General features: G+C 72.8%; 114 protein-coding genes and 1 pseudogene (2 of these 115 only partly in view). 58 read left to right on the plus strand and 57 right to left on the minus strand.

Features of this window, described 5'->3' with window-relative positions:
- Positions 1-371: the start of a serine hydroxymethyltransferase gene (gene glyA, locus BJ983_RS11190; RefSeq protein ID WP_179793862.1), read on the minus strand. Its footprint begins 925 nt before the window's first position; only the first 371 of its 1,296 coding nucleotides appear in the window; the start codon lies at positions 369-371; its stop codon lies off the left edge, out of view.
- Positions 372-508: 137 nt separating this feature from the next.
- Here glyA and BJ983_RS11195 point away from each other — a divergent pair, with 137 nt between their 5' ends.
- Both BJ983_RS11195 and BJ983_RS11200 read left to right on the plus strand, forming a co-directional pair.
- Entirely contained in the window at positions 509-754 is a 246-nt protein-coding gene (locus BJ983_RS11195; RefSeq protein ID WP_179793863.1) for a hypothetical protein, read from the plus strand.
- 47 nt (positions 755-801) lie between these two features.
- Positions 802-2,163 carry a PQQ-dependent sugar dehydrogenase gene (locus BJ983_RS11200; protein WP_179793864.1) on the plus strand — a complete coding sequence of 454 codons (1,362 nt, stop codon included), beginning with the start codon at positions 802-804 and terminating at the stop codon, positions 2,161-2,163.
- Here BJ983_RS11200 and BJ983_RS11205 read toward each other — a convergent pair.
- Together BJ983_RS11205 and BJ983_RS11210 are read right to left on the minus strand one after the other, a co-directional pair.
- Entirely contained in the window at positions 2,139-3,230 is a 1,092-nt protein-coding gene (locus BJ983_RS11205) for a glycerate kinase (protein ID WP_179793865.1), read from the minus strand. The two genes, BJ983_RS11200 and BJ983_RS11205, sit on opposite strands and share 25 nt — an antisense overlap.
- Positions 3,231-3,569: 339 nt before the next feature.
- A complete protein-coding gene (locus tag BJ983_RS11210) occupies positions 3,570-3,752 on the minus strand; it encodes a hypothetical protein (RefSeq protein ID WP_179793866.1) in 183 nt (60 codons plus the stop codon).
- Between the two features lie 107 nt (positions 3,753-3,859).
- Here BJ983_RS11210 and BJ983_RS11215 point away from each other — a divergent pair, with 107 nt between their 5' ends.
- Entirely contained in the window at positions 3,860-4,786 is a 927-nt protein-coding gene (locus BJ983_RS11215; RefSeq protein ID WP_179793867.1) for a hypothetical protein, read from the plus strand.
- Positions 4,787-5,290: 504 nt separating this feature from the next.
- Here BJ983_RS11215 and BJ983_RS11220 read toward each other — a convergent pair.
- Together BJ983_RS11220 and BJ983_RS11225 are read right to left on the minus strand one after the other, a co-directional pair.
- Entirely contained in the window at positions 5,291-5,632 is a 342-nt protein-coding gene (locus BJ983_RS11220) for a PLAT/LH2 domain-containing protein (RefSeq protein WP_179793868.1), read from the minus strand.
- Between the two features lie 120 nt (positions 5,633-5,752).
- On the minus strand, positions 5,753-6,151 hold the full coding sequence (locus BJ983_RS11225) for a hypothetical protein (protein WP_179793869.1): 399 nt from the start codon (positions 6,149-6,151) through the stop codon (positions 5,753-5,755).
- A 1,158-nt stretch (positions 6,152-7,309) separates the two neighbouring features.
- Between BJ983_RS11225 and BJ983_RS11230 the strand changes: the two genes are divergently transcribed.
- The 7 genes from BJ983_RS11230 (at position 7,310) to BJ983_RS11260 (ending at position 17,873) form a co-directional block, all read left to right on the plus strand.
- Positions 7,310-7,636, plus strand: coding sequence for a hypothetical protein (locus tag BJ983_RS11230; RefSeq protein ID WP_179793870.1), 327 nt, complete (start codon positions 7,310-7,312; stop codon positions 7,634-7,636).
- An 89-nt stretch (positions 7,637-7,725) separates the two neighbouring features.
- A complete protein-coding gene (locus BJ983_RS11235) occupies positions 7,726-8,844 on the plus strand; it encodes a hypothetical protein (RefSeq protein ID WP_179793871.1) in 1,119 nt (372 codons plus the stop codon).
- Between the two features lie 1,256 nt (positions 8,845-10,100).
- Positions 10,101-11,918 (plus strand): hypothetical protein, encoded by a 1,818-nt coding sequence (locus tag BJ983_RS11240; RefSeq protein ID WP_179793872.1) that lies wholly within the window; start codon positions 10,101-10,103, stop codon positions 11,916-11,918.
- A gap of 442 nt (positions 11,919-12,360) precedes the next feature.
- The gene (locus BJ983_RS11245) at positions 12,361-13,077 is read left to right on the plus strand and encodes a hypothetical protein (RefSeq protein ID WP_179793873.1); all 717 of its coding nucleotides are present in this window, start codon (positions 12,361-12,363) and stop codon (positions 13,075-13,077) included.
- Positions 13,078-13,279: 202 nt separating this feature from the next.
- On the plus strand, positions 13,280-14,008 hold the full coding sequence (locus BJ983_RS11250; protein WP_179793874.1) for a hypothetical protein: 729 nt from the start codon (positions 13,280-13,282) through the stop codon (positions 14,006-14,008).
- 1,043 nt (positions 14,009-15,051) lie between these two features.
- Positions 15,052-16,434 (plus strand): zinc-ribbon domain-containing protein, encoded by a 1,383-nt coding sequence (locus BJ983_RS11255; RefSeq protein ID WP_179793875.1) that lies wholly within the window; start codon positions 15,052-15,054, stop codon positions 16,432-16,434.
- A 416-nt stretch (positions 16,435-16,850) separates the two neighbouring features.
- Positions 16,851-17,873 carry a DUF6414 family protein gene (locus BJ983_RS11260; RefSeq protein ID WP_179793876.1) on the plus strand — a complete coding sequence of 341 codons (1,023 nt, stop codon included), beginning with the start codon at positions 16,851-16,853 and terminating at the stop codon, positions 17,871-17,873.
- 167 nt (positions 17,874-18,040) lie between these two features.
- Here BJ983_RS11260 and BJ983_RS11265 read toward each other — a convergent pair whose 3' ends face one another.
- The 6 genes from BJ983_RS11265 to BJ983_RS11290 form a co-directional block, all read right to left on the minus strand.
- Positions 18,041-19,048: a site-specific integrase gene (locus BJ983_RS11265; RefSeq protein ID WP_179793877.1), complete on the minus strand. Its 1,008-nt coding sequence runs from the start codon at positions 19,046-19,048 to the stop codon at positions 18,041-18,043.
- Positions 19,049-19,348: 300 nt separating this feature from the next.
- Complete coding sequence (locus BJ983_RS11270) at positions 19,349-19,876, minus strand: potassium channel family protein (RefSeq protein ID WP_179793878.1); 528 nt, start codon at positions 19,874-19,876, stop codon at positions 19,349-19,351.
- A gap of 29 nt (positions 19,877-19,905) precedes the next feature.
- On the minus strand, positions 19,906-20,541 hold the full coding sequence (locus tag BJ983_RS11275; protein ID WP_179793879.1) for an HdeD family acid-resistance protein: 636 nt from the start codon (positions 20,539-20,541) through the stop codon (positions 19,906-19,908).
- An 86-nt stretch (positions 20,542-20,627) separates the two neighbouring features.
- A complete protein-coding gene (locus BJ983_RS11280) occupies positions 20,628-20,819 on the minus strand; it encodes a hypothetical protein (RefSeq protein ID WP_179793880.1) in 192 nt (63 codons plus the stop codon).
- A gap of 14 nt (positions 20,820-20,833) precedes the next feature.
- Positions 20,834-21,151, minus strand: a complete 318-nt coding sequence (locus tag BJ983_RS30170) for a hypothetical protein (RefSeq protein WP_218890226.1) — start codon at positions 21,149-21,151, stop codon at positions 20,834-20,836.
- A complete protein-coding gene (locus BJ983_RS11290; RefSeq protein WP_179793881.1) occupies positions 21,148-22,314 on the minus strand; it encodes an AI-2E family transporter in 1,167 nt (388 codons plus the stop codon). The genes BJ983_RS30170 and BJ983_RS11290 overlap by 4 nt, the downstream gene beginning before the upstream one ends.
- A 229-nt stretch (positions 22,315-22,543) precedes the next feature.
- Here BJ983_RS11290 and BJ983_RS11295 point away from each other — a divergent pair, with 229 nt between their 5' ends.
- From BJ983_RS11295 to BJ983_RS11320, 6 genes are all read left to right on the plus strand, one after another.
- A complete protein-coding gene (locus BJ983_RS11295; RefSeq protein ID WP_179793882.1) occupies positions 22,544-25,186 on the plus strand; it encodes a winged helix-turn-helix domain-containing protein in 2,643 nt (880 codons plus the stop codon).
- Between the two features lie 132 nt (positions 25,187-25,318).
- Positions 25,319-25,984, plus strand: coding sequence for a GAP family protein (locus BJ983_RS11300; protein WP_179793883.1), 666 nt, complete (start codon positions 25,319-25,321; stop codon positions 25,982-25,984).
- A gap of 115 nt (positions 25,985-26,099) precedes the next feature.
- A complete protein-coding gene (locus BJ983_RS11305; protein ID WP_179793884.1) occupies positions 26,100-27,902 on the plus strand; it encodes an alkyl sulfatase dimerization domain-containing protein in 1,803 nt (600 codons plus the stop codon).
- Positions 27,903-28,146: 244 nt separating this feature from the next.
- On the plus strand, positions 28,147-28,446 hold the full coding sequence (locus tag BJ983_RS32700; protein ID WP_218890227.1) for a lipopolysaccharide assembly protein LapA domain-containing protein: 300 nt from the start codon (positions 28,147-28,149) through the stop codon (positions 28,444-28,446).
- Positions 28,447-28,667: 221 nt separating this feature from the next.
- Positions 28,668-29,630 (plus strand): S1C family serine protease, encoded by a 963-nt coding sequence (locus BJ983_RS11315; RefSeq protein ID WP_343054029.1) that lies wholly within the window; start codon positions 28,668-28,670, stop codon positions 29,628-29,630.
- Positions 29,631-29,814: 184 nt separating this feature from the next.
- Positions 29,815-30,792 carry a TerC family protein gene (locus BJ983_RS11320; RefSeq protein ID WP_179793886.1) on the plus strand — a complete coding sequence of 326 codons (978 nt, stop codon included), beginning with the start codon at positions 29,815-29,817 and terminating at the stop codon, positions 30,790-30,792.
- Between the two features lie 25 nt (positions 30,793-30,817).
- Here the strand turns inward: BJ983_RS11320 and BJ983_RS32250 are convergent, their stop codons facing one another.
- Entirely contained in the window at positions 30,818-31,927 is a 1,110-nt protein-coding gene (locus tag BJ983_RS32250; RefSeq protein WP_179793887.1) for a tyrosine-type recombinase/integrase, read from the minus strand.
- 332 nt (positions 31,928-32,259) lie between these two features.
- A complete protein-coding gene (locus BJ983_RS11330; protein ID WP_179793888.1) occupies positions 32,260-34,623 on the minus strand; it encodes a CDP-alcohol phosphatidyltransferase family protein in 2,364 nt (787 codons plus the stop codon).
- Between the two features lie 48 nt (positions 34,624-34,671).
- On the opposite strand from BJ983_RS11330, the gene BJ983_RS11335 reads away from it, so the two are divergent.
- From BJ983_RS11335 to BJ983_RS11360, 6 genes are read left to right on the plus strand one after another with little or no spacing between them, the layout of a single operon-like run.
- Positions 34,672-35,646, plus strand: coding sequence for a zinc-dependent alcohol dehydrogenase (locus BJ983_RS11335; protein ID WP_179797671.1), 975 nt, complete (start codon positions 34,672-34,674; stop codon positions 35,644-35,646).
- A complete protein-coding gene (locus BJ983_RS11340) occupies positions 35,646-36,044 on the plus strand; it encodes a 6-pyruvoyl trahydropterin synthase family protein (RefSeq protein WP_179793889.1) in 399 nt (132 codons plus the stop codon). Before BJ983_RS11335 ends, BJ983_RS11340 begins: the two co-directional genes overlap by 1 nt.
- Positions 36,041-37,057: a glycosyltransferase gene (locus tag BJ983_RS32255; protein WP_179793890.1), complete on the plus strand. Its 1,017-nt coding sequence runs from the start codon at positions 36,041-36,043 to the stop codon at positions 37,055-37,057. The genes BJ983_RS11340 and BJ983_RS32255 overlap by 4 nt, the downstream gene beginning before the upstream one ends.
- Positions 36,997-37,845 (plus strand): methyltransferase domain-containing protein, encoded by an 849-nt coding sequence (locus BJ983_RS11350; protein WP_343054031.1) that lies wholly within the window; start codon positions 36,997-36,999, stop codon positions 37,843-37,845. Before BJ983_RS32255 ends, BJ983_RS11350 begins: the two co-directional genes overlap by 61 nt.
- Positions 37,842-38,981, plus strand: coding sequence for a lysylphosphatidylglycerol synthase domain-containing protein (locus BJ983_RS11355; protein ID WP_343054032.1), 1,140 nt, complete (start codon positions 37,842-37,844; stop codon positions 38,979-38,981). Before BJ983_RS11350 ends, BJ983_RS11355 begins: the two co-directional genes overlap by 4 nt.
- Positions 38,982-38,986: 5 nt before the next feature.
- Positions 38,987-39,577, plus strand: coding sequence for a histidine phosphatase family protein (locus BJ983_RS11360; protein ID WP_179793891.1), 591 nt, complete (start codon positions 38,987-38,989; stop codon positions 39,575-39,577).
- Between the two features lie 18 nt (positions 39,578-39,595).
- Here the strand turns inward: BJ983_RS11360 and BJ983_RS11365 are convergent, their stop codons facing one another.
- Positions 39,596-40,177, minus strand: coding sequence for a dihydrofolate reductase family protein (locus tag BJ983_RS11365; RefSeq protein ID WP_246325566.1), 582 nt, complete (start codon positions 40,175-40,177; stop codon positions 39,596-39,598).
- Between the two features lie 69 nt (positions 40,178-40,246).
- On the opposite strand from BJ983_RS11365, the gene BJ983_RS11370 reads away from it, so the two are divergent.
- Both BJ983_RS11370 and nhaA read left to right on the plus strand, forming a co-directional pair.
- Complete coding sequence (locus tag BJ983_RS11370) at positions 40,247-40,759, plus strand: putative immunity protein (RefSeq protein WP_179793892.1); 513 nt, start codon at positions 40,247-40,249, stop codon at positions 40,757-40,759.
- Between the two features lie 192 nt (positions 40,760-40,951).
- Positions 40,952-42,805: a Na+/H+ antiporter NhaA gene (gene nhaA, locus BJ983_RS11375; protein WP_179793893.1), complete on the plus strand. Its 1,854-nt coding sequence runs from the start codon at positions 40,952-40,954 to the stop codon at positions 42,803-42,805.
- An 18-nt stretch (positions 42,806-42,823) separates the two neighbouring features.
- Here nhaA and serA read toward each other — a convergent pair whose 3' ends face one another.
- The gene (serA, locus tag BJ983_RS11380) at positions 42,824-44,029 is read right to left on the minus strand and encodes a phosphoglycerate dehydrogenase (RefSeq protein WP_179793894.1); all 1,206 of its coding nucleotides are present in this window, start codon (positions 44,027-44,029) and stop codon (positions 42,824-42,826) included.
- A 202-nt stretch (positions 44,030-44,231) separates the two neighbouring features.
- Here serA and BJ983_RS11385 point away from each other — a divergent pair, with 202 nt between their 5' ends.
- Positions 44,232-44,999, plus strand: a complete 768-nt coding sequence (locus BJ983_RS11385; protein ID WP_179793895.1) for a PfkB family carbohydrate kinase — start codon at positions 44,232-44,234, stop codon at positions 44,997-44,999.
- Positions 45,000-45,017: 18 nt separating this feature from the next.
- Here BJ983_RS11385 and ligD read toward each other — a convergent pair whose 3' ends face one another.
- The gene (ligD, locus tag BJ983_RS11390; protein WP_179793896.1) at positions 45,018-46,049 is read right to left on the minus strand and encodes a non-homologous end-joining DNA ligase; all 1,032 of its coding nucleotides are present in this window, start codon (positions 46,047-46,049) and stop codon (positions 45,018-45,020) included.
- 24 nt (positions 46,050-46,073) lie between these two features.
- On the opposite strand from ligD, the gene BJ983_RS11395 reads away from it, so the two are divergent.
- The gene (locus BJ983_RS11395) at positions 46,074-46,373 is read left to right on the plus strand and encodes a hypothetical protein (protein WP_179793897.1); all 300 of its coding nucleotides are present in this window, start codon (positions 46,074-46,076) and stop codon (positions 46,371-46,373) included.
- Between the two features lie 19 nt (positions 46,374-46,392).
- A complete protein-coding gene (gene msrB / locus BJ983_RS11400) occupies positions 46,393-46,812 on the plus strand; it encodes a peptide-methionine (R)-S-oxide reductase MsrB (RefSeq protein WP_179793898.1) in 420 nt (139 codons plus the stop codon).
- 34 nt (positions 46,813-46,846) lie between these two features.
- On the opposite strand, the gene BJ983_RS11405 is transcribed toward msrB, so the two are convergent.
- The 5 genes from BJ983_RS11405 to hemE are packed head-to-tail and all read right to left on the minus strand — an operon-like array spanning position 46,847 to position 52,283.
- Positions 46,847-48,229: a DUF2252 domain-containing protein gene (locus BJ983_RS11405; protein ID WP_425484752.1), complete on the minus strand. Its 1,383-nt coding sequence runs from the start codon at positions 48,227-48,229 to the stop codon at positions 46,847-46,849.
- 41 nt (positions 48,230-48,270) lie between these two features.
- A complete protein-coding gene (locus BJ983_RS11410) occupies positions 48,271-49,011 on the minus strand; it encodes an SDR family oxidoreductase (protein WP_179793900.1) in 741 nt (246 codons plus the stop codon).
- On the minus strand, positions 49,008-49,697 hold the full coding sequence (gene hemQ, locus BJ983_RS11415; RefSeq protein ID WP_179793901.1) for a hydrogen peroxide-dependent heme synthase: 690 nt from the start codon (positions 49,695-49,697) through the stop codon (positions 49,008-49,010). Before hemQ ends, BJ983_RS11410 begins: the two co-directional genes overlap by 4 nt.
- Before the next feature lie 46 nt (positions 49,698-49,743).
- Positions 49,744-51,183, minus strand: coding sequence for a protoporphyrinogen oxidase (gene hemG / locus BJ983_RS11420; protein ID WP_179793902.1), 1,440 nt, complete (start codon positions 51,181-51,183; stop codon positions 49,744-49,746).
- Positions 51,180-52,283 carry a uroporphyrinogen decarboxylase gene (gene hemE / locus BJ983_RS11425; protein WP_246325568.1) on the minus strand — a complete coding sequence of 368 codons (1,104 nt, stop codon included), beginning with the start codon at positions 52,281-52,283 and terminating at the stop codon, positions 51,180-51,182. The genes hemG and hemE overlap by 4 nt, the downstream gene beginning before the upstream one ends.
- Positions 52,284-52,397: 114 nt before the next feature.
- On the opposite strand from hemE, the gene BJ983_RS11430 reads away from it, so the two are divergent.
- From BJ983_RS11430 to BJ983_RS11440, 3 genes and pseudogenes are all read left to right on the plus strand, one after another.
- Positions 52,398-53,024 carry a DUF3000 family protein gene (locus BJ983_RS11430; protein WP_179793903.1) on the plus strand — a complete coding sequence of 209 codons (627 nt, stop codon included), beginning with the start codon at positions 52,398-52,400 and terminating at the stop codon, positions 53,022-53,024.
- A 582-nt stretch (positions 53,025-53,606) separates the two neighbouring features.
- On the plus strand, positions 53,607-54,302 hold the full coding sequence (locus tag BJ983_RS11435; RefSeq protein ID WP_179793904.1) for a response regulator: 696 nt from the start codon (positions 53,607-53,609) through the stop codon (positions 54,300-54,302).
- Positions 54,303-54,355: 53 nt separating this feature from the next.
- Positions 54,356-55,549: pseudogene (locus BJ983_RS11440) on the plus strand (HRDC domain-containing protein); the annotation flags it as partial.
- A 164-nt stretch (positions 55,550-55,713) separates the two neighbouring features.
- On the opposite strand, the gene BJ983_RS11445 reads toward BJ983_RS11440, so the two are convergent.
- Together BJ983_RS11445 and BJ983_RS11450 are read right to left on the minus strand one after the other, a co-directional pair.
- Entirely contained in the window at positions 55,714-56,937 is a 1,224-nt protein-coding gene (locus BJ983_RS11445) for a HAMP domain-containing sensor histidine kinase (protein ID WP_246326097.1), read from the minus strand.
- Between the two features lie 133 nt (positions 56,938-57,070).
- Positions 57,071-57,370, minus strand: a complete 300-nt coding sequence (locus tag BJ983_RS11450) for a hypothetical protein (RefSeq protein ID WP_218890230.1) — start codon at positions 57,368-57,370, stop codon at positions 57,071-57,073.
- Positions 57,371-57,565: 195 nt separating this feature from the next.
- Here BJ983_RS11450 and BJ983_RS11455 point away from each other — a divergent pair, with 195 nt between their 5' ends.
- Positions 57,566-58,453, plus strand: a complete 888-nt coding sequence (locus tag BJ983_RS11455; protein WP_218890232.1) for a beta-keto acid cleavage family enzyme — start codon at positions 57,566-57,568, stop codon at positions 58,451-58,453.
- Here the strand turns inward: BJ983_RS11455 and BJ983_RS11460 are convergent.
- The 7 genes from BJ983_RS11460 to BJ983_RS11490 all read right to left on the minus strand — a co-directional run bounded on the left by BJ983_RS11460 (position 58,450) and on the right by BJ983_RS11490 (position 67,649).
- Positions 58,450-59,121, minus strand: coding sequence for a response regulator (locus BJ983_RS11460; RefSeq protein WP_179793906.1), 672 nt, complete (start codon positions 59,119-59,121; stop codon positions 58,450-58,452). The two genes, BJ983_RS11455 and BJ983_RS11460, sit on opposite strands and share 4 nt — an antisense overlap.
- Positions 59,122-59,211: 90 nt before the next feature.
- A complete protein-coding gene (gene dxs / locus BJ983_RS11465; protein WP_179793907.1) occupies positions 59,212-61,215 on the minus strand; it encodes a 1-deoxy-D-xylulose-5-phosphate synthase in 2,004 nt (667 codons plus the stop codon).
- 41 nt (positions 61,216-61,256) lie between these two features.
- Complete coding sequence (locus BJ983_RS11470; protein WP_179793908.1) at positions 61,257-61,841, minus strand: methyltransferase domain-containing protein; 585 nt, start codon at positions 61,839-61,841, stop codon at positions 61,257-61,259.
- The gene (locus BJ983_RS11475) at positions 61,838-63,145 is read right to left on the minus strand and encodes a M20 metallopeptidase family protein (RefSeq protein ID WP_343054034.1); all 1,308 of its coding nucleotides are present in this window, start codon (positions 63,143-63,145) and stop codon (positions 61,838-61,840) included. Before BJ983_RS11475 ends, BJ983_RS11470 begins: the two co-directional genes overlap by 4 nt.
- On the minus strand, positions 63,142-64,332 hold the full coding sequence (locus BJ983_RS11480) for an amidohydrolase family protein (protein WP_179793909.1): 1,191 nt from the start codon (positions 64,330-64,332) through the stop codon (positions 63,142-63,144). Before BJ983_RS11480 ends, BJ983_RS11475 begins: the two co-directional genes overlap by 4 nt.
- A 3-nt stretch (positions 64,333-64,335) precedes the next feature.
- Positions 64,336-65,592: a class I SAM-dependent RNA methyltransferase gene (locus BJ983_RS11485; RefSeq protein ID WP_179793910.1), complete on the minus strand. Its 1,257-nt coding sequence runs from the start codon at positions 65,590-65,592 to the stop codon at positions 64,336-64,338.
- Positions 65,589-67,649 carry an amino acid permease gene (locus BJ983_RS11490; protein ID WP_179793911.1) on the minus strand — a complete coding sequence of 687 codons (2,061 nt, stop codon included), beginning with the start codon at positions 67,647-67,649 and terminating at the stop codon, positions 65,589-65,591. Before BJ983_RS11490 ends, BJ983_RS11485 begins: the two co-directional genes overlap by 4 nt.
- Before the next feature lie 96 nt (positions 67,650-67,745).
- Here BJ983_RS11490 and BJ983_RS11495 point away from each other — a divergent pair, with 96 nt between their 5' ends.
- The 5 genes from BJ983_RS11495 (at position 67,746) to BJ983_RS11515 (ending at position 71,685) form a co-directional block, all read left to right on the plus strand.
- Complete coding sequence (locus BJ983_RS11495) at positions 67,746-68,411, plus strand: NAD-binding protein (protein ID WP_179793912.1); 666 nt, start codon at positions 67,746-67,748, stop codon at positions 68,409-68,411.
- Positions 68,412-68,416: 5 nt separating this feature from the next.
- Positions 68,417-69,100 carry a potassium channel family protein gene (locus tag BJ983_RS11500; RefSeq protein WP_179793913.1) on the plus strand — a complete coding sequence of 228 codons (684 nt, stop codon included), beginning with the start codon at positions 68,417-68,419 and terminating at the stop codon, positions 69,098-69,100.
- A 65-nt stretch (positions 69,101-69,165) separates the two neighbouring features.
- Entirely contained in the window at positions 69,166-69,606 is a 441-nt protein-coding gene (locus BJ983_RS11505; RefSeq protein ID WP_179793914.1) for a protein-tyrosine phosphatase family protein, read from the plus strand.
- A 17-nt stretch (positions 69,607-69,623) separates the two neighbouring features.
- Positions 69,624-69,971: an ester cyclase gene (locus BJ983_RS11510; RefSeq protein WP_179793915.1), complete on the plus strand. Its 348-nt coding sequence runs from the start codon at positions 69,624-69,626 to the stop codon at positions 69,969-69,971.
- Between the two features lie 67 nt (positions 69,972-70,038).
- A complete protein-coding gene (locus BJ983_RS11515) occupies positions 70,039-71,685 on the plus strand; it encodes an alpha/beta-hydrolase family protein (protein WP_179793916.1) in 1,647 nt (548 codons plus the stop codon).
- 87 nt (positions 71,686-71,772) lie between these two features.
- On the opposite strand, the gene BJ983_RS11520 is transcribed toward BJ983_RS11515, so the two are convergent.
- Complete coding sequence (locus BJ983_RS11520; protein ID WP_179793917.1) at positions 71,773-72,459, minus strand: maleylpyruvate isomerase family mycothiol-dependent enzyme; 687 nt, start codon at positions 72,457-72,459, stop codon at positions 71,773-71,775.
- Positions 72,460-72,587: 128 nt separating this feature from the next.
- On the opposite strand from BJ983_RS11520, the gene BJ983_RS11525 reads away from it, so the two are divergent.
- The 5 genes from BJ983_RS11525 to BJ983_RS32260 all read left to right on the plus strand — a co-directional run bounded on the left by BJ983_RS11525 (position 72,588) and on the right by BJ983_RS32260 (position 78,799).
- Positions 72,588-74,177: an HNH endonuclease signature motif containing protein gene (locus BJ983_RS11525; RefSeq protein ID WP_179793918.1), complete on the plus strand. Its 1,590-nt coding sequence runs from the start codon at positions 72,588-72,590 to the stop codon at positions 74,175-74,177.
- 77 nt (positions 74,178-74,254) lie between these two features.
- A complete protein-coding gene (locus BJ983_RS11530) occupies positions 74,255-75,244 on the plus strand; it encodes an ABC transporter substrate-binding protein (protein ID WP_179793919.1) in 990 nt (329 codons plus the stop codon).
- Positions 75,245-75,294: 50 nt separating this feature from the next.
- Positions 75,295-76,332, plus strand: coding sequence for a FecCD family ABC transporter permease (locus BJ983_RS11535; protein ID WP_343054035.1), 1,038 nt, complete (start codon positions 75,295-75,297; stop codon positions 76,330-76,332).
- Entirely contained in the window at positions 76,329-77,402 is a 1,074-nt protein-coding gene (locus BJ983_RS11540) for an iron chelate uptake ABC transporter family permease subunit (protein WP_179793920.1), read from the plus strand. Before BJ983_RS11535 ends, BJ983_RS11540 begins: the two co-directional genes overlap by 4 nt.
- Positions 77,399-78,799: an MSMEG_1061 family FMN-dependent PPOX-type flavoprotein gene (locus BJ983_RS32260; RefSeq protein ID WP_179793921.1), complete on the plus strand. Its 1,401-nt coding sequence runs from the start codon at positions 77,399-77,401 to the stop codon at positions 78,797-78,799. The genes BJ983_RS11540 and BJ983_RS32260 overlap by 4 nt, the downstream gene beginning before the upstream one ends.
- Before the next feature lie 7 nt (positions 78,800-78,806).
- On the opposite strand, the gene BJ983_RS11550 is transcribed toward BJ983_RS32260, so the two are convergent.
- From BJ983_RS11550 to dut, 4 genes are all read right to left on the minus strand, one after another.
- A complete protein-coding gene (locus tag BJ983_RS11550; RefSeq protein WP_179793922.1) occupies positions 78,807-79,487 on the minus strand; it encodes a DUF3159 domain-containing protein in 681 nt (226 codons plus the stop codon).
- Between the two features lie 152 nt (positions 79,488-79,639).
- A complete protein-coding gene (locus tag BJ983_RS11555) occupies positions 79,640-80,017 on the minus strand; it encodes an OB-fold nucleic acid binding domain-containing protein (protein WP_179793923.1) in 378 nt (125 codons plus the stop codon).
- A 75-nt stretch (positions 80,018-80,092) separates the two neighbouring features.
- A complete protein-coding gene (locus BJ983_RS11560) occupies positions 80,093-80,824 on the minus strand; it encodes a DUF3710 domain-containing protein (RefSeq protein WP_179793924.1) in 732 nt (243 codons plus the stop codon).
- Between the two features lie 133 nt (positions 80,825-80,957).
- Positions 80,958-81,407 carry a dUTP diphosphatase gene (gene dut / locus BJ983_RS11565; RefSeq protein WP_179793925.1) on the minus strand — a complete coding sequence of 150 codons (450 nt, stop codon included), beginning with the start codon at positions 81,405-81,407 and terminating at the stop codon, positions 80,958-80,960.
- Positions 81,408-81,479: 72 nt separating this feature from the next.
- Between dut and BJ983_RS11570 the strand changes: the two genes are divergently transcribed.
- A complete protein-coding gene (locus BJ983_RS11570; protein WP_179793926.1) occupies positions 81,480-81,962 on the plus strand; it encodes a DUF3093 family protein in 483 nt (160 codons plus the stop codon).
- A gap of 74 nt (positions 81,963-82,036) precedes the next feature.
- Here BJ983_RS11570 and BJ983_RS11575 read toward each other — a convergent pair whose 3' ends face one another.
- Positions 82,037-82,339: a DUF4193 domain-containing protein gene (locus BJ983_RS11575; RefSeq protein ID WP_179793927.1), complete on the minus strand. Its 303-nt coding sequence runs from the start codon at positions 82,337-82,339 to the stop codon at positions 82,037-82,039.
- Positions 82,340-82,618: 279 nt separating this feature from the next.
- Between BJ983_RS11575 and cei the strand changes: the two genes are divergently transcribed.
- On the plus strand, positions 82,619-83,254 hold the full coding sequence (gene cei / locus BJ983_RS11580) for an envelope integrity protein Cei (protein ID WP_179793928.1): 636 nt from the start codon (positions 82,619-82,621) through the stop codon (positions 83,252-83,254).
- Positions 83,255-83,282: 28 nt separating this feature from the next.
- On the opposite strand, the gene BJ983_RS11585 is transcribed toward cei, so the two are convergent.
- A complete protein-coding gene (locus BJ983_RS11585) occupies positions 83,283-84,134 on the minus strand; it encodes an inositol monophosphatase family protein (RefSeq protein WP_343054036.1) in 852 nt (283 codons plus the stop codon).
- A gap of 66 nt (positions 84,135-84,200) precedes the next feature.
- Between BJ983_RS11585 and ppgK the strand changes: the two genes are divergently transcribed.
- The 8 genes from ppgK (at position 84,201) to BJ983_RS11625 (ending at position 89,935) form a co-directional block, all read left to right on the plus strand.
- On the plus strand, positions 84,201-84,947 hold the full coding sequence (ppgK, locus tag BJ983_RS11590) for a polyphosphate--glucose phosphotransferase (RefSeq protein ID WP_179797691.1): 747 nt from the start codon (positions 84,201-84,203) through the stop codon (positions 84,945-84,947).
- A 235-nt stretch (positions 84,948-85,182) separates the two neighbouring features.
- Entirely contained in the window at positions 85,183-86,553 is a 1,371-nt protein-coding gene (locus BJ983_RS30785; RefSeq protein WP_179793930.1) for an RNA polymerase sigma factor, read from the plus strand.
- An 89-nt stretch (positions 86,554-86,642) separates the two neighbouring features.
- Positions 86,643-87,560: an EamA family transporter gene (locus BJ983_RS11600; protein ID WP_179793931.1), complete on the plus strand. Its 918-nt coding sequence runs from the start codon at positions 86,643-86,645 to the stop codon at positions 87,558-87,560.
- A 10-nt stretch (positions 87,561-87,570) separates the two neighbouring features.
- Positions 87,571-87,777: a hypothetical protein gene (locus tag BJ983_RS11605; RefSeq protein ID WP_179793932.1), complete on the plus strand. Its 207-nt coding sequence runs from the start codon at positions 87,571-87,573 to the stop codon at positions 87,775-87,777.
- Positions 87,774-88,187, plus strand: coding sequence for a hotdog domain-containing protein (locus tag BJ983_RS32265; protein WP_179793933.1), 414 nt, complete (start codon positions 87,774-87,776; stop codon positions 88,185-88,187). The genes BJ983_RS11605 and BJ983_RS32265 overlap by 4 nt, the downstream gene beginning before the upstream one ends.
- A 34-nt stretch (positions 88,188-88,221) precedes the next feature.
- Complete coding sequence (locus BJ983_RS11615; RefSeq protein WP_179793934.1) at positions 88,222-88,512, plus strand: hypothetical protein; 291 nt, start codon at positions 88,222-88,224, stop codon at positions 88,510-88,512.
- A 52-nt stretch (positions 88,513-88,564) separates the two neighbouring features.
- The gene (locus BJ983_RS11620; RefSeq protein ID WP_179793935.1) at positions 88,565-89,110 is read left to right on the plus strand and encodes a Uma2 family endonuclease; all 546 of its coding nucleotides are present in this window, start codon (positions 88,565-88,567) and stop codon (positions 89,108-89,110) included.
- A gap of 51 nt (positions 89,111-89,161) precedes the next feature.
- Positions 89,162-89,935: an inositol monophosphatase family protein gene (locus tag BJ983_RS11625; protein ID WP_218890233.1), complete on the plus strand. Its 774-nt coding sequence runs from the start codon at positions 89,162-89,164 to the stop codon at positions 89,933-89,935.
- On the opposite strand, the gene BJ983_RS11630 is transcribed toward BJ983_RS11625, so the two are convergent.
- Positions 89,880-90,482 (minus strand): hypothetical protein, encoded by a 603-nt coding sequence (locus BJ983_RS11630; protein WP_179793936.1) that lies wholly within the window; start codon positions 90,480-90,482, stop codon positions 89,880-89,882. The two genes, BJ983_RS11625 and BJ983_RS11630, sit on opposite strands and share 56 nt — an antisense overlap.
- Positions 90,483-90,536: 54 nt before the next feature.
- Here BJ983_RS11630 and BJ983_RS11635 point away from each other — a divergent pair, with 54 nt between their 5' ends.
- Complete coding sequence (locus BJ983_RS11635; protein ID WP_179793937.1) at positions 90,537-91,475, plus strand: aldo/keto reductase; 939 nt, start codon at positions 90,537-90,539, stop codon at positions 91,473-91,475.
- On the opposite strand, the gene BJ983_RS11640 is transcribed toward BJ983_RS11635, so the two are convergent.
- The 3 genes from BJ983_RS11640 to BJ983_RS11650 form a co-directional block, all read right to left on the minus strand.
- A complete protein-coding gene (locus BJ983_RS11640; RefSeq protein WP_179793938.1) occupies positions 91,438-92,457 on the minus strand; it encodes an endonuclease/exonuclease/phosphatase family protein in 1,020 nt (339 codons plus the stop codon). The genes BJ983_RS11635 and BJ983_RS11640 overlap by 38 nt on opposite strands.
- A 64-nt stretch (positions 92,458-92,521) precedes the next feature.
- Positions 92,522-93,913, minus strand: a complete 1,392-nt coding sequence (locus tag BJ983_RS11645) for a type I glutamate--ammonia ligase (RefSeq protein ID WP_343054037.1) — start codon at positions 93,911-93,913, stop codon at positions 92,522-92,524.
- A gap of 36 nt (positions 93,914-93,949) precedes the next feature.
- On the minus strand, positions 93,950-94,834 hold the full coding sequence (locus BJ983_RS11650; RefSeq protein ID WP_179793939.1) for an EamA family transporter: 885 nt from the start codon (positions 94,832-94,834) through the stop codon (positions 93,950-93,952).
- 185 nt (positions 94,835-95,019) lie between these two features.
- Between BJ983_RS11650 and BJ983_RS11655 the strand changes: the two genes are divergently transcribed.
- Complete coding sequence (locus tag BJ983_RS11655; RefSeq protein WP_179793940.1) at positions 95,020-95,214, plus strand: DUF7455 domain-containing protein; 195 nt, start codon at positions 95,020-95,022, stop codon at positions 95,212-95,214.
- Between the two features lie 384 nt (positions 95,215-95,598).
- Here the strand turns inward: BJ983_RS11655 and BJ983_RS11660 are convergent, their stop codons facing one another.
- The 12 genes from BJ983_RS11660 to BJ983_RS11715 all read right to left on the minus strand — a co-directional run bounded on the left by BJ983_RS11660 (position 95,599) and on the right by BJ983_RS11715 (position 108,624).
- Positions 95,599-97,368, minus strand: coding sequence for a DEAD/DEAH box helicase (locus tag BJ983_RS11660; RefSeq protein WP_179793941.1), 1,770 nt, complete (start codon positions 97,366-97,368; stop codon positions 95,599-95,601).
- A gap of 63 nt (positions 97,369-97,431) precedes the next feature.
- Complete coding sequence (locus BJ983_RS11665) at positions 97,432-97,683, minus strand: DUF3039 domain-containing protein (RefSeq protein ID WP_018334527.1); 252 nt, start codon at positions 97,681-97,683, stop codon at positions 97,432-97,434.
- 31 nt (positions 97,684-97,714) lie between these two features.
- Complete coding sequence (locus tag BJ983_RS11670; protein ID WP_179793942.1) at positions 97,715-98,149, minus strand: DUF3099 domain-containing protein; 435 nt, start codon at positions 98,147-98,149, stop codon at positions 97,715-97,717.
- A gap of 60 nt (positions 98,150-98,209) precedes the next feature.
- A complete protein-coding gene (locus BJ983_RS11675; RefSeq protein WP_179793943.1) occupies positions 98,210-98,872 on the minus strand; it encodes an ABC transporter ATP-binding protein in 663 nt (220 codons plus the stop codon).
- Positions 98,869-99,891, minus strand: a complete 1,023-nt coding sequence (locus tag BJ983_RS11680; RefSeq protein ID WP_343054039.1) for an ABC transporter ATP-binding protein — start codon at positions 99,889-99,891, stop codon at positions 98,869-98,871. Before BJ983_RS11680 ends, BJ983_RS11675 begins: the two co-directional genes overlap by 4 nt.
- Entirely contained in the window at positions 99,888-100,826 is a 939-nt protein-coding gene (locus BJ983_RS11685; RefSeq protein ID WP_179793944.1) for an ABC transporter permease, read from the minus strand. The genes BJ983_RS11680 and BJ983_RS11685 overlap by 4 nt, the downstream gene beginning before the upstream one ends.
- Complete coding sequence (locus BJ983_RS32270) at positions 100,819-101,829, minus strand: ABC transporter permease (RefSeq protein WP_343054040.1); 1,011 nt, start codon at positions 101,827-101,829, stop codon at positions 100,819-100,821. The genes BJ983_RS11685 and BJ983_RS32270 overlap by 8 nt, the downstream gene beginning before the upstream one ends.
- Entirely contained in the window at positions 101,826-103,418 is a 1,593-nt protein-coding gene (locus tag BJ983_RS11695; protein WP_343054041.1) for an ABC transporter substrate-binding protein, read from the minus strand. Before BJ983_RS11695 ends, BJ983_RS32270 begins: the two co-directional genes overlap by 4 nt.
- Positions 103,419-103,578: 160 nt before the next feature.
- Positions 103,579-104,193 (minus strand): superoxide dismutase, encoded by a 615-nt coding sequence (locus BJ983_RS11700; RefSeq protein WP_179793945.1) that lies wholly within the window; start codon positions 104,191-104,193, stop codon positions 103,579-103,581.
- A 244-nt stretch (positions 104,194-104,437) separates the two neighbouring features.
- Entirely contained in the window at positions 104,438-105,157 is a 720-nt protein-coding gene (locus tag BJ983_RS11705) for a cyclic nucleotide-binding domain-containing protein (protein WP_179793946.1), read from the minus strand.
- A gap of 74 nt (positions 105,158-105,231) precedes the next feature.
- A complete protein-coding gene (locus BJ983_RS11710) occupies positions 105,232-106,491 on the minus strand; it encodes an MFS transporter (protein WP_246325570.1) in 1,260 nt (419 codons plus the stop codon).
- A 177-nt stretch (positions 106,492-106,668) separates the two neighbouring features.
- Positions 106,669-108,624: a heavy metal translocating P-type ATPase gene (locus BJ983_RS11715; RefSeq protein WP_179793948.1), complete on the minus strand. Its 1,956-nt coding sequence runs from the start codon at positions 108,622-108,624 to the stop codon at positions 106,669-106,671.
- Between the two features lie 80 nt (positions 108,625-108,704).
- Here BJ983_RS11715 and BJ983_RS11720 point away from each other — a divergent pair, with 80 nt between their 5' ends.
- Entirely contained in the window at positions 108,705-109,043 is a 339-nt protein-coding gene (locus tag BJ983_RS11720; RefSeq protein WP_179793949.1) for an ArsR/SmtB family transcription factor, read from the plus strand.
- On the opposite strand, the gene BJ983_RS11725 is transcribed toward BJ983_RS11720, so the two are convergent.
- A complete protein-coding gene (locus BJ983_RS11725) occupies positions 109,040-109,570 on the minus strand; it encodes a hypothetical protein (RefSeq protein ID WP_179793950.1) in 531 nt (176 codons plus the stop codon). The genes BJ983_RS11720 and BJ983_RS11725 overlap by 4 nt on opposite strands.
- 167 nt (positions 109,571-109,737) lie before the next feature.
- On the minus strand, positions 109,738-110,040 hold the full coding sequence (locus BJ983_RS11730; protein ID WP_179793951.1) for a zf-HC2 domain-containing protein: 303 nt from the start codon (positions 110,038-110,040) through the stop codon (positions 109,738-109,740).
- A gap of 72 nt (positions 110,041-110,112) precedes the next feature.
- Here BJ983_RS11730 and BJ983_RS11735 point away from each other — a divergent pair, with 72 nt between their 5' ends.
- The 3 genes from BJ983_RS11735 (at position 110,113) to BJ983_RS11745 (ending at position 112,143) form a co-directional block, all read left to right on the plus strand.
- Entirely contained in the window at positions 110,113-110,817 is a 705-nt protein-coding gene (locus BJ983_RS11735) for a DUF5134 domain-containing protein (RefSeq protein ID WP_179793952.1), read from the plus strand.
- Positions 110,818-110,905: 88 nt separating this feature from the next.
- Positions 110,906-111,466 carry a sigma-70 family RNA polymerase sigma factor gene (locus BJ983_RS11740; RefSeq protein WP_179793953.1) on the plus strand — a complete coding sequence of 187 codons (561 nt, stop codon included), beginning with the start codon at positions 110,906-110,908 and terminating at the stop codon, positions 111,464-111,466.
- On the plus strand, positions 111,463-112,143 hold the full coding sequence (locus BJ983_RS11745; RefSeq protein WP_179793954.1) for a zf-HC2 domain-containing protein: 681 nt from the start codon (positions 111,463-111,465) through the stop codon (positions 112,141-112,143). Before BJ983_RS11740 ends, BJ983_RS11745 begins: the two co-directional genes overlap by 4 nt.
- Here the strand turns inward: BJ983_RS11745 and BJ983_RS11750 are convergent.
- Complete coding sequence (locus BJ983_RS11750; RefSeq protein WP_343054042.1) at positions 112,140-113,486, minus strand: PepSY-associated TM helix domain-containing protein; 1,347 nt, start codon at positions 113,484-113,486, stop codon at positions 112,140-112,142. The genes BJ983_RS11745 and BJ983_RS11750 overlap by 4 nt on opposite strands.
- Positions 113,487-113,731: 245 nt before the next feature.
- On the opposite strand from BJ983_RS11750, the gene nicT reads away from it, so the two are divergent.
- Entirely contained in the window at positions 113,732-114,820 is a 1,089-nt protein-coding gene (nicT, locus tag BJ983_RS11755) for a Nickel transporter NicT (RefSeq protein ID WP_179797703.1), read from the plus strand.
- Here the strand turns inward: nicT and cobF are convergent.
- A protein-coding gene (cobF, locus tag BJ983_RS11760; protein WP_179793956.1) for a precorrin-6A synthase (deacetylating) crosses the window boundary here: on the minus strand, positions 114,803-115,343 show its 3' portion. The gene runs 224 nt beyond the window's last position; only the last 541 of its 765 coding nucleotides appear in the window; its start codon lies beyond the right edge, outside the window — the gene reads right to left on this strand; its stop codon occupies positions 114,803-114,805. The two genes, nicT and cobF, sit on opposite strands and share 18 nt — an antisense overlap.

The following is a 115,343-nucleotide window of genomic DNA, read 5'->3' on the forward strand; positions in this document are numbered from 1 at the left end:
TCGCCCGGCGTCAGCAGCGCGGCCATGACCGCGGCGTTGGCCTGCGCACCGGAGTGCGGCTGGACGTTCGCGTACTCGGCGCCGAAGAGGTCCTTGAGCCGCTCGATGGCGAGGGTCTCGACGACGTCGACGTGCTCGCACCCGCCGTAGTACCGGCGGCCCGGGTAGCCCTCGGCGTACTTGTTGGTGAGCACCGAGCCCTGCGCCGCCATCACCGCGAGCGGCGCGAAGTTCTCGCTGGCGATCATCTCGAGCGTGCCGTGCTGCCGGTCGAGCTCCCGGGCGACCGCGGCGTGCACCTCGGGATCGACCTCCGCCAGGGACCCGTCGAGGGCCGCGCGGGGCCCCGTCCCCACCGTCGTCGTGCTCATCGTCGCTCCCGCTCGCCGACTGATATATCAACTGCCGAGGACTGTAGACACGGCTGCCGACGAGGGTCAACACTCGTCACGCCGCGACCTCACGGCGACCGGGTGACACCTCGGAAGACGACGCAGGAGGAGCCACGATGACGACCGGGACGACGACCGGGATCCAGACCGGCAGGACCCCCGGCCGGGGCCTCGACGAGGTCGCCCGGCTGGACCGCTGGCTGCGCGCGCGGGCCACTCCCGACCGCGCACTGGGCTGCACCATCCGCGCGGCCGACCGGGACGCGGCGGCGGAGGTGGCCGCGCGCCACGGCTACGCGCTGCGGGCCAGTGCGGTGGAGGAGCCCGGGGCGCTGTGGGCGGAGTTCCGACCGGTGGACTGAGCCCCGAGTGGTGGTCGCGGGGCGCAGCGGTCAGGCTGGCGGGTGCCATGACCGCACCCCGTCACGCGCGCGCCCGCCGTCTCGGCCTGGCCGGTGCCGCCGCCCTGCTGCTCCTCGTGTCCGCCTGTTCCTCCGACGGTGGGTCCTCCCCCGGGAGCCCGCCCTCGCCGGTGGCGGTGACGGCCCCCGTCGCCGCCACGCCGGACGGGCTGGTGCAGTCCCCCGTCACCGTGCCCGCCGGGATGGGCGACGCCCCGTTCGACAGCCCGCGCTCGGTGCTCACCCCGCCCGGGTGGACGGTGTCGGTGTGGGCCCGGGTGCCGAAGGCGCGCCTGGAGACGTGGGCGCCGGACGGGTCGCTGCTCGTGTCGTTGCCGGGCAGCGGTGAGGTGGCCCGCCTCGTCCCGGGCGCGAACGGCGCCGCGCCGCAGCAGTCGACGCTGCTCTCGGGCCTCACCCAGCCGCACGGCATGGCCTTCGACGGCGGGACGCTCTACGTCGCCGAGAGCGACCAGATCTCCGCCTACGACTACGCGAACGGCGCCGCCACCAACAAGCGCGTCGTGGTGCCGAACCTGCCCGACGCCAAGAGCCCGGACCTGCGCGGCGCCTACGCGCACGCGCTGAAGACCGTGGTGGTGGGCCCGGACAGGTCGCTGTACGTCTCGGTCGGCTCGACCGCGAACATCTCCCCGCAGGACCGCGACGCGACCCCGCAGCGGGCCGCGATCCTGCGCGTCCCACCCGGCTCGAACACCCCGGAGGTCTTCGCGCGCGGCGTGCGCAACGGCACCGGCCTGGCGTTCGCGCCCGACGGCCGGCTGTGGACCGCCGTGAACAACCGCGACAACATCGCCTACCCGTGGCCGGGCCCGCAGTTCGGGCAGGTGCTGCCCGAGTACGTCAACGACCACCCGCCGGAGGAGCTGGCCGCGCTCACGCCCGGTCGCGACCTGGGCTGGCCCTACTGCAACCCGGAGCCCGACGTCCGACCCGGCCAGGCCGACTCGCCGATGCGGAACGCGGACCTGCCGTTCACCCGCGACGTCGAGACCAACGCCGACGGCTCGAAGCTCGACTGCTCCACGCTCCCGCCGCTCGAGCAGACCTTCGGCGCCCACTCGGCGCCGCTCGGACTCGCGTTCGCGGACCTGCCGGGGCTCGGCGAGGGCGCGGTCGCCGGCGTGCACGGGTCCTGGAACCGGACCGCTCCGCGCGCGCCGGAGGTCTCGTTCTTCCCGTGGTCGGGCGGCCGCATGGGCGACCAGCGGACGCTCGTCGGCGGCTTCCAGGCCCCCGACGGCTCGCGCTGGGGGCGCCCGGTCGCGGCGGTGCCCGGTCCCGACGGTGCGCTCTACGTCTCCGACGACGGGGCCGGGGCGATCTACCGGGTCGCGCGCAGCAACTGATCGACGGCGCGGGTGACGAGCTCGGCCGCGTGCGCCTGCGCGCGGTCGAGGTCGGGCTCGAGGTCGAGCAGGGCCGCGGTCCCGACGATGCCCGCCGCGGCCAGCTCGGCCGCGTCGAGGTCGACCCGGCCCGCGACCGCGAGGACCTCCACCCCGGCGGCCCGGGCCCGGGCGGCGACCCCGGCCGGGCCCTTCCCGCGCAGCGTCTGGGCGTCCAGCCGACCCTCACCGGTGACGACGAGGTCGGCGCGCGCGAGGCGCTCGTCGAAGCCGAGCAGGTCGGCGACCAGGTCGAAGCCCGGCCGCAACCGGGCGTCGAGCAGGCTCATGAGCCCGAACCCCGCTCCCCCGGCCGCACCGGCGCCGGGGACCTCCGCGAGGTCCGGCCCGACCACCTCCGCCCAGTGCGCGAGGGCGGCGTCGAGCGCCTCGACGTCGTCGGGACCGGCGCCCTTCTGCGGGCCGTAGACCGCGGCCGCCCCGTGCTCGCCGAGGAGCGGGTTGTCGACGTCGCAGGCGACCTCGATCGTCGCCCCGAGGCGCGGCGGACGCTCCGCGGTCACGACGGCGGGCAGGCCCCCGCCCCCGGTCCCGGGCGGCAGCTCCCGGCCGTCGGCGTCGCGCAGGACCGCGCCGAGCGCCTGGGCCAGTCCCGCGCCGCCGTCGGTCGAGGCGCTCCCGCCGAGCCCGAGGACGATCCGCCCGGCCCCTGCGTCGAGCGCCGCGCGGACCACCTCGCCGAGCCCGCGTGTGGAGGACGTGTACGGCTCGAGGACCCCACCGGGGAGCCGGACCAGCCCGCAGACGTCGGCGAGCTCGACGACCGCGGTGTCCCCGGAGCGGGCGAACGACGTGGCGACCGGCTCCCCGGTCGGCCCCGCGGCCGTGAGCGCACGGCGCTCGAACCCGGCGGCGACGGCGGCGTCCACCGTCCCGTCCCCGCCGTCGGCGATGGGACAGAGCTCGACGGTGTGCCCGTGGTCGGTGAGCGCCCGGGCGATCGCCTCGGCGACCCCGACGGCGGGCAGCGAACCCTTGAACTTGTCCGGCGCGACGAGGACGTGCACCCGGGAAGCCTCCCCCGCGGTGGGCGGTCCCGTCGAGGGCGGGGTCAGAGCTGGGACGAGGAGCGGGCGTGGAAGGTCAGCGAACCATAAGGTCAGCAATTCTTTGAAGTCAGAGGTTTTCGCCTGTTCCTGTCATAATCTAAGTTATCGGATCGACATCGTCGCAGCTCAGCGTACAGTCCTGACATAATATGCGATCGATGCAGGCCGTTGTACGACCATCCGGAGTCAAGGTCGGCGCGCGCGTACAGATCGTCGTAATTCCGCCGTGTGGAGTGTCGGCGACGGGTCGCCGAGCTGGTCGATCAACAGGGGCGTTGCGAACACCCGCGCCTTCGCCTACCACCGCGTGGGGCCACCGGCATCGAGCAGGCGGACCTCGGGCGCGTCGGCGGTGAGCTGGTGCCAGACCGCGATGTTGAAGCCGACGATCTGAGCATCGGCGTTCCACTGTTCGAACTCGTCGGCCATCAATCGTTGGGCTTTGTCACCGTGGCCTCCCCGCGCCGCCTCGTCGGACACGCCGACACGAACGAGTGAACTCCGGTCTCGCCACATGACTACGCGCTAACAGCGCTGCCGACGTCTGCGAACCCCCCGCCAGCACCACGACGTCGGGGGACGAACAGATGACCAGCACGATGACCAGCAGGCCGCGCCACACGAGCTCCGCAGCCACCAGCTCCTGGCGCCACCCGTGGCTCGACGAGGACGCCGAGGTCACCGCGCCGCTACTGCTCCCCTCTGCCCATCGGGCCGCACCGCCCGCACCGGGTCCCCAGCCTCGTCCGCGGACCGCCCTACGAACCGCCCTCGTCGCGCTCGCGCTGGTACTGCTTGCCGGCACCGCCGGCGGGGCCTACCTCCTCGGCGCCACCAGCACCTCCGCCGCCACGCCCGCCGACCAGGCAGCCGGCGCGCCAGTCGACGGTGGGCCGGAGTTGCTTGAGGCCAACGGCAATCCCCTGGACGCCGCAGTCGCCGACCAGGTCCGCTTGGTCTACACCGCGCTGCAGCGCGGCGACCTCGGCTCTATCCGCGTCGCCTACGGCGCAGCCGGATCCGACGACGGTCTCGACACCGAACCCCACCTGCGCGATGCGGAGGTCCGGGCCCAGCTGCTCGCTGCGCTGCGCACCCACCCCATCCACGACGACCACGGCTACGACTACCGCGCCGGCGCATACGGGCTCGAGTTCAACCAGGCCATCGGCCCGCTCGGCGCCGGCCTCGGCCGGATCATCGGCCCCTGGAGCACCACAGTCGCCAGCATCCCGGCGAGCTCAACCCCCAGCACCACCCCGCGCGCGAGCTCCTCGAAGACGAAGACGGCACCGAAGACCACAGCGAAGGCCGCGTCCAAGACCTCCTCCGCGTCGTCCTACCCATACCAGCCCCTTGGTCAGGTCACCCGCCTGCCCGGCGAGAGCACCGCCAGCTGCGTCAACCGTGGCGGCACCAACGCCGAGTGCGGCGTCGAGAAGTGCGGCACACCGGGCGAGACCCCCGCGCAACGAGCCGAGGAAGCCGCCTGCCGTCGGCGCCTGGGAATCTGAGATGAACTCCGCCTCGACCGGACCACAAGAAAACAGGACTCCAGCCGGTTCAACGCTGCTGCTCGACGCGGCACGGGTACGTATCCGCCTCGGGATGTCAGCAACTACCCGCGAGCTGAGCGGGTCGCAGGCCTCGCCAAGCCGACAACGCGCGAAGTACGAAAACGCGATATCTCCCAATATCCCGATGTCTCTCGATATCTCCCGATATCGCGGCATCGCGGCATCGCGGCATCGCGGTGAGCCTCCTACTGCATCAGCGGTGGACCCCAGTCGCGGGCTTGACTCCCTACAACGGTTCGTCACTACAGCTCGCGTTGCCGTCAGGTCCAACCTGAGGCGGTGGACCGGTGATCACCAAACGGCCGGCCCTTGCCGTATCGCACTGGCAGCAGCAAGCCCGCCCGAACCCACACCTCATTCGAGAGCACCGGCCCACGACGCACGCCAGCATCGTGGACCGGCCCAGCTCATGGACTCGGGCGACACGCTCTAGCTCTGAACCTAGGGCTGTTCGATAGTGCCCAGCCGGTCGAGCTTGAACCATCCTTCCGTAGTAACCCAGTCTTCGTGCGTTAAGCTCAGGGTCCCCACGTTCGCCCAGCTGAGGAACCAATCAGATTTGGCACCCGAGGGCCGGAAGTACACAAACGCCGCCGTCAGAGCGCCGAGGTCCGACAGCTGCAATTCGAAGACATCTGTCTGGTTTCGTTCGAAATTGTCGCGGTCGTTGTCCAGTGACTGCCATCCCGACCGACCGCGGTTCCCGTCGATCCACAACCAGACGTCTCCGTCTGTACCGGCACCTTCGACGTCCCCGGTGTGTACCTCCACCCTGTAGATCACGTGATATCTCCGCTCCGTCGACGCTCCTCTGGAGCGCGACCCGCTGCCCGATGTGGTCGGCTTCCGAAATTCCTGCCACTCGTGCGCGCCCCCTATCCCCACGGATATCTGCACCCGACCTTATGACAGCGATATCGGCGTTCTCGCGTCAGAGCCAACTGAGTGAATCTCGCACCGAGATAGCCGCGCAGCTACGTCCGTCACCGAGTATCTCCCTTCAGTCGCCACTGCCAACCTCTTCGATTCTCGATCTCCCGAGGAGCGGGTGCACCACGTCGAGAGCTGGTTGGCGGTGATCCGGGTCGTGGCCGCTTCAGCAGCTCGGCGCCCCAGCGCGTAGGTGCCGTAGCGGGCCCGTTGGTCCTCATTGTCGGGGGCGAAGCCATGGGGGAACTCGAGCAGCTTGGACTTGAAGTGGCAGGCCATGAGCTGCAGCGGCCCGCCGTCCACGGTGATCGTCGCCTGCAGTGCGGGGCGAGAGAGCTTGTCCAGCGTGCCTTCCTGGTCGTCGATGACCACGGGGGCGATCTTCGGGGCGTAGTCGCGGACCTGGACGAGGTCGTCGAACTCGTAGCGGGCGAGGAACCCGACCCGGATACCTCGCTGGTCCGGGTTGGCCGTCGCGGCGAACCACGACCCGTCGAGTCGTTGGTCAGCTCGTCGAGTGCCTCCGGCGCGCCGACCTCCTCCACCGCGAGCACATCCACGTCCAACGCGGTGATCGTCTCGGCGATGGCGTGCAGCTTCGCCTCGTAGGCCTCCTCATCCGGCGGCCCGCCCGCTACCCCCGGCAAGACCAGGTTCTCGAGGATCCACGTACCCACCCGCATGACTCCCCCTCGCGTCGGCGCGCCCCCGGCCTCCCAGCGCGCTGTGTCCTCAAAGCGGCGCGAACCTCGACAGGAGGTCCTGCGCCGAATCGGCTCGCGCGGTGGGTCATCGAGGCGAGACAGCAACAAAGATCTGGCGTGATCCCGAGTCCTGTCTGCAGTAGTCCACTACGGCATCACTTTCAGTGGAAGAACCGCCACTGGCGGCGATCGATTGAAAGGAACTCATTGCCAGGCGATCGCGACGCCGGAGCGCGCATCGACCCTGAGAGGACACACGATCGGAGCAGCCGTCACTAGTTCGGAGTCATTGACGTTGTCAGCTGACCCAATTCATTCTTCACACAGAGCGCAGCAACCAAGGATTCCTCGATCGGCGAGTAGGAGCCAGATCAGGCCGGCGGGTCGGCGGGGGAAGCGGCCCAGCCGTGCGGCCTGAACTGGTTTGCGCCGCGCATCGCAGATCCTCTCGTGCGACGCCAGACGTTTGCCGTCACCCTCAACCGTCCCATCTTCGAAAACCGGACACGTTCGGGAGGGCCTCATGCGCGGGAGGACTGCGAAACCATGTTGCTGCGGCGGACACCGCGTCGAACGCTCGCGGGCACGACTCGCGCGCCAGTCTGGTATGTGGCTCGGGCTTCCGTGTGTTGCGGCGCTGATCGCGGCCAGCTGCACGTTCGCCCCCACCCCAGCGCCAACACCGGCACCGGCACCAGCCGGCTCTTCCAGCTCCACTCTGGTGCCCTCCTCTACGACCGCGGCAGTGACAACCGCACCGACAGCCGCGCCTTCGACGACTGTCTCGGCGGCGGCTGTTCCTGCTGCGTTGGTCGGGAGCTGGAGCATGACTGAGGACCAGGCGGAGTTCGCCTACCGCTTCCTCCCCGACGGACGCTTCCGGTCCGTCGAGATCCTCAGCCAAGCCCGTCCAGCAGGGGTCTTCGAGTACCGGCGCCAGCAGGAGGGACGCGCCCAGGTCATCGGAAACCGCTTGGTACTTCAGGTGTCGTCGCTGACCACCACCCGCAGCGACCCGGGAGATCCAGCGGGTGACTACACCGACCGACCGCAGCAGCCGACCGACCTGACCTACACCTGGCGCACCTCCGGCACAACGCTGAGCCTGCGCAGCGGAGACGGGGTCATCCTCACCCTGGACCGCCAGCAGTGAGACCAGGGAGGGGTCTTCGAGCGCGCCGAGGGCGCGGACGGCTACGGCGCGTTCTGGCCGACCGGCGGCACGTCGTCCAGCTGGTCGCAGTGGTCCTCGGAGCGGTGCTCGCCGGATTTGCCGCGGTCGAGTACAGCGACGCCAGCGGAGACTGGCAGGAGGCGATCCGGCAAGAAACGTCGCGCGCGTCGGCGGTGCAGGAGGAGGCCCGTGCCGTGTATGTCGACGAAGCCCCCGAGGCATTCCGCATCGCGAGCGCCCGAGTCCGCGCCAACGAGCTGCGGGCCATCGCCCCGTCCAGCCGTCTAGCAGCTTCCGAGCTGGTCATCGCAAACCAGATCGTTTTCGCCCGGTCCCGCGTCGCCCCGCCCGACACCCTCTCAGCAGGCAACCGGTACCTCCTCTCCAGCGGCGAATACGACGTTGCGCGCCGGATCAGCGACGCGACGAAGCAAATAGCCCTTATGCCTGACCCGGATAGCACCTTCGCAGCGGGCGACCGCCACGCTGCCACTGCGAGATGGATCAGCGGGGTCACTGTGCTGCTGACCGGCCTGGCCATGGCAGCTGCGTCGGTCCGGCGGCGGCCTCGGCCCCGACCGGCCGGCGGGGACGAGCCTGAGATCATTCCCCAGCCCGGTGTCGCGGACCACCGACGCCGCAACACCATGGTCGTCCTGCTCGTCCTCTGGGCCGCCGGGGTCCTGCTCCCCTTCGCGCAGCTCGCCCTCGGTGGAGAGGAGCAGCGTTACCAGGCCATCGCGGCGAAGACGGCAGCCGAGATCGCCGGCGAGATCGCCACGAGCCAAGCCAGGACTGGCTTCGACACCGATGCGCAGAAGGATGCCGTCGTGGCCCAGCTCGTCGCGGTCGCGCGGGAGATCGCCGCCCTCGAGGCAACAACCCCTGAGTCCGAGGCGGAACGGTTGACGGCCGGCGCCGAGGAACGAGCTGCAGTCGCCATCGGGCGCATCGCGGTTCAGATGGGTCGACCCCTCACAGAGCAGGAGGGAGTCGATCCCCTCATCAGCAAAGCGCTCACATCCACCGCAGAGGACTGGGGCGCCGATGCCGCTGTGCAGAGCTCCGCAGCGGATAGAGCAGAGACCTTCGGCGCCTGGTCAAACCGCGCCGTGGCGATGATCGCCGCTCTCGCCGCTGTGAGCGCCATCCTCGAGATCGCAGAAGTTCGGCCGCGGCGACCATGATTCGCGATTCCGGCGGGTTCACCAGCAGCTTTAAAGCCGTATACGTTGCGGTGCTGGTCACTTGCCGCGGATTCAGGTCGGGAGGGCGGCGCCGATTGTACCGGTGACCGCATCGTCGGCGTCGCAACCCGCAGCGCCGCCGGACACTCGCCCCGCTCCCAGCGGCCGTGCTTCCGGTCTGGCCTGGCCGGTCCGCCGGTCCATTCCTAGCCGCCGGCATCCACGACCAGTCGTCATGTCAGCAGGATGTTTGTAAACAAAAGGATCGGCACTCGTCGGACTCTCGTATGCAGGACACTCCAAAAAGCGGGATCCGCAGTCACAATCTAAGCTCGGATCGACATCCTGCCAGTTCAGCAGCGTGCGCTGAAGAAAAGTTGCGGTCCGCCATCAAACGCCGGGTGCCGCAGGGCGTTATCCCGCCACGGGTCGGCGACGTCAGGGTCGCCGAAAGCCCGCTCGCCGGGGTTGGCCGCCCCGATCGCTGCTAGAATGCACGCACTTGCTGGGAGCGCCGTGCTGCTCGTCGGCAGCTCCTCGACCAGGATGCGGGTGTTCATCTGGACCGACACGCGCAGCCCGGACCCACATCCGAACGGGCTTTTCCGCAACCCGTCGACTAGGCGATCGTCAGAAACATCTAAATTCGGCTGGGCAGGCTGTAATTCGTGATCGACGTATACCCCCGATCGACCTGCCAACCTGCGGCGTCCAACCGGTCCGAGGCCTCGCTGGCACTGCCCGTCGGCGTCCACTCAGTGTGTCTATCCCGCTCCGTTCCGCTCGAACACGCTGTCCTTGCTAGGCCGAACGGGTCGCAGCTCTGGACGGGCAACTACAAAACGCAGCATGCTCGCAGATAGCTGGTAACCCAGGCACCACCAACAACACCTCCGGGGGAAGTAGTTACCGTGGATGAAGAGAAGAGCCCGCCTCCTATTGTGCAGCTCGATCCGGACGCCGCCGGACACGCGCCCATCTTGAGCTATAACGTTCCAGACAACACCTCGTACGCGGGGCGGAACTTGATCCGCTTGGTGTTCGTGGGAGACGATCCCTTTTTGGTCGGCGAACCCATCCTCGTCTCCGACCTCCTCGGAGGCACGTAAATGTTGCCTGTCAAGCCACGCCTAGGAGAAGGACCTCGCACGACTTTTGGGGACCCTCCGGTTCGGGCCATTCTGTCTGTAGGTCCTCCATCTGGAACCCTGATCTCCGCGACAGGCGATAGCGCGAACGTCACGGTGCGCGTGAGCGTGAGGAGCACCCGCGGGACAGCGCTCAGTGTTGACGCGGTCGAGGTGTTGTTCAACGGTAATGCGGTCAACGCGAAGATGCTGTCCCTGGGTTCGTACGAGGCCGCATGGTCCGCTCCAGCTGGCACCCTGACAGTTCAGGCACGCACATTAGTCGACGGCTTGGAATTCAACTCGCCCCCCGTCGAATATGTAGTACTGCTCTCTCCGGCGCCGGCCAGCACCGCACCAGTGGACGTCCTCCCTCCGGTGTTTGTCGAGCTTTCGCCGATCGACGGAACTACGATCAAGCTGGACTCGAATACAAGTACAGCCTCCGTCACTTTCTCGGGCAAGGTCGCTGATCCAGACTCTTCGGCGACGGCGCCCGTAACAGTCTCGGTGCAGGCTCCTGGCGTGATTGAAGCGTCGGCCACAAGCACAGACCAGACTTTTAGCGTTGCAATTGAACTGCCAGGCCCTGGTCTCTATCCTGTTAGGGTTACAGCAACGGACCATGTCGGCAACGCTGCGACGACGGTCGTGCAAGTCGTGGTACTAGAAAAAACTGTTGTCGCGGTGCATGAATTAGTTGTAGTGGAGTACATGCGCCTGTCGAACTATCTCGGCTCTTATGGAGCCGGACGTACAATCCAGACATTTAGCCTCCTTCCCGGTGAGAAAACGACAATTACCATCAAGTCTTTCCGGTCGACGACGCAGGAGCGCAGCGCCACGAGCAGTCTCCTCGAGGGAGACACCGGCACGACAAGAAAAGACTTAGAGGACGCTGTCGCTAGGGAGCAGACTACGAAGTCGACCGAGGACGAGTCGTTCAAGGCTGCTGCTTCGGTGGAGGCGGCTGGCAATTGGGGCGTGGCCTCGGCAAAGGTGAGTGGTTCGGTGGCGTACGGTACGAACGCTGCTCGAGAGAGTATGGGGAAGAGTGTCGTCAGCGCTATTGCGAAGAACACTAGCGAGGTGTCGTCGAAACGCGATTCCAGGGTAGAAAACGTATCGAAGGAGGCGACGACCGGTACGGATGAACAAACTACTCTTCGTGTTCTAGAGAACACGAACATGAGCCGGACCCTCAACTTTGTCTTCCGTCAAATGAATCAGGAGTTCATCTCTCTGCTTCATCTGGTAGACGTGAAGATCGGACTCCTAACAACATTCCTTACAGAGGACCAGCGTCCTTTGACGAAGCAGAATGGGGAGGTCGTCAGCCGGTATCGGGAATACACGCTGCCCGAGCTCGATAGTCTGCTCTCTGAGGTGGTCAAGCCTGACCGACAGGCAGATGTTCGAGCAAGGGTGCTTGCGCAACTTGACACAGTCGTCGACTGGCGAGGCCAACGCCGTGACGTCGTCGCTTGGAAGTCACTGACACGTCCGAAACGCGACTCAAGCGGCAAGCCAGTCGCCAACGAAACTGTGGTCGATGGCCCCTACCCGGTCTTCGAAGCCGCCGCGCGTCCTTCAGATGGTGATGAGAATCCAGCCCTACCGGCTGGTAAAGACACGTACGCCGATGAGACCGGCAACTCGATTGAAGTGTCCGGCGTCATTCTACAGGCGCAGAAGATCAGCCTCCGCAGCGACGGGATCATGCTTGATGCAGTTCTCGGTGGCGGAAATGCATTGGATCCCTACTCCAGCGGCCTCCAGCAGACTGCCATAGCCGCCAAGCGTCTAGCGAACAATCTCGCGGACGAGGAGGTAAAGCGGCTGGCCCTTGGTCGGTCTATCGTGGAGGGATTGAGTGGGCAAGCTGCGGCCGACGCTTTCCGCGCTCTGTTCGTTCCCGACCCTCCCCCAGCGCGATCCGACGCTTGACGTGTTCTTCGTGCGGCCACTGCCAGATGTTTTCGTTAGAAGGCACGCGCGAGCTTCCGGTTGCCATTCTCCCCAGTCGCACCGCACGAGTTTGCGCTGCAATGGTCCCTAGCGCCCGAGCGCAGGTCGCGCTTACCGACAGTCCTCTGAGGAGCTTCCGAAGCGAGCCGGCCGGAAAGAAAATTGATGCGGCGACTTCATCCAGCCGAAGGAGTTCAGCGAAGGTAATGGTTGGTGGCTGCGGCAGGCCTAAACTCAAGACAAAGCGAGGATGATGAGCGACCTATTGGTCCTTAAGCCACCGGCGTCCACCTTGATCACGCCCTCTGCGTTGACTCCGGACCCACGGGTACTCGTGCCTTCATCTCAATCTGGAGCTGCGGTCGCTGATTCGGGGGCCGTCAAGCAAGGCTCCGTCGACGATACAATCGCAGCTCGTTGCGTGGCAACCGCGCCAACGCTGAACTGGTCCGACCGCATCCTAAAAGCTTTCGACACGTTCACGGCAACCTGGAGCACAGAGGATATAGGTGCGCTCGGAGAGGTACCGTGGAAAGCAATTCGCGATGCCCCCGACTTGTTCGCGCTATCGATTTTGGATGCGGTCACTGAACACCTCTGGGCAGAAATCAAGGGCGTTGTCTCCTTCCTCGCTTCGGCTGGGGACGCGCTAGCCTCGACGGGCGCGTTAGTCAGTTGTACGCTCGATTACAGCCTAACTGCGCTCGCGGACTACGTTTTCGAGCCCGATGGAGGAGCGCCGAGCAGTCTCCGGGAGTATTGCCCAGAAGTCGAACCGCTGGTTCGGACCTGGGATTCGATTAAAGAAGGCGTATCCTACCTGGCGAATTTGCGCGCCGACGAGGCATTCGAGAAGATCGCAAACTTCCTCGAGGGCCTGATCGTTGCCGGCGCTGAGTTGGCTGCCTCGCCAGAAATCAAGACCGCACTTCTGCTTTTAGCTGCGGATGTCACTAGACTCGGTCGACTAGTAGGAACAGTCATAGGTTTCGTTCTTTGGCAGGTACTGTCTTCAGTGCTGACAGCCGGATTGGGGCGGATCAAGGATCTCGGGCCAATCGGCAAAGCGGTGGCTGCATCGGGAGAAGCGGTCCTGAACCTGGCCGGGCCGTCCGATGGGGGTGAGTCCCTTGAGTGAACTGTCACCAGCGCAACGAAAGCGCGTTCAGAAGTTGCTGGAGTCAGGCGATCTACGAGAGGGTCTTATACTTCTCGTTGCGGAAGCATTCACCGCGGCTCGGAGCATCGCGGTGGAAGGCGAACGTCGTATCGCGCATACGCCACGGAATCTCAATGCAAGGCAATTTCAACTGGTTAGCGACGCATTTGAGAATATGGGTATGACGGACAATGTAGTCTTACAGGGTGCCCGAAGTTTGTCAAGATGGGCAGTCCGCGAGTACGCCGACATCGCGCTCCGTCTCGACTCGTACAAGTCGCTTGTGGCGCGCACTAAGCCTTTAAACGATTCTGTTGTTGCATTAATGTCTTTTGATCCCTCCGCGCTGAGGCGGGCAGACGAAGCAGTGGCGGCGGCAGGCGGCGTAGCTAGACGGGTCACGCTTGGAGATGTTGCGGAGAGCACCCGGGCCGCCGCCTCAGGCGCTCCTGCGAAGGCTGCCCTGGCTGAGATCGAATTTGTCCTTGATGCGCACCATGTTATTGAGAGCCGATGGCATAGATTCTTCGAATCCGAGTTTGAATCTCTCGGCTGGAAGACGCCCGACGATATGTTAGCAATTGCAATACCTACTGATATCCATCAGCGCGAATTGTCATCGCTGGCCAAACGTCTAGGCGTCGCAGGTGGCCCTAGTCCTTCACAGACCGCTCAGTTCAAGCAAGTGACGGAGGCCCTGCAGCGCAGGATCTTAGACTCTAAAGGGTACAACAGCCTAAGTGCTGCTGAGCGGGACACTAAGCGATACTGGGAAATCGTTCCTGGACAGACGACTGCTCGGAAGCTGGTAGAGGCACACAGAGACGTGTACGCGAAAGAAGAAGGCCTCAAATGGCTCTCCGACATCGTGGAGCCGAAGTTGGTCGAGATTCTTAATAAGCTTCCTTGAGTAGACTTGCCTCTCAGCGGTTGTTCGTCGCTCGGAGGCAACAAGACGGGCCAGTACTGCTCCTATTACATCGACGCACAGGCAGTCCAAGCAGGGGCGTTTCCCGCACCACCGCTCCGTAGGGCACGTCGCCGCAACCTGGAAGGACACCAGCGCTCGCCCTCGGACTCCGAAATGTCGTCAGTTAGCGCATCAGGTTTCTATTCCACTGCGGAGCACTCGCGTTGTCGTTGCGGAAGGACAACTCAGGCAGCAGATCGACGGACTCAGCCGACTTCGCGCGTTATGTCAGCGGTCCGAGGCCTAGTCGTGTGGTACGCAGCGCTCAGCACGCCTTGCCGTGTCCAAGCACACCACCGCCTGCAGCCGTGGCCGCAATCCACCAACCGGGTCGGGCACCTTCCAACAGCAAGTCGCCGATGCGCCCGAGACCCGGCTTTCACCGCTCGACGACCGGGGCTGAGCACTCGGAGCCAGCCAACTCCGGACACGTCGAGTCTCGGCCTCGTCGATGGAGCGGTCTGAATCGGCTGGGCGGGCGCAGAGGGAGGCGGGTACCCGACGGATCTGATCAGCGTCGGTAACGCACCTCCAACCTTGAGCGACCTCAGCCTCGGGCGATGCCGACGGGGAGGCAGGTAGCAGTGGTGGTCTTGAGCGCTCAGGTGTGCGCCGAACGATCTTGCGAGAGGCCGGCAGCCTTCAAGACTCGCTCGAAGCCTGCGTGGTGCGACGACCACATCACAGCGATCCTTCGGAAAGGTCGGCTCGAGCCGCTCTCGCCCTTTACAGGTCCTGCGAAGTGGCGCCTGACCCGCTGCCTTGACTGCGGATGCGAGGCCCACTATCGCCTTGAATACACACTTGACAAAAATAAGACCGCTGAGGCCACTTGCCGCGCCTGCTTCTGGCGATCGTGGGCGGAAGGTGTTCGCCAGAGTCAAGCTGGCTACGTACAGCCTAAAGCGGTCTCAGTAAATGAGGCACGAGAGAAGGCAAACTCCAACGGTTACGACTACCTCGGCCCTTTGACGACGCCGTCCTTGACTGACGACCCGCATCACGTCCGCTGCCAGCACTGCGGCCGCGTCAGCGCCCAGCGCCTCGGCGACATCGGGTGGGGCTGCCAGTGCCAGGTCAACCCGCGCCGGGAGCCAGCCGCAAAGAAGGAGACCGACCGACCAAAGAACCGTAATCTGTTCAAGGACTCGGGACTAGACAGCGTGCAGTGGTGGGACCACTCAAGAAACAGCGTCGAGGCATGGAAAACTCTGACGGCCAGGGCCCGCAGCAAGACCTACTGGAAATGCCCGACGTGCAGCGCTGGGTTCGCCGCCGCCATCGAAGACATGGCGCCGACACCACGGTGCCCGCACTGCGCGAGCCGCGAGCTTCGTAAACGCGAAGAGCTCTTCAACCGACTCGGCGATACGCCTGTCTCCGCCATCCCGGAGCTGCTAGAGGCGTGGGCCGACGAGGCCGACCCGTCGACAGTGCCGGTAGCGGGCAGCTGGAAGTCGAGACGATTCGCGTGCCCCAAGGGCCATCATCCTCGTGTCTCACCCTCGAGTTTCCTCCTCTCGGGCTGCCCAAGCTGCCATGGAGCCGCTACCCTCGAGGAACGGCTGTCCGAGGTCGAGGTGAACCCCAAAGCCTTCGCAATGAATGCGGAGCTGTTTGAACAGTGGCACCCCACCGCCAACCCCAAGCTCGACCCTCGCCGCCTATCCCCGAACTCACGGCGCCAGGTGTGGTGGCGCGAGGCGAGCTGCGGGCACGAATGGCGAGCCAGCCCAGCCGACCGGGAAAAGCGCCAACGACTACGATGCCCTGAGTGCCGAACCATCCTCGACTCACTCGCCTACCACTTCCCCCAACTGGTGGCTCAGTGGTCAAAGAGCAACCCCCTCAGCGCTTGGCAAGTTCGCCCCGCAGCGTCCTTGCCCTTTGTGCCAGAGTGGGTTTGCGCTGACCATCCCACGCACGTGTGGACCGCTTCATTGGCGGCTCGAACTAGCGGTACGGGTTGCCCCTCGTGTCGAGGCTTCGGCAAGTCCGCCATCGAGCTTCTTCACCTCAAGGCCGCCCAGGAACTGTTCGGCGATGCTGCCTCCGGGTTGCCATGGCGGAATACGGCTTTCACGGCCCGTAGTGTCTGGTACCCCGACATCACCGTCACGCTCACCGGCGGTAGATCGCTCGTGATCGAGTACGACGGAGCCTACTGGCATGGCGAGAAGTACGAAATCGACACGGCGAAGACTAAAGACTTACTGGCTACTGGCGCCCTCGTCGTTCGTCTCCGCGAGCACCCCTTACCTGCCCTCGCCATCAGCAGCGAACGCTATCTTGAGCTCGTCACTTACTCCAGCGCACCAGAACCCGATAGCAATTTGTCACGGATAGCCCAATGGCTGAGAACCTGAAGCGGCGAGACTCGCGAGAGGCAGCGACTGTTCGCCCCACAGCACGCGCTGAGCCGCCCCGCGTCCTACAGAAGTTCGTCAGACCGGCTGTTAATCTTCCGCACGAAAGTTGAAGTGTCCGCCCCGTTTGCCTGAGAGGCCGGGGGCAGCCAGCGATAAGATGGAGTTCGAGAACGCCGCGAGGCGACTTCGGCCGCACCCGAGCAGGAACGTCGCCGCAGGCGCAGCACGCCAAGGGCGGATGGCAGGAAGGGGACGCTGCGGCGAAGCACTGCGCCCGCCTACGGGCGGCTGGCGGCAGGTTCTGCGTGCAGCGAAGGGCGCTTGGTCTCTGTGCGCCACGGGCGATGTAACAAGACGTGTCGGCCGCCCGATAGCTCAGCGTGTCCGTCGAGTCGTCAAGTAACGAGAGCGACGTGTACGTCGATGTCGACGATGTACAAGGTGCCCGCCTCCGTGAGTATCTATATGCCGATGTCGATCGCACCCAGTCGCTTCTCGCGCAGTTGCTCGGTTCCGTTCCGAGTTCCGAGTCTGGCACAACGACTCGGAGCAGGAAGCTGGGCGCCGGTCTGCGGGGTTATGCAGCCTATGACAGCGAGCGCAAGACTGAACAAAAAGAGGAGCGAACTCGACTCGACGCTCTCTTCCCGGAACTTGAGGACCTCCTCGAAGCCTCAGGCTGGTTGACTGACATCTCCGATATACTTGCCGACACCAAATCGACCGACTACGGCGCCGTTCTTAAAGCCGTCCAGCCCGGTTCAATCGTGCGTCTCAGGGCACCTGGTTTGCTTTTCGATGCATCTTATGTAGCAAAGGTGATGGCGGGCAGTTCGGTTGCCATTAAGGGCGCACACGAGGTTTCTCCTCAGGGACCCGACGCATCCGACAATCTCTCCTTCAACTCTGCCGGAGGAAAAGGCAAAGCTGGAAGCGGTAGCAAGGGCAAGAGTCAGCCCGCCGAAGGCTCCCTAGAGGCGCAGATCGAGCATTTCGACGCATCCCTCTTGGGGGGCTTCTCCCCAGAGATGATGCGCGGCTTAGTTCGAACGTCTCGCGGCTTGTTCCCGGACGGCCTGTACATGCTGGTCGAGGCGACAGGGGCCGCTAAGTGGACAGCAACTGTCCGTCTGCAACGAGACAGACGCTATCTCGATGCTGAGCCGGAAGTCTTGTTCTCGCGCTACGGGACGACTCCTCAAAACTGGGTAATTGTTGGCACCCTTGGCCACTTCTCCAACATGACCGGCTTGGCAGGCTTCAGCCCAGTCAGCAACCTCACCACGACTACTGGAATCAATCGTCCAGCGTTTGTCAAATTCTTGAACGACTTTCTCGCAGCTCTAGGCGGGAGCGGGATGGCCGACACGCCGCCCTTTCCTGGCTTCTCTCTTGTCCCCTTCGGGATCTACCGCGAAATTCCGAAGCCATCATAAGTATGGGCCATATCGGACAGTTAGTCGATCCTCGCTAGAATGGATCACTGTAGGCGCCGCGGTAACCGGGCTTATCACGACAGCCGGGACCACTTTCGGTCCCGCTTACGTCACAGGATGGGGCTCGACGAGCGCCCACAGCACAAGGCCACTGGCCCGCGATCATCCTACTGAGCAGCACGGATGCCGATGTTGGACCACCACGGCCGGCGTGACCCTCGTCCACTGGGTTCAGGAGTCAGGGTGAGCCAGTGGGTGGGGTTGGTGGGGTCGAAGGTGCGGGCGGCGTCGATGTAGGGGTCCATGGAGGCGCGGGAGTGCCAGCGGCCGTGGCGTTGGACGTCGCGTTCGGGGACGCCGGCGGCGATGGCTTCGGTGGCGAACCCGCGCCGCAGGCTGTGTCCGCCCCACAGGTCGGCGTCCTCGAGCCCGGCCGCGGCGGCGCGGCGCTTGATGATCTCTGCGATCGAGTTGCGGTGCAGTCCACCGGCGCGGGGGCGGCGGCCGTAGCGGTCGATGCCGCGCCACGCGGGTCCGTCGAGGATGCCGTGGGAGCCGAGCAGGTCGCGCCAGCGGGTCCAGGCGGCACTGGCGTCGAGCAGCGTCGATTCGTCGCTCCCCTCCCCCACCACTAATTCCGGGGAGGGCGCGGCGATGCCGATCGTCGTGCCCGCGCCGTGCTGGTCGGTCTTGGAGCGGGACAGGTGCACGGAGAGGCCCTGGTCGGAGGGGTGCAGGTCGGCCATCTGCAGGCGGGCGAGGTCGTCGGTGCGCAGCGCCGCCTTCCACCCGACCAGCAGCAGCGCGTGGTCGCGGGCGTCCGCGAGCACCTCCTCGGGCTTCAGCAGCCGCAGCAGTTCGACCAGCGGCTCTCGGCGGGCGGCGGCGCGGCGGCGGGTGGGGGCGACACCGGGGTGGCGGCGGATGCCGGTGATGGTGCGCCGGACCGCTTCGGCCTGGACGGGGTTGTCGAGCTGCGCGGTCTGGTGGACCACCGAGATCGCCGCGAGGTAGCCGGACAACGTGCCTGGTCGCAGGCCTTTCCGCTCGCACACCTGCCCGGCGATCACCGAACTCGACGGGTCGGCCGGGGTGGCCGGGCGCCAGACCGAGGCGAGGTCGGCGAGGAACCGGGCCACGGTCAGCGGACCCGCCGGCAGCGCCCGCTCCCCCACCGCCGCGCACCAGGTCTCGAAGCGGCGCCACTGCCGCTCGTAGGCCGACCAGGTGTTCGCCGCCCGGGCGCCGCGCGCGTAGGACTCGGCGCGGACGGTGATTCAGTTCCCGCAGTCGGCTGCACTGATCCTCGAAGTCGGCTGCACCCGCGGTGAGACTCGTGGCTCGATCCTGGCAGCAGCGGCGGGGCTGCCGCTGTCTCGGGCGTAGCGGTCATTTTCTTGACTGTTGCATCTCTGGCCTACCGCTCCGTCTCGCGTTCGACCGGTGAGCGGCCGCTCTGATGACCTCCATCGCGTTCATGGTCGCGGTAGTTCCGCACCAGAGCGTTCTACGTTGATCGAGACCTGACGGGTGCCTGCGCGGCGGCGGGCCTGGCGGGCGATGACGCCGGCGGCGGTGGCGATCACGATGACGTCGAAGAGCAGTTGGGCGATGACGACGGCCCGGGCCATCTGGCCGACCGGGTGGATGTCGCCGAACCCGACTGTGGTCAGGGTGGACAGCGCGAAGTAGAGGGCGTCGGTGCGGGTGGCGAGCCCGTCGAACTGGCCCTGCTGGGTGGTCGCGACGAGGTAGTCGGCGGCCGCGGCGAACAGGACACCGGCGACCACGGCGACGAGGAGTCCCTCGACGCCGCGGCCGCTCGTGGTGTCGTCGCTGTGCCGCGCGACGCGCCGGGCGATGGCCCGGCCCAGTACGACGAACCCGACCAGGACGACGGCGAGCCGGACCCACAGCATGGGGTCAGCGCGGTCCCCGCCGAGCGGGACGACGTAGTAGAGCACCACGAGAACGGTGATGTCGCGGAGCGCGCGCCACGTCATCCCGATCGCTCCCGGACCGGCGGGCGAGGTCAGGCTGTGTGTGCCGCGGTGGGCCGCGCGGTCGGCGCGGGCGCGGCGCTCGCGGGAGCGGTGGCCTTCTCGCGGGTGAACCCGCTGATGATCGCGACGATGCCGTGGGCGACGAGAAGGATGCCCAGGACCCAGGCCAGGCTGACAGCGCTCGTCACGGGCGCGGACAGCACGATGATGCCGCCGATCACGCCGATGAGGCCGGCGACGATCGCCCACCCCCGGCCCTTCTCGCCACGCCCGGAGATGCCGGTGACGATCTCCACGATCCCGTTCGCCAGCCAGAAGGCGCCGAGGACCAGGGTCAGGACGACGATCGTCTGCAGGGGCGAGCGCAGGCAGATCACGCCGACGATCACCGACAGGATGCCGACGACGATGGCGAGGACCTTCGTGCCGGTCGATGCGTCGGGGACGGCGAAGGCCGCGACGATGCGGAAGACTCCGAGCACGAACAGCTGCACGGAGAACACCACGGCCAGGGTCAGCAGGGTCGCCCCGGGCCAGGACAGGGCGGCGAGGCCGGCGATCAGGCTCAGCACGCCGTAGGCGATCGTCCACCACTTCGATGCACCGATCGAAGCGACGCGGTCAGTGATGTCGACGCTCTTGGCGGTCGCTCCGGACTCGCTCATGGCTGCACTCCTTGGATTCGGGTTCTCGATATCGTCGAGTCGAGCGGGTCGTCATGCCTCATCCGCAACGGATGACCTCCCCGAGTTCAGTCGGGCAGCCGGTGCATGTCGGTCATGTCGAGTCCGAGCAGGCGGAACCGGGTGAGCAGGCCGTGGAGCTGGGCTGCGTCCTCGACCCGGCCGAACAGCGTCGTCGAGGAAGAGGTCCGGGTGAGGTGCGGGAATTCGGCGACGACGTCGTCGGGCACCTGGTCGGTGAACGTGAACTCGTAGCGCACGGGCCCTCCTGGGATCAGTCCGGGAGGCGGTGGACGTCGACCAGCTCGAGGCCGAGATCGCCGAAGCGAGCGACGATGGCCCTGAGGTGGGCGGGATCGCGGACGTTTCCGAACAGACGCGTCCGGGCCGCTGGGCTCTCGACGCGGTCGAGCTCGGGGAACGCGGCGACGGCGGTGTCCGACAACCGCGACGCGACCGAGAACTCGTAGCGCATGCTCGCTCCATTCTCTCCACCAGAGACACCGACCGTGACAGGCCTGGGACGGATGCGCGTCGTCCGCTTCGGATGACCGTTGCGCCGACTTGCGCGACGCGGGTCGAGCAGCCTCACGCGCTGGAATGGTGAGCAGGTGCCGGGCCGGGGTCGTTCCCCACCGGCGCAGCGCTCTCGGCAGCTCCCGGCCGGTCGGGCCGACGCGGCTTGCTCGCGAGCAGCCCGGAGATCCAGCGGGTGTTCGGGTCGACGTCGAGCAGCAGGGCCTTGACCAGCAGGGTCAGCGGGATGGCGAGGACGGCCCCGAGGGGGCCGATGACGAAGGACCAGAAGGTCAGCGAGAGGAACGTCAGCGTCAGGGAGAGGTCGACGGCTTCGCCGACGTACTTGGGCTGGATCACCGATTGGATCACGAAGTTGATCACGATGTAGACGACGATCACGATGAGCATGAGTTGTGGGCCGCCCTCGAGAAGGGCGAGCAGGGCCGGCGGAGCGAGCCCGATGACGAAGCCGACGTTGGGGATGTAGTTGGTGACGAACGCCAGCAGACCCCAGAGCAACGCCAGGGGGACACCGACGGCCCAGAGGAACACCCCGTCGATCGCAGCGACGATCAACCCGAAGACGGTGGAGACCAGCAGGTAGCTGCGGGTACCGGCGACGAACCCGCCCAGCGCAGTGACCACCGCGGTCCGCTGGCCACCCGCCTCGGCGAGCCGACGGGAGAAGTGCGCCGCGTCGAGGCCCATGAACACCACGACGAAGAGGAGGAACACCAGGTTGGAGAAGGTTCCGGCGACACCGATCACCAGGCTGCTGACCAGCCCCGCGATCTGCCCGAAGGAGACGTGTCCGAGCAGCTCCTGCAGCTGCTCGGGTCCGACCCCGAGGCCGGCCAGCCAGGCCTGCGCGTTGGTGATCAAGGTGGCGAACCGGCCCTGGTAGGTGGGCAGCAGCGTGCCGAGCCGTGCGATCGAGACGGCGAACATCGCGGCCAGTCCGATGATGATGACGGCGAGTGTCAGCAGCGTGACCGCGACGGCGAGCCATTGGGGTGCGCCGCGGCGCCGGAGAATCCCGGTGAGCGGGTGCACGCCGATGACCATGACCAGCGCGAGCAGCACCGGCGCCAGGATCGAGGCGAACTGCTGCAACGCCAGGGTCGTGATGAGCAGCCCGGTGATCCCGAGGACGAGGATCAGGCCCCGGGGCAGTGCGGCCGCGGGCGTCACCGCCGGCGAGTCGGGCGCGGATGTGGACGAGCCGTCGACGGTCATGGTGGGGGTCCTCGTGTCCGGTGGGGCGGCCCAGGGTCGGTCCCCGTCATCGTCTCGGGCGGGCGCCCTCACCCACCTCGTCCCTCACGAATGATCCCCGGCGTGCACACGATGTGACGCAATGTCACATCGCGACTTGGCGTTAGGCCAAACGGTGTGCAGCATGGCTCCTTGCGCAGACGTGGACCACGAGCCGGGGGGCTTGAGGTGATCGTTCTTGGGGAGCGTGATGTCGACCGTCAGCAGGCCACCGGATGGTCTCTCCTCGGCGACCGCGCTCAAGATTCGCGTTCCCCGGCAACCGCGGGGCACCATCGCGCGCCCCGAGCTGGAGGCGAAGCTCCACTCACCCGTCGTCAACCCCCCGGATGGACCCTCACCGGTCGTGCTGGTCACGGGGGCGGCGGGCGCCGGTAAGACCACCCTGGTCTCCGGGTGGGCGGCGCGTCGGCCCCCCGGCGAGGGGATCGCCTGGGTGACGCTCGATGCCGCGGACGACGTGACCACCCTCTGGAACGCGCTCCTCGCCGCGGTCGGCCGTGCCGGGGTGCATCCACGTCCGGGCTCCATCGCTCAACTCAACGGGCCGCGCCCGGGGGAGGTGGGCAGCTTCGTCGCCGAGATCGCCGAATCGTTGGCCGAGTGCTCGTGTCCGTTGTGGCTCGTGCTCGACGAGATCGAGCACCTGACCGATCCCGACGCCGTCAGAAGCCTCGAGCTCTTCCTGCGGTGGGTCCGGGAACCGGTCAGGATCGTGCTGGTCGGGCGCAGCGATCCGCCGATCGCGCTGCACCGGCAGCGGTTGGACGGGCGGCTCGTCGAGGTCCGCGGCCGTGACCTGGCCCTGTCCGAGGTGCACGCCGTCGAACTCCTCGCCGACTACGGAATCCGACTCGACGAGGGCGATCTCCGACTGCTGCTGGGGCGGACGGAAGGCTGGGCCGCCGGGGTCCGGTTGGCCGCCCTCGCCCTGGAGAGCTCGGAGGACCCGCACCGCCATCTCGTCGACTTCGCCGGAGACGATCGAGCGGTGGCCGACTTCCTGGTCGGCGAGGTCCTCGCCTCCCAGGCCGAGGACGTTCGGGAGTTCCTGCTCCAGACGTCGATCTGCGACGCGGTGTGCCCGTCGCTCGCGACGCAGCTCACGGGCAGGGACGACGCCGGTGCCGTCCTCGACGAGCTCGCCCGCCGCAACGCGCTCACCGTCGAGCTGGGTGGGCACAACGGTTGGTTCCGTTATCACCTGCTGTTCGGCAGCTACCTGCGCGCCGAGCTCGAACGGCGCTCGCCGAAGGAGAAACGGGAACTCCATCGCGCTGCCGCCGCATGGTTCGAGGAACACGGCGATCCCGCGCGTGCCCTCGAGCACTCCGAGGCAGCCGGCGACATCACCCGGCTCGTGATTCTCACACGTCGCCACGGACTCGGTGCGCTGCTGGCGGGCCGGGCCGCGGACCTCGGCAGGATCACGACCGCCGTCCCTCCCGACGGCCACGTCGAACCGGCCGTCGCTCTGCTCGGCTGCGCCGTCGCACTCGACCGTGGGCAGACCGACGAGGCGGACCGACGGCTCGCCCAGGTCCCAGCCGGCGGTCTCGATCCGGCCGACGATGCCCTCCGCGCCGCCGTGGTGCTCTGGCGGGCCCGGCTCGCGGGTGACCACGACAAGGAGCTGGCCGCCCTCGAGGACACCGTCGCGGGACGCTCCGGCGACCGCGATCTCGACATGCTCGCGCTCGCCGAGCGCGGAATGAGCCGGTCCTGGTCGGGCCGGCTCGACGAGGCCGAGAGCGATCTCAACGAGGCCCTTGCCCGGGCGAGAGCAGACGGGCGCGACCACCTCGCGCTGCCGTGCCTGGCGCACCTGGCCGCGCTGGCCTCGGCTCGAGGGGACCTGATCGAGGCCGCCCGGCGCGCCGAGGACACGATCTCCTCTGCGACCTCGCGTGGATGGTCACGCAGCGCCGGATGCTCGTGGGCGTACCTGGCGCGCGGCCTGTCGGCGTACCAGTCTCTCGACGACGATCAGGCTCGCCCGGACGCGGTCATGGCTCTCGAGCTGACAGAGCACGGAGCCGACCCGACGACCCGGTGGGCCGCAGCCTCCCTGGAACTCGCGACGCGCTTGCTGGTCACCGACGACCGTCACGCGGTAGCGGCGGAGGCGGGGAAGCTGTGGGCCGAAGGGGGCGCCGCCCACGTGGCGCCTGCGTTCGTCGCCTATGCGGCCCCCGCGCATTTCCGGATGTGTATGCAGGTCGGCGAACGCGATCATGCTCGGCGGATCGTCGACATCACCAGGCAACGGCTCGGGGACGTCGGCGAGGTCAGGCTGCTCGAGGCGAGCCTGGCGGTGACGCGCGGGCGCGGGCAGGAGCGCCGACCACGGTTGCGCGAGGTGCTCGACGGCCGGATCCGGTGTGTCACTCCCACTGCACTGGTGTCGGCATGGCTGCTCGAGGCGGTCCTCGCCGACGTCGTCGGCGACCGCGCGGCAGCTCAGAGGTGTGTGGCGGAGGCGCTGACGATCGCCATGCCGATCCGCGGCCTGCGGAGTTTCGCCGAGGGCGGGCAGCCCGTGCGGGATCTCCTCGCGACCGGCGCCGGTCGCTTCGGGCGCGCGGAGGCGTTCGCCGCTCAGATTCGTGACGCACTGCACCCGGGCCCGAGTCCGGCGGCGACCCTGCTCACGGTGCGGGAGCGAGAAGTTCTGGCCGAGCTGCCCTCGATGCGGACCGCGGGCGAGATCGCCGAAGGCATGTTCGTCTCCACGAACACGGTCAAGACACACATGCGCAGCATCTATCACAAGCTCGGCGTGCCCCACCGGCGCGGAGCGGTCGGCGAAGCGCGCCGGCAGGGACTGATCTGAACGCGGCTTCTCATCCGGTCCGCATGAGGTCACCAGGCCGGCGGTGCCGCGAGCATGGCCGCCGACCAGTCCGACATCGGGCACCGACCGACTGACGTCTCGGCGTGGTCCGGGTGGAGGTGAGGAGATCTCGTGGGCCAGGCCATCGGCGGTTCCCTCCCGCTGGCCATCGGTGTGGCGTTGAGCCCGGTACCGATGATCGCAGTCGTCCTGGTATTGACCTCCCGCCAGGCGCGGTCCAACTCGCTGGCCTTCGTGATCGGCTGGCTCACCGGCCTCGCGGTGGTCGGGACGATCGTCCTCACCGTCGCAGGGGAAGCCGACGCGAGTGTCGACGGTTCGCCCGCCGCCTGGGTCAGCTGGGCCAAGATCGTGCTCGGTGCAGGGCTGCTGCTGATCGCGGTCCGCCGGTTCCGGGGCAGGCCCCGGAACGGCGACGAAGCAGCTCTGCCGCGGTGGATGGCGACGGTCGACACGATGAAGCCGGTCGCGGTGTTCGGCCTGGCGGCGGCCAGCCCGAAGAACCTCCTGCTCGCGACGAGCGCGGGCGCGGAGATCGCACAGAGCGGCATCCCCACCGCACAGCAGGCGGTCGCCTACGCCGTCTTCGCACTGATCGCCTCGATCGGGGTGGGGACCCCCCTGGCCATCTACTACGCGATGGGGCGGCGGTCGCAGGTGCTGTTGGCCTCGCTCAAGAGCTGGCTGGGCCACCACAACGCCGTCATCGTGTCCGTGCTCTGTCTGGTCCTCGCCACCAAGCTCATCGGCGAAGCCATCGGTGCTCTGACGAGCTGACCTCATCCGCGACAGGTGATGCCGGCCGATCCCGTAGCGCAACAACCTTGTGGCACCCGAGCCGTCGGCGCGATGAGCGCGGATCGGCCATCCTCATGAACCTGGAGACCCGGACGTGACCGAGCTCGACGACGCCAACGACAGCGACTTCGCCGACGCGGACCGGGGCTTCCTCGGGACGCTGGACGACCCCGTCGTCACCGCGGCCGACGGACACGTGGTCTGGGACTGTTCCAAGTTCGACTTCATCACCGGCGACGCCCCCGACACGGCGAACCCGAGCCTGTGGCGCCAGGGCAAGCTCACCGCCAAGCACGGTCTCTACGAGCTGACCGAGGGCGTCTACCAGGTGCGTGGCCTCGACCTCTCCAACATCTCCCTCGTCGAGACCGACACCGGGGTCATCGTCATCGACGCCCTCACCTCCAACGAGACCGCAGCAGCGGCCCTGGCGCTGTACCGCAAGCACCGCGGCGACCGACCGGTGAAGGCGCTCATCATCACGCACTCACACGTCGACCACTACGGCGGCACCGCCGGCCTCGTCGACGCCGACACCCCGATCTACGCCCCCGCCGGCTTCCTCGAGCACGCGGTGTCGGAGAACATCTACGCCGGCCCGGCGATGGGTCGTCGGGCCAACTACATCTACGCCGCGGGCCTCCCGGCCGAGCCGGCCGGCCAGATCGGCGTCGGGCTGGGCATCAGCATCTCCAACGGCACGATCTCGCTGCACGCCCCGACCATTGACGTCACCCACACCGGCCAGGAAGCCCTCATCGACGGCGTCCGGGTCGTCTTCCAGGTCACCCCGGGCACCGAGGCCCCCGCCGAGATGAACTTCTTCTTCCCCGATCATCGCGCGCTCTGCATGGCGGAGAACGCCACTCACACCCTCCACCAGATCCTGACCCTCCGCGGGGCCGAAGTACGGGACGCCCGCGCCTGGTCGCGATACCTCGGGGAGGCGCTGCGTCTGTTCGGCGCCGACACCGACGTGGTGTTCGCCTCCCACCACTGGCCCACGTGGGGAACAGACCGGATCACCACCTACCTCCGCCAGCAGCGCGACATCTACGCCTACATGCACGACCAGACCCTGCGGCGCATGAATCAGGGGCAGATCGGCACCGAGATCGCCGAAGAGTTCACCCTTCCCCCGGCGCTCGAGCGGGTCTGGAACGTCCGCGGCTACTACGGGTCGTTCAGCCACAACGTGAAAGGCATCTACCAGCGCTATCTCGGCTGGTACGACGGCAACCCGGCCCACCTGTGGTCGTATCCGCCGGAGCAGGAGGCGACCCGCTACGTCGAGTTCATGGGCGGCGCGGAACAGGTCCTGGAGAAAGCACGCAAGTCGCTCGCCGACGGCGACCTGCGCTGGACCGCCACCGTCACCAGCCACGTCGTGTTCGCCGACCCGGACAACACCGAGGGCCGCGAGCTGCTCGCCGCCGCCCTGGAGAAGCTCGGCCACGGCGCTGAGAACGCGCTGTGGCGCAACATCTATCTACGAGGCGCCCAGGAGCTGCGCGACCCGCCCGCCGTGCGGGCCCCCGAGTTCGCGTCGCGCGAGGTCCTGGCCGCCCTCACGGTGGAGCAGATGTTCAACTCGCTCGGCGCCCGGATCGACGGTCCCCGCGCAGCGGAGGCCCAGGTCTGCATCGACTGGGTCTTCACCGACCTCGGACGCACCTACCGCACCGAGCTCTCCCACGGCGCGCTCATCCACGACGACGCCGGCTACGGAAGCAGCGAGCCAGGCCTGACGATCACACTGACCAAATCGCAGCTGATCACCGTCATCAGCACCGGCACACTCGACTCGCTGCCATTCGAAGGCGACCCCGGTGTCGTGAAGACACTCCTGAGCCTGCTCGACAGCGTCGATCATCAGTTCCCGCTCGTCCTGCCCTGACAGGTGCCGGGCCCCGGCGGAACGACGGAGCCGCGCAGCGCGAACGGCCATCGGTCGGTGGCTCGTCCACGACGAACGCTGCGCCACGCCCCCGGTGCCGTGTCGCCTCGATTCCGATGCCGGAGACACGAAAGGAACGAGACATGAGCGAGCTCGCGACCCCGCAAACGTCCCGTCACGGGGCGATGTCATCGGCCGCGGCCGCGGCCGACGGTCGTCGGTCATGAATGGCCGACCCGCCCCGATGAACCGGTCGATCGAAGCAGAACCCCGGGAGAGCAGCCGAATCGCCGGCGGCGGAACGAACCGTGTGCTCTCCCTGGTGGGGACACACTGGTTACCGCTACTCCTGGCCGTCGTCGTGGCGTTCTTCATCGGGCAGAACCGCGACCGAATCTCGATCCACCTGTTCTGGATTCAGCTGCAGGCGCCCCTGTGGTGCGTCCTGGCGATCACCGGACTCGTCGGGGCACTGATCGCGACACTCGTCGCAGCCCAGCGGGCCTGGCGACGTCGCACGGCGCGATCAGCACCCAGGAGTTAGACGGCCTTCCCTCGGCCTTCAGGCCCGCGCACATCTCACTCGTTTCGGAGGAGGTCGGCCCGTCGACGGTACTGCCATCGTCGTCGCGGACAGGGCGAGCGAGGTACGAGGGAAACGCCGCCGTGGTCCTGAGCTCAGAGATTCGTGACCTGACCATGACGAGAGGCGCTCAACGGATGACACCACGTCGTACCGCCCGGTCGCTGGCCTGCCTGCTCATCGTGCTCGCCGCGACGGCGTGCTCTTCGGCCGCCACACCAGCCGCGGCGCCGGCTGAGTCGGATGTCGTGCAGACCGTGGCCGCACAGGTCGACCCGAGTGCCGTCACCATCCTGACCGACGGCGGCAACGGTAGCGGCGTGGTGTTCGACGCGGACGGACTGATCGTGACGAACGAGCACGTGGTTCGCGGACGCACCGACGTCGAGGTCGCGTTCGTCGACGGGCAGCGCGTGGCGGGAACGGTGCGCGCGACCGACCCGGTCACCGACATCGCACTGGTTCAGGCGCAACGGCGAGGTCTACCGGCCGCTCGCTTCGAGCCGGCGCCGCCGGTGGTCGGGAGCCTGGCGATCGTGATCGGCAGTCCCCTGGGCTTCGAGAACAGCGTCACCGCGGGAGTCATCTCGGGGCTGCACCGAGAGGTCCCCGGCAGTGCCGCATACGGCCAGTCACTCGTCGATCTCATCCAGACCGACGCCGCGATCAGCCCAGGCAACAGCGGGGGCGCGCTGGTCAACCCGGCCGGCGCGGTCACCGGTATCAGCCTGGCCTACATCCCGCCGCAGTCCGGGGCGGTATCCATCGGGTTCGCCATTCCCGCAGCCACCGTGCTCGACGTCGTCGACCAGTTGCAGCGCACCGGCCGCGCCACCCATGCCTTCGCCGGGCTCGCGCCGGCGGCCATCACCCAGCAGATGGTCGATCGGCTCGGACTGCCCGACACCAACGGCGTGATCACCGCCGGGGTCGTGCCCGGAGGCCCGGCCGCCAGGGCCGGGATCCGCGCCGGCGACATCATCCGCAGCGTGAACGGCACCCCCGTCACGACACCGGAGAGCTTCCAGGCGGCACTCCGGACGCGACAGCCGGGCGAGTCGGCGACCCTGGGCATTCGAGGGATCGACGGACAAGAACGCAACGTCACCATCACCCTCACCGACCGACCCGCTGTCAGCGGCTGAGCACTCGAGTCACCGAAGCACCCGACCCGGGAACACCCAGGCCCGTTCGCCCGATCAGCACGTGCCGCTTCCCCGGAGCAGCGAGCCTGCGCGCCTGTTGCTCCGCCATGCCCGGTCCCGGACCGCCGCGCCCCTGATCCCGACTCGAGTCGAACCGCCGACCACCGACAACACGGAGGACAACATGGGCGTCCCGCTCTGGGTCTGGCTCGTCACCATCGGCGTGACGATCGCGTTCTTCGTCATCGAGTTCATCGCGCACGTGCGGACCCCGCACGAGCCGACCATGCGGGAGTCGACCATCTGGTCGGCCTTCTACATCGGCCTCGCGCTGCTCTTCGGCGTCGGGATCGGCACGGTCAGCGGATGGGAGTTCGGAGCGGAGTACTTCGCGGGATACCTCACCGAAAAAGCCCTCTCGGTCGACAACCTGTTCGTGTTCCTGCTGGTGATGAGTGCGTTCGCGGTACCCAAGGCCTACCAGCAGAAGGTGCTGCTGATCGGCATCGTGATCGCACTCGTCATGCGCGGCGGGTTCATCGCCGTCGGCGCGGCTCTCATCGAGAACTTCTCGTGGATCTTCTACCTGTTCGGCGCGCTCCTCCTGGTCCTGGCGTGGCGCCAGCTCCAGCACGACAACGAGGACGACGCCGGCGACAACGCTCTCACCCGCTGGTCCCGGCGAGTCCTGCCCGTCACGGACGACTTCCGCGGCGACCGGCTATTCGTCACAGAACACGGCAAGCGGTGGGTGACGCCGCTGTTCATCACTGTTCTCGCCATCGGCGTCGTCGACCTGATCTTCGCCGTCGACTCGATCCCGGCCATCTACGGCCTCACGGAGGAGGCGTATATCGTCTTCACGGCGAACGCCTTCGCCCTCATGGGACTAAGGCAGCTCTACTTCCTGCTCGGCGGAGTACTGGAACGACTGATCTACCTCGCGCAGGGTTTAGCGTTCATCCTCGCCTTCATCGGCGTGAAACTGGTTCTGCACGCGCTGCACGTCAACGAACTGCCGTTCATCAACGGCGGCGAGCCAGTCCTGTGGATCCCAGAGATCCCGACCTGGCTCTCGCTCGTCGTCATCGCCGGCGCAATCGCAGTAGCAACGGTGGCCAGCTTGATGACGACCCGCGGGAAGGTGACCGACCCGGCCTAGGTCCCGCCCGCGCGGCTTCCCGACATCAAACGAGCCAGTGGGTGGGGTTGGTGGGGTCGAAGGTGCGAGCGGCGTCGATGTAGGGGTCCATGGAGGCGCGGGAGCGCCAGCGGCCGTGGCGTTGGACGTCGCGTTCGGGAACCCCGGCGGCGATGGCTTCGGTGGCGAACCCGCGCCGCAGGCTGTGTCCGCCCCACAGGTCGGCGTCCTCGAGCCCGGCGGCGTGGGCGCGCCGTTTGATGATCTCGGCGATCGAGTTGCGGTGCAGTCCACCGGCGCGGGGGCGGCGGCCGTAGCGATCGATCCCGCGCCAGGCGGGGCCGTCCGTGATGCCGTGGGAGCCGAGCAGATCGCGCCAACGGGTCCAGGCGGCACCGGCGTCGAGCAGCGTCGATTCGCCACTCCCCTCCCCCGCGCTGACTTCTGGTGAGGGTGCGGCGATGCCGATGGTGGCGCCGGTGCCGTGCTGGTCGGTCTTAGAGCGGGATAGGTGCACCGAGAGGCCCTGCTCGGAGGCGTGCAGGTCGGACATGTGCAGCCGGGCGAGGTCGTCGGTCCGCAGCGCCGCCTTCCACCCGACCAGCAGCAGCGCGTGGTCCCGGGCGTCCGCCAGCAACTCCTCCGGCTTCAACAACCGCAGGACCTCGACCAGCGGCTCGCGACGGGCAGCAGCCCGGCGGCGGGTCGGCGCGACGCCGGGATGACGGCGGATGCCGGTGATGGTGCGCCGGACAGCTTCGGCCTGGACCGGGTTGTCGAGCTGCGCGGTCTGGTGGACCACCGAGATCGCTGCCAGGTAGCCGGACAACGTGCCTGGTCGCAGGCCCTCCCGCTCGCACACCTGCCCGGCGATCACCGAACTCGACGGGTCGGCCGGGGTGGCCGGGCGCCAGACCGAGGCGAGGTCGGCGACGAAGCGGGCAACCGTCAACGGGTCCGCCGGCAGCGCCCGCTCCCCCACCGCCGCGCACCAGGCCTCGAAGCGGCGCCACTGCCGCTCGTACGCCGACCAGGTGTTCGCCGCCCGGGCGCCGCGGGCGTAGGACTCGGCCCGCGCGGTCAGCTCGTCGCGCACCTCGACGACGGCACCGAGCTCGTCGTCGGAAACGACCTCAGGGAGCTCCGCGGCGGTCACCGGACCAGCCTCGCAGCCCCGAAAGCCCAGGTTCGAGAGGCGCGCAGCGCCAACCGGGCAGATACGGCGGTTGTGCACAGTTGGCAACGTGAGCAGGAAAGTACCGTCCGGTCGGGTTCCACGAACGGGCTACTCTGATCCGGCGACGGGCATCTGCACCGGCCGCCGTCGGGGGACGGCCGGGCGGATGCCCGTCGCGCGTCCGCGCCCGGAGAATGAACGAGCCCGGGCCGTCAGGTCGGGGGTCTGACGGCGCCGGGCTCGCAGATGGATTCGCTCCGGGAACGCCAGGCGTTATCGAGCTTTGATGTGACCACGGTCACATGGGTTGCTCACTGTGCCGGCGGCCCCGAGAACGCCCCGAGGAACCGGTCGCGGAAGGCCTCCATCGGCCACGTCGGGGCGTCCGTCGCCGGACGCAGGCCGGGCGTGAACCCCCAGGCACCGACCCGCTCGAGGACCGCCGGGTCGCGGCTGAGCACCGACAGCGGGACGTCCCGCCCGGCACCGCGCCCGGTGACCGTGAGCGCCGGCTGGTGGTCGCCCACCACGACGACGACGAGGTTCGGGTCGGCCGAGCGCTGCACCCACGAGGTGAGGGCGTCCATCGTGTAGGCCACCGAGTGCGCGTAGTCCGCACGGACCTGCGCGTCGTTGCGCCCCACGGCGCCGGGGACGGACTGCCCCCGGAACACCGAGCCGTCGCCGATCGCGTCCCAGTCGACCATCCGCGGCAGCGGCGTCCACGGCGCGTGGCTCGACACGAGGTCGACCTCGGCCATCACCGGCCCGCGGTCGGCCCGGTCGAGCTCCATCCGCGAGAGCCGGTCCAGGACGACCTGGTCGGGCATCGACGCCCAGCCGAACGACGGCCCGCGGTAGCCGAGGTCGTGCACGGAGTACGCCCGCTGGTAGCCGTAGAACCGGCCCTCCGGCCAGGCCCGGGTGGTGCCCGGCTGCATCGCGACCGTCTCCCACCCCGCCCGCGCGAAGGCGGCGGACAGCGTGAACCGGTCCGAGGACGTCAGCGTGAGGTAGCGCTGCTGGTTGTCCACCCGCAGCCCCGACAGCAGGGTCGCGTGCGCGAGCCAGCTGCCCGAGCCGACCACGCTCGACGTCAGGAAGCCGCTGCGGGCGCCGTAGCCCGCCCCGTCGAGCCGGGCCTGGCCAGCGTCCAGGGCGGGGTCGACCGTGCCCGCGAGGCCCGGGTCGGTGAGCGCCGAGCGGCCGTAGCTCTCCACCACGGCGACGACGACGTCCTTGCCGCGCAGCGCGCCGAGCAGGTCCGGCCCCGGCGTCGCGGCCCAGGCGTCGGTGCCCGCCTCGGCCCGGAACCGCTGGGCGTCGGCGAGCGCGGTCCGGGTCCGGTCGACGCGGTCGACCGCCGCGGCCGCCGTGGTCGCCGCCGCGACCGGGACCCCCGGCGCCGCGGTGAGCCCCGCGACCGCGCCGACGAGCCACACCCCGCCGAGCGCCGCCAGCACGCGCAGCGACCCCCGCCGGTGCCGGGCCGCGGCGCCCGCGACCCGCCGCGCGGCGAGCCCGACGCCCCCGACGAGCACCACGGCGAGGACCACCGCGCCCACCACCGCCGCGACCTCGGCCGCCGGACCGTAGGTCGAGCCGACGAAGCCGACGCCGTCGGAGATCAGCGGGCTGTCGAGGATCGGGTCGAACGGGCGGGCCAGGACCGAGACGAACCCGACGTCGAACGCGGTGAGCACCGCACCCAGCCCGATCGCGACCCCCGCCACGAGGGCGAGCGGCCGACGCCACCGGTCGGGCAGGAGCAGCAGCAGCGCGAGCCCGGCGATCCCCTCGATCGGCAGCCGCAGGTAGGAGCCCCACACCAGCGCCGACGGGTCCCGCGGGGCCACGAGTGCGACCGTCAGCACCAGCACGGCCAGCCCGGTCGCCAGCCCCCGCCACCACGAGAAGTCCTTCCCGACGACGGGACTGGCGCGTTCGGTCGGTCGCGGGTGGCGCGCCAGGTACTCGACCGACACCCCGAACGACCACACCAGCGCCGCGAGCGCGCCGCCGACCAGCACCGTCTCCGCCCAGCCCGGCAGGAGACGGGTGCTCGCGACCACGAGCGCGACGCCCTGCAGGGCCGCGACGACCTTGGCCGAGTACCGGGTCGGGAGCTCCCCGCGCAGCCACGGCCACACCCAACCGGCGGCGACGAACAGGTAGCGCATCCCGCCGACCAGCAGCACCCACGGCCCGAGGTCGGCCGCGACGTGCACCGCGAGCAGGAGCAGCAGGAACGCGTCGGTCTCCATGTCGAACCGCGCGCCGAGGTCGGTGCAGGTGTCGGTGCGGCGCGCGACCCACCCGTCGACCGCGTCGAGGGCGAGGGCGGTGACGGCGAGCCCGACGAGGACGGCGGTCGGGATCAGCCGGCCCGCGAGGTGCTGCACCGCGAGGGCAGTCACTCCGGCGACGAGGACCAGCCGGAGCAGCGTGACGGTGCCCGCCGGGCCGAGCGAGCGGGCCCCACTGCGCGCCAGCATCGCGAGGCCGAGGACCAGCACGAGGAGCCCCCCGAGGAGCCCGACGCCGCCCAGACCGGCCGTCGTGCGCAGGACCGCGAGCAGCCCCAGCCCGACCGCACCCGCCGTCGGGAGCTGGAGGGCGAGCGGGGGGTGCAGGACCCGCTGCGCTCGCGCGGGGGTCGCGTCTCGACCGGCCATGGAGCACGATCCTCCCCGATCCCGTGACCCGATCGTGGTGGAGGAACTCTGTACTCCGCACGCACCTTTCGCGTACTCCGTCCCGGCGAGTCCGCGGTGGTCGACGTCGACCTCCCGGACCCCGGTCCCGACGACGTGGTGGTGCGGACGCGCTGGTCGGCCATCAGCCGCGGGACGGAGCTGCTCGTGTACCGGGGCGGGGTGCCGGCCGGGCAGGCCGAGCGGATGCGGGCGCCGTTCCAGGTGGGCGACTTCCCCGGGCCGGTGACCTACGGCTACCTCGCCGTGGGCGTGGTGGAGTCGGGCCCGGCGGAGCTCGTCGGGCGCGACGTGTTCTGCCTGCACCCGCACCAGACGCGGTTCGTGGTGCCGGCGTCGGCGGTGTCGGTGGTCCCGGACGACGTACCCGCGGGGCGGGCGGTGCTGACGGGGACGGTCGAGACCGCGGTGAACGCGCTGTGGGACGCCGGACCGCGGGTCGGCGACCGGATCGCCGTCGTCGGGGCCGGGATGGTCGGGTGCTCGGTCGCGGCGCTGCTGGCGACGATCCCGGGCGTGCGGGTGGAGCTGGTCGACGTCGACGCGTCGCGGGCGTCCGTGGCGGCGGCGCTCGGCGTCGGGTTCGCGGCCCCGGCGGACGCGCTCGGCGACTGCGACCTGGTGTTCCACACGAGCGCCACGTCCGCCGGCCTCGCCCGGTCGCTGGAACTCCTCGGCGTCGAGGGCGAGGTGATCGAGATGTCCTGGTACGGCGACCGTGAGGTGTCGGTGCCGCTCGGCGAGGGCTTCCACGCGGGGCGGCTGGCCGTCCGGTCGAGCCAGGTCGGGATGGTCTCGGGCGCCCGGCGGGCCCGGCGCACCTACGCCGACCGGATGGCGCTCGCGCTGCGGCTGCTCGCCGACGACCGGTTCGAGGCGATCGTCACCGACACCGTGCCCTTCGAGACGTTGCCGGAGACCATGGCGCGGCTCGCCGCCGGGGCACCCGGGCTCGCGGTGCGGGTCGACTACGGAGGAGCCTGATGTTCTCGGTGACGGTCCGCGACCACGTGATGGTCGCCCACAGCTTCCGCGGCGAGGTGTTCGGCCCGGCGCAGGCGCTGCACGGCGCGACCTTCGTCGTCGACGCCACGTTCCGCCGTCCCGAGCTCGACGCCGACAACATCGTCGTCGACATCGGCCTCGCCACCACCGCGCTCGGCTCTGCCCTCGAGGACCTGCGCTACCGCAACCTCGACGAGGTCGAGGCCTTCGGCGGCGAGAACACGACGACGGAGTTCCTGGCGCGGGTGATCGCCGACCGCCTCGCCGCCGCGATCCACGGCGGTGAGCTCGGCGAGGGAGCCAAGGCGATCGCGACGATCGCGGTGGAGCTGCACGAGTCGCACGTCGCACGGGCGGGCTACGAGCGGGCCCTGTGACGGTGCACGTCGTCGTCCCGGACGACGTCGACACGGTCCCCAGCGGCGGCAACGTCTACGACCGCCGGGTCCTCGAGGTGTCCGGGTGGCGGGCGCTGCGGGTGCCGGTCGGGGACGGTCCGGCGCTGGGTGCGGCTCTCGCGGCGGTTCCCGACGGCGGGTCGGTGCTGGTCGACGGGCTCGTCGGCAGCCGCTTCCCGGAGGTGCTCGCACCGCACGCGGCCCGCCTGCGCGTCGTCCCGCTCGTGCACCTGCCGCTGGCCGACGAGCGCGGACTCTCCCCCGCCCGGGCCCGCGAGCTGCGCGCGCTCGAGACCGCGACCCTCGGCCACGCCACCGCCGTGGCCGCAACGAGCCGGTGGACGGCGACGCGACTCGGGGCCTTCGGCGTGGACCCCGCGGCGGTGGTCGTGGCACCGCCGGGCGCCGATCCCGCGTGCGCCGCGCCCGGATCGGCGGTGACCGGCGCGCGGCCCCACCTGCTGTGTCTCGGTGCGCTCACCCCGACCAAGGGACAGGACCTGCTCGTCGAGGCCCTCGCCGCGGTGCGGGACCGGGACTGGACGTGCTCCCTGGTCGGGCCGGTCGACCGCGACCCGGGGTTCGTCGTCCGGCTGCGGGCGCGGGTGGTCGCGCACGGGCTGGCCGACCAGGTCACGGTGCGGGGGCCGCTCGTCGGCGGTCGCCTCGACGCGGTGTGGGCGGCGACCGATCTGCTGGTGGTGCCGTCGCGGACCGAGACGTTCGGGATGGTGGTGACGGAGTCGCTCGCCCGGGGCATCCCGGTCCTGGCGGCCGACGTCGGCGGGATCCGCGAGGCGGGACCGACCGTCTTAGTGCCCGCTGAGAACGTTGGTGCGCTCGCCGGAACCCTGCGGGACTGGCTGGTGGACCCGGTGCGCCGGTCCGGGTGGACGCTCTCAGCGTCCGCGCGTCGGGGCAGGCTGCAGTCGTGGATCACGACCGTGCACCGGCTGCGCCCGGCGGTGGAACCCGGGCCAGGGCCCGCCTGAGCGAGCCCGGCTCCCCCGTCTGCACCCCGGACTGGCTGACGCTGCGCGAGCCCGCCGACCACGCCGCCCGGTCGGAGTCGCTCGCCGTCGAGCTGGACCGGTGGCTGGGGTCGGACGAGACGGTGGGGTCGGACGACACGGTGGTGGTGCGAGACCTCGGGTGCGGGACCGGCTCGATGGGGCGGTGGCTCGCCCCACGGCTGCGCGCGCCGCAGCAGTGGTTCGTCCACGACCGCGACGCCGATCTGGCCCGCCGGGCCGCCGCGTCGCTGCCCGTCCCGGCCACCCCCGTCGTCGGGAACGTGGAGTCGATCGACCTGACCGGGACCGACGTGGTCGTCTGCTCCGCGCTGCTCGACCTGCTCACCGCGGACGGGCTCGAGGCGCTCGTCGACGCCTGTGCCGCGGCCGGGGCGGCGGTGCTGTTCACGCTGTCGGTGTCCGGGCGGGTCCGTTTCGACCCGGTCGATCCCGAGGACGCCCGGCTCGCGGCGGCGTTCGACGCGCATCAGCGTCGTGACCGCCTCGCGGGGCCGGACGCCGCCGACCTGGCCGCCGACGCACTCGCGCGGGCCGGGCACGTGGTCCGGCGGGAGCCGTCCCCCTGGCGGCTCGCGGGCGGGAGCGACGGCAGTCGGCCGCTCGCCGAGGAGTGGCTGCGCGGCTGGCTGGACGCCGCGGCCGTGCAGGACCCGTCGCTCGACGTGGACGGTTACCTCCCGCGGCGGCTGGCGGCGCCGTTCGCGGTCGAGGTGGGCCACACCGACGTCCTGGGGCTGCCGCGGTGAAGGTGGTCAGGCTGCTGGTCGGGGCGCTGCTGGTGGGCGCGGTCGTCGTGCACCTCGGGACGGGCGCGGTGCTGGACGGACTGCGCGCGGTGTCGGGCGGTGCGGTGCTCGCGGCCCTCGGGATCGGGCTGGTGACGACGGCGGCCGCGGCGGCCCGGTGGTGCCTGGTCGCGCGTGGGGTGGGGCTGCGGCTGCGCTTCCCGCGGGCGCTGGCCGACTGCTACCGCGCCCAGTTCCTCAATTCGGTGCTGCCCGCCGGGGTGCTCGGTGACGTGCACCGGGCCGTCGACCACGGGCGGCGCAACGCCGACGTGGCGCGCGGGGTGCGGGCGGTGGTGATCGAGCGGGTCGCGGGCCAGGTGGTGGTGGTCGCGGCGTGTGCGGTGCTGCTGATCGCCCTGCCGGCGCCGGTGCGGGACCGCGTGGAGCCGGTGACGGTGCTGTGGGTGCTCGCCGTGGCGGCGGCGGTGGCCCTCGCGGTGGTGCCGTGGGTGCGGCGGCGCCCGGACGTGGTGGTCCCGGCGCAGCGGACCGGCTCGGCGCCGGGGTCGGTCCCGGGGTCGGTCCCGGTGTCGGTCCCGGGGCAACGGACCGGCCCGATGGCGGGGTCGGCGGTGGGTTCCTCGAGGGCCGGGCAGGTGGCCGGGCCGGCGGCGGCGTCCGGTCGGGGGTGGGTCGACCCGGTGGTGCGGGCGGTGGCCGCGTTCGGGGCCGACCTGCGGGCCGGGCTGTTCCGCCGCGGGACCGGACCCGGCGTCGTGGTCCTCTCGCTCGTCGCGACGGCCGGGCACCTGGCGCTGCTGGCCGTCGCCGCGGGACCGGTCGCACCGGTCGAGGTGCTGCTGCCCCTCCTCGCGCTCGCCCTGCTCGCGATGGGGCTGCCGATCAACGTGGGCGGCTGGGGACCGCGCGAGGCGATGATGGCCGCGTCGTTCGGTGCTGCGGGCCTCGGAGCCGCGGCGGGCCTGACCGCCGCGGTGACCTATGGCGTCCTCGCCCTCGTCTCGTGTGCGCCGGGCCTGGGGGTGCTCCTGCTCGGCCGAGTCGCGCTGCCCCGTCCGGCGGATCGGGACACGGCCGCTGTGCCGAACTCCGGTCGCCTCACATATCGGACACGTCCCGCGTCAGTAGCGTGACGCCGATGCTCATCCTCGTGCGCCACGGCCAGACGCAGGCGAACCGCCACGGGTTGATGCTGGGCCGCGCCGACCCGCCGTTGTGCGACTCGGGGCTCGAGCAGGCCGCGGTCCTCGCCCGGGGCCTGCCGCGTCCGGCCCGGCTCGTGTGCAGCCCGCTCGTCCGGGCCCGCCAGACCGCCGCGTGCTTCGGGGTGCCGGTGGAGCTCGACGACCGGTGGATCGAGATGGACTACGGCCGGCTCGACGGCTGCGCGGCCTCGGAGCTCGACGCCGCCGGGTGGCAGGCGTGGCGCGACGACCCGCACCACGTCCCGGCCGGCGGGGAGTCGATGGCCGCCGTCGGCGAGCGGGTGCGGGACGCCTGCGCCGACCTCGTGGCGGACGCGGCCGCGGCGGACGTCGTGGTGGTCAGCCACGTCTCCCCCATCAAGGCGGCGATCGCGTGGGCGCTCGGGGTCGGCGACGAGGTCGCGTGGCGGATGTGGGTCGAGGACGCGGCGGTGTGTCGGATCGACACGTCCGGCTCCACCCCACGGCTGCTCGCCTTCAACGACCACGCCGTCCACGCCGCGGCACTCCAGCCCTCGCGGTAGGTCACGCCCTCCGGTAGGTCACGCCTTCCGGTAGGTGCAGACGAGCGTGCCGGTGGCGGCCGTCGTGGCCTCGACCAGTTCGAGGCCGCGGCTGTTCCCCGTCGTCGGGAAGATGGACTTCCCGCCGCCGAGGAGCACCGGCTCGATCATGAGGCGGTACTCGTCGACGAGGTCGGCGTCGACGAGCTCGCGGACGACCGACGGGCTGCCCATCACCAGCAGCCGCCCCTCCCCCTCGGGCAGGCGACGCGGGTCGGCGAGCACGGTCGAGTTCGCCCACGCGCTCGCGTCGGTGAGGGAGCGGCTCACGACGTACTTCGGGATGGCGTTCATGCGGTCGGCGAACGGGTCGCCGGCCTGGGCCGACCACACCGGCCCCGACACCTCCCAGGTCCGCCGACCGAACAGCATCGCGTCGGCCGAGGCGAGCGCGTCGTTCCAGGCCGCGCCCATCACCTCCGGGTCGAAGTAGCGCATCGACCAGCCGCCGTGGGCAAATCCGCCGTCACGATCCTCGTCGGGGCCGCCGGGTGCCTGGACGACGCCGTCGAGGCTGGTGAAGGCGGTGACGACGATGTGCATGATGTCCTCCGGTGTCATGGCGGCTCGCGGTACACCGGTGCGTCGGACGGGGCCGCTCGGTTTCGACAGGGAGGTCGGAGGAATCTCGTGATCTTCTCGAGCGACCGTGACCCGCGGCTGGTGACGATCCACCGCGGCGGGACCCTGACCGACGAGGACCACCATCTCCTGGCCCTGTGGGCGGCGACGTGTGCCGAGCACGTGGTCGGGCTCTTCGAGGCGGTCCGGCCCGACGACGCCCGGCCGCGCGAAGCGATCGAGGCGGTCCGCGCCTGGGTGCGGGGTGAGCTCCGGATGATGGAGTCCCGGGCGCTCGGGGGTCACGCGATGGGTGCCGCACGCGACCTGTCCGGCGCGGCCCGGTTCGCCGCCTACGCGGCCGGCCAGGCAGGAGCGGTCGCCCACGTCGCCGAGCACGACCTCGGCGCGGCCGCCTACGCGATCAAGGCGGTGCGCGAGTCGGTGGCGGCGGACGAGCGCGAGGACGCCGGACGCCAGGAATGCGCCTGGCAGCGGGCCCAGCTGCCCGAGGCCGTGCGCGAGCTCGTGCTGTCCGACCAGGAGCGCCGCAACCACCTGTGCTGGTCGGTCTTCACCTGAGGCAGCTCAGAACGGTGGGTCGTCGTCGACCGCCATGATTCGAACACTAGGACGAACCCCCGACAGTCACGGCCGAGAACGCCCACCTCGGAGGACAGCCCGAGATCACGAGATGATCACGATCCGCAGGAGCCGATCAGGAGGCCGAGCACCACTCCCGCACCGACCCGCCGTCGGGAAGACTCATGCTCGATGACCGATACCACCCTGCGCGGACCCAGCCGCTTCCACGGGGTCCTCGAACGCATCGCCGAAGCCCGGCGGGGCGACTCGTCGGAGACCCTCGCCGCGGTGTTCCTGCTGGTCGCGACGCTGCTCGCCCTCATCTGGGCCAACTCGCCGTGGGGCTGGACCTACGACGTCTTCTGGCACGGCCACATCGCGATCTCGATCGCCGGGACGGGCATCGACCTCGACCTGCAGCACTGGGTCAACGACGGCCTGATGGCGCTGTTCTTCTTCGTCATCGGGCTGGAGGTCAAGCGGGAACTGGCGATCGGGGAGCTGCGCGACCGGTCGCAGGCCGCGGTCCCGCTCGCGGCGGCGATCGCCGGGCTGGCCCTGCCGGCGGTGCTGTTCCTGCTGCTGAACCCGTCGGGACCGGCGGCCGCCGCGTGGGGCGTGGTCATCTCCACCGACACCGCGTTCCTGCTGGGGGCGCTCGCCGTCGTCGGGCCGGGGCGGGCCGAGCGGCTCCGGATCTTCCTGCTGACGCTCGCGGTCGCCGACGACGTCGGGGCGCTCGCGATCATCGCGCTGGTCTACACCGACGAGCTCCACTGGATCCCGCTGCTGGTCGCGGTCGTGGGGCTCGCCGCGGTGTGGCAGCTGCGCCGCCTGCAGGTCTGGCGCGGCGGGGGCTACCTCGTGGTGTCGCTGGTGACGTGGGTGGCGCTGCACGAGTCGGGCGTGCACGCGACGCTCGCCGGGGTCCTGATCGCCCTGCTGCTGCCGGTCTACCCGCCGCGGCGCCGCGAGGTGGAGCGGGCCGCGGAGCTCACGCGCCGGTTCCGGCAGTCACCGAACCCGGAGTACGCCCGCACCGCGCGGCTCGGGCTGGACCGGGCGGTGAGCGTCAACGAACGCCTCATGCAGCTCTTCCAGCCCTACACGGCGTTCATCATCGTGCCGCTGTTCGCCCTGGCCAACGCGGGTGTCGCGCTCGACGGCGAGACCCTGGCCGCCGCCGCGACCTCGCCGCTGACCTGGGGCATCGTCCTCGGCCTCGTCGTCGGGAAGTTCATCGGGATCAGCGGGGCCACCGCGCTGCTCAGGCGGAAGCTGCCGCCCGGGCTGACCATGCCGCAGGTCGCGGGCGGGGCGGCGCTCTCCGGGATCGGGTTCACGATCTCGCTCTTCATCGTCGACCTCGCGCTCGCCGACGAGCCGGCGCTGGCCGACCAGGCCCGCATCGGCGTGCTGGCCGCCTCGGCGCTCGCGCTGGTGCTCGGCACCGTGGTGTTCAAGGCCGCCCCGCAGCCCGAGGGTCCGTCCCTCGACCTGCTCCGCCCGGTCGACCCGAAGCGGGACCACATCCGCGGACCGGTCGACGCCCCGCTGACGATCGTCGAGTACGCCGACTTCGAGTGCCCGTTCTGCGGGAAGGCGACCGGCGGCATCCGGCAGGTCCGGGAGCACTTCGGCGACCGGCTGCGCTACGTCTTCCGGCACTTCCCGCTGCACGAGTACCACCCCGATGCGCAGCAGGCGGCCGAGTTCGCCGAGGCGGCCGCCGAGCAGGGCCGGTTCTGGGAGGCGCACGACCACTTCTTCGCCCACGCCGACGCGCTCGACCGCGACAGCCTCTACGCGCACGCCACGGCGCTCGGCCTCGACCAGGACCGGCTCGAGGAGGACCTGCGCGACGGCGACACCGCCAACCGGGTCTCCGACGACGAGATCGACGCACGGACCAGCGAGCTGCCCGGCACCCCGACGTTCTTCCTCGGGGTCACCGGCCGGACCCCGCAGCGCCTCGAGGGGCCGCACGACGCCGCGACCCTCATCGCCGCGCTGGAGGCGATGGAGGCCGCGGCGAGCCGGTGAGACCCGGCTCCGGAGGACTCAGACCTGCGGCTCCCAGAACCGGAGCCACAGGGTCTGCGGGGCCCGGTTCAGCTCGGTGAGCACGTGCTCGGCGAGCGGCTTGTCGGTGTCGGTGACGACGTAGCCCTGCTCCCCGCGGGTGGACAGTGCCTGCCCGATGACGTTGGCGCCGCTGTCCGCGAGCAGCTTGTTCAGGCCGGCGAGGACACCCGGCTCGCTGGAGTGCAGGTAGCCCATCCGGTAGGCCCCGGGCGGGTTCGGCGGCATGACCTCGGGGAGGTTGACCGACAGCGCGGTCGACCCGCCACCCACGAAGCCCAGGAGCTTGGTGGACACGAAGTGCCCGATCTCCTCCTGCGCCTCGGCGGTCGAGCCGCCGACGTGCGGGGTGAGGATGACGTTGTCGAGGCCCCTCAGCGGCGACTCGAACGCGTCACCCTGGGCCTTCGGCTCCACCGGGAACACGTCGATCGCCGCGCCCGCGACGTGCCCGGAGAGGATGCACTCGCGCAGGGCGTCGTAGTCGACGACCATGCCGCGCGAGGCGTTGATGAAGATCGACCGTGGCTTCATCGCGGCGAACTGCTCGGCGCCGAACAGGCCCGCGTTCCCGGGCCGGCCGTCGACGTGGAGGCTGACCACGTCCGCCTCGGCGAGCAGCTCCTCCAGCGAGCCCACCCGGGTCGCGTTGCCGTGCGCGAGACGGTCGGCGGTGTCGAAGAAGATCACCCGGAGGCCGACGGCCTCGGCGACGTTCGACAGCTGGGTGCCGATGTTGCCGTAGCCGACGATGCCGAGCGTGCGACGGCGGATCTCGTGGCTGCCCTTGGCCGACTTGTCCCAGATGCCCTCGTGCATGCGCTGGGTCTTCTCGGTGAGCCGCCGCGCGAGCGCGATGATCTCGCCGAGGACGAGCTCGACGACGCTGCGGGTGTTGGAGAACGGCGCGTTGAACACCGCGATCCCGCGCTGGGCGGCGGAGGCGAGGTCGACCTGGTTGGTCCCGATGCAGAAGCAGCCGACCGCGAGCAGGTCCTTGCCGGCGTCGAGCACCTCGGCGGTGACGGTGGTGTTGGAGCGGATCCCGAGCAGGGACACCCCCTCGAGCGCGTCGACGAGCTCGGCACCGGACAGGGACCCGGGCCGCGCGTCGACCTCGAGCCCGGCGCGGCGGAACGCCTCGGCAGCGGTCGGGTGGATGTTCTCGAGCAGGAGCACCTTCACCCGGAGCACCCTAGGCCGGTCTGCCGCCCCTGTCGGCCCCCTACGCATCAGTACGGGGCGCTGACCGGGCGAAAGGGCGCAGCGGACGCGACGCAGGTCACGTTCCCGCCGGGCCTTCCCGACGGCGGGTCGGGTCGACCGGCCGCGGCAGATGCTCGGCGATCATGACAGGGGCCGCCCGACCGGGACAGGATCACCGCTCGTGAGCGAACCCGGTGGTGCCCCCGTCGTCGCCGTGGTCGGCGCCGTGCCCGGTGCCCTCGCCGACGCGGCCGTCGCGGCGGCCCGGCTGGGGGCGGACGTCCGGCTGGTGGGTCACGCCGGCGACGAGCGGCAGGTCGGTGACCTCGCCGCCGAGGGGGTCGACGTCGCCGCGGTGAGCACGGCGGACCACCTCGACGCGGACCCCGTTCGGCACACCCTGGAGGCCATCGGGGGCCTGGGCGCCGTGCTGGTCGGCACCGACGTCTCGGCAGCCGTCGTGGCGGCCGCGGTGGGCACGGCGGCCCAGCGGCAGGTCCCGTGTGTGCTCGACCCGGACCCCGTGATCCCCACGGTCATCGGCCTGCTCGACCTCGGGGCCGTGCTGACCCCGGACGCCGGGGAGCTCGCCGACCTGGTGCGCCGCGGCGCGGGGCCGGAGGTCCCGGACCGGGCGCCCGCCGAGGCCGCCGCGACGCTGCACTCCTGGAGCGGCGCACCCGTCGTCGTGACCCTCGGGGCCGAGGGGGTGCTGCTCGCGGCCGACGGGCGGGTGCGGCGGCTCCCGGCACACCCGGTCCGGGCCGTCGACCCCACCGGCGCGAAGAGCGCGCTGCTCGGGGCGCTCGCCCTCCTGCTCGCGGCCGGCGAGGAGCTGACCGACGCGCTGGAGGTCGCGGTCGTCGCGGCAGGTCTCGCCGTGGGCGCTCCCGGAGGTCGGTCGAGCCTGCCCGACGGGGACGCGCTGCAGGCCGCGCTGGACGACTGAGCCGACCGAGCCGGCCGGTCAGACCTGCTTGCCGGTCGTGTCCGCGCGGGACTTCGACGGCTGCACCCGCTTCGGCTCGCCGGGCATCTTGGGGTACTCCGGCGGGTATGGCTGGTCGCCGAGGCCGTGGTCGCGCTGGTCGCGCTCGACCCACTCCAGCACCGTCTCGAGGCCGGCCGGGTCGTCGTGCAGCCCCGCGTGCGCGTCGCCGCGCTCGGCGTGGAGACCCGGCACGGTGAGCACGGTGAAGTCGTCCGGCTCGACGTCGGGGAGGTCGGCCCAGGTCAGGGGGAAGGAGACGGTCGCCCGCGGCGTCCCGCGCACCGACCAGGCGGACGCGATGGTCCGGTCCCGGGCGGCCTGGTTGTAGTCCAGGAAGACGCGCTCGCCGCGCTCCTCCTTCCACCAGTCGACGGTCGCCGCGTCGGGCAGTCGCCGGCAGACCTCGCGGCCGATCGCGATGACGCACCGGCGGACCGCGACGAAGTCCCACTCGGCCCGGATCGGGACCGTCACGTGGATCCCGCGCCCGCCGGAGGTCTTCGGCCAGCCGACGAGCCCGGCGTCGGCGAGCACCTCGCGCAGGGTCGCGGCGACGACGGCCGCGTCGGCGAAGTCGGTGCCCGGCTGCGGGTCGAGGTCGATGCGCAGCTCGTCGGGCGCGTCGACCTGCGGCCGGCGCACCGGCCACGGGTGGAAGTCGAACGTGCCGAGGTTGGCCGCCCACGCGAGGACCGCGGGCTCGGTCGGGCACAGGACGTCGGCGCCGCGCCCGGAGGGGAAGCGCACCTGCACCGTCTCGACGTAGTCGGGCGCGCCCTTGGCGAGACGCTTCTGGTAGAAGAACTCGCCGGTCACGCCGTCGACGAACCGCTTGAGGTGGGTCGGCCGGTCGCGCAGCACCCCGAGCAGCGGCTCCGCGACGCCGACGTAGTACTCCACCACCTGGCGCTTCGTGATCCCCGGCTCCGGGAAGTAGATCTTGTCGGGGTTGGACACACGGACCTCGCGTCCGGAGACCTCGATTTCCACCGCCGCCGACCGCGCCACGGCTGCGGAGGTTACCGTGAGGCCATGACCTGGGCTGCTCGTCCGGATCCGGCGCGCCGGTTCCACGACGACCTCGTCGGCCTCGACCCCGAGGACCCGGAGGCGCGCGCCTTCGCCGAGCACCTCGACCGCATGGAACGCGTGCGGCCGATGTTCACCGTCGAGGGCGAGCTGAACGGCGTGCGGGACTTCGCCGAGTCGGCCAACCGCATCGGCGGCCTGCAGCGGTGGGCGGCATGGCTGCTCGTGGTCCTCGTCCTGCTCGGGGCGGGCTACGTGATCTACGGGGTGCTGGAGTTCGTGATGGCCTCCTACCTGTCCTGAGCCGTATTAGCCTGGACGCATGAGCAGTGCGATCGGCAAGCCGAAGGTCGAGAAGTCCGACGCCGAGTGGCGGGAGCAGCTCTCGCCCGAGGAGTACCAGGTGCTGCGCCGGGCGGGCACCGAACGTCCCTTCACCGGGGAGTACGACGAGGTCTTCACCGAGGGCGTCTACCACTGCCGGGCGTGCGACGCGGAGCTCTTCCGCTCGGACACGAAGTTCGCGAGCCACTGCGGGTGGCCGTCGTTCTACGCCCCCTCCGCGGACGACAACGTGATCCTGCGCGAGGACAACGCCATGGGGATGCGGCGGGTCGAGGTGCTGTGCGGCACCTGCCACTCGCACCTCGGCCACGTCTTCCACGGCGAGGGCTACGGGACCCCCACCGACGACCGCTACTGCATGAACTCGGTCTCGCTCCGGCTCGAGCCGAAGGCCTGATCCCGAGCACTCATCCCGACGACGGGTCCCGGCGTCAGGCGGTGCCGCTGACGCCGGGGATGCGGTCGGACCGGAACGCCTCGACGAACCGACGGTGGTCGTCGCGCACCACCCGCGCGTAGGCGTGCGCGAACCCGACCAGGTCGGCGACGAACTCGTCCTCACGGCCCGACACGACCTCCAGCACCGCGTCCTCCACCTGGAAGCCGACGAGATCGGCGTCCTCGGCGTCGCGGTCGGCCACCGCGTGCGCGCGGGCGGTGGCGTGCCCGAGGTAGCGGAGCACGGCGTCGACGTCGGCGGGCTCGGTGACGTCGTCCCAGTCCAGGTCGGCCTCGTACGGGGAGAGCTCGGAGACGACGTAGCCGACCCCGCGCAGCTCGGTCCAGCCGAGCAGCCGGTCCGCGTGGGCCTGCAGGGCCCGCTGCGACAGGGCGGTGCGCTGGCCGTGGTGGACGAAGGCCGACGCGACCCGCTCGTCGGTGACCACGCGACTCGGTGCCGCCACCACGGCCTGCTTCATGCTGATGACGACGTCGTTGTCGAGCGCCTCGTTGAAGCCCTCGATCAGCACGTTGTAGGCGGGCAGGCCGGCGCTGCCGATCCCGAAGCCGCTGCGGCCGACCACGTCGACGACCTCGTAGGCGACGTCGGGCAGGCGCTTGTCGGCCGGGATCGTGTCCAGGTAGCGGCCGAACGCCTCGACCACCTCCGCGCGCTCGGCGTCGTCGAGCCGCCGGACGCCCGGGCCGGACCGGAAGACGCGGTCGTCGCCCTCGATCTCGGTGATCCGGGCGAGGAGCGCCTCCCGGCTCGACTCCCGGGATCGCTGCAGGGCCGCCCGGACCGCACCGTCGGTGCCGGAGCGGCGTAGGGCGTGGTCCAGCTCGCCCGCGTTGCCGTGGAAGGAGCGCAGGGCCGCGAGGTAGGCACGCACGTACGTCGTGACGAGCGCCGACACCGTCTCGTCGGAGAACGCCTTCGACCACCCCAGCAGCGCCACGCTCGCCACGAGCCGGCGCAGATCCCAGGTGAAGGCCCCGAGGTAGGCCTCGTCGAAGTCGTTCAGGGCGAAGACGAGCGCGCCGTCGCCGTCCATGTAGGTGCCGAAGTTCTCGGCGTGCAGGTCGCCCTGGATCCACACCCGCGACGTCCGCTCGTCGGCCCACGGGTCGTCCAGCCGCACCACGTCGGCGTAGAACAGGCACGCGCTGCCGCGGTAGAAGGCGAACGGGTCGCCCGCCATCTTCCGGAACTTGCTGCGGAACGCGGCGGGGCTCGCCGTCATGAGGTCGGCGAAGGCGTCGGTGAGGGTGTCGACGATGAACCCGGTGCGGGCCTCGTCGTCGTCGATGGCGAGGGCGGACAGGTCGGCCTGCGCGGTCTCGGCGGGCCCGGTCTCGACGTGCTGGGTCACGGGCGCCATCCTGTCGCGCCCGATCCGCCCCGGGAACTCCCCTACTGTCCGCCGGAGATGCGCAGCGTCTGGCCGGTCATCCAGCCGCTCTCGGGCGAGGCGAGGAAGCGCACCAGCGGCGTGATGTCCTCCGGCTCGCCGTAGCGACCCATCGGCCACGCGATCGGCGCGAGGTCGTTGTCGTAGTGCTTGCCGTTCTCGGCCGACATGTCGCTCGTGGTCCCGCCGGGCGCGATCGCGTTGATCGTGATGCCGCGCGGGACGAGGTCGAGCGCGAGGACCTTCACCATCGCCTCGACCGCGGCCTTCGACCCGGCGTAGAGCGCGTGGCCGGGGACCGGGGTGGAGGCGGCGATCGAGGAGGTGCACACGATGCGCCCGCCCGAGCCCATGTGCGCCGCGGCGGCCTGGACGGCGAGGAGCTGCCCGCGGGTGTTCACGGCGAAGACGTGGTCGAACTCCTCGGCCGTGATCGTGCCGAGCGCCCCGAAGTGCTCGATGCCCGCGTTCGACACCAGCACGTCGATGCCACCGAGCAGTTCGGCGGCCCGGTCCATGAGGGCGGTGACCGCCGCCGGGTCGGCCATGTCGGCCGCCACGGCGTGGGCCTCGCCGCCGGCGTCGGTGATCTCCGCGACGACGGCGTCGGCCGCGTCCGCGCTGCGGCCGTAGCCCACGACCACGCGGGCGCCCTCGGCGGCCAGGGCGAGCGCCTCGGCCCGCCCGATCCCGCGGCTGGCGCCGGTGACGACGACGCGGGTGCCCGCGACGACGCCCGTCACGACAGCGCGAGCAGGGCGCCGGGCTCGACCCGCGGGCCGGTGAAGAACGGCGTCTCCTCGCGCACGTGGCGGCGGGCCTCGGTGGCGCGCAGGTCACGCATCAGGTCGACGATGCGGTCGAGCTCGTCGGCCTCGAAGGCGAGGATCCACTCGTAGTCGCCCAGCGCGAACGCGGGCACGGTGTTGGCGCGGACGTCGGCGTAACCCCGGGCGGCCTTGCCGTGGTCGGCCAGCATCTGGCGCCGCTCCGGGTCGGGCAGCAGGTACCAGTCCAACGAGCGCACGAAGGGGTAGAGGCAGAGGTAGCCCTTCGGCTCCTCCCCCGCGATGAACGCCGGGACGTGGCTCTTGTTGAACTCCGCCGGGCGGTGCAGCGCGGTGTTCGACCAGACCGGCTCGGACGCCCGCCCGAGGGCCGTGCGGCGCAGCGCGGTGTAGGTCGCCTGGAGCGCCTCGACGTCCTTCGCGTGTGTCCAGACCATCCAGTCGGCGTCGGCGCGCATGCCCGCGAGGTCGTACACCCCGCGCACGACGACGTCCTTGGACTCCTGCTCGTCGATCACGGCGGCGAACTCCTCGGCGGCGGTGCGCCGGTCCTCGCCCAGCTTCGCCTGGTCGGTGCGGAACACCGACCACATGGCGTAGCGGATCGTCGAGTTCAGCTCGTCGTAGTTCAGCCTGGCCACGCCCTCCATCGTGCCACGCGGCCGTGAGGGGAGGATCCCAGCGCTCCTACGGCGCGAGGGTTCCCCTCACGTGAGAGGTGACGTGGTCGGCGATCCGGGCGGCCGCGGCATCGCCGGTCGCGAGGCAGGCCGGCACGCCGACCCCGTGCAGTGCCGCACCCGCCACGGCGAGCCCGTCGGGCAGCGCCGACTCCAGGCGCGCGACCGTCCCGCCGTGCCCGACGCCGTACTGCGGCAGCCCCCCGCCCCAGCGCGCCACCACGGTCTCGAGGGGCTCCGCATGCAGGTCCAACAGTACGGCGAGGTCGGCCCGGGCGGCGGTGACGAGCTCGTCGTCGTCGCGCTGCAGCGTCTCGTTCTCCCCGAAGCGCCCGATCGAGGCCCGCACCACGACCGCGTCCTCCCCCACGAGGTGCGGCCACTTCACCGACGAGACGGTGACGGCCTTGATCGTCCACGGCGTCCCGTCCGGCCGCCGCTCCCCCGAGCCGATCAGCACCCCGGAGCGGGCGCCGAGGTCGGTGTCGGGCGGCAGGGCCAGCGCGACGACGGCGGAGGACGCGAGCTCGATGCCCGCCGCGGCCGAGGCCGCCACGGGGGCGACGTCGGCCAGCAGGCGCCGCAGGGCCGGGGCGGGCACCGCGAGCACCACGGCGTCCGCGTCGAGGACCTCGGTCCCGGCCGGTCCGGCGGCGACCACCCGCCACCCCGTCCCGTGCCGCTCCAGGGACGTCACCGTCCGGGCGAGCCGGACGTCGGCCCGCGCCGCGACGGCCAGTGCGGGCGGGAGGTCGGCGAGCGAGGTGCGGAGCGTCCCGAACACCGGGCCGGGGAGGGTGGTGCCGGCCGGGAGCGCGGCCCGCGCGGCGGCCACGAGCGACGACGGGTCCCGGTCGAGGGCGGCGGCCAGCGCCGGCACCGTCGCGCGGATCCCGAGGGCGTCCGCGCGCCCCGAGTACACGCCGCCGAGCAGCGGGTCGACGAGCCGGTCGGCGACCTCGTCCCCGAGCCGGGCCCGGACCAGGCCGCCGACGCTGTCGTCCCCGGTCCACGTCACCGGACCGAGCTCGTCGTCGGCCGTCAGCGCCGCCCGTCCGGCGTCGGACAGCAGGCTCCCGACGGCGGGTGGGTCGGCCGGGACCCCCATCACGGTGCGCTTCGGCATCGCGTGCGTGGCGCCCCCGGCGCGGATCCCGGACGACGCCGCGGACGGGTGGACGAGGTCGTCGGCCAGCCCGAGCTCGACGAGCCGGTCGGAGGCCTCCGGACGGCGGGCGAGGAACGCCTCCGCCCCGACGTCCACCCGCAGCCCGCCGAGCTCGACCGCCGCGAGCTTGCCGCCGAGCACCCGGGTGGACTCGAGGACGACGATCTCCGCGGCGTCGCCGAGGGTCGTGCGGAGCCGGTGCGCGGCCGCGAGACCGCTCACCCCGCCGCCGACCACGACGACGCGGGGCGGGGACCCGCCGTCGGGAAGGCCGGTCACGCCCGGACGGGCAGGGAGTGCACGGTCTCGACGACGCGCAGCAGCGCGTCCGGGTCGGTCTCCGGCAGCACCCCGTGGCCGAGGTTGAACACGTGGGCCGGGGCGGCGTGGCCCTCGGCGACGATGCGCCGCACCTCGGACTCGACGACGGCGGGGCCCGCGAAGAGCACCGCCGGATCGAGGTTGCCCTGCAGGACCTTGCCGGGCGCCCGGCGGGCGGCGACGTCGAGCGGGATGCGCCAGTCGACGCCGACGACGTCCGCGCCGGCCTCGCCCATCGCGCCGAGCAGCTCCCCGGTGCCGACGCCGAAGTGCGTGCGCGGGATCCCGGCGTCGGCCAGGCCCTCGAGGACCTTCGTCGAGTGCGGGAGCACGAGGGCGCGGTAGTCGCGCTCGGACAGCGCGCCGGCCCACGAGTCGAACAGCTGGACCGCGTCCACCCCGGCCTCGATCTGCACACGCAGGAAGGTCAGCGTGAGGTCGGCGAGGTGGTCGAGCAGCGCGTGCCACGTGGCGGGCTCGGCGTGCATCAGCGCCTTGGTGCGCTCGTGGTTGCGGCTCGGGCCGCCCTCGACGAGGTAGGAGGCGAGCGTGAAGGGCGCACCCGCGAAGCCGATCAGCGGCGTCTCGCCCAGCTCGCCGATGAGCAGGCGGACCGCCTCCGCGACCGGGGCGGCCTGCGCCGGGTCGAGCCGGCGCAGCCGCGCGACGTCCGCGGCGGTGCGCACCGGCGACTCGATCACCGGACCGGTGCCGGCGACGATGTCGACCCCGATGCCCGCGACCTTGAGCGGCACCACGATGTCGGAGAAGAGGATCGCCGCGTCCACGCCGTAGCGGCGGACGGGCTGCAGCGTGATCTCGCAGGCGAGGTCGGGCGTCAGGCAGGACTCGAGCATCCCGGTGCCCTGCCGGGCGCGCCGGTACTCCGGCAGCGAGCGGCCCGCCTGGCGCTGGAACCACACCGGCAGGTGCTCGGGCGTCCCGCCCCGCGCCGCCGTCAGGAAGGCCGATCCGGGCAGGGCGCGCCTGCGTTCGCTCGGACCCGCCGGGGCGAGCGGAGCGACGGGGTGGGGATCGGGCTGCGTCGGCGCGCTCATGGTGGTCCCAGTCTGCCAGCCCGCGACCGCACCCCGCCGGGCCGCCCGATCGGCGTGGCGCCGCCCGGCGCGTCGGTCTCCCGCGCACGGCGCGGGCGACCTACGCTCCGGCGGGTGAGTGCACCCGCGACCGCCCCCGAGACGTTCCGCCGGGCCGTGGAGTCGCTGGCCGCCCTGCGCCCCCGCCCCGAGATCGAGCTGGCCGAGATGCGCCCGCCGCAGCGCCTGGCGCCCTGGTCGGCCGCCTGGAGCGCCGAGGTGGTCTCCGCGGCACCGGCGGGCGAGCCGGAGCCGGACGTGCTCGTCACCGGACGCCTCGTCCTGCTGCACGACCCGGAGGGCCAGGAGGCCTGGGACGGCACCCTGCGGCTCGTGACCTTCGTGCGCGCCGAGCTCGATCCCGAGCACGCGAACGACCCGATGCTGCCCGAGGTGGCGTGGTCGTGGCTCACGGGCGCGCTCGAGGAGTCCGGGGCGCACGCGACGGCGGTCGGCGGCACCGTCACCCAGACCTCGTCGGTGCGCTTCGGCGACATCTCCGGGCCCGCCCAGGTGTGCGACCTCGAGCTGCGCGCCTCCTGGACGCCCGTACTCCCCGACGGGACCGACACCGGCACCGACACCGGGGTCGACGCCGCCGACCTGACCGAGCACGGCACGGCCTTCACGACGGTCCTCGCGACGGCGGCCGGGCTGCCGCCGGTCGGCGTCGCGACCCTCGGCGCCCGCCGGCTCGGCTGAGCCCGCCCGGGCGCGGCCCGGGAACCGTGTGCGATCGAGACGACGACGGTTCTCGCGTCTCAACTCGGGACCCACGGCAGTTCACCATTCAGCGAACTCTCAGCAGTTTCCCGGTACCACTGGTGCCGTTTCCGGCCTTTCCGCAGGTCGCCCGCCCGCCGCGGGCGTTGCGGAGGGCGGGTGAACGCCCGACGGCGGGCGGGTCACGAACCGGACTCCGAACGCTGCCGCCGTGTTGCGTCCGTTACCAGGATGAGATTGGACCGATGAGCGCAACGGCGCTGCGCCGGTCGGAGCCTTCAGCAACGGACAGTCACATCGATCACACAGAGTGTCACCAGTAGCACACGGAGAGTGCGACACTCACACCGTGGAGTGACCGAGAAGCCGTATCGGGCGAAACTCCACCGAGCGAAGTTGGCCCTAATGCTCTCGTTAACTCGCCAGGGGGGATATGTTCTCTCGCGGCGCACTTCCTCGGCCGTTCGGCGGCGCGGTCGGACACCGAGGAGCCCGGTGCGTCCGTCGGGGGGCAAGACCGACTTCAGGGAGGTAGTTGACGTGGCTACCGTTGGCCCAGGTATGGCACTTCGCGGCGTCGCGAGTGGCCTGCTGCCACCGGCCATGGTCCCGCATCCGCGGGAAGAGATGTTCTCGGTGCTGGTGGTCGACGACCACCCGCTGTTGCGCGAGGCGATCGCGCAACGACTGACCTCGATGGGCGCGGGCACCGTCCACGAGGCCGCCTCGATCTCCGAGGCGCGCACCAGGGCACTCGCTTCCGGGCCGTGCGATCTCGCGATCCTCGACCTCGGACTCCCGGACGGGTCCGGACTGGACCTGATCGCGGAGCTGCGGGCACAGGGCTGGAACCGGATCGTGGTGCTGGCCGCCTCGGACGACCCGTCCGCGGTGCGGGCGGCGTTCCAGGCCGGGGCGCAGGCGTATCTGCTCAAGTCCGCCTCGCCGGGCATCGTGACCGACGGCGTCCGACGCGTGCTGGAGGGCGGCCTCTACGCCGACCCCTCGGTCGCGCCGCTGCTGGCGGCGGGCACCCGGGTGCCGGCCACCGACAACACCCCACGGGAGCTCTCGGCCCGTGAGGTCGAGGTGCTGCAGCTCGTGGCGGACGGGCGCTCGAACAAGGAGATCGGCGAGGCGTTGAGTCTCTCGGCCCTCACGGTCAAGAGCCACCTCTCGCGGATCGGCCGCAAGCTCGGCACGGGCGACCGCGCCCAGATGGTCGCGCTGGCCATGCGGGCCGGCGTCATCCGCTGAGCACCGCAGCGACCCCGGAGCCCGTCGACGGGGGCGAGGAGACCGGTGACGAGATCACCGAGCTCCTCGCCCCCGCCGACGGCGTTCCCGACCTCATCACCGATCGGGACCGCCTCTCGGCGCTCGCCGACGACCTGGCCGCGGGCAGCGGTCCGGTCGCCGTCGACGCCGAGCGGGCCTCGGGCTTCCGGTACTCCGCGCGGGCCTACCTGGTGCAGCTGCGCCGGGAGGGTGCGGGCAGTGCCCTCGTCGACCCGATCGCCCTCGACGGCGATCTCTCCCTGCTCGGCGACGCCCTGCGCGGCGTCGAGTGGGTGCTCCACGCCGCGTCGCAGGACCTGCCGTGCCTCGCCGAGGTCGGCATGCGTCCCGACGCCCTCTTCGACACCGAACTGGCCGGCCGCCTCGCGGGCTACCCGAGGGTGGGCCTCGGTCCGCTCGCCGAGCGCCTGCTCGGCGTCCACCTGCGCAAGGGCTACGGCGCCGCGGACTGGTCGACCCGCCCGCTGCCCGACGACTGGCTGGTCTACGCCGCGCTCGACGTCGAGCTCCTCGTCGAGATGCGCGACCTGCTGGCCGCCGACCTCGAGCGGCAGGGCAAGGCCGAGTGGGCCCGCCAGGAGTTCGAGGCCGTCCGCCTCGCCGGTCCGCCGCCGCGGCGCGCGGAACCCTGGCGCCGCACCTCCGGGCTGCACAAGGTGCGCCGCCCGCGCCAGCTCGCGGTGGTCCGCGCGTTGTGGGAGTCCCGCGACGAGCTCGCCGAGTCCCGCGACGTCGCCCCGGGTCGTCTGCTGCCCGACGCCGCGATCGTCGACGCCGCGCTGCGCGAGCCCGCCGACAAGGACGCGCTGACCGAGATGCCGGTGTTCCGCGGCAGCCGGCAGCGACGGCTGGCCGACCGCTGGTGGCGCGCGGTCCGGACCGGACGCGGCCTGCCGGCCGAGGACCTGCCCGACCCCTCCCCCGCCGGGGACGGTCCCCCGCCGGTGAACCGGTGGGCCGACAAGGACCCCGACGCCGCGGCACGCCTCACGGCCGCCCGCGCCCACCTCGCCACGCTCGGCGAGCAGTGGGACACCCCGGTGGAGAACCTGCTGCAGCCCGACCTCGTCCGCCGCCTCTGCTGGACCCCTCCGGTCCCGGCCGACGCGGCGTCGGTCGAGGCGTTCCTGACGACGGGTGGTGCCCGGCCCTGGCAGCGGGAGCTCGCGCTGCCCGGGCTCGTCGCCGCGCTCGCCGAGACCGCCCCGCCCGCGGCGGCCACCCCCGCCGTCGGGAACGGGAACGGCGACGGGGACACGGCGGAGGACGCCGACGGCCCCCGTCGGTCGCCGCGTCGCCGACGACGCCGGAGCACCAGCAGCGGCGGTGCCACGGACACGGCCGGGACCGGGGACGGCGGGACGCCCGCTCAGGTCGGGACGGTCACGCCGGTGTTCAGCGACCCGGAGACCTGACCGGGCAGACCCACCCGCACCGCGAGCCCGCCGCCCTCGACGGGCTCCGCGGTGACGGTGCCGCCGTGCGCGCGGACGACGGCGCGCACGATCGACAGGCCGAGCCCGGAGCCGGGGCCGACCCGGTCGGCCCCGCGGCGGAACGGCTCGAACAGGGCGGGGACGCGGGCCGGGTCGAGCACCGGGCCGGACGAGGCGACGACCAGCTCGACCCGGTCCTCGGCGCTCCCGGTCCGCACCGTGATCCAGCCGCCGTCGACGTTGTGACGCACGGCGTTCTCCACGAGGTTGCCCACGACCCGCTCCAGCAGCGCCGCGTCGCCGACGACGACCGCCCCCGGGCCGACCGACCCGTCGTCCGGACCGATCTCCACGGACAACCGGCGGGCCTCGACCTCGGCGCGCACCGCGTCGAGCGCGCCGCGGGCGGCCAGGTCGAGGTCGACCGGCTCGTCGCCGTCGGAGGCCCGGCGCTCGGCGGCCTCGGTGCGGGCGAGCAGCAGCAACCCGTCGACGAGCCCCTCGGCGCGCTTGGTGGCGTCCCGCAGGACGCCCGCCATGCGGCGCAGCTCGTCGACGTCGGCGTCCGGGTCGGCCAGCGTCACGTCGATCTCGGTGCGCAGCACGGCCAGCGGGGTGCGCAGCTCGTGGCTGGCGTTGGCGACGAACCGGCGCTGGGCGTCGAACGCGGCCTGCAGCCGGTCGAGCATCTCGTCGAAGGTGTCGGCGAGCTCGGCGACCTCGTCACGCGGGCCCTCGAGGTCGATCCGGGCGTCGAGGGACTCGGCGGAGAGCCGGCGGGCGGTCGCGGTGACGTCGTGCACCGGCTGCAGCACGTGCCCGGTCAGCACCCAGGACACCAGCGCCGCGGCGAGCACCACGAACGCGAAGGCGACCGAGCCGACCTGCAGGACCTCGGATCGCGCGCTGTGCCCGAGCGCCGCGGCGATCTCCCCGGCCGGGACGGAGACGCCGTCGACCAGCACCGGGGTGCCCGGCGGGAGCGTGGGCAGGCTCGCGGCGACCTCGCCCACGAGCATCCAGCCGAGCCAGAGCAGCACGGCGCTCACCGCCGCCACCAGCCCGGTGGCGAGCAGCGTCAGGCGCACCCGCAGGCCGGGCCCGCGTCGACGGCGGGCCCGCGCGGGGCGCGACCCGGTCCGGTCCTCGCGGCGCAGCACGGTCGCAGAGCCTACGACCGGTCGGGCACCGGGGAGGTGAAGGTGGCCCGGTGGCACACACCCCCGGCACGCCATGGGCCCGGGTCGCGCCCCTCGTGGGGGTGCGGCCCGGGCCCGGGTGACGACGCGACTAGTTGATCGCGTGGATCGGGGACTTGCAGCTCTTGGCGATGGCCGCGCCGTTGCCCTCGTGCGCCTTCGAGGCGACGGGGACGCCCACGGCGTTGTCCTGCACGGGGACCTGGATGCCACCGACGTTGACCGGCACGTCGTTGTTGCAGACGTTGACCGGGGTGTTCGGGGCGAAGTCCGAGGAGTTGACGAGGCCCTTCTGCACCGTGTCGCCGCCGTGCTCGTGCGCCATGGCCATGCCGGCGGTGGAGACGAGGCCCGAGCTGATCAGGGCGGACGCGAGGACGGCCTTGCGCATCATCGACACGATGAGGTTCCTTTCGTGGGGAGCTGTTCGGCACTCACGTGGAGTCAGTGTCCGAATACGTGCAGTGAACGAGGCTCCGGATCCTCGGGACACGCTTTCCGACACCCCTTCCGTCGATCGGGTGATGGTGGACGGGAAAGGTGTTCCCCTGCGCCCGATCGGGCAGGTGCGGCATCCTCGGGTCCCATGACCGACACCGTGATCGTCGAGGTCGCCGTCAACGGCACCACGACGCGGGAGACGAACCCGCACGTCCCCCGTACCCCGGCGGAGATCGCCGCCGCGATGTCGGCGTGCCTGGGTCGCGGTGCCGCGATCGTCCACAACCACAACGACGAGCCGATGTTCACCGCCGACGCGGTGCACTCCCCCGACCCCTACGTGGCGGCCTGGACCCCGGTCGTCGCCGAGCACCCGGACGCCCTGCTCTACCCGACGATGGGTGCGGGGGCGCGCGGGATCCCGGTGGAACAGAAGTGGGCGCACGTCGAGGAGCTCGCCCGGCGCCGCCTCGGCGGGATGACGCTGGTGGACCCGGGCTCGGTGAACGTCGGGCTGCTCGGGTCCGGCGAGTGCGCCCCGGCGGCCGCCGCGGAGCCGTACCAGAACAGCATCGCCGACACCGAGTACATGTTCCGGCGCACCGCGGAACTCGGCGCCGCGCCGTCGATCTCGATCTTCGAGCCGGGCTTCCTGCGGACCACGTTGACCCTGCAGCGCCACGGCCGGGTGCCGGCGGGGGCGATGGTGAAGCTGTACTTCGGCGGCGACCTGCAGTTCGGCCTCCCGCCCACCGAGCGGGCTCTCGACGCCTACGTCGAGCTGCTCGACGGCTCGGGCCTGCCGTGGTCGGTCGCGGTGCTCGGCGGCGACGTCGTGGGCTGCGGGCTCGCCGCGCTCGCCCTGGAGCGCGGCGGCCACGTGCGGGTGGGTCTCGAGGACTACGCCGGCCCGCGGAAGCCCACGAACGTCGAGCTGCTCGACGAGCTGCTGGAGCTGCTCGCCGCCTCCGGACGCCGGGCGGCGACCTGCGCCGAGGCCCGCGCGACGCTGGGGATCGCGCCGGCCGGCTAGACCCCGGCGTGCGCGTCGCTGCGGACGCGGTAGCCCGAGCCGACCACGGTGTCGATGATCCCGGGCTCGCCGAGCTTCTTGCGCAGCGTCATGACCGTGACGCGCACCGTCGTGGTGAACGGGTCGGCGTTCTCGTCCCAGACGCGCTCGAGCAGTTCCTCGGAGGACACGACCGCCCCGCCGGCGGCCATGAGCACCTCGAGGACGCCGAACTCCTTGCGGGTGAGGTCGACGGCCGCGCCCTCGCGCACGACGGTGCGCTTGGCCGGGTCGAGCACGACGCCCGCGGCCTCGAGGATCGGCGGCGTGGCGGGCACGGCGCGGCGGCCGAGGGCCCGGATGCGGGCGACCAGCTCGGGGAAGTCGAAGGGCTTCGCCAGGTAGTCGTCGGCTCCGAGGGCGAGCCCGGCGACCTTGTCGCGCAGGGTGCCGCTCGCGGTCAGCATGATCACCCGGGTCACCCCGCCGGCGATCTCGGCACACAGGTCGTCCCCGGACCGCCCCGGCAGGTCGCGGTCGAGCACGACGACGTCGTACCGCGTCACCGAGGCCTTCTCCGAGCCGGTGTCGCCGTCGTAGGCGACGTCGACGGCCATGCCCTCACGCCGCAGCCCGCGCGCCAGCGCGTCGGCCAGGGCCTGCTCGTCCTCCACGATCAGAATGCGCACGTCATCCACCTTGCCACCGGGTGGCTGAACGGACGCTGAGAATCAGCTGGGTGGACGCTCTCGGTCCGGGCCCGGTCCGGGCCCGGGTACTCAGGAGGCGGACTTCTCGTCGCGGGTGAGCACGGCCCCGTCGTCCCCGCGGGCCGCCGCGACCCACTCGGTGACGCGCCGGGCGACGTCCTGGTCGGTGAGCCCCGCCGCCGCGAGCAGCGCCGCGCGGCTGTCGTGGACGAGGAACTCCTGCGCGAGCGCGATGCGCCGCACCGGCACGTCCACCTCCGCCTCGGAGAGCGCGTCGGCGAGGGCCGACCCGAAGCCGCCGTGCCGGCCGCCGTCCTCGACGGTGACGACGAGGCGGTGCGACGCGGCGAGGTCGAGCAGCGCGGGCGGCACCGGCTGGAGCCAGCGCGGGTCCACGACGGTGACGCCGATGCCCTGCGCGGTGAGCCGGTCGGCCGCCTCCACGCCGAGCTGGCCGAACGCGCCGACGCACACCAGCAGGACGTCGGGGACCTGCGGCGGCTCGTCGTCGTCCCGCTCGAGCCGCTCGATCGCGGTCGGGCGCGGGGCGGCGCGCGAGAGACGACCGGGCTCGGCGAGCACGTCGACGGCCCCCGGCCCGGAGGCGGGACCCAGCCGGCGCAGAGCGGGGACCTCGCCGGGCACCGCGCCCTTCGACCAGCGCAGGGCGGTGGGTCCGTCGTCGACGGCGACAGCCTCGCGCAGCTCCTCGCGGAGGGTCACCGCGTCGCGTGGGGAGGCCACCCGCAGGCCCGGCACGATCCCCATCACCGAGAGGTCCCACATGCCGTTGTGCGAGGCGCCGTCGTCGCCGGTGACCCCGGCCCGGTCGAGGACGACCGTGACCGGCTCCCGGTGCAGGGCGACGTCCATGAGCAGCTGGTCGAACGCACGGTTGAGGAAGGTCGAGTAGATCGCGACGACCGGGTGCAGGCCACCGTGCGCGAGCCCCGCGGCCGAGGTGAGGGCGTGCTGCTCGGCGATCCCGACGTCGAAGAGCCGCTCGGGGTAGACCTCGCCGAACGCCGCCAGGCCGGTCGGGCCGGGCATGGCCGCGGTGATGGCGACGACGTCGGAGCGCTCGCGGCCGAGCTCCAGCATCGTGTCGGTGAACTCCGCGGTCCAGCTGCGGGGCTTGGGTCCCACCGGCAGCCCGGTCTCGGGGTCGATGACGCCGACGGCGTGCATCTGCTCGGCGAGGTCCTGCTCGGCGGACGCGAAGCCGCGGCCCTTGCCGGTGACCGCGTGCACGATCACCGGGCCGCCGAAGGCCCGCGCGGCGCGCAGCGCCGTCTCGAGCGCCTCGGTGTCGTGCCCGTCGACGGGCCCGAAGTACTTCAGCCCGAGGTCGGAGAACAGTGCCTGCGGGGTGAAGGCGTCCTTCACCCCGGCCTTGGCCGCGTGCATCGCCGAATAGAGGGTGTTCCCGACGACGGGGATCTTCTGCAGCGCCTTGCGGCCCTGCTCGAGGACGTCCTCGTAGCGGGGGGCGAGCCGCAGCGTGGAGAGGCGCTCGGAGAGCCCCCCGATGGTCGGCGCGTAGGACCGCCCGTTGTCGTTGACCACGACGACGACGGGGCGGTCCGACCCGGCGATGTTGTTGAGCGCCTCCCAGCACATCCCGCCGGTCAGCGCGCCGTCGCCGACCACGGCGACGACGGAGCGGTCCCGGCCGAGCAGCTGGTCGGCCTTCGCGAGCCCGTCGGCCCAGGAGAGCGCGGTGGAGGCGTGCGAGTTCTCCACCAGGTCGTGCTCGGACTCCGCCCGGCTCGGGTAGCCCGAGAGGCCCCCGCCCTGGCGGAGGCCGCCGAACTCCCCGGCGCGGCCGGTCACGATCTTGTGGACGTAGCTCTGGTGTCCGGTGTCGAACAGCAGCGCGTCCCGCGGGGAGTCGAAGACCCGGTGCAGCGCGAGGGTGAGCTCGACGACCCCGAGGTTGGGGCCGAGGTGGCCACCCGTCCGGCACACCGCGTCGATCAGGAAGCCCCGGATCTCCGCCGCGAGAGCGTCGACCTCGCCGGCGTCCAGGGACCGCAGGTCGGCCGGGGTCCGTACGCGCTGGAGCAGACTCACATCAGGCAGTCTACGGAGCCCGCGACGGCTCGCAGGGCCGTTCAGGTGGTGCGGGGGCGCCGCGCGACGTAGACCACGGCCGGCGGTGCGTTCAACCACACGGTGCGGCTGACCACGACCTCCTCGAAGGTCGCCTCGAGGTTGCGCTGCACCTGCTTGGCGGTCGGGAAGAACCGGATCCAGGCGTGCGCGAGCTGCGTCACGGCCCCACCGGGCGCCGCCATGCGGGCCAGCAGCGGGAAGATCGACCGGTCCTTCGGTGCGGTCGCGAGCCACGGCAGGCCCGAGACGGACAGGTCCGCGCGCACCCCCTCGGCCAGCAGCTTCTCCACCGCGGTGTGGGCGTCGGTGCACATCACCTCGACCTCGGGGTGGCGCTTCGCCAGCACCTCCGCCATGTCCTCGTCCATCTCGACGGCGATGTGCCGGCCACGGCCCTGCAGCCGCTTCTGGATCTCGTCGGTGACCGAGCCGGTGCCGGCCCCGAGGTCCAGCACCACGGGGTCGCCGGTGGCCGGCAGCGGGGCGATCGCCTGGCGGCACAGCGGCGGGAAGCTCGGGAACAGCGCGGCGACGTGCAACGGGTCACGCAGGAAGGCGGTCGAGAAGTGCCTGATCTCGGTCACGGGGCCTCTTCAGCAGGGGACACGGTGGGAGCCAGAGTGTGGCCCGCCGCCACGACGGCCGCGAGCAGGGCGCGTGCGACCTCGCCCACCATCGCGTCGTCGGGCGAGAAGCCGGGGTGGTGCAGGCCGGGGGCGCTGCCGGGCTCGGCGTCGGGGTCGGCCGTGCCCACGAACAGCATCGTCGAGGGGATGTCCGCCGCCGAGTAGTGCGAGAAGTCGTCCGCCCCGCAGGAGCGGAACCCGGTGTCGAGGCGCAGGCCGGTCGGGGCCGCGCGCTCCTCGCCGCGCCGGCCGCCCAGCGTCGCGGCGATGGCCGCGGTCAGGCGCCCGTGGTTCACGACGGCGGGCTCGTTCGGCACCACGGCCACCTCGCCCGTGCAGCCGTGGGCGGCCGCGGTGTGCTCCACGACCTGCGTGACGGCCGCGAGGATCGCGTCCCGGTCGGCGTCGAGGGCGCGCACGGTGCCGCGCGCGGTGGCCGCGCCGGGCACGACGTTCGGGGCGGACCCAGCGGTGATCTGCCCGATCGTCACCACGCCCGCCTCGAGCGGGTTCACCCGCCGGGCCACGATCTGCTGCAGGGCGACGACGACCGCGGCGACGGCGAGGACCGGGTCCCGGGTGCGGTGCGGGTATCCGCCGTGCCCCGCGCGCCCGGTGACCGTGATCTCGATCTCGTCGGCCGAGGCGTTCACCGGACCGGGCCGGGCGGACACGACCCCGCGCGGCAGCTCGGGCTGGACGTGCACGCCGAGCATCGCGGCGGGCGCGTGCGCGCGGAACGCGGGCTCGACCACGACGTCGGCGGCCCCGCTCGGCGCCGCCTCCTCCCGCGGCTGGAACACCGCGAGCAGCGGGGCGGCGAGCAGATCGGGACCGGCCGCCTCGACCGCCCGCACGACGGCGACGAGGGCGGCGGTGTGCACGTCGTGGCCGCACACGTGCGCGGCGCCGTCGCGGCGCGAGGCGAACTCCAGCCCGGTGTCCTCCCGGACGGGCAGGGCGTCGAGCTCGCCCCGCACGGCGACGGCGGGGCCCGTCCCCCCGAGCCGCAGCATGCCGCCGGTCCCGGCGACGGGTTCGAGGTCGTGGCCCAGCGCGGCCGCCACCGCGTCGCGCGAGTCGGCCTCGTCACCGGAGACCCGCGGCTCGCGGTGCAGCGCGTGGCGCAGCGCGACCGCGCCCGGGAGCTCCGTCTCGAGGGCCTCGACCAGGGCGGCCGGGACCGGCACCGGGCGCGCAGCCCGCACCGGCCCGGCGTCGGGAACCTGCAGATCCCCGGAGATCGGCACCTCCACCGTCACGCGGGCATCCGCGGGTAGACCCGGAGGGCGTTGTCGCGAGCGATCATGGTGGCCACCCGTTCGGCGTCGGCGGGAGAGATCTCGTCGGTCGAGCACGCGTGCTCGAGCAGCCCGCCCAGGGCCGCCCGGAAGCGCAGCGCGGCGAGCAGGTGCAGCTCCGGCAGCCCGTAGGCGTCCGAGGCGTAGAGCACCTTGCCGAAGGGTGCCAGCTCCAGCACCTCGGCGATCACCTCGGGGGCCCGGGACCCGACGTAGGGCACGGCGAGGCTCACGTCGGCGTGGACGCAGGAGAACACCTGGGCCATCCACGCGGCCTGGCGGTGGTACGGGTAGGTGTGCAGCAGCATCAGCGGCACCCCGAGCGGTTCGACGAGGCGGGCGAGGCCCACGAGCAGGGCGGGGTCGGCGCGGTGCAGGTCCTCGTCGGGGTCGCCGAACCCGCTGTGCAGCTGCAGCGGCAGGCCGGTGTCGAGCCCGGCCCAGAGGCCGTGGCGCAGCAGCACCGGGTCGCGCAGCGGCTCGCGGTCGCGGGCGCGCCGGGGCAGCCACGCGGACGCGGCGGCCGCCACCTCCGCGGGCTCGGGGCGGTGCGGGTCGACGTCGAGACCCGCCCGGTAGGCCAGCACGGTCTTGCAGGCGACCGGGAGCGGACGGCGGGCGGCGTCGGTGCGGCGCGCGACCTCGTCGGCGACCGCCGTCCCGAAGCCGCCGGCGTCCACCCCGGCGTCCGCGACCTCCTCGGCCACCGCCTCGAGCCGCACCACCTCGCCGACCGGCGCCCCCGCCACCGCGGACAGCGCGTCGAGATCGAGCAGGCCGCCCGCGTCGAACCCGTGGTCGACGAGCAGGGCCCCGGAGCCGGCGGCGCGCAGCATCGCCCGGGACACGGCCTCGGCCCCGAGCTCCGCCCGCCGCGCGACGTAGTCGGCCGCCGGGGCGTGCGGGGGCAGGCCGAGCACCGGCGAGCACCAGCGGCGCACCGAGAAACCGAGCCGCGAGTCGAACGCCGAGAGCCCCGGCGCCGGCCCGGTCCCCTCGGTGAGCAGGGCCTCGAACGCCGGCCGGTCGAGATCGCCGGCCACCACCGAGTGGCAGTGGTGGTCGACCAGCGGGACGCCGTCGAGGAAGCTGACCGGCCCCGCCGGCACCAGCCCGAGCGAGACCAGGCTGCCTCCGTCGGCGCACACGGGTCAGGTCCGATTCGACGGGTCGAGCTCCGCTGCGCTCCGTCTCCGTACGAGGGTCGCCACGCACTCCACGTGGTGGGTCATCGGGAAGGCGTCGAACACCCGCAGGCGCTCGAGGGTGTAGCCGGCCTCCGCCAGCGCGGCGACGTCGCGGGCCAGGGCGGCCGGGTCGCACGCGACGTGCACGATCCGGCGGGCGCCGACGGCCCCGATCCGGCCGGCGAGCTCGCGGCCCAGGCCCTTGCGGGGCGGGTCGGCCACGATGACGTCGGGCGGGGTGGTGCGAGCCAGGGAGTCCAGCACCTTCTCCACGCGCCCGCGGACGACGCGGGCCGCCGGGAGGTCGGCGAGGTTCTCCCCCGCCGCGGCGGTCGCGTCCGGGTCGGACTCGACGATCGAGACGTCGCCCGCCCGGTCGGCGAGCGCCGCGGCGATCAGCCCGGCGCCGCCGTAGAGGTCCCAGACGACGTCGTCGGCGCCGAGCTCGCCGACGCCCTCGACCGCGGCCGAGACGACCGCGTCCGCGGCGCCGGGGTGGACCTGCCAGAACGCGGGCGCGGGCAGCGCCCAGTCCCGGCCGGCGGCGTGCTCGTGGGCCGTCCCCGACCCGATCTCGAGCCGCCGCGTCCCCTCGAGGAGCTCGGTCGCGTGCGTCTCACCGGCCGCGTCGGCGACGATCTCGATCTCCGCCGTGGGCGTCCACGTCCGCGCGACGACGGGGTCGAGGGCGCCGCGGACCGCGATCGGGCAGTCGCCGACCGGCAGCACCTCGTGGCTGCGGTGCGCCCGCAGGCCGGGGCGGCCGTCGTCGGTCACCGCCATGCGCATCCGGGTCCGCCAGCCGAGCGGGCCGCCGGGCAGGGCCTCGCAGACCACGTCGCGCTCGATCCCGGCGAGGCGGGAGAGCTGCTCGGCGACCACCGCCGCCTTGAGGTCGCGCTGGGTGTCGTGGTCGGCGTGCTGCCAGTCGCAGCCGCCGCACCCGCCGGGTCCGGCCCACGGGCAGGCCGGGGTGACCCGGCCCGGGGCCGCGTCGAGCACCGTCACCGCGTCGGCCCGGCAGAACGACCCGCCGTGGTCCTCGGTGACGACCGCGTGCACCCGCTCCCCGGGCAGCGCGTGCCGGACGAACACGACCCGTCCCTCGTGACGGGCCACGCAGTGCCCGCCGTGGGCCACCGCCCCCACCTCGAGGTCGAGCATCCGGTCGGTCCAGTCGGGCCGCTCCGGCGCACCCGTCGTCGGGATGGAGGCGCTCATCGGGCGTCCGCCCGCTCGGACCCGGTGGCCGGCTCCGACGTCGAGCCCGGCTTGACGCCGTTGGTGGGAGGGGCCCCGTACCCGCGGCGGGCGCTGCCCGGCGCGCCCTGCGGACGCGGGGTGGCGAGCCGACGGGACGACTCGAGCTGCCAGGGCACGGACACGACCATGACACCCTTCTGGAACAGCAGCCGTCCCTTGAGGCGCAGCGCACTCTGGTTGTGCAGCAGCTGCTCCCACCAGTGCCCGAGGACGTACTCGGGGATGAACACGGTGACCACGTCGCGTGGGTTGTCGGTCCGGATGCGCTTGACGTACTGCAGGATCGGCCGGGTGATCTCGCGGTAGGGCGACTCGAGGACCTTGAGCGGCACCGGCAGCTGCCGCCGCTCCCAGTCCGAGGTGACCCGGCGGGTGTCGGCGTCGTCGACGTTGACCGTGACGGCCTCGAGCACGTCGGGGCGGGTGGCCCGGGCGTAGGCGACCGCCCGCAGCGTCGGCCGGTGCACCGTGGAGACCAGCACGATCGCGTGGTTGCGGCTGGGCAGCACGGCGTCGATGACGTCGGGGGCGGCGATCTCCTCGGCGACCCGGTCGTAGTGCCGGCGGATGGAGAGCATCAGCAGGAAGGCGAGCCCGCCCGCGACGATCGCGATCCACGCGCCGACCAGGAATTTCGTGATGAGCACGACGACGAGCACGACCCCGGTCATGGCCGCGCCGAAGCCCGAGACCAGGCGGGAACGCCGCAGCCCGGAGCGGGCCTCGTCGTCGGTCTCGGTGCCCAGCAGCCGGTTCCAGTGCCGCACCATGCCGAGCTGGGAGAGCGTGAAGGAGACGAACACACCCACGGTGTAGAGCGGGATGAGGGCCGTGACCTCGGCGGAGAACCCGACGACCAGCACGATCGCGAAGAACGCGAGGAACAGGATGCCGTTGGAGAAGGCGAGCCGGTCGCCACGGGTGTGCAGCTGCCGCGGCAGGTAGCGGTCCTGCGCGAGGATCGAGCCGAGCACCGGGAAGCCGTTGAACGCCGTGTTCGCGGCCAGCACGAGGATCAGGGCGGTGAAGATCGTGACCGCCCAGAAGCCGGGCGGGAACCCGGAGAAGATGGTCTCCGCGAGCTGCGCGATCAGCGTCTCCTGCTTGTAGCCGGGAGGGGCGCCGACGAGCTGGGTGGCCGGGTCCTCGGCCATCTTCACGCCGGTGGCGCGCGCGAGGGCGAGCATCCCCGCGAACATCACGACCGCGATGAGCCCCAGCATGGCCAGGGTGGTCGCCGCGTTGCGCGACTTCGGCTTGCGGAAGGCCGGCACGCCGTTGGAGATCGCCTCGACGCCGGTCAGCGCCGCGCAGCCCTGGGTGAACGAGCGCAGCACGATGAACATCAGGGCGAGGCTGGAGAGCTGGTGGTCGGCCTCGCTGCGGACGTCGAGCCCCGCGCTGGGGGCCACCATGTCCTGGCCCAGCAGCAGCCGGACGACGCCGACGACGATCATCCCGCCCAGGCAGACGATGAAGCAGTAGACCGGGATCGCGAACGCCGCCCCGGACTCCCGCAGGCCGCGCAGGTTGACCGCCGTCAGCACGACGATCGCGAGGACGCTGAAGAGCACCTTGTGCTCGCCGACGAACGGGATGAGGGCGCCGAGGTTGTCCGCGGCCGAGGACACCGAGACCGCGACGGTCAGCGTGTAGTCGACCAGCAGGGCGGACGCGACGGTGAGGCCCGCGTGCCGCCCGAGGTTCGTCGTCGCGATCTCGTAGTCGCCGCCGCCCGAGGGGTAGGCGTGGACGTTCTGGCGGTAGCTGACCACCACCGTCGTCAGGACGACGATGACCGCGAAACCGATCCACGGGGAGAAGACGTAGGCCCCGAGCCCGGCCAGCGAGAGGGTGATCAGCACCTCCTGCGGCGCGTAGGCCACGGAGGAGAGGGCGTCGGACGCGAACACCGGCAGCGCGATGCGTTTGCGCAGCAGCGTGTCCGAGAGCTCGTCGCTGCGGAACGGCAGTCCGAGCACGAGGCGTTTCGCCGCGGTAGCGAGCCTGGGCACCCACAGAGCGTAGGCCGAGCGGGTGGCGCGGTGGGATCGGGCGGTGCACCGGATACCGTGCGCGCGTCAGGAGCGGGTACCGGGACCGGAGGTCGCGTGCACATCGTCGTCATGGGCTGCGGCCGCGTGGGGTCCGCGCTGGCCCTGTCGCTGGAGCGCCTCGGCCACGAGGTCTCCGTCGTCGACCGGGACCCGCAGGCCTTCCGCCGGCTCGGCAGCGACTTCCACGGCCAGGAGATCGTCGGCGTGGGCTTCGACCGCGAGGTGCTGACGGCGGCGGGCATCCACCGCGCGGAGGCGTTCGCCGCGGTCTCCTCCGGGGACAACTCCAACATCATCTCCGCGCGCGTCGCACGCGAGACCTTCGGCGTCGAGACCGTCGTCGCCCGCATCTACGACGCCAAGCGCGCCGCGGTCTACGAGCGGCTCGGCATCCCGACCGTGGCCACCGTCCCCTGGACCACCGACCGCTTCCTGCGGATGCTGCTGCCCGACGGCGTGGCCACCGCGTGGCGGGACCCGTCCGGCACGGTCGCGATCATGCAGCTGCCCTTCCACGAGGACTGGTCGGGGCGCCCGGTCACCGAGCTCGAGGAGGCGACCGGCAGCCGGGTCGCGTTCATCGTGCGCTTCGGCACCGGGGTGCTGACGAAGCCCGGCACCATCATCCAGGCCGACGACGTGGTGTACGCGGCGGCCGTCAGCGGCACGGTGGCCTCGGTCACCCAGGCGGCCCAGACGGCGCCTGCGGAGCGGGGGTAGTGGCCATGCGCGTGACCATCGCCGGGGCGGGCGCGGTGGGGAAGTCGATCGCCTCCGAGCTCATCGAGAACGGCCACGAGGTGATGCTCATCGAACGTGACCTCGCCGAGGTCGCGCCGGAGGCGGTGCCGCAGGCCGAGTGGGTGCACGCCGACGCCTGCGAGGTCGCCTCGCTCGAGGACGCCTCGGTGCAGAACTGCGACGTGGTGATCGCGGCGACCGGGGACGACAAGGTCAACCTCGTCGTCTCGCTGCTCGCGAAGACCGAGTTCGCCGTGCGCCGCGTGGTCGCCCGGGTGAACAACCCGCGCAACGAGTGGCTGTTCACCGAGTCCTGGGGCGTCGACGTCGCCGTGTCCACCCCGCGCATGCTCGCCGCGATGGTCGAGGAGGCGGTGTCGGTCGGCGACCTGGTCCGCCTGCTCACCCTGCGGCAGGGCAAGGCGAACCTCGTCGAGGTCACGCTGGCCGAGAACACCGCGTTGGCGGGACGGCCGGTGCGGGACGTGCCGCTGCCCGCGGACGCGGCGCTCGTCGCGATCCTGCGGGGCGGCCGCGTGATCGTCCCGCAGTCCGACGACCCGCTCGAGCCCGGCGACGAGATGATGTTCGTCGCCGGCGAGGGCGTCGAGGACGAGATCCACCGGGTGCTCACCTCGGGCGACCCGGGTGGGCGGGAGCTGATCTGAGGCGCCCTGGCCGTGGCAGCGAAGCGTCGTTGCTGTCGTCCGGTGGCAGGAAGGTCACATCGTCGATGGTCACGTTGCCGGGCGGCCGGAGCGTCGGGGCGCGGTCCCTGCGGGTGCCGCCCCCGGAGCCGCCGGCCTTCGGCCTCTACCTCGGGTCGGCCCGCGCGGCCCGTCGTCGGGACGCGGGCATGACCTGGCCGCGGCGCTGGCTCGTCTGGCCGGACTTCCGCACGCCGCGCCATCCCGACGAGGCGCGGGCCGCGATCGCGGCGCTGTACGAGCGGGCCGCCACCGAGGCCGTCGAGGTCGCCTGCGGCGGCGGGATCGGGCGGACGGGCACCGTCCTCGCGTGCGTCGCGACGCTGGACGGGCTGGGCCCGGACGAGGCCGTGGCCTGGGTCCGGGCGCACCACCACCGGCGTGCGGTGGAGACGCCGGGCCAGCGACGGTGGGTGCGGTGGTTCGCGGACGGGTTCGCCGACGGGTTCGCGGAACGGCCCCGGTAGCTGGCAGGGTGCGCGCCATGGACCCGCGGGAGCTGTACCGCCGCTGGATCGACGAGCTGTGGAACGGGTCGGTCGAGGTGGCCGGGGAGCTCGTGGCGCCGGACTTCGTCGGCCACTGGCCCGACCGCGACGTCCACGGCCCGGCCGAGCTCGCCGCGATCATCGACGAGACGCACGGGATGCTCGACGTGCTGACCTTCGTGGTCGAGGTCGGGCCGCTCGTCGACGGCGACCTGCTGGCGGGCCGCTGGCGCGGTCGCGGCGCGCAGGACGGCAACCCGGTCACGTTCGTCGGCAACGACCTGCTGCGGGTCGCCGACGGGCGCGTCGTCGAGTACTGGGTGGCGTCCCTGCCGCTGCCGTAGCCGGCCGGGGCCGAGGCGAGCGCATGATCGTTCGGCACGCCAGACTGCCCGCGTGCCCGAGCGACGCGTGAGAGGGAGCGCAGCGGAGCCCGATCGTCGACGCCGCTGGTCCCTGCACCCGCTCGGGCTGACGCTCGGGGTCGGGCTCGCGACGCTCGCCTGCACGCCGACGCTGATCCCGCGCACCGGGTTCTTCCAGGGCCTCGTCAGCGGCGTCATGCTCGCGGCGGGCTACCTGCTCGGCGTCGTGCTCGCCCGGCTCGGCCGCCGGCGGTGGTCCCGCCCCTCCCCCACGGCCCGTGCGGTCGGGTGGGTGCTGCTCGCGATGCTGCTCGTGCCCGTCGTCGTGCTGGCGCTGCGGTACGGCTACCGGGAGCAGGTCGCGCAGGCGGCGTTGCTCGGGGTCCGGCCGCCGACGGTCGCCGCCTGGCTGCTCGCGGTACCGGTCGCGGTGGCCGTGCTCGCGGTGCTGGTGGCGATCGTGCGGGGTGTCCGGGCGCTGCCCCGGTGGCCACGGCGGGTCGTGGTGGGGCTCGGCGTCGTGGTGCTCGCGCTGGCGCTGGTGTCGATCGCCGGCATCCCGGGTGTGAACCCGGCCCGCGCGGCGCTCGACCCGGCCTTCGCGGCCCAGGACGCGGGGGTGTTCGGCGGCGCCACGCAGCCCACCTCCCCGCTGCGCTCCGGGTCGCCCGCCTCGGCGCTGAGCTGGGAGTCGTTGGGGCGCGGCGGGCGCACGTTCGTCTCGTCCGGCCCTCCTGCGGCGGCGCTCGCGGCCGCCTCCGGGCGACCCGCCGTCGAGCCGATCCGGGTGTACGTCGGGCTCGGGAGCTCCTCCGACGCGGGTGAACGGGCCCGGCTCGCCGTCGACGAGCTGCGCCGGACCGGCGCGTTCGACCGGCCCGTGATCGCCGTCCTGACGACGACGGGCACCGGCTTCGTCGACGCCGAGGCCGTCGACGCCCTGGAGCTCGCCTGGGGCGGGGACACCGCCGTCGTCACCAGCCAGTACTCCCTCATGCCGAGCGCCCTGTCGCTGCTGCTCGACGGCGACCGGGTGGCCGCCGCGGGCACGACGATGTACGACGCCGTGCGGTCCGCGGTCGACACGCTCCCGCCCGGCCGGCCGCGGCCGCGGGTGGTCGTGTTCGGCGAGTCCCTGGGCGCGCTGGGCTCGCAGGCGGCGTTCGCCTCGGTCGACCAGGTCCGCGACGGCGCCCTGTGGAACGGCCCGCCGAACTCCTCGCCGCTGTGGCGCTCCCTCGTCGCGGGCCGGGACCCCGGCACCCGGGAGGTCCGACCCGTCGTCGGGAACGGGGAGCGGGTGCGGTTCGGCGGGGGCTCCGCCACCCCCGTCCTGACGACGAGCCCTCCCGCCCCCTGGCCCGCGCCGCGCACGGTCTACCTGCAGCACCCGAGCGACCCGGTGGTGTGGTGGTCCCCACGGCTGCTGTTCCAACGGCCGGACTGGCTCGCCGAACCGCACGGTGACGACGTGCTGCCGAGCGTGCGCTGGTACCCGCTCGTGACGTTCTGGCAGGTCACGATGGACATGATCCGCGCGCAGGAGGTGCCGTTCGGGCACGGCCACAACTACGGGCCGGAGTCCCTGGACGCGTGGATGGACGTCGTCCCGCCGCCGGGCTGGACCCCGGCCGACACCGCCCGCGTGCACGCCGTGCAGGAGGCGGGCGGGCTCCCGACGCCGGGGGCCTAGCCCTTCCGCCCGACCAGCGCGGGGGCGCCGACCACCCGCTCGCCGGTCGGCTCCGGCCGATGCACGACGTCCACCCTGGCGGGCTCCTCAGATGTGCGGCCAGGTCCGGAGGACGGCGGGATCGCCGCCGACGTGCAGGGAGAGCGGGTCGCGCCGGTGCCAGAGGGCCAGGACGACGTCCGACGCGGTCCCGCGGACGACGGTCTCCGCACCGGGACGCGGGAGGTCGTGCCGCAGCGTCTCGTCGAGGTCGGTGAGCTCCAGGACCATCGTCCCGTCCTTCGGCGGGATGCGTCCGTAGGTGACGGCGGTCGCGACGAACGCCTCGAAGAACTCCTCGATGCCGTCGCGGGCGAGGTCGGCGGGGACCGGGGCGGGCTCATCCTCGGCGGTGGTCGCGGCGTCCCAGCGGTGGATCGCGAACTCGTGGGCCGCCCGCCGGTACCAGTAGGCGGCGTCGTCCGGGCGGACGCTCCAGTTCACGACGGGCGTGGCGGGGTCGGTCGTGGCGAGGAGCTGCAGGAGGGCGGCCAGGTCGTCGTCCCAGGAGGTCAGGGCCTCGTCGCGCCGGACGTCGAGGGCGGGCTCGCGCGCGTCGCGGCCGCCGGCGAACAACTCGGCCAGGGTGCGGCAGAACCCGGACGCGTGGGCGAGCAGCTCGGCCCCCGTCCAGTCCGGGCAGCTGCGGACGACCGCCTCGGGCCGCTCCCGACAGAGCCGGCCCAGCTCGCGCCCGTCGGCCTCGACCGCCTCGGTCCACCGCTGCGTATCCACGGGGAGAGTGTGCCCGGTCGTGGGGCCGGGTTGCTCCGATCGTCAGGACGGAGGATGGCGAACGCTGATCGAACATGCGTTCGAACAGCGGATGTTCCCGCAGGTCAGCGGACCCTAGACTGATCGACATGAGCATCAGCGCCGCCGACCAGGCGGTGATCGACCGGGCCCGCCAGGCCATGACGGCCGCCCGCCTCGCCGAGCACGCCCTGCTCACCGCGATCGGCGAAGTGGCTGAGACCGCCGCCTGGACCGCCACGGGACACCGCGACCTCGGCCGCTTCCTCGAAGAACTCTGGCGCCTCGACCACGCCCACGCCGCCCACCTGCTCCGCCACGCCGAACAGACCCTGCCCATGGTCGCGCTCTCCGGCCAGGACCTCCCCCCACGGCTCCCAGCGTCCGCCCGCGCCGCCGCCGACGGCGCCATCGGCGAGGAACACCTCCGCGTCCTGGTACGGACCATGGACCGCATCCGCGCGATCGCCGACATCGAACCCGAACAGGTCACCGCCGCCGAGGACCTCCTCGCGCAGACCGCCCGACAGCTCTCCCCGCGCGGCCTCGAACGCGTCGCCGCCCGCCTGCTCGCCACCCTCGACCCCGACGGCGCCGCCCCCGGCGAACCCGACGAACCCGACGACGAATGGCTGCTCGTCCACCGCCGCGACGGCACCCTCGCCTTCACCGGCCACATCCACAGCGCCGCCGACGTCGAACTGCTCCTCGAAACCCTCGACGCCCTCTCTGGACCCGCCGGCCCCGACGACACCCGCCCCCTCGGCGCCCGCCGCGCCGAAGCCCTGCTCGACCTCTGCGCCGCCGCCCACACCCCCACCGGACTCATCGACCCCCACCACCCCGAACCCCGGGCCGAGGCGACCGGCGAGAGCGGAGGATCCGACGAGGACACCGACGAGGACACCGACCCGGACACCGACCTGGACACCGACCTGGACACCGACCCGTGGCCGACCGGCCCCGCGGACTTCCGCGACCCCGACGGCGAGGACTCCGACCTCGACCGCCGCCACGGCCGACTCCACCTCGTCCCCGACGACCCCGACGACACCGACGACACCGACGACACCGACGACACCGACGAGCCCGACCTCATGGGCGACGAGCCCCACCCCATGGGCGGCGAGCCGCGCGCGGCACCGCCCGTGACCCCGCCGCCCGCACCCTCCCGACCCGGCGCCCACCGAGCCGCGCGGCTACCCATCCCCGCCCGCGCCCAGATCGCGGTCACCATCCCCCTGGACTGGTTGCGCGACCAGGTCGGCCACGCCGAATTCGACACCGGACGGGCGCTGGACCCCGCCACCGCGCGGCGCCTCGCCTGCGACGCCCAAATCCTCCCCGTCGTCCTGGGCACCCGCAGCGAACCCCTCGAACTCGGCCGCGCCACCTACGCCGTCACCGAAGCCCTCCGCCGCCTGCTGACCCTGCGCGACCGCGGCTGCGCCCACCCCGGCTGCACCCGCCGACCCCGCCGCTGCCACGCCCACCACATCCGGCACTGGATCGACGGCGGCCCCACCGACCCCGACAACCTCGTCCTGCTCTGCCGCTACCACCACCACCTCATCCACCACGGCGGCTGGGACATCCACATGATCAACGGCCGCCCCTGGTTCCTCCCCCCACCCTGGACCGACCCCCAACGACAACCCATCCCCGGCAACGGCAACCCACCCGGCACCGTCGCCGCGTGATCCACGCCCGGATGGTCCACCTCGAGGTGGAGGAGTTAGGTTAGGCGAGCCTCAGTCGCCTGCCCGAAAGGTCCGTGGTGCGTAGATCGCTCGTCGCCGTCGTCGCCGTGCTCGTCGCCCTCCTCGCCGGCTGTTCCGGCGGGGAGCAGCCGGCCGGCGCCCCTGGCGCTCCGGCCGGGGACGGGACCTTCCCCGTCACCGTGCCGACCGCCTTCGGCGACGTGACCGTCCCGCAGGCACCGCAGCGGGTGGTCGCCCTCGGCTGGAGCGACGCCGAGACCGCCCTGGCGCTCGGCGTCCAGCCTGTCGGCGCGTCGGACTGGCTCGCCGTCGGCGGCGACGGCCTCGGCCCGTGGGTGACCCAGCGCTACACGACGCCGCCGCAGAAGCTCGGCACGCTGGAGGTCGACCTCGAGCAGGTCGCCGCCCTGCAGCCCGACCTCATCCTCGACACCCGCGCGTCGGGCACCCGGGAGCGGCACGACCAGCTCGCCCAGCTCGGGGTTCCCGTCGTCGGGATCCCGGCCGGCGGCGAGAACTACCTGACGCCGTGGCGCGACCAGCTCCGGATGGTCGGCGCGGCGCTCGGGAAGTCCCAGGAGGCCGCCCGCCTGCAGTCCGAGCTGGAGAACCGCTTCGCGCAGGCCCGGCAGCAGAATCCGGCCCTGAACGGCGCGACCGTCGTCTCCGGCGCCAAGAACACGCTCGGCGAGTACGCGGCGTACGTCGGCCGGACCGGCCGTGTCGAGTTCCTGCGGGAGCTCGGGCTCGTGAACTCCCCGGCGGTCGAGGCCGTCCCGACGGAGAACTTCTCGGTGCCCGTCAGCCGCGAGCGGATGAACCTGCTCGACGCCCGCGTGACGATCATGCAGGCGATCAGCGGCAACGCCGCCGACATCACGGGCGACCCGCTCTGGGGCACCGTGCCGTCCGTCGCCGCGGGCCGCGGGATCGTGCTCGACGACCAGGCACTGTCGAACGCGTTCGCCAGCTCCTCGGTGCCGGGCCAGCTCTACGCCCTGGACCGCATGGTCGCGCCGATCGCCGCGGCGGTCGCCAAGCCGTGAACCGAGCCGTGAGGACCCAGCCGTGAGGACCGAGCCGTGAAGACCCGGCCGTGACCGCCGTCGCCACCGTGCCCGAGCCGCCCCGCACCCGGCGCGGCGCGGGCACGGCGACGACGCTGCTCACGGCGGCCGCCCTGCTCGTCGCCGTCGTCGCGAGCCTCGCCGTCGGGCCCCGGGCCCTGCCGCCGTCGGTGGTGCTCGACGCGCTCACCGCGTTCGACCCGACGAACGCCGACCACCTGGTCGTCACCGAGGTCCGCCTCCCCCGCACCCTGATCGGGCTGCTCGCCGGGCTGGCCCTCGGTCCGGCCGGGGTCCTCGCGCAGGGGCTCACCCGCAATCCGATCGCCGAGCCCGGCATCCTCGGGCTCAACACCGGCGCCGCACTGGCCGTGGTGCTCGCGATCGGGGTGCTCGGCATCCGCTCGCTCACCGCCTACGTCTGGTTCGGCTTCCTGGGCGCCGGGCTCGCGGCGGTGGTCGTCGCCGGGGTCGCCGGGATCGGCGGGCGGTCGGCCAGCTCCCCCGCCACCCTCGCGCTCGCCGGCGCCGCCCTGACCGCGGGCCTCGGCTCCGTCACCACCGCCGTCCTGCTCACCGACCCGGACGCCTTCGAGGACTACCGCTTCTGGCAGGTCGGCTCGCTCGCCGGTCGCGACCTCGGGATCGCCGGACAGGCCGCACCCTTCGTCCTCGCGGGCCTCGCCCTCGCGCTGCTGTGCGGCCCGACGCTCAACGCCCTGGCCCTCGGCGACGACGTCGCCCGGTCCTTCGGCCGGCACGTCGGCCGGGACCGCGCGGTCTGCGGGCTCGCCCTCGTCGTGCTCGCGGGCGCCGCCACCGCCGTGGCCGGACCCATCGCCTTCGTCGGGCTGACCGTCCCGCACCTCGTGCGCGCGCTCGCCGGCCCCGACCACCGCAGGCTCCTCCCCCTGGCCGCCCTCGCGGCGCCGACCCTGCTGCTGGTCGCCGACGTCGTCGGCCGCGTGGTCGCGTCCCCCCGTGAGGTGCAGGTGGGCATCGTGACCGCCGTGATCGGGGCCCCGGTCTTCATCTGGTTCGTGCGACGGAAGCGCTTCGTCCGGTGACGGGGACGGAGCGCACCGGAGCTCGACCCGACGGGGCCGCGGCCCTGCAGGAGGCCCGGGCCCGGTCCCGACGACGGGTCGGGGTGGCCGGGGCGGTCCTCGCCGCCGCCGTGGTGGTCGCGTTCCTGGCGACCATCTCGCTCGGCGACTACCCGATCGCCCCGGGCGAGCTGCTGCCGTCGCTGGTCGGGAGCGGACCGGCCCGCGTCGAGTTCGTGGTCACCCGGCTCCGGCTGCCCCGTGCCCTGGCCGGGCTCGCCGTGGGCGCCGCCCTCGGCCTCGCGGGCGCGCTCTTCCAGCGGCTGCTCCGCAACCCCCTCGCCAGCCCGGACGTGATCGGCGTCGGGGCGGGCGCGAGCGCGGCCGCGGTCACGGCGTTCACCGTGTTCGGGCTGTCCGGGGCCGGGGTGTCCGCGGCCGCCGTGCTCGGGGCCGCCGGCACCGCCACCGCGATCGTGCTCCTCGCCCGCCGCGGGCGGGCCGGGGGCAGCGGCCTGCACGGCGTGCGGTTCGTGCTGATTGGGGTGGGCCTCGGCTCCGCCCTGCTCGCGGTCGTGTCCTGGCTCATGACGACGGCGTCGCTGACCACCGCCCAGCAGACCCTGCTCTGGCTCACCGGCAGCCTGAACAACGTCACGTGGGCGGCGACGACCCCGCTCCTCGTGGCCGTCGCGGTCCTCCTCCCGGCGGCGTTCGTGGCCGCCCGGGCCCTGCCCCGGCTCGAACTGGGCGACGAGACGGCAGCGGCGCTGGGCCTGCCGGTGGAGCGCGCCCGCCTCGCGCTGCTCGCGGTCGGCGTACTCCTGGTGGCCGCAGCGGTCGCCGTCGCGGGGCCGGTGTCGTTCGTCGCGCTGGTCGCCGGGCCGGTGGCCGCCCGCCTCGCGGGTCCCGGTCGGTCGTCGCTGCCGCACGCCGCCCTCGTCGGCGCCCTGCTCCTGCTGGCCGCCGACCTCGTCGCCCGCCACCTGATCGGCGACGTCCCCCTCCCGGTCGGCGTCGTCACCGGCGTCGTCGGCGCGCCCTACCTGTTGTGGCTGCTGGCCCGGTCACGGACCCGAGGAGCGACATGAGCCTGAGCGCGGAGCGCCTCACCCTGCGCTACGACGACCGCGTCGTGGTCGACGGGCTGTCCGTGCGCCTGCCGCCCGGTCGGATCACCGCGATCGTCGGCCCCAACGCCTGCGGCAAGTCGACGCTGCTGCGCGGGCTCGGCCGGCTGATCGCGCCCGCGGCGGGCCGGGTCCTGCTCGACGGGACCGACGTGCGCGAGCTGCCCGCCCGGGAGCTGGCCCGCCGGCTCGGGCTGCTGCCGCAGTCACCGGTCGCCCCCGAGGGCATCACGGTCGCCGACCTCGTCGAACGCGGCCGCTCGCCCCACCAGGGCTGGTTCCGGGGGCGCTCCGCCGCCGACGACGCGGCGGTCGCCCGGGCCATGACGGCCACGGGGGTCGCCGACCTCGCCGGCCGTCCCGTCGACGAGCTGTCCGGCGGCCAGCGCCAGCGGGTGTGGATCGCGATGGTGCTCGCCCAGGACACCCCGACGCTGCTGCTCGACGAGCCGACGACCTACCTGGACATGGCACACGCGGTCGAGGTCCTCGACCTGCTCGTCGACCGCAACCTCGGCGAGTCCACGACGGTGGCCGTGGTGCTGCACGACCTCGACCTCGCCGCCCGCTACGCCGACCACCTGATCGCGATGCGGGACGGGGCGGTCGTCGCGGAGGGCACGCCCGCCGAGGTCGTCACCGAAGCGATCGTCGAGCAGGTCTTCGGCATCCCGGCGCGGGTCGTCCCCGACCCGGTCTCCGGCACCCCGCTCGTCGTCCCGATCGGCCGGCACCGGGTCACCCCGCCGACGCCCGTGCCGGAGGCCGTCGACGACGCCGACGCCCTTCCCGACGACCGGTGCGGCTTCACCTCCGAGGCCGACCTGCGGGCCGTGGTGGACGACCCGCACCCGCTCGCCGTCACGAAGGTCGGCGACCACGTCGACCCCACCGCCGCCGCGTTCGTCGCTGCGGCGCCGCTCGTGGTGCTCGCCTCGGGCCGGGCCGACGGCGGGCTGGACGTCTCGCCGCGCGGCGACCCGGCGGGCTTCGTCCGCGTGCTCGACGACGGGCGGCGGCTGGTCCTGCCGGAGCGTCCCGGGAACCGACGCATCGACACCCTGCGCAACGTCGTGGAGCGGCCCGGCACGGGCCTGCTGTTCCTGGTCCCCGGGGTCACCCACGTGCTGCGGGTCTCCGGTCGGGCCCGGGTGGTGGACGACCCGGCCGTGCTCGCGCTGTGGGAGGACCCACCGCCGCTGGCGCTCGTCGTCGAGGTGACCGACTGCTTCGTGCACTGCTCACGAGCCCTGACCCGCTCCGAGGTGTGGACCCGCACGGAGCCGGTGGCCGACGTCCCGGGGATCAAGGCCCTCGCCGAGGCCGTGTGGTCGGCGCGGGAGCAGGAGCAGGCCTGACCCGCGGTCAGGCGGGGGCGGCGTCCTGGGTCGCGGCCTCGGCCTTCGCCGCCTCGGTGGCCCGGCGGATCGCCCACACGGTCACGGCGGCGGCCAGCAGCGCGAGCGGCACCCCCATCGCGAGGCGCACCCAGCCGAGCCAGGTGTCGGCGTAGGCCGAGTCGTAGAGCCAGCGCTGCACCGCGAACCGCGCCCCGAACACGACCACCCAGGCGAGCGTCGCGAGGTCGTAGGCCCGCAGCAGGGACGGCGACCGGCGCCAGCCCTGACCGTCGCCGTTGACCAGGTGCCACAGCACCCCGACCAGCGGGCGGCGGACCAGTACCGACACCAGGAACACCCCGCCGTAGACGAGGCTCGTCCAGATCCCGAGCAGGAAGAAGCCCTTGGCCTCCCCCGTGCGCCAGGCGATCACGGCGCAGACGGCGACGCCGAAGAGCCCGGACAGCGCGGGTTGGACCTTCTCCCCGCGGACCAGCCGCCAGATCGCGACGGCCACGGCCGAGGCGACGGCCGCGACGATGGAGGCGACGAGGTTCTTGAACACGGCCTGGACCAGCACGAACACCACCACGGGCACCGCCGAGGTGATCACCCCGGCGACCCCGCCCATCTGCTCGAGCAGGGTGGGGCTGCGCTCCTCGGCGGCCTCCTCCGGCGCCTCGGGGGCCTCGGGCGCCGGCGGCACCGGTCCACCCGGCCCGACGACGGGCGCGGTCGGGGCGTCCGGCCGGACCGGGGCGAAGGCGACGGTGGGCGGCTCGGCGGGACCGGGAGGGCTCGCCGGTCGGCCGGTCGGGCGTCCGGCGGAGTGTCGGGGGGTGATGGCGGGTGCTCCTGTCAGGGGGCTCGCTGCAGCTCGTAGTACGGGTTGTAGATGACCTTGCGACCGTCCCGGACGGCGACCCGGCCGCTCGCGCGCAGCGTGCGACCCGGCTCGATGCCGGGGATGCGGCGTCGGCCCATCCACACCAGCGTGACACCGTCGGTCCCGTCGAAGAGCTCGGCCTCCAACGTGGCGACCGAGTCCCGCGGGCAGATCTCCACCGACCGCAGACGACCCTTCACGGTGATCGCCTCGCCCGTCCCGGAGCACTCACTGGCCTTCTGGCACCCGGAGCGCTCGACCTCGGCGGAGAGGTCCGCCGCGTCCAGATCGGACACGTCGGAGGTGAGCTTCTTGACCATCCGCGACATGAACCCGGGGCTCTTGCCCATCCGGCTGCTCCTCGCTGCAGGCACCCGCGGGTGCCACCCGGGCCCGGCCTTGGACCCGTCGTCAGGATAACGCGATCAGGAACGCCCGGGCGACGTCCCGGAATCCGCCTTCTGCGGCAGCATCATGGGGATCACAGGGCCGTCCTGGCCCGCGATCTGGCGCGGCCGGGTGGGCAGCGTCTGGTAGAGCGTCTCGCGGAAGGGCTCCGGCACGTCGTCCGGCACCTCGAGGGGCAGCAGCGAGCGCACGGGCAGCGGATCGGGCGAGCGGACCACCACGGTGCCGCGGACCATGTCGCGCAGCATGGTGTGCAGGGTCAGGGCGTGCTGGGCCGGGCCGGTGCCGACCCCGCGGAGCAGCCAGCGCGGTCCCTCGACCGCCACCACGCGCGCCACGACGTCGCCGTTGCGCGCCACGAGCTCGCGCCCCCACTCGCCCCGGTCGCGCCGGATGGTGGCGCCCTCGTTGTGCAGCTGGGCGCCGAGTTCCTCCACGAGCTCGGCCCAGAGCCCGCCCGTGCGCGGTGCGGCGAAGGCACTCACCGTGAGGCGGCCCTCGGGGACCATGACGTGGACCGCACGCAGCGGGCCCGACGGGTCGGGCTCCGCGATCAGCGTCGCGTCCGGGGGCACCGGGAGCTGGACCGACCCGAGGTCGAGGCGCAGTCGCCCGTCGCGCGGGGCGTTCTCGCCGTCCCACGGACCGTGGTGCTGGTGGTGTCGGCGGCCCGCGGGCTCGCCGGGGCCGGGCACCTGGGCGATGCGGCCCTTGCGGTGCCGTCCGCGCGCCGGCTCGGTCGCGACCACTGCCCTCAGAGCTCCCTCGTCCGCGACCGCGGTGTGCGGCCGTCCCGGTCCTGCGTCGAACTGTCCATCGGCGGTGTCCGCCCCGTACTCAATACCCTGCCCGTGACCAACTCGTGATGTAAACGGTCCCAGGTCACCCGAGGTCTTCACCCGACCCGGTCGATCCGAACCCGTTCGCCCCGCGCAGGGACCCCGGGAGTTCGTCCACGACCCGGACGACGGGCAGCTCCACCCGCTGGACCAGCAGCTGGGCCACGCGATCGCCCCGGTGCAGCTCGACGGCCCGGTGCGGGTCGTGGTTCACCAGACACACCCGGATCTCCCCGCGGTACCCCGCGTCGATCACCCCGGGGGCGTTGACCAGGCCGATCCCGTCGCGCGCCGCGAGCCCGGAGCGGGGGCAGACGAGGCCGACGTGGCCCGGCGGCAGCGCGATCGCCACCCCGGTCCCCACCAGGGCCCGCTCCCCCGGGGCGAGCCGGACGTCGGTGGTGGTGCGCAGGTCGAGCCCCGCGTCGTCCGGGTGCGCACGACCGGGCGGCGGCAGCCCCGGATCGAGACGGACGAGGTCGAGCTCGGACACGGCAGGTCAGGATAGTCCGGGACGGCGGGCACTCCGGGGCAGGCCTCCCCGCCGTCGTCCTACCCTGGAGCCGTGACCCGAGCTCCCGCCCCGAGCGCGTCCCCGGCCGGCCTGGAACGTCTGCGGCTGCCCTGGTGGGCGTGGCCGCCGTCGCTGCTCGTCGCCGGGCTGCTCGCCGCCGAGGTGCACATGGGGTTCCCCGGCGTGCGGTCCTGGCTGCCGTACGTGCTCCTGCTGCCGCTCGCGGTGCTGATCCTCTCCCGCATCGGGCGGACCCGGGTCGGGGTCGCGGAGGGCGCCGACGGCGAGCGCGAGGTCTGGGCCGGGCCGGCCCACCTGCCCGTGCGCTTCGTGGGGCGCGCCGACGTGGTGCGCGGGGAGAGCAAGCAGCGGGCCCTCGGGCCCCAGCTCGACCCGGCCGCCTTCGTCCTGCACCGGCCGTGGATCGCGAGCGCCGTGCGGCTCGAGGTCGTCGACCCCGACGACCCGACGCCCTACTGGGTCGTGTCGACCCGGCGCCCGGAACGCCTGCTCGCGGAGATCCGGGGCGAGTAGGGGCTCGAGCAACGGGAGCAGGAACGGAAGAGCCCGGCCCGGGGAGTCCCGGACCGGGCGGACGGATCGGTGTGTCAGGCCGCGCAGTCGCGGCAGATGAACGCGTTGCCCCGGGTCTCGGCCAGCCGGCTCCGGTGGTGGACCAGGAAGCAGCTGCCGCAGGTGAACTCGTCGGCCTGCTTCGGCAGCACGCGGACCGTGAGCTCCTCACCGGAGAGGTCCGCTCCCGGGAGCTCGAAGCTCTCGGCCGTGTCGGTCTCGTCGACGTCGACGGCCGCGGACTGCGCCTCGTTCCGCCGGGCCTTCAGCTCCTCGAGCGAGTCCTCCCCGATCTCGTCGGACTCGTTGCGGCGCGGGGCGTCGTAGTCGGTCGCCATATGGTGTGTCCCACCCTCGTCATGCCGTGTTCGATGTGCGCCCGCACAACGCGGGACGAGCACGGTTTGTGCCGGTCGTCTGAGTGACCCGGGTCTCACCGGCGAAGCAGTCGAGAGTCTTTCCGTGCCGCGGGCGGCGGAAGGGTAGCCGACGCGGACGACGGATGCCCACGGGTTCGCTGGTCCGTCCGTGTGGTGTGGGTGACCGTTCGATCGCGCGCGATCGGACCGGAGCGGCGGAGACGTCGACCCGACGACGCGGCGTCTACGCTGCCGGGCGTGGCCGCCTCGTCCTCCCTCCCGCGCGCCGGCGGGTACCGGCGGCGGCACCTGCTGCCGATGGCGCTCCTGGTGATCGTGCTGGCCGTCGCCAGCATCCTCACCTGGGTCGTGGTGTTCGTGAACTCGACGGCGACGTCGGTCACCTCCTGCAACGCCCCGCCCTCCGGCGGCGGCACGGTGGAGGCCCGCACCGCCCTCGACCAGACGGCCGCGGCCGCGCCCTCCGCGGTGGCCGTGCGGGTGCTCAACGGCGCGGGACAGCGCGGCCAGGCCCAGCTCGCCGCGGTGGAGCTGGGTGAACTCGGCATGCCCGAGGCCGCCCAGCCCGACAACGACCCGCTCTACCCCGCCCAGGACCTGAGCTGCGTCGGACAGATCCGCTACGGGCCGGACGGCGCCTCCGCCGCCCGCACCCTCTCCCTCGTGGTGCCGTGCGCGGAGCTGGTGGACGACGGGCGACAGGGCGCGACCGTCGACCTGGCCCTGGGGAGCGACTTCCGCGACATCACCCCGGGGGCGGGCGTGAACGACGCGCTCAAGGCGCTCGCGCGCGGCAACGAGTCGGGGCAGGCGGTCCCCGGGACCGACCCGGCCTCGCTGTCCACCCTGCGCGACGTCGACTGCTCCCAGTAGTCCATCGCAGGAGGAGATCCGGGACCGCTCAGAGCTCCGCCGCGCCCGCGCCCCGCAGCAGGTCGGCCAGCGCCGCCGCGAGCGCGGGACCGGCGGCGAACGTCGCCTCCGGGCCCCACCCGTCGTCGAGACCGGGGCCGTCGGTGGCCGGGCGCCGCACCACCGCGCCGGCCTCCTCGGCGATCAGCGCCCCCGCCGACCAGTCCCACGGCTTGAGGCCGTGCTCGTAGAAGCCGTCGATCCAGCCCGCGGCGACCGAGCACAGGTCCAGCGAGGCACATCCCTGCCGGCGGACGTCGCCGATCGACGACGCGATCCGCCCGAGGAGGGCGGCCTGCCGGGCCCGGCGGGCCGGGTCGTAGGCCAGTCCCGTCCCGACGACGGCGATGTCCACGCGGTCGAGCGCGGACGCCCGCAGCGGTCGGTCGTCGAGGCGCGCGCCGTGTCCCGCCGCGGCGCTCCAGATCCGGCCCGAGACCGGCTCGACCACCGCGCCCGCGACGGCCCGGCCGTCGACCTCGACCCCGAGCGAGACCGAGAACCACGGCAGGCCGTGGGTGTAGTTCACGGTGCCGTCGATCGGGTCGACCACCCAGCGGAGCTGTCCGGGCCGGGGCGCGGTCACCCCGCCCTCCTCCTCGCCGAGCACGGCGTCGTCGGGACGCAGCGCCGCCAGCCGTTCCCGCACGAGGGCCTCGCACTCGCGGTCGCCCGCGGTGACGACGTCGGTGGCCGAGCTCTTGGTCGTCATGTCCGCGACGGAGCGGTCGCCGACGACCCGGTCGCGCACCGCGAGGGCCAGCGCGGCGGTCTCCTGCGCCACCTCGACCGCGATCTTCTCCAGGCCGGTCGCGAGTTCGTGGACGTCCCCGTCGATCACGTCCCCATCCGACCACATCTGGCTAGGCTCGCCCGAAATCGCACGAGGGGACGGGGTGTGAACGGGATGCGACGGCTGGGGATCGACGTCGGCGGCACCGGCGTGAAGGGCAACGTGGTCGACACCGAGACCGGGGAGCTGGTGGCCGACCGCGTCCGGATCGAGACGCCCCACCCCGCCACCCCGGAGGCGGTCGCCGACACCGTGGCGGCGGTGGTCGAGGCCTGCGCCTACGAGGGGCCGGTGGGCATCACCCTGCCCTCGGTGGTCAAGGACGGGATCGCCCACACCGCGGCCAACATCGACCCCACGTGGCCCGGCACGGACGCGGTGACCCTGTTCTCCGAGCGCCTCGGGCGCCGGCCGGTGTTCGTGCTCAACGACGCCGACGCGGCCGGGCTCGCCGAGGTGCGCTTCGGCGCCGGGGCCGGCCGGCGTGGCGTCGTCTGCCTGCTGACCATCGGGACGGGGATCGGGTCGGCGCTCTTCCTCGACGGCCGGCTGCTCCCCTCCACCGAGTTCGGGCACCTGCAGGTCGACGGCCACGACGCGGAGACCCGGGCGTCGGCGTCCGCGCGGGAGCGCGAGGACCTGTCGTGGGCGAAGTGGGCCAAGCGCTTCTCCCGCTACCTGCAGACCCTCGAGGACCTGATCTGGCCGGACCTCTTCGTGCTCGGCGGCGGGGTGAGCAAGAAGCCGGACAAGTGGCTCCCGCTGCTGGAGGCGCGCACCGAGATCGCGGTCGCCCAGCTGCAGAACCAGGCGGGCATCGTCGGCGCGGCGATGGCCGCGGCGGAGGACACGAGCCCCTGACCTGCGAGTTCTCCCCGACGACGGGTGGTCCACCCCGCCACGACGTCGCGGGAGCTGTGAGGTACGGGCGCCGGTCACCCGGCGTCGTTACAATGGTTCTCAGCTTGCGGCGGTTCACCGCCGGAGCCGGAGCCCAAACCGTCCCGGACACCCTGTGTCGAGATCGTTCGCGCCCCGGGTCCGTCGATCGGTGCCCGTCGTCGCCCCAGCAGTCGATCGTCCCGAAAGGTCGTTTGTGGCAGCCGCAGATTCCGCCCGCCGTCGCGCCACCACCGCCACGGCGGAGCAGCCCTCCGGTCCGCTCGGGGTGGTGACCGAGGAGGCCGACGCCACGACCGGCGCCGCTCCGAAGGCGACCCGGGCGCGCGCCGCGACGAAGGCCGCCCCCAAGGGCGCCGCCGCCACGAAGGCCCCGGCCAAGAAGGCCCCCGCGAAGAAGGCCGCGCCCGCCAAGAAGGGCGCGAAGACCGAGGGCGCCGAGGGCGAGACCCCGGAGGGCGAGCTCGAGGACGCCCCCGGCGACGCCGACCTCACCGAGGAGGTCGAGGCCCTCGGGGCCGAGGTCGTCGTCGAGGAGGTCGAGACCGAGGAGCCCACCGAGGAGGACAAGAAGTCCGGCGACTTCGTCTGGGACGAGGAGGAGTCCGAGGCGCTGCGCCAGGCGCGCAAGGACGCCGAGCTCACCGCCTCCGCCGACTCGGTCCGCGCCTACCTCAAGCAGATCGGCAAGGTGGCGCTGCTCAACGCCGAGGAGGAGGTCGAGCTCGCCAAGCGGATCGAGGCCGGCCTCTACGCGGCGGAGCGCCTGCGCAAGGTCGCCGAGACCCAGCAGGAGCTGCAGACGCAGATGCGTCGCGACCTGCGGTGGATCGTCCGCGACGGCGAGCGCGCCAAGTCCCACCTGCTCGAGGCGAACCTCCGCCTCGTCGTCTCGCTGGCCAAGCGCTACACCGGCCGCGGCATGGCGTTCCTGGACCTGATCCAGGAGGGCAACCTCGGTCTGATCCGTGCGGTCGAGAAGTTCGACTACACCAAGGGCTACAAGTTCTCGACCTACGCGACGTGGTGGATCCGCCAGGCCATCACCCGCGCCATGGCCGACCAGGCCCGCACCATCCGCATCCCGGTGCACATGGTGGAGGTCATCAACAAGCTCGGCCGCATACAGCGTGAGCTGCTCCAGGACCTCGGGCGCGAGCCCACTCCTGAAGAGCTGGCCAAGGAAATGGACATCACCCCGGACAAGGTGCTGGAGATCCAGCAGTACGCCCGGGAGCCGATCTCGCTCGACCAGACGATCGGCGACGAGGGCGACTCGCAGCTCGGTGACTTCATCGAGGACTCCGAGGCCGTCGTGGCCGTCGACGCCGTGTCCTTCACCCTGCTGCAGGACCAGCTGCAGTCGGTCCTCGCGACGCTCTCCGAGCGCGAGGCGGGCGTGGTCCGGCTGCGCTTCGGCCTCACCGACGGCCAGCCGCGCACCCTCGACGAGATCGGCCAGGTCTACGGCGTGACGCGCGAGCGCATCCGCCAGATCGAGTCGAAGACGATGTCGAAGCTGCGCCACCCGTCGCGCTCGCAGGTCCTGCGCGACTACCTGGACTAGATCCTTCCCGACGACGGGCCCGGTCACCTCGCGGTGGCCGGGCCCGTCGTCGTTGCGTGGGCGATCGTTCTCGCGTTGGCTGATCTCCCGTGACGTCGTCGCGGTGGACCGTCCCGCTGCTCAGCGCGCTGTTCGTGCTGCTGTGGGCCTCGGGGTTCATCGCGGCGAAGCTCGCCACGCGCACCACCGACGTCCCCACCGTGCTGTTCTGGCGGTTCGTCATCGCCGCCGCCGTGACCGGTGCGGTCGCCGCGTGGCTGCGGCCCGGCCTGCCGCGCGGCCGGGCACTCGGCCACCTGGTGGTCACCGCGCTGCTGCTGCAGGTCGGGGTGTTCTCGGCGGTGTTCACCGGGCTCGCCCGGGGCGTGCCCGCGGGCCTGACCAGCCTCATCGTCGGCCTCGCGCCGCTGCTCGTCGGGCTGCTCACGCCGCTCGTGCTCTCCACCCGCCTCGGCGCGGCGCCGGTGATCGGCCTGATCATCGGTGCAGGCGGGGTCTACATCGTCGTCTCCGGTGACCTGACCGGCGGCGGGCCGGTCGGTCCGGTGCTGCTCCCGGTGCTCGGGATGGCCTTCCTGACGGCGGGCACGCTCTACCAGAAGCGCTTCAACGACGACACGCCCGTCGCCGCCAGCGTGGTCGTCCAGATGGTCACCTCGATGGTGGTCCTCGCGGCGGCGATGCCGTTCCTCGGGCCGCAGTGGCTCCCGACCGGAGCGGGCGGCTGGTTCGCCGTGACGTGGCTCGGCGTCGTGAACTCGGCCGGCACGTTCGCGGTGATGTTCGTGCTCCTGCGCCGCCGCTCCACCGTCCACGTCTCCGCGCTGCTCAACCTCTCCCCGGCTACGACGGCGCTGCTGGCGGTGCCGCTGCTCGCCGAGCCGCTGACCGGCCGAGCCGTGCTCGGCCTCGCCGTCGCCCTCGTCGGGATGTTCGTCGGCCTCGGCACGTGGCCCCGGCGCCGCGGGGCCGACCAGCACGCCGCTGCGCAGCTCCAGGGGCGCTAGCGTGGGAGGCGTGCCGATGGAGGAGCGGGTCCGCCCCGACGAACGCCGCCGCTACGTGTTCCTGCTGTGGTTCAACGTCACGCTGGGCGTCCTCTGGGCCGCCGTCCTGGTGCTGACCGGGGTGTGGTGGTTCGCGGCGCTGCTGGTCGTCTCGGTGGTGCTCGGCAGCCTCTCGGCCTGGGCGCTGAGCGTGCTGAACCGCGAAGGCCTGCGGTGACCGGAGCGTCGACCGCCGAGCGCGCCGCGGCGGCGCTCGCGATCCCGCTGCAGGAGGCCCTCGGGGCTCGGCCGGCCGACCCGGCGGCGCCCACCGCGGGACTGCTCTTCCCGGTCCGCGGCCTCGCCATCAACCCCGGCGGGACGCTGCACGCCGGCGCGCTGGGCGCGATCCTCGAGCTGCAGGGCTTCCTCACGCTGCTGCCCGAGCTCGCCGACGACGAGCACGCCGTCACCCACCACATCTCGACCCAGCTGCTCAGCCCGGGGCAGCGGGACGAGGAGGTGCTGGTGACCGCGATCCTGGAGCGCCGCACCCGGCGGCTCGGGTTCGTCAGCGCCACCGCGACCGTCGGCGAGCGGCTCGTGGCGCGCAGCCAGATCACGAAGTCGGTCATCGCGGTCCGCTGAGCCCGCCCGCGACCGGTCTGTGATGCTCGTCTGCATGACCCAGCACCCCGCCGCCGACGATCTTCCCGGCCCCGATCCCGCCGACGTGCACGAGCGCTCCGTCGCCGTCATCCGCGCCATGGACGCCGGGGACCTGCCGGCCGTCGGCGCCCTGCTCGGCGAGCTCGGGGGCCCCGAGGAGTACGGCGCCCAGGTGATCAGCCTCGCCAGCCTCGCGCGCCTCCTGCTCGACCAGAACCCGCAGACCGTGCCGGAGCGCGACGACGCCCGGGCCGCGATGCTCGACGAGCTCGCCCGGGTGCTGATCGCCGCGGAGACGCCCTGACGCCCGCGGGAACCGTGGGAGCATGGGCGACGTCGGAGGAGGTGAGAGGTCCGTGACGACGGCGCAGCCCTGGCCCGACCACCTGCTCTCGCTCGACGAGTGGGAGGCGCTCGACGAGGAACTGGTCAAGACGGCCGAGCTCGTCGAGGGGGTGCTGGTCGTGTCCCCGAGCCCGGGCCCGCCGCACCAGAACCTCATGTGGCGGCTCTGTGCCGCCCTCGCTCCCCAGGTCGCGCCCGACCACGTCCTCGTGCCGGACATCGACGTCCTCATCGACGCCGGCCCTCCCCCGACGGTCCGCAAGCCCGACGTCGCCGTGGTCCGCGCCGAGGCCTTCCGACGGGGTGGGCGACTCGTCCCCGTCGACCTGCTCGCCGCCGTCGAGATCCTGTCCCCGGGCAGTCGCCGCACCGACCGGGTCGCCAAGCTCGCGGAGTACGCCGAGGGCGGCATCCCGCACTACGGCATCGTCGACCCCGACGGCCCGACGCTGACCGAGTTCGTGCTCGTCGACGGCGCCTACCGGGTCGTCACCGAGCACCGCGGGGTCGCCCCGCTCGGGTTCGGTGCCACGCTCGACCTCGCGGCCCTGCGCTAACTCCCACCCCGCCGTCGCGCCGCCCCTCGGGGCGTGGGCGAAGATCGTGGGGTGAGCGCAGCAGACACCGTGACGCCCGGCAGCCCCGCCTACGCGGAGGACGCCGCGCTCGCCCGGGAGCTCGCCGACGCCACCGGGCGTCTGCTGCTCGACCTCCGCGCGTCCACCCCGACGGGGCGCGACCGCGAGTACGCCGGCGACGAGCAGGCGCACGAGTACCTCACCACCGAACTCGCCCGACGCCGCCCGGACGACGCGGTGCTCTCCGAGGAGGGTTCGCTGGACCCGGCCGACCGGCGGGGCCGGCGCCTCTGGATCGTCGACCCGCTCGACGGCTCCTCCGGCTTCGGGCGCGGCACCGACGAGTGGGGGGTGCACGTCGCGCTCGTCGTCGACGGGCAGCTCGCGGCGGGTGCGGTCGCGATACCGGGCCGCGGCGCGCTCGTCGACTCCGACACGGTGGCGCACATCCCGGACTCCCCCGTCGGCGACGAGCTCGCGGTCACCGTGAGCCGCTCCCGGCCCCCGCACGAGCTGCGCGCGGTCGAGCGGGCCTTCGACGTCCGACTGGTCAAGCGTTCGGCGGCCGGGGTGAAGACGCTCGCGGTGCTCGACGGCGAGGCCGACGTCTACCTGCACTCCGGCGGCCAGTACGAGTGGGACAACGCCGCGCCGATGGCGGTCGCGATGGCCGCGGGTCTGATCGCCACCCGCATCGACGGCTCGCCCGTGCCCTACGGGCAGGACGACCCCTACTCCCCCGACCTGCTCATCGCCCGGCCGAGCGTGCACGCGGCGGTGCTGGCGGTGCTGCGGGGTCACTGAGCGGGACACCGGACGTCGCGTGCCCGGTGACGAGCAGCCGGCGCCAGCGCACGCCGACGAGCTCCTCGAGCACCACCACGACGTCCTCGGCGTCGACCACGCGGTGGGGCGCGCCTCCGGCCTCCTCGCGGTCGGCGTCCCGGTCGGCGTCGGCGTCCACGAGCACGGCGAGGTCACCGTCGCCGAGCGCCGCCAGCGAGGCCGGGTCCACGTCGATGACGATCGCGGCGTCGACGCCCGCGCGCAGCGGCCCGACGTCGTCGCGGCCGATCATCCGCAGGCCACCCTTGGAGCCGGACAGGAACATCAGCTCCGACATCTCCTCCGCCGGCCGGTCCGAGATGACGGCCACGACGGTGCCCGGCAGGGCCAGCAGCACGTTGAGCGCCTCGGACGACTCCGGCAGCGCCCGGTCCTCCCCGAGGTGCGCCAGCGCACCCTCGAAGCCGCAGGCCACCAGGATGTGCGGCGTCTCCCCGAGGACGGCGACGTCGGCGAGCAGGTCCTCCATCCCGACGACGGTGCCACCGGCCCCGACGCGTTCCAAGATCCCACCGGCGTGTGCAGGGTCTGCCCCGCGCGGGCCGGGTAGACCCCCGACATGACCTCTCTTCCTGACGACGGGCTCTGCCTGGGTGGGAACGTCTTCGGCTGGACCGCGGACGAACCGACCTCGCACGCCCTGCTCGACGCCTTCGTCGACGCCGGCGGCCGCATGATCGACACCGCGGACTCCTACATGGCGCGGGCCGAGGGCAACTCCGGCGGCGAGTCCGAGACCGTGATCGGGAACTGGCTGGCGCGCACCGGGCGCCGCGACGACGTGGTCATCGCGACCAAGGTCGGCTCCTGGGAGCAGCGCAAGGGCCTGCGGCCGGAGAACATCCGCGCCGCCTGCGACGACTCGCTGCGCCGCCTGCAGACCGACCACATCGACCTCTACTACGCCCACCGCGACGACCCCGACACCCCGCAGGAGGACTACGTCGCGGCCTTCGACGAGCTGGTCCGCGCCGGGAAGGTCCGCGCCGTCGGCGCCTCCAACTTCGACGCCGACCGCCTGGCCTGCGCCCTCGAGCTCGCCGACAAGCACGACCTCACCCGGTTCTCGGCGGTGCAGCCGCACTACAACCTCGTCGAGCGGGACTACGAGCGGGACCTGGCGCCGCTGGTCGAGCGCGAGGGGCTGGTCTGCTACCCGTACTTCGGTCTGGCGAAGGGCTTCCTGACGGGGAAGTACCGGGCCGGGCAGGACACCGTCGACTCGGGGGCCTCCTCGGGCGCGATGGCGGGCGCCCGTGCCGAGGGCGCCCGCGCCTACCTCGACGACCACGGCGTGGCGGTGCTCGGGGTGCTCGACGAGATCGCCGCGGCGCACGACGTGCCGGTGGCCGCGGTGTCGCTGGCCTGGCTCGCGGCGCAGCCGACCGTCGGGGCGCCGATCGCCTCGGGCCGGACGCTGCAGCAGCTGGGCGAGATCCTGCCCGCGGTGTCGTTGCAGCTCAGCGACGACGAGCTGCGGCGCCTCTCGGACGTCTGAGCCGCGCGAGCAGCGCGCGGTGGTCGCTGCCGGGGACGTCGAGGACCTCGACCGCCTCGACGCCCACGGCGGCGGACACGAGGACGTGGTCGATCGCGACGCCGAGCCGGCGGGGCCGACCCGCCGGCCACGTCCCCACCCGGTCGCGACCCGTCTCGGCGGCGGCCGAGCGGGCGTGCCGCAGGACCGGCTGCAGCGCGTGGTGCTCCAGCGTCGCGTTCAGGTCGCCGACGACCACCGTGGGACGCGGGTCGTCGGCGACGAGTGCCGCGAGACGGGCCAGGTCCCGGCGCCACTCGTGGGTGCGGCGCGGCAGCAGGACCGTGGGGTGCACGGCCAGGACGCGGACCTCCCCGAGGGCGCCGTCGGTGAGCTCGATCCAGCCCGACGACGTGTCCCGGGTGAGCGTCCGCACCGAGACGTCGCCGAGCCCGGGGGCCGCCAGCACGGTGGTGCAGGGGTGGTCGCCCGCCCCGGTGGCCTCGACCTCCGCGCGCCCCGGGGCGGCGGACCACCCGCGGTAGCCGAGATCGTCGATCCGGGTCGCGAGGCGGTGCCGGAACCGGTCGCCCGCCTCGAGCAGCGCCACGACGTCGGGCCGCTCCCGGCGGATCACGGCCGCGAGCGCCTCCGGGTCCGCCCGCCCGATCCACACGTTGGCCGAGAGCACGCACAGCGGCTCGGAGTCCGGGCTGCCGTCGAGGCTGCCGTCCCGGCTCCCGTCGGTGCCCGGCCGGTGCCGCACCGTCGAGACGGCGAGTGCGGCCCCGGCGACGAGCCCGGCCCCGAGCCCGACGTCCCGCCGTGCCCCCGGCCGGGACGCCGCGACCGCGGCGACGCCGGCCGTGCCGAGCGCGAGCCGTCGTCGGAACGCCGTGACGATCGGCCACGGCGGGGTCCGGTCGACCCCGAGGACCTCCGGGAGCAGGACGGCGGTGGCCACGAGCGCGCCCGCCGTCGCGCGCAGTACGGGGTGTCCCACGACGGTCGATGATCGCCCACCGGCCGTCTCGTCGGTGCGAGGACGCTCCCCCGCCCGGGGGGAATCAGTACTTCCAGCGCCAGGCGGCGAGGACCTCCTCGGTGTCCTTCTGCGCCGCCCACGTCGCGTCGGCGCGGCGCACGGCCAGGAAGGCCTCCAGGAGCTCCTCGCCGAGCACCCCGGCGACGCGCGGGTTCCCGCGCAGCGCCTCCTCCTGCTCGGCCTGCGTGGCCGGGAGCTTCTCGATGCCCGCCGCGGCGCGCTGCTTCTTCTTCCAGGTGCCCGGGTCCTCGGCGGTCGGGGCCGGCGGGACGAGGTTCTCCTCGATCCCGGCCACCCCCGACGTCAGGATCGCGGCGAGGGCGAGGAAGGGGTTGGCCGAGGCGTCGGAGGTCTTCAGCTCGACGTTGGCGTGGTCCTCGCCGAGCAGCGCCGATCCCGGCACGTAGCGCAGCGGGGCCTCGCGGTTCTCCACGCCCCAGAAGCCGGAGAAGGCGCCCGCGAAGAACCCGGGGCGCAGCCGGGCCAGCGAGCCCTGCGAGGGCGCGGTGACCGCGGCGAGGGCGGGGAGGTCGCGCAGCAGGCCGGCGACGTACCCCGCGCCGGCCGTGCCGCGCGGACCCTCCGGGCCGCCCGCGAGCAGGTTGTCGCCGTGACGCCACAGCGAGGTATGCACGTGCCAACCGTTCCCGGCCCCGTTCAGGGTGGGCAGCGGGGCGAAGGAGACGCGCAGACCGTGGGCCTCGGCGGCCGCGAGGATCGTCTGACGGGCGAGCAGCTGCTGATCGGCGGCGGTCAGCGGGTCGGTGGCCGCGAGCGAGAGCTCCACCTGGGCGGGCCCGTACTCGGCGTGGATCTGTCCGAGGCGCAGGCCGTTGGCCTCGGCGTCGCGCATCACCGAGGCGACGAAGCCGTCGATCGGCAGCAGCGCGTGCGGGCTGTAGGCGGGGCCGTGGTGGGCCGGGAGGAGCTCGGAGTCCTCCGGGTCGGTCTCCGGCTCGTAGACCCCGAACTCCATCTCGTAGCCGACGAGGGCGGTGTAGTCCTCGGCGGCGAGGCGGTCCACGACCCGCTCGAGCACGGAGCGCTGGTCGAACGCCCACGGCCCGCCGTCGGCGGCGACCTGCTTCCCGGGCGCCCAGGCGAACGCCGGCTGCCCGGCGAGGCGGGTGACACGGTCGAGCTGCGGGACGAGCCGGACGTCGCCGGAGGCGTTCTGCATGCCGGGCGAGCCGAAGGCGATCGCGTCGTTCGTGTCGAACACGGCGAAGAGGTGGGTGACGCCGACGCCGCTGGTCGCCACCTGGGGCAGGGCCGACACCGGGACCGTGCGGGAGCGGGGGATGCCGTTGTTGTCGGCCCACGCGATCGTCAGACCGGCGACCCCGTCGGCGGCGAGGGCCGCCGCCAGGTCCCGGCCGCGCTCGCTCGGATTCCCGGTCACGTTCTCGGTCACGTGCCCCACCCCTCGTCGACGTCTGCGCAGGTGAGGCTAGTCAGCGGCCGCCGGCTCCCGGCGCAGCGCCACCCCGACGATCACGGCCGCGATCCCGACCGCCTCCAGGGGTGCCGGGACCTGCGCGAGCCCCACCAGCCCGACGACGGTGGCGGTCAGCGGCAGGAGCGCGAGGAGCAGCGCGAAGCGGGCGCGGCCCACCCGGCGCAGCACGACCTGGTCGAGCACGTAGGGCACCACCGACGACAGCACGCCCAGCGCGAGCGCGGTCCCCAGCAGCACCGGCTCCCCCGCGATCGGGGCGGCGGTCAGGGCGAGCGGCGAGAGCACCACGGCGGCGACCACGAACCCGATGGCGAGGCCGTCGATCCCTTCACCGGTCGACCCCGAGCCGCTGGAGACCCGCGCGCCCAGCACGATGTAGCCCGCCCACAGCAGCGCGGCGAGCAGCGCGAACACCACGCCGGCCGGTGAGCCCTCCAGCCGTACGTCGGCGATCAGGGCGACCCCGAGCACGACGAGCGCGAGCGCCGACCAGTCGCGGCGGCTCCGGGACCCGAGGGCCGCGACGAGCACCGGGCCCGCGAACTCGACCGCCACCGCGGTGCCGAGCGGCAGCCGTGCGATCGCCTCGTAGAAGACGATGTTCATCCCCGCCGTCACGAGCCCGAAGGCCCCGGCGAGCACCACCCGCCGTCGGGACCAGCGCACGCGGTCGCCCCGCGCGAACCACCGGGCCGCGAGCCGCCAGACCGCGAGCACCACCGCCGCGCCGGCCAGCCGGAGCCACGCCACCCCGGCGGGCGACACCCGGTCGAACAGGCCCACGGCGAGGGCCGCGCCCACGTACATCGACGCGCCACCGAGCACGAAGAGTAGCGGCGCGGGCGGACCGCTCGTCGTCGAAGATCGACTCACCATCGTGTGGTTCCCGCCCTTCCCCGATAACACCGGTCGCAATCCGTCGATGAGCGGTACGTGACCGAGGACAAAGCAGCGCGTGAACACGAGCGGTCGTCGCCTCGTTCTGACACAGTGGAGGGGCGACGGTCACTCGGCCGGAGCCTGCGGGGCCGGTTCCCACGCCGGTCTCCGAACGGAGGGAGATGACGATGCCCGGAACTCTGACCCGGCCAGAACTCACCGCCTCGGACCGTTGCGACCGCTGCGGTGCAGCGGCCAAGGTCCGCGCCGTCCTGCCCTCCGGCGGGGAGCTGCTCTTCTGCGGGCACCACGCCCGTACGCACGAGGCGAAGCTGAAGGAGCTCTCCATCGACGTGCAGGCCGGAGAGACCGTCTGACGGCGCGCTGACCTGCGGCGACGCTGATCGCCGCGAGACGCTTCCAGACCACGACGGGCGGGGACCACGACGGTCCCCGCCCGTCGTCGTCGTGAAGGGGTCGTGCGGTCCGGCGGCCTCGGGCGGGCGGCCGTCCCGCGGCCCGCGACACGCCGCCGCGATCGGCGTGACGCGCACGGACGGGTGGGACCCGTCGTCACGCACGGTCTCCCGCGACGCTCGGACCCCACCGGGGACCGTTCGTCGCGGCGACGACGGTGTGTGACGACGAGGTGACGTCCGTGACGGACACGTATCGCGACGTGATCGGTGCGCGCTGCAGCCGTCACCCACAGGTGTGACGTCGGACACACCGGCTCCGCGTCGTCACCGCCGCCCCACCCGTCACCGGCTCGGCTGCGACCGCCACGTCCGCAGCGTGGTGATGCGCTCCTCGATCTGCTCGGCCGTGGCGACCGGGGTCGCCGGGCCGCCGCAGGCCTTGCGCAGGTCGCCGTGGATGACCCCGTGCGGCTGCCCGGTGCGGTGGTGGTGCGCGGCGACGAGCGTGTTGAGCTCGCGGCGCAGCTCCTTGAGCTTCTCGGCCGCCGAGGGCTTGAGCCGGGCCGGCGGCGGGGCCGCGGGCTCCGCGGGGGCCTCGCGGGCCCGACGGCTCTCCTCGTCGAGCTGGTCGGTCTGCCGCTTGCGCAGCAGCGCCCGCACCTGGTCGGGGTCGAGCAGGCCCGGCAGGCCCAGGTAGTCCTGCTCCTCGTCGCTGCCCGCCCCGGCCGCCGTGCCGAAGGAGGCACCGTCGTAGATGAGCTGGTCGAGCTCGGCCTCGGCGGAGAGCGCCTCGAAGCTCTTCTCCTGCTCCCCCGGCTCGTCCTCCGTGCGGTTGGCCTGCTCGAGGAGCTCGTCCTCGAGACCCTCCTTCGGCCGGTGCGGTTCGCCGAGCACGTGGTCGCGCTGCAGCTCGAGCTCGCTCGCGAGGCCGAGCAGCGTCGGCACACTGGGCAGGAACACCGACGCGGTCTCCCCCGCCCGGCGCGAGCGCACGAAGCGGCCGACGGCCTGGGCGAAGAACAGCGGCGTGGAGGCGCTCGTGGCGTAGACCCCGACGGCGAGCCGCGGCACGTCGACGCCCTCGCTCACCATCCGGACGGCCACCAGCCAGCGGTCGTTCGAGGCGGCGAAGCCCGCGATGCGGCCGGAGGCCTTCGGGTCGTCGGACAGGACGACGACGGGCTCCTCCCCGGAGAGCGCGCCGAGGATCTTCGCGTAGGCCTTCGCGGTGGTGTGGTCGGTGGCGATGACCAGTCCCCCGGCGTCGGGCATCCCGCCCTGGCGCAGCTGGGTGAGCCGGGTGTCCGCGGCCTGCAGGACGGCGGGCATCCAGTCGCCCTTGGGGTCGAGCGCCGTCTTCCACGCCCGGGAGGTCTGCTCCGCGGTGAGCGGCTCCCCGAGCCGGGCGGTCATCTCCTCGCCCGCGCTCGTGCGCCACGACGCCTGCCCGGAGTAGGCGAGGAACACCACGGGCCGCACGACGCCGTCGGCGAGGGCGTCGGAGTAGCCGTAGGAGTGGTCGGCCTTCGAGCGGAGGGCCCCGGCGGAGTCGGGCTCGTAGGTGATGAACGGGATCGGGCTGTCGTCGGAGCGGAAGGGCGTCCCGGTCAGCGCGAGGCGGCGGGTGGCCCCGCCGAACGCCTCCCGCGTGGCCTCGCCCCAGCTCTTCGCGTCCCCGGCGTGGTGGATCTCGTCGAAGATCACCAGGGTGCGTCGCGACTCGGTGCGGTTCATGTGCAGCATCGGGTGCGCCGCGACCTGGGCGTAGGTGACGGCCACGCCGTGGAAGTCCGCCGAGAGCCGCCCCACCGAGTTCGAGTACTCCGGGTCCAGGGCGATGCCCGCGCGCGTCGCCGCGCCGGCCCACTGGTGCTTGAGGTGCTCGGTGGGGCACACGATCGTCACCGTGTCGACGGTGCGGTCGCCGAGCAGCTCGGCCGCCACCCGCAGCGCGAAGGTCGTCTTCCCCGCGCCCGGCGTCGCGACCGCGAGGAAGTCCTTCGGGCGGTCGGCCAGGTAGCGGGTGAGGGCCCGTCGCTGCCACTGCCGCAGGGGCGGGGCCGACGGGGTGTCCGACGTCGGGCCGGGGCGTCCGGGCGCGCGCGTGGTCAAGAACCCTCCGGGGAGCTGGTGGGCAGGACGGACACGGCCCCCCAGGGGGCCGTCGGGGACGACCTACTCGTCGTCCCCGCCGCCGCGCGGCAGCTTGTTGAAGATCTCCTTGCACGCCGGGCAGACCGGCGAGCCGGGCTTCGGCGAGCGGGTGACCGGGAAGGTCTCCCCGCACAGCGCCACGACCATGTTCCCCATGACGGCGCTCTCGACCACCTTGTCCTTGCGGACGTAGTGGAACATCTTCGGGTCGTCGTCGTTCGTCCGATCCGTGGCATCCGGTCGGACGTCGGGGAGGACCGCGGTCTGGCTCATGGCTCCATTGTGACCCAGGGTCCGTCGGCCGTCAGCCGTCGGTCCCGGTGCGCGGCGGCGCGTGATCGGGATCGTCCTGCTGGGGCTGGCGGGGACCGTCGGTGCGGTGCATGAAGGTCTGCGAGCGCTTGTCGAGCGCCTCGGCGGCCTCGATGATCTGCGCCTCGCTGACCTTCGGCAGCGCCTGGCGGTCGGCCTGGTAGCGACTGACCTTCTGCGACTTCTTCGGTGGCCGGTCGTTCGCGATGAGCACCGCGATCCACGGGAGGGGCACCGACAGCACGATGAACGCGACCGCGACCCACGGCCAGTTGAAGCCGATCCCGAAGACCCCGGCCAGCACGAGGCACGGGATACGGAAGGCCATGATCAACGAGTATCGCTTCTTGCGGGCGGCGAACTCGTCCTCGAACGAGACGGCGGCCTCGGTGATGAGCACGGGCTCGTCGTCCTGACGCCGCTTCACTCACACCACCTCCCTGTCCATCACTGTCCCACCTCGGGTCCCCGATGGCATGGCGGGCAATCATCGCGGGCCGGACCAGGGCCGCACCACCTCGTCCGCCCACGCCGCGAGCAGCGGTTCGTCGTGGGTGACGGTGAGCACGCCGAGCCCACGGGCGACCTCCTCGCCGATGACCCCCACCAGCGCGGCGGTGGTCGACGCGTCGAGCATCGCCGTCATCTCGTCGCAGAGCAGGTAGTCCGGCCCGGTCGCCAGGGCGCGGGCGAGACAGGCCCGCTGCAGCTGCCCGTCGGAGACCTCGTGCGGACGCCGGCCGCGCAGGTCGCGCGTGAGCCCGACCCGGTCGCTCAGTTCCTCGGCCCGCGCCGCGAGCACCCCGGCGTCGCGCTCGCCCCGGGCGCGCAGCGGCTCGGTCAGCACCTGCTCGAGGGTCAGACGCGGATCGGCCGCGGCCCGCGGCTGCTGGAACACGACCCCGATCCGTCGGCGCAGCGCGGCGGGCGCCCGGTGGCGCATCCGGGGCACGGGCGTGCCGTCCACCGCGACGACACCGCGCCACGGGTCGTGCAGCAGCGCGAGCATCCGCACGAGCGTCGACTTCCCGCAGCCGCTCGGACCCGCCACGCCGAGCACCCGCCCGGGCTCGACGCCCACGTCGAGCCGGTCGACCACCGCGTGCCCGCGCCGCCAGCCGCCGACCAGCCCCTCCCCGACGAGGCTCATGCCGGTCCTCCCGGGGCGCAGGCGACCGCGCGGCCGCCGTGGGACACCAGGGTCGGGTCGTCGGTGCACGGGCGGTGCCCGGCCGGGGCGGGCGCGGCGACGGGGGCGTGCGGACAGCGCGGCCGGAAGGGACATCCCGACGGCAGGTCGGACAGCTCGGGCGGGTGCCCCGGGATCGGCTCGAAGCGCTCGCCGGGCAGGGCCCCGATCAGCCCGTCGGTGTACGGGTGCCACGGGTGCGCGAACACCTCGGCCGCCGGCCCCGTCTCGACGATCCGGCTGGCGTACATGACGGCGAGGTCGACCGGGCCGGTCGCGGCGATGCGCTGCACCGCCCGCAGGTCGTGGGTGATGAGCAGGACGGCGCGTCCCTCCCGGGCGAGGTCGACGAGCAGGTCGGTGGTGCGGTCCACGAGCGGCCGGTCGAGCCCCGCGGTGGGCTCGTCGGCGAGGAGCACCTCCGGGTCGCCGGCCAGGGCCACCGCGAGGCCGGCCCGCTGCGCGGTGCCCCCGGAGAGCTCGTGCGGGTAGTCGTCGAGGGCGGACGTCGGCAGCCCCGCCCGCGCGGCCAGCTCCTCCGCCGTCGCGGTGCCGCCGAGGAACCGCACCGCCTCCCGCAGCTGGGCGCCGACCGTGCGGGTCGGCGTGAGGAACGTGCCCGCGGACTGGCCCACGAGCCCCACGCGGCGACCCCGCACCGTGTCCCGCAGCTCCGCCTCGGACGCGGTGAGCAGGTCGAGGCCCTCGGCCCGCCCCCCGTCGCCGGGGCCGTCGGGTCCCGGCTCCAGGACCGCGCTCCCCCGGACCTCGGCGTTGCCCGGCAGGAGCCCGGTGAGCGCCTCGGTGAGGACCGACTTCCCGCAGCCCGACTCCCCCACGAGCGCGAGCAGCCGGCCGCGGCGCAGGGTCACGTCGACGTCCGTCGCCGCCCGCACGACGCGCCCGCCCCGCAGCCGGAACCGGACGTCGAGCCCGGTGACCACGAGCGCCGTCCCGCTCGCACCGTTCACAGCGTTCACAGCGCGAGCTCCGAGCGTCGACGGGGCCGCGACCGGTCCCGCCACCACGCGGCGACGCCCGCCACCGCGAGGGTGGTCGCGGCGAGCAGCGCGGACGGGAACACGACGATCCACCAACTGCCCAGCAGCACGGCCTGCCGCCCCTCCGCGAGGATGTTGCCGAGGCTCGCCAGGTGCGGCGGGAGCCCGAGCCCGAGGAACGACAGGGCCGTCTCGTGCCACACCGCGTGCGGCAGGATCAGCACGCTGGAGAGCACCGCGGGCGGGACGACCGCCGGGAGCAGGTGGCGACCGAGGACCCGTCGTCGGGACGCGCCGCCGCTGATCGCCGCGTCGACGAAGGGCCGGCCGCGCAGCGAGAGGACCTCGGAGCGCACCACGCGGGCGACCGTCGTCCAGTGCGTCAGCCCGATCGACGCGATCACCGCGAGCACGCTCCCGCGGTAGAGCGCGACGATGACGATGCCCAGCAGCAGGTGCGGCACCGCGTTCACGCCGTCGACGGCGCGCATGAGGACGCGGTCGGGCCAGCCGCCGAGGAGCCCCGAGAGCGCCCCGTACAGCGTGCCGATGACCGTCGAGATCACCGCGCAGGACGCCGCGACGGTGAGCGAGACGCCGAGCCCGGCGAAGGAGCGCAGGAACAGGTCGCGCCCGACCGCGTCCGTGCCGAACGGGTGCGCGGGCGACGGTGGCTGTCGGACCGCCGTGTAGTCCACCGCGCCCTGGTCGAGCCCGCCGAGCCACGGGATCAGCACGGCGCCGAGGACGAGGACGGCCAGGCCGGCCAGCCCGGCGATCAGGCGGCCCCGGCCGGTCCAGGATGCCCGCGCCCGCAGCGTGCCGGGGCGTCGCCGCCCGGCGGGTCGCCAGGGCGCCCGTCCGTCCGGGCCGTCGGTCCGGACGACGGGTCGGCGCAGGTCGAGCTCAGCCATCGGCGCTCACCCTCGGGTCCAGGACGAGCACGGCGACGTCGGCGAGGAGGGCCCCCACCAGCACCGCGACCGTGGTCAGCAACGTCAGCGCCGCGAGCAGCGGGAAGTCGACGGAGAGCGCGGCGGTCACCACGGCCGCCGCGATCCCCGGCCACGAGAACACGGTCTCCACCAGCACCGCGCCGGTGACCAGCTCCGGGAGCCGGTTGCCGAGCACCGTGACGAACGGCAGCAGCGCCGTGGGCAGGGCGTGGCGCAGCACCACGACGCGTTCCGGCAGCCCCCGGGCGCGCGCGCCGGTGACGTGGTCCTCGTCGAGGGCCCCGAGCAGCGACGAGCGCACGTGCAGCACCAGCCACGGGGTCTGCGAGATGCCCAGGACCACGGCCGGCAGGACGAGGTGGCGCGCCACCTGGTCGACGGTCGGCGCGGCCCCGGCGTCGGTGAGCCCGGCGACCGGCAGCACGGGCCAGGCGACGGCGAACACCGCGATCGCCCCCAGCGCGAGCACGAACGGCGGCAGGCCCTCCAGGGTGTGGCCGACCGCGGTCACCCCGCGGTCGACCCACCCGCCCTGACGCCAGGCCGCCGTCACCCCGGCCACCAGGGAGATCACCACGGCGACGAGGAGACCCGCCGTCACCAGTAGCAGCGTCCACGGCAGCCGCTGCGCGATCACCGTCGACACCGGCTGCCGGAACGACAGGCTCTGCCCCAGGTCGCCGGACGCCAGCCCGCCCGCCCAGCGACCGAGCTGGGTCCACACGGAGTCGTCCAGCCCGAGCTGCTCCCGGGCGTTCGCGATCACCGCGTCGCCCGCGGAGAAGACGCCCGCCCCGAAGTACTGGTAGATCGGGTCGAAGGGCGACCACGCGGCGAGCAGGAACACCCCGGTCGCCACCACCGCGACCACCGGGACCGCCACCCCGGTGCGCCACGCGACGAGGACGGCGATCTCCCGTCCCCGGCCGCGACGGGTCGTCGTGTCCGTCGGGGCGGTCACGTCCGCGGGGTCCAGCGCTCGACGTTCCACCAGGGGCCCCACGTGGTGCCGTGGGTGTGCGGCTCGACGACCGGCTGGTAGCCGTCGAAGCGGTCGCGGGTGAGGTAGCTGTGGCCGAGGAAGGTCAGGAACACCATGCCCGGGTCGGCCGCGTAGGCGAGCTGGAAGCGGCGCAGCTCCGCGGCCCGGGTGGCGCGGTCGGGGGCGGCGAGGGCGGCCCCGAGCGCCTGGTCGACGGTCGCGTTCCGGTACGAGCCCGGGTTGTTGAAGCCGTCCGCGGCGTTCGCGGAGGCCAGCAGCTGCCAGGACTTGAAGGCGGTGTCGAATGGGTTGCCGCCGCCGAGGACCACCGCATCGGCGCCCATGCGGGGCTCGATGGCGTCCCAGCCCAGACCCTCGAGCCGGACGTCGACCCCGATCGCGCGGGCGTCGGAGGCGAAGGCCTGCGCGAGGTCGCGGCGGACGGTGTCGGCGGGGTTGTACATCAGGGTGAACCGCGCGGGCAGCGCGCCGCGGGCCCGGACGCCGTCGGCGCCCCGCACCCAGCCGGCCGCGTCGAGCATCGCGTTCGCGGCCGCGGGGTCGAACGGGAACTGGGCCGCGGGCTCGACCTCCTCCGGCAGCACCGGCGGGACCGGCGTGCTGGCGGGGGTCCCCTGGCCGGCCAGGAGGGCGTCGATCATCCCCTGACGGTTCACGGCGCGGTTGAGCGCCTGGCGGATCGCGGGGTCGGCCGTCACCGGGTTCGCGAACGGCATCGTGATCGTCCGGTAGTCCGCGCTGGCGTGCTCGCGCAGCACCATCCCCTGGGCCTGGCCCGCGATGCCCTTCGCGAGCGCGGGCGGCAGCACGGTGCCGTCGAACTCGCCGGCGGCGACGCGCTGGGCGCGGGTGTTGTCGTCGGTCGCGAAGACGATCGTGATCCGCCGGACGGCGGGTGCGCCGCCGTGGTAGGTCGGGTTCGCCTCGAGCACCATCGACGAGCCCTGGCGCCACTCGACGAGCCGGTAGGGCCCGGTGCCGACCGGCCTCGTGCCGAGCGCGAGGTCCGACGCCGGGCCGGGCGCCGCGACCTGCTCGGCGGGCACGATCGGCAGCGTCAGCCGGCCCGGGAAGAGCAGGAACGGGCTCGACAGGTCGAACCGCACGGTGGCCGGGTCGAGGGCCACGACGTCGCGCAGCATCGGGTAGCCGGAGGCGACCGTCGCCGCCTTCGTCGGGTCGAGCACGGCCCGGTAGGTGGCCACCACGTCGGTGGCGTCGAGGGCCGTGCCGTCGTGGAAGGTGACGCCGGGCTTGAGCGACACCGTCCAGGACAGCCCGTCGGCGGCCGCGACGGGGGCGGCCGCAGCGAGGTTCGGCTGCGGCTGCCGGTCGGCGTCGAGGGCGGTCAGCCCGTCGTAGAGCTTGGACGCGCCCTCCTCGCCGTAGCCGAGGAGCGGGTTCAGGTCGTCGGGCTCGTAGCCGTCGGCCAGCACCATGCTCGCGGGGTCGGCAGGACCGGAGCCGGTCGTCGGTGCGGCGCAGGCACCCACGAGCAGGGCCAACGCGGCCGCGAGGACGACCGGGACGAATCGGGCGGCGATCACACGCCGTACCCTAATCACCAATAGGTGGCAGGAACAAGGACTGGCTTCTGCATGCGTTCTGCGCTAGACGCACGACGGCCCCCGCAGGGGATCCCACGGGGGCCGTCGCTCGTCGCGGTGGGTCGTCTTGGTCGGAACGATCACCGCGGGACCAGGGGGGTCAGACCAGCTGGGTGCCCTGCGCGGACTCGAAGCGCTGGGCGGCGTCGGCCCAGTTCACGACGTTCCACCAGGCCTTCACGTAGTCCGGCTTGACGTTGAGGTAGTCCAGGTAGAAGGCGTGCTCCCACATGTCGAGCATGACCACGGGGATGATCCCCAGCGGCACGTTGGCCTGCTGGTCGTAGAGCTGGAAGATGCGCAGCTTCCGGGCGAGCGTGTCGAACCCGAGGATCGACCAGCCGGAGCCCTGGATCGTCGTCGCGACCGACGTGAAGTGCTTCTGGAACAGCTCGAAGGAGCCGAAGTCCCGGTCGATCGCCGAGGCGAGGTCGCCGGTCGGCTTGTCCCCGCCGTCCGGGGAGAGGTTCTGCCAGAAGACGGTGTGGTTGATGTGCCCGCCGTAGTTGAAGGCGAGGTTCTTCTCCCACAGCAGCGCCGTCGTGCCGATCGTGTCCTTCTCGCGGGCCTCCGCGAGGGCGTCGATCGCGGTGTTCAGACCGGTGACGTAGGTGTTGTGGTGCTTGTCGTGGTGCAGCTCCATGATCTTGCCCGAGATGTGGGGCTCGAGGGCGCCGTAGTCGTAGGGCAGGTCGGGCAGGGAGTACTCCGCCATCGCTCGCACATCTCCTCGGTGATCGAGTCTCTTGTTGCGATCTTGCTGCAGCTGACAGGTGCAGGCAACCCCGAACCGGTGGCGTCGAAACCTCACCGACCACGGCGGGCACCGGCGTCGGGGCGCGATCGTCCGGTGGGGAGCCCGGCCGGCGACGGTCGACAAACGGCCGCCTCGCGAGAGTCACGTCAGGCAGGCGGGCGGGCCTCCGGACCTGCCCCACGTGCACCTCGCGGAGGCGGCCCTAGACCGCGACGGCGGCCGTGAGGCGGCGCAGGGCAGGGCGGTCGCGCACGACGAAGGAGCGCCGCTGCTTGAGCAGGACACCCTCCGCGACCAGGCGGGAGAGTTCGCGGGAGGCGGTCACGCGGGTGAGGCCGACGATCGCCGCGAGGTCGTCCACGCCGAGCTGGAGGCGGAGGCGGACGAGGCCGTCCGGCCCGGGCTCGCCGTGGGCGTCGGCGAGGTGGGTCAGCAGCAGCACCATGCGCTCGCGGGCCGGGAGCGCGTCGAGGGCGAGGTGCAGGTGCAGCACGTGCTGCTTGTGCGCCACCCGCCGGGCGACCTCGAGGAGCAGCTCCGGGTCGGTGCGGGCGGCGGCGAGCAGGACCTCGCGGGACACGGCGAGGACCTCGGAGTCGACGACGGCGACGGCGGTCGCCGCCCGGGCCGCGCGGTCGACGCAGGCGGTCTCCCCCACGCTCGCGCCGGGCTCGGCGTAGCCCAGGACGCGCTCCCCGCCGTCGGGACGCAGCAGCGAGAGCCGGAGCCGACCCGACGTCAGGATGTAGAGGCAGCCGGAGATCTCGCCCTGGCGCATGACGAGGTCCCCGGAGCGCAGGCGCCGGGGCACGCCGAGGGCGGCGAGCCGACCCGCGACGGGGCCGGTCTCGGCGAGCAGGAACGGCGAGACGGCGAGCTCGGGGGTCCCCGGGGGCACCGCGCGCGCGAGGGACTGCGCCACGACGACCTCCGTCCCGACCCGGACGACCCGGGTCGGGACGGAGATTAGTCGCGCGCGACCGCCTCTTTCCAGGTTCAGGCCGCCACGGGGGCCACGGCCTCGGCGCTGATGGACTCGTCGACGGAGTCGGGCAGCAGCAGCGTGCAGACCAGGCTGACGACCGAGAGACCCGCGAGGAGGACGCCGATCGCGAGGCTCGTCGCGTAGGTGGCGACGAGGGCGGTGGCGATGAGCGGGACCACGCCGCCGCCGAGGACGCCGGCGAGGTTGTAGGACATGCCGGCGCCGGTGTAGCGGTAGCGGGTCGGGAACAGCTCGGGCAGCTGGGCACCGATCGGGCCGTAGGCGATGCCGACGACGCCGAGCACGATCGACAGACCGAGGCCGAACGAGGCCGCGGTGCCCAGGTCGATGATCGGGAAGGCGATGACGCCGCCGACGACGGACAGGGCGTTGCCGATGATCACCATCTTCCGACGCCCGACCCGGTCGGAGAGGATCGCGCCGGCGATCGTGGTGGCGGCGAAGACGAGCCCGCCGATGATGCCCATGGCGAGCACGGTCGGGCGCGGCAGGCCGAGCTGCTGCGTGCCGTAGCTCGTCAGGTACGTGACGCCGATGTAGAAGAAGGCGAACACGGCCATCGTCGAGCCGGCCGCGAGCAGCACCGTCCTCGGCTGGCGCGTGAGCACCTCGGTGACCGGGAGCCGCGTCGCGACCTGGGCCTCGTTGCGCTTCGCGAACGCCGCCGTCTCGGTGATCGCGAGCCGCACGTAGAGGCCCAGGGCCACGAGCAGGACGCTGCCGATGAACGGGATGCGCCAACCCCAGGCGAGGAAGGCCTCGTTGGACATCGTGAGGGCGGTGGTGAGGAAGGTGGCGCTGGCCAGCGCGAACGCGACCGACGGGCCGAGCTGCGGGTAGAGCGCGTACTTGCCGCGCACCTTGGCCGGCGCGTTCTCCGCGGTGAGCAGCGTGGCGCCCGCCCACTCCCCGCCGACGGCGAGGCCCTGCAGGACGCGGAGGAGGACGAGCAGCGCCGGTGCGAGCCAGCCGATGACGCCGGTCGAGGGCAGCAGGCCGATCGCGAGGGTCGAGAGCCCCATCAGCAGCAGGGTGGTGACCAGCGTCTTCTTGCGGCCGAGCTTGTCACCGAAGTGCCCGAACAGGACCGAACCGAAGGGCCGGGCGACGAAGGCGACACCGAAGGTCGCCAGCGCCAGCGCGGTCCCGGCCGCCGCCCCGAGCTCCGGGAAGAACACCTTGTTGAACACGAGCGCGGCGGCCGTGCCGTAGATGAAGAAGTCGTAGAACTCGATGACGGTGCCCGTCATGCTCGCGAGCGCGATGCGGCGCATCGGTGGTGCGCTCGGTGATGACGTGTGGTCCGAAGTGGTCAACGGGTCCCTCCCGGTCAAACGTGATGTGACACGCAGTATCGGGAGGAATCGGACGGCGATCTGTATCACGGACTACAGACGAAGCACGTCGCGTCCGCTTCGTGAGGAACATCAGCTCGGGCGGCGGGGACCCCGCAGCAGGCGCAGCCCGTTGAGGGCGACGAGGATCGTCGACCCCTCGTGGCCCGCCACGCCGAGGGCGAGCGGCAGGTGTCCGACGAGGTCCCAGGTCACGAGCCCCACGATGATCGTGCCCGCGACGACGAGGTTCGCGATCACGGTCCGGCGGGCCCGGCGACCGAGGTCGAGCAGCCAGGGCAGGCGCCGCAGGTCGTCGCCGAGCACGACCACGTCGGCCGCGCGCATCGTCAGTTCCGCGCCGCCCATCGCCATGCCGACGTCCGCACCCGCCAGCGCCGGGGCGTCGTTCACCCCGTCCCCGACGACCGCCACGGTGTGCCCGTCGGCCCGCAGCCCCTCGACCACGTGCACCTTGTCCTCGGGGAGCAGGTCCGCCCGGACGTCCGCGATTCCCAGTCGGTCGGCCATGCCCCGGGCCGCGTCGGCACGGTCGCCGGTGGCGAGGACCGGGGGGACGACCGTGCGGGCGGCGAGATCGGCGACCGCGTCCGCGGCGTCGGGGCGCAGCCCGTCGGCGATCGCGAGGGTGCCGAGAACGCGGCCGGTGCCGAGGTCGGTGACGTCGACGAGGGTGGTGGCGGAGTCGGGGTCCGTGTCGCGAGGGGAGGATCCGAGCGCTCTTGTGGCACGAGGGTTCCCCTCACGACGGGGGGTGGCGTGAGGGTTCCCCTCGCGCGGAGGGGTCGCCGCGCGGCCCACCCCGACCCGGCGGCCGCCCACGGTGCCCCGCACCCCGACGCCGGGCTCCGCGCTGAAGTCGGCGACCTCGGCGACGACGAGCCCCCGCTCGCGGGCCGCCGCGACGACCGCCCGCCCCAGCGGGTGCTCGCTGCGCGCCTCCACGGCGGCGGCGAGGGCGAGCACCTCGTCGTCGGGGTGACCGACGACCCGGGGCGCCCCGACCGTCACGGTCCCCGTCTTGTCCAGCACCACCGCGTCGACAGCACCGAGCCGTTCCATCACCTGGGCCGAGCGCACCAGGAGTCCGCGCCGTCCGGCGTTCGCCACCGCGGCGAGCAGGGGCGGCATCGTCGCGAGCACCAGCGCACACGGCGAGGCGACGATCATGAAGGTCATGGCGCGCAGGAGGGCGTCGTCGAGGGTCGCGCCGAGGACGAGCGGCACCGTGAAGATCGCGAGGGTCGCGACGACGACGCCGATCGAGTAGCGCTGCTCGACCTTCTCGATGAACAGCTGGGTCCGCGCCTTCGTGCGCGCCGCCTCCTCGACGAGCTCGGCGATCCGGGCGACGACCGACTCCCCCGCCGGCCGGGCGACCCGCACCGTCAGGGCGCCCCCCGCGGCCACGGTGCCCGCGTAGACCTCGGCGCCCACCGACCTGGGCACCGGGAGCGGCTCGCCGGTGATGCTCGACTGATCCACCTCCGCGGCCCCGTCGAGCACGACGCCGTCGGCGGGGACGGCGTCACCGGGCCGGACCAGGACGACGTCGCCGACCGTCAGCTCCTCGGCGCGCACCTCCTCCTCGAGGCCGTCCACCAGCCGGGTCGCCCGGGCCGGCGCGAGGTCGAGCAGCCCGCCGACCGACGCCTCGGTCCGGGCCGTCGCCCAGGCCTCGAGCGCACCCGAGGTCGCGAAGATGACGATGAGCAGCGCGCCGTCGACGACCTGCCCGATCGCGGCCGCACCGAGCGCGGCGACGACCATGAGCAGGTCGACGTCGAGGCGCCGCTCGCGCAGCGCCCGCAGCCCCTCGAGGGCCGGCTCCCAGCCGCCCGCCGCGTAGCAGACCGCGAGGACGGGCCCCCACGCCCGGACCGGCGCGCCGACGAGCACCAGCAGCCCGCCGACGGCGAACGCGGCGAGGGCGAGCCCGGCCCAGCGCGCCTCGGGCAGCCGGAGCAGGAGCGACCGGCGCGGGGCACGCGCCGGGGGTGCGGCAGGGCGGTCGTCGAGGGCGGTCACGTCCGGACACGGTACACACGAATGAATACCGGTTCATACTTTCATGCCTGACCAACCGCTGAGGTGAGTAGGCTCCCGCCATGGGTCACGGCACCGACGGGAACACCCCGACGCTGTCGAAGGACGCCGTGGACGCGGTCGCGCGCACGATGCACGCACTCTCGACGCCGAGCCGGGTCCACCTGCTGCTCCGGCTGCGCGAGGAGGCGCGGACGGTGGGCGAACTCGTGGCCGACGTGGGCATGGAGCAGTCGGCGGTGTCCCACCAGCTCCGCGTGCTCCGGCACCTCGGGCTCGTGGTCGGGGAGCGCGACGGGCGGCAGATCCGCTACCGGCTGCACGACGAGCACGTCGCCCAACTGCTCGACGAGGCCGTCTTCCACGTCGAGCACCTGACCACCGGCCGCGTGGATCCCTAGGCGGCGACGGCCTCGCGCTCGCGGACGTCGACGGCGTCGTGGAGCAGCGCGACCAGCCGGTCGTCCCGCTGCGGCGAGCCGACCGGGCCCGCGAGGACCGCGGCGCGGTGGAAGGCCGCCGTCAGGTGCGGGAGGGCGCGCAAGCCGGCGACGAGGCCGGCGGTGCCGTCGAGGCGCACCCGGCTCCAGCGGCGCTGCGCCCGCCCGGCGCGGGCGAGCAGGCGGAGGGAGAGCGCGTCGTCGGGGCGGACCGCGAGGGCGGCGCGGGCGCAGACCGCCACGAGCTCCCACGCGGCGCGCGGATCCCGGCTGTCGGCGCCGGCGAGGGCCGGGACGAGCGGGAGGAGCCGGTCGCGCGCGCGATCGGACACCCGGTCGTTGACCTGCGCGGCGAGCGCGGCGAGGGCGGGCGACGTGCAGCGGGGCCGGTCGGAGAACGGTTCGCCCGCCGCGAGGGCGACCTGCTCCATCAGGCAGGTACCCGTCTCCGCGTCGGAGTGGGCCCCCCTCGTGAGGCGGTCGGTCACCGTCGGCTCCCGTCGGTCGTGGTGTCGGGCCATCGTAGCCAGGGTTTTCGTGGTGTGAACACCCTGGTTTCGGTGAACCGAAACAGTAGGCGCAGTCGGAGCGAGACCCGGACCTGCGCCGGGGTGCTACCCGACCCTGCGACCGGCCGACACGTGCGATCGCGCCGTCACGCCACCTGCGGCGCGCAGCGGCAGGACCGGCCCTGCTGACAGCCGCACCCGCAGGTCGCGGCGCACCCGCAGGCCGCGCCCGACAGCGCCGCCTCCGGGCCGAGGATCGCGGTGGATAGGTCCGGGGCGGGGTCCGCGGGTCCGGTCCGCACGCGCCGGGTGACGACCGCGGCCAGCTCGGCCCAGGTCCGGCACGCCGCGCACCCCTGCCGGTGCTCCTCGGCCCGCGCGGACTCCCGTGCGCCCGCCTCGCCGTCGAGCCCGGCGGAGATCGCCTCACGGCATCGCTCGCAGTCCACGACCGTCAGGTCGTCGACGGGTGCGCCGGAGTTCCCGGGAACCGCGGCGGCCGCCGGGACGACTCCCCTGTCGTGTTCTCCCCCGTCGTCACCCTGCTGCTGTCGGTGGTCTTCCTCCTCACCGGAGGGTGGTCGCTCGTCCGGCTCGCCGAACTGATCGCGACCGGCGACCACGGCGGCAGTCGGGTCGCCGAGCTCGCCCACCTGCTGATGAGCCTCGCCATGCTCGCCATGACGTGGGGCGTGACCGGAGGCCCGACCACGCCCGGTGCGGTGCTCCAGATCCTCGTGTTCACCGTGCTCACCGCGTGGTTCGTCCGGCGCGTCCTGCTGCCCCCGCCGGGCCACCGGCGCCTCGTCGAGGGCTACCACGCCGCGATGTGCGCCGCGATGGTGTGGATGGTCGCGGCGATGCCCCAGATCATGGGCACCTCGATGTCCGGCGACGGCGGGGGCGGTCACCACCACGGCGGGTCCGGCCCCGTGGCGACGATGGTCCCGGTCGTCACGCCGGGGTGGGTCACGGGTCTGACGTGGGCCTTCGCCGTCGTCTCGCTCGCCGCGGCCGCCTCCTGGCTGCTCCGGGTGGTGCGGCCGGTCGTCGGGCGGGGGTGCGGCCCGGTGCCCGGGGGTGTTCCCGACGCCGGGTCGGGTCCGGTCGCGGTGGCGACCCGCCCGGCGGTCATGTCGGTGCGCGCGGCGATCGCGCCGCGGCTCGACGCCGGGTGCCACCTGCTGATGAGCGCCGGGATGGCCGTCATGCTGCTGGTGATGTGAGCCCGTCGTCGGCGCGGGCCCGCCGCCCGCGCCCTGCTGCGAGGGTCCTCACGGTGCGGCGGGAGGGGGCCCGGCTACCGTGCGGAGCGTGGACGACGCCGCGGTGACCCGGGCCGCCGAGCTCGCCCGGGACGGCGACCGGGCCGCCGCCGCACGCTTCGTCGAGCTCACCCAGCAGCAGGTCTGGCGGCTCCTCGTCCACCTCTCCGACCGGGGCGTCGCCCAGGACCTCGCGCAGGAGACCTACGAGCGGGCGTTCCGGTCGCTGCCCGGCTTCCGGGGCGAGGCGCCGGCCCGGACCTGGCTGCTCTCCATCGCCCGCCGCGTCGCGGCCGACCACCTGCGCCACACCGCCCGCCGCCCCGCCCGACCCGCCGAGCTGCACGACGCCGACGAACCCGTCGGGCGGACGCGGCACGGCGACGTCGCCGAGGGCGTGGTGCTGCGCGCGGCGGTGGACGCCCTCGACCCCGACCGGCGCGAGGCGTTCGTCCTCACCCAGGTCGTGGGGCTCGGCTACGCCGAGGCGGCCGCCGTGTGCGACTGCCCGATCGGCACGATCCGCTCCCGGGTCGCGCGGGCCCGCGCCGACCTGGTCGACGCGCTTGCCGCCGACCCCGGCGGTGTGGCGCGGGAGACCCGGGGATGACCTGCGAGGACTGCCGCGAGGAGATCTCGGCCGACCTCGACGGCGAGAGCGACGCCGACGGCCGCGCCGCGATCGAGGCCCATCTCGCGGTCTGCCCGGCGTGCCGCGCCTGGCGGGAGGGCGCCGCCGTCGTCACGCGGTCCGTGCGCACCGCACCCGCCGATCCCGGCCCCGACCTCGTCGCGCTGGTGCTGCCCGCCGCACCACCACGCCGCACCGGTCCCCGCGCGGCCCGCGTCGGGCTCGCCGTCGTCGGCGTCGTACAGCTGGCCCTCGGGGCGCTGGCGCTCACCGGCACCACCGGGCACTCCGACGCCGCCATGCTGGGCGCGGACATGGCGCACATGGGACACGAGTCCGCTGCCTGGAACCTCGCGCTCGGCGTCGCCTTCGTCGCCGGCGCGTGGTGGGTCCGGCACGTCGCGGGGCTCCTGCCGGTGCTCGGCGCCTTCATCCTCGTGCTCGGCACGCTCAGCACGGTCGACCTGCTCGCGGGCCGGGTCGAGCCCGTGCGCATCCTCGCCCACGGCCTCGTCGTCGTCGGGTTCGTGCTCACCCTCTACCTCGGACGTCAGCCGACCCCGGCGCCGCGGCCGGCAGCCGACCGGCCGCCGTCGCGCGCTCCCGGCGGCCGCGAGCGCCTGCCCGACCACCCCCGGCGTCGGGACGCCGCCTAGCTCGCGCGCGACCGCCGGTACTCCTGCCACAGGGCGTCCCCGAGCAGGAAGAGCAGCAGCGACGCCCCGAGCACGGGGAGGAACACCCCGAGCACCACCGCCGCGAGGCCGACGACGGCGACCGCCGCCACGCCGGGCCGCTCCGTCCCGCCCGGAGCCGTGGCGCCGGAGCGGGTGGGGCGGCGGAGCCACCACATCCGGTAGCCCCAGACCACCACGACGATGATCCCGAGGGCGAGGGCGATCAGCAGGAGCTGGTTCGCGACGCCGAAGAGGATGCCCATGTGCGCGCTGATGCCGATCTCGGCGAGCTTCGCCGCGACCGGCCAGTCCGCGTAGCGGATGGTCTCGAGCACCGTTCCCGACGACGGGTCCACCGCCATCGAGTCCTGCTTCAGCGGCCAGGACCGCTGCACCTGCGCGACCGTCCACGCCTGACCCGCCTCCTCGGGCGGCGTGATCGCGACGGGGTCGGTCATCCCCGCCGCCCGGGCGGCGGCGAGGACCCGCTCGGCGGCCTCTCCGGTCGGCGCCGGGACGGACGCGGCCGGCAGCTCCGCCGACACCGACGGCGTCGTCCAGTCCAGCGCGGTGCGCAGGGCCGACACGTTCGTTCCCGCGAACTGCGACCACGTCAGGCCCGTCGCCGACAGCCCGAGCATCCCGATCGCCGCCCACAGCCCCACCGAGCCGTGCCAGGAACGGACGCGCGCCCGGCCCCGCGCCGACGCCTCGGGCAGCAGGGTGCGACGCAGGCGGGAGCGGCGACGGCGGCGCACCACCCAGAGCACGAGCCCGGACACGGCGAGCACCCACAGCCAGCTCGCCGCGAGCTCGGAGTACACCCGGCCGACCTCGCCGAGATGCAGGTTCCGGTGCAGCGTGTCGATCCAGGCCCGGGTCGGGAGCCACTCGCCGAAGGTGTCGAGCACCGCGCGGACCTGACCGGTGTGCGGGTCGACGAACGCGGTGCGCGCGTCGTCCTCGGCCACACCCGGGGAGTCGAACCCGACCCGCGTGGTGGCCGTCGGCGTGGCGGCCGGCCGGATCGAGGTGAGCGTGCCGTCCGGCACCGCCGCCGCGGCCGCCGCCACCTGGGTCCGCAGGTCCACGGCGGTCGTCGCGGCCGGGACCGTCAGCGCGTCGCGGTAGAGCAGCTGGTCGAGCTGCGGGGTGATCGTGTAGATCAGCCCGGTCACGGCGGCGACCAGGATGAACGGCCCCACGAACAGCCCGACGTGGAAGTGCAGGCGCACGAGCAGCGGCCGCAGCCCGGCCCGGATTCCCCGGGCGGCGGGCGGGTCGGCGGCGGGTGCGGGAGCGGCGTCGAGGGTGTCGGACACGGGAGGACAGTCGCCCACGGAGCGGTGGCGGTTCCCGACACTCCCGACATTCGCGCCCGCTCGTCGGGCCTGCCGGGACGGGCAGGGGCCGACCGGGTGAAGCGGGCCCGATTTTCCGGACACCGCGCACCCGACGTGTCGTTGCCGGACATGGTCAGCTGCAGGAAGGTTGCACCTGTGACCCGGACGGGGGACTCTCCCGGCTCGTGACCGCCACCGCCCCCACCCGTCCGCGTCGCTTCGCGATGTCGCGGCCGGAGAAACGCTCCGTCGTCGGGATGACCGCCGTCGTGCTCCTGCTGCACGTCGTCGGCTGGGGCGTGCTGGCGGTGTTCATCGCGCCGAACGACTACGACCTCGGCGATGCCGGGGTCTTCGGCCTGGGCCTCGGCCTGACCGCCTACCTGCTCGGCATGCGGCACGCGTTCGACGCGGATCACATCGCGGCGATCGACAACACGACGCGGAAGCTGCTGGCGGATCGGAGTGACGACGAGACCCGGCCCCGGCCGCTCACGGTCGGGTTCTGGTTCTCCCTCGGCCACTCGACGATCGTGTTCGTCCTCGTCCTGCTGCTCGGCCTCGGCGTCCGCGCGGTCGCCTCCGAGATCGGCGACGACGACTCGCCGCTCAAGGTGATCGGCGGGCTGATCGGCACCGCGGTGAGTGGCGTCTTCCTCGTGCTCATCGGCGTGATCAACCTCGTCGTGCTGATCGGGATCGTGCGGATCTTCCGGCGGATGCGGCACGGCGACTACGACGAGGCCGAGCTCGAGCGCCACCTCGACGAGCGCGGCTTCATGAACCGCTTCCTCGGGCGGGTGACCAAGGCCGTGCGCCGGCCCGGGCACATGTACCCGGTGGGCGTGCTGTTCGGCCTGGGCTTCGACACCGCGACCGAGGTGTCCCTGCTGGTCCTCGCCGGGGGCGCCGCGGCCGCGACGCTCCCCTGGTGGGCCGTGCTCGTCCTGCCGATCCTCTTCGCGGCGGGGATGAGCCTGTTCGACGCCCTCGACGGCGCCTTCATGTGCTTCGCCTACGGCTGGGCCTTCATGCGCCCGGTGCGCAAGGTCTTCTACAACATCACGATCACGTCGTTGTCGGTGGTCGTCGCGCTGGTGATCGGCCTGATCGAGCTGATCTCCATCCTCACCGACCAGCTCGACATCGAGACCGGGCCGCTCGCGTGGATCGCGAACCTGCCCCTCGACGACGTCGGGTTCTGGATCGTCGGGCTCTTCGTCCTCGCCTGGGCCGTCGCCCTCGCCGCGTGGCGGTTCGGACGCGTGGAGGAGCGCTGGGAGAAGGGCCTGAAGTCAGTCCCGGCGGACTAGGTAGGTGTCCATGATCCAGCCCTTGCGCTCCCGCAGCTCGGCGCGCGTGGACAGGATCTCGCCGCGGACGTCCCCCAGCCGCCCGCTGATCAGCGTCTCGTCGGACGTGCCGAGGTAGGCGCCCCAGTAGACGGTCGCGTCGTCCTCCACCGCGTCGACGGCGTGCTGGTCGGCCCCGTCGAGCATGACGACGAGGTCGGCCCGCTCGGCGGGCGTTCCCGCGATGACCTGCCGCGCGGGGGTGACGACGGCGGGGCGCCCGGTGCGCGTCATCGTCACCCGGTGCGCGGCGGTGAGGGCCGAGGGGGCCGAGATCCCGGGGATCACGGTCCACTCGATCGCGACGTTCCCGCGTTCGACGATCCGCTCCACGGTGTCCACCGTGCCGTCGTAGATGCCCGGGTCGCCCCAGGCGAGCAGGGCGACGGACCCGCCGTCGGGGACCTCGGTCGAGATCAGCTCCTCGTAGAGCGCGAGGCGCGCGTCGCGCCACTCCTGCGTGGTCTGCAGGTAGCGGCCCTCC

It is taken from the genome of Actinomycetospora corticicola (assembly GCF_013409505.1).
Lineage (GTDB): Bacteria > Actinomycetota > Actinomycetes > Mycobacteriales > Pseudonocardiaceae > Actinomycetospora > Actinomycetospora corticicola.

Bases quoted from the DNA above. Each gene is read 5' to 3' on its own strand.
- BJ983_RS32700 (WP_218890227.1), top strand. From the start codon at position 28,147: ATGAACCGGTCGATCGAAGCAGAACCCCGGGAGAGCAGCCGAATCGCC.
- hemE (WP_246325568.1), bottom strand. From the start codon at position 52,283: ATGAGCGCGCCGACGCAGCCCGATCCCCACCCCGTCGCTCCGCTCGCC.
- BJ983_RS11200 (WP_179793864.1), top strand. From the start codon at position 802: ATGACCGCACCCCGTCACGCGCGCGCCCGCCGTCTCGGCCTGGCCGGT.
- BJ983_RS11340 (WP_179793889.1), top strand. From the start codon at position 35,646: ATGTTCTCGGTGACGGTCCGCGACCACGTGATGGTCGCCCACAGCTTC.
- BJ983_RS11510 (WP_179793915.1), top strand. From the start codon at position 69,624: ATGGACCCGCGGGAGCTGTACCGCCGCTGGATCGACGAGCTGTGGAAC.
- BJ983_RS11455 (WP_218890232.1), top strand. From the start codon at position 57,566: ATGACCGACACCGTGATCGTCGAGGTCGCCGTCAACGGCACCACGACG.
- BJ983_RS11395 (WP_179793897.1), top strand. From the start codon at position 46,074: ATGACCTGGGCTGCTCGTCCGGATCCGGCGCGCCGGTTCCACGACGAC.
- BJ983_RS11435 (WP_179793904.1), top strand. From the start codon at position 53,607: ATGGCACTTCGCGGCGTCGCGAGTGGCCTGCTGCCACCGGCCATGGTC.
- BJ983_RS11270 (WP_179793878.1), bottom strand. From the start codon at position 19,876: ATGACGTGGCGCGCGCTCCGCGACATCACCGTTCTCGTGGTGCTCTAC.
- BJ983_RS11720 (WP_179793949.1), top strand. From the start codon at position 108,705: ATGGGTCACGGCACCGACGGGAACACCCCGACGCTGTCGAAGGACGCC.
- BJ983_RS11295 (WP_179793882.1), top strand. From the start codon at position 22,544: ATGTCGACCGTCAGCAGGCCACCGGATGGTCTCTCCTCGGCGACCGCG.
- msrB (WP_179793898.1), top strand. From the start codon at position 46,393: ATGAGCAGTGCGATCGGCAAGCCGAAGGTCGAGAAGTCCGACGCCGAG.
- BJ983_RS11555 (WP_179793923.1), bottom strand. From the start codon at position 80,017: ATGGGCAAGAGCCCCGGGTTCATGTCGCGGATGGTCAAGAAGCTCACC.
- BJ983_RS11230 (WP_179793870.1), top strand. From the start codon at position 7,310: ATGACTGAGGACCAGGCGGAGTTCGCCTACCGCTTCCTCCCCGACGGA.
- BJ983_RS11575 (WP_179793927.1), bottom strand. From the start codon at position 82,339: ATGGCGACCGACTACGACGCCCCGCGCCGCAACGAGTCCGACGAGATC.
- BJ983_RS11675 (WP_179793943.1), bottom strand. From the start codon at position 98,872: ATGAGCCTCGTCGGGGAGGGGCTGGTCGGCGGCTGGCGGCGCGGGCAC.
- BJ983_RS11485 (WP_179793910.1), bottom strand. From the start codon at position 65,592: ATGAGCGCCTCCATCCCGACGACGGGTGCGCCGGAGCGGCCCGACTGG.
- BJ983_RS11655 (WP_179793940.1), top strand. From the start codon at position 95,020: ATGACGATGCCCGGAACTCTGACCCGGCCAGAACTCACCGCCTCGGAC.
- BJ983_RS11360 (WP_179793891.1), top strand. From the start codon at position 38,987: ATGCTCATCCTCGTGCGCCACGGCCAGACGCAGGCGAACCGCCACGGG.
- BJ983_RS11650 (WP_179793939.1), bottom strand. From the start codon at position 94,834: ATGGTGAGTCGATCTTCGACGACGAGCGGTCCGCCCGCGCCGCTACTC.
- BJ983_RS11700 (WP_179793945.1), bottom strand. From the start codon at position 104,193: ATGGCGGAGTACTCCCTGCCCGACCTGCCCTACGACTACGGCGCCCTC.
- BJ983_RS11450 (WP_218890230.1), bottom strand. From the start codon at position 57,370: ATGCGCAAGGCCGTCCTCGCGTCCGCCCTGATCAGCTCGGGCCTCGTC.
- BJ983_RS11745 (WP_179793954.1), top strand. From the start codon at position 111,463: ATGACCTGCGAGGACTGCCGCGAGGAGATCTCGGCCGACCTCGACGGC.
- nhaA (WP_179793893.1), top strand. From the start codon at position 40,952: ATGACCGATACCACCCTGCGCGGACCCAGCCGCTTCCACGGGGTCCTC.
- BJ983_RS11250 (WP_179793874.1), top strand. From the start codon at position 13,280: ATGACGGACAATGTAGTCTTACAGGGTGCCCGAAGTTTGTCAAGATGG.
- BJ983_RS11525 (WP_179793918.1), top strand. From the start codon at position 72,588: ATGAGCATCAGCGCCGCCGACCAGGCGGTGATCGACCGGGCCCGCCAG.
- BJ983_RS11710 (WP_246325570.1), bottom strand. From the start codon at position 106,491: ATGACGGGCACCGTCATCGAGTTCTACGACTTCTTCATCTACGGCACG.
- BJ983_RS11635 (WP_179793937.1), top strand. From the start codon at position 90,537: ATGACCTCTCTTCCTGACGACGGGCTCTGCCTGGGTGGGAACGTCTTC.
- BJ983_RS11275 (WP_179793879.1), bottom strand. From the start codon at position 20,541: ATGAGCGAGTCCGGAGCGACCGCCAAGAGCGTCGACATCACTGACCGC.
- BJ983_RS11665 (WP_018334527.1), bottom strand. From the start codon at position 97,683: ATGAGCCAGACCGCGGTCCTCCCCGACGTCCGACCGGATGCCACGGAT.
- BJ983_RS11195 (WP_179793863.1), top strand. From the start codon at position 509: ATGACGACCGGGACGACGACCGGGATCCAGACCGGCAGGACCCCCGGC.
- ppgK (WP_179797691.1), top strand. From the start codon at position 84,201: ATGCGACGGCTGGGGATCGACGTCGGCGGCACCGGCGTGAAGGGCAAC.
- BJ983_RS11685 (WP_179793944.1), bottom strand. From the start codon at position 100,826: ATGGCTGAGCTCGACCTGCGCCGACCCGTCGTCCGGACCGACGGCCCG.
- BJ983_RS11320 (WP_179793886.1), top strand. From the start codon at position 29,815: ATGGGCGTCCCGCTCTGGGTCTGGCTCGTCACCATCGGCGTGACGATC.
- BJ983_RS11500 (WP_179793913.1), top strand. From the start codon at position 68,417: ATGCGCGTGACCATCGCCGGGGCGGGCGCGGTGGGGAAGTCGATCGCC.
- nicT (WP_179797703.1), top strand. From the start codon at position 113,732: ATGTCGCGGCCGGAGAAACGCTCCGTCGTCGGGATGACCGCCGTCGTG.
- BJ983_RS11330 (WP_179793888.1), bottom strand. From the start codon at position 34,623: ATGGCCGGTCGAGACGCGACCCCCGCGCGAGCGCAGCGGGTCCTGCAC.
- BJ983_RS11215 (WP_179793867.1), top strand. From the start codon at position 3,860: ATGACCAGCACGATGACCAGCAGGCCGCGCCACACGAGCTCCGCAGCC.
- BJ983_RS11290 (WP_179793881.1), bottom strand. From the start codon at position 22,314: ATGACCGTCGACGGCTCGTCCACATCCGCGCCCGACTCGCCGGCGGTG.
- BJ983_RS32260 (WP_179793921.1), top strand. From the start codon at position 77,399: ATGAGCCTGAGCGCGGAGCGCCTCACCCTGCGCTACGACGACCGCGTC.
- BJ983_RS11365 (WP_246325566.1), bottom strand. From the start codon at position 40,177: ATGACACCGGAGGACATCATGCACATCGTCGTCACCGCCTTCACCAGC.
- BJ983_RS11615 (WP_179793934.1), top strand. From the start codon at position 88,222: ATGACCCAGCACCCCGCCGCCGACGATCTTCCCGGCCCCGATCCCGCC.
- BJ983_RS11505 (WP_179793914.1), top strand. From the start codon at position 69,166: ATGGTCACGTTGCCGGGCGGCCGGAGCGTCGGGGCGCGGTCCCTGCGG.